General features: G+C 33.4%; 97 protein-coding genes, 1 pseudogene and 1 riboswitch. Of the genes and pseudogenes, 33 read left to right on the forward strand and 65 right to left on the reverse strand.

The features are described from left to right. The coding region (locus LQ679_RS05765; RefSeq protein ID WP_239762243.1) for an NEAT domain-containing protein at positions 1-2,098 on the reverse strand (2,098 nt) is incomplete at its 3' end. Between the two features lie 197 nt (positions 2,099-2,295). Next, on the reverse strand, positions 2,296-3,297 hold the full coding sequence (locus LQ679_RS05770) for an NADP-dependent oxidoreductase (protein WP_037590618.1): 1,002 nt from the start codon (positions 3,295-3,297) through the stop codon (positions 2,296-2,298). A 258-nt stretch (positions 3,298-3,555) separates the two neighbouring features. On the opposite strand from LQ679_RS05770, the gene LQ679_RS05775 reads away from it, so the two are divergent. Both LQ679_RS05775 and LQ679_RS05780 read left to right on the forward strand, forming a co-directional pair. Beyond that, entirely contained in the window at positions 3,556-4,935 is a 1,380-nt protein-coding gene (locus LQ679_RS05775) for an amino acid permease (protein ID WP_037590619.1), read from the forward strand. A 97-nt stretch (positions 4,936-5,032) separates the two neighbouring features. Beyond that, entirely contained in the window at positions 5,033-5,320 is a 288-nt protein-coding gene (locus LQ679_RS05780) for a putative quinol monooxygenase (protein WP_037590620.1), read from the forward strand. A gap of 413 nt (positions 5,321-5,733) precedes the next feature. Here LQ679_RS05780 and LQ679_RS05785 read toward each other — a convergent pair whose 3' ends face one another. Further along, positions 5,734-7,227 carry a CoA transferase gene (locus tag LQ679_RS05785; RefSeq protein WP_239762244.1) on the reverse strand — a complete coding sequence of 498 codons (1,494 nt, stop codon included), beginning with the start codon at positions 7,225-7,227 and terminating at the stop codon, positions 5,734-5,736. A 126-nt stretch (positions 7,228-7,353) separates the two neighbouring features. On the opposite strand from LQ679_RS05785, the gene LQ679_RS05790 reads away from it, so the two are divergent. Beyond that, positions 7,354-7,944 carry a TetR/AcrR family transcriptional regulator gene (locus tag LQ679_RS05790; protein ID WP_196308402.1) on the forward strand — a complete coding sequence of 197 codons (591 nt, stop codon included), beginning with the start codon at positions 7,354-7,356 and terminating at the stop codon, positions 7,942-7,944. A 27-nt stretch (positions 7,945-7,971) separates the two neighbouring features. Here LQ679_RS05790 and LQ679_RS05795 read toward each other — a convergent pair whose 3' ends face one another. The 3 genes from LQ679_RS05795 to LQ679_RS05805 form a co-directional block, all read right to left on the reverse strand. Continuing rightward, positions 7,972-9,291 (reverse strand): Nramp family divalent metal transporter, encoded by a 1,320-nt coding sequence (locus LQ679_RS05795; protein ID WP_239762245.1) that lies wholly within the window; start codon positions 9,289-9,291, stop codon positions 7,972-7,974. A 130-nt stretch (positions 9,292-9,421) separates the two neighbouring features. Then, on the reverse strand, positions 9,422-10,690 hold the full coding sequence (locus LQ679_RS05800) for a pyruvate MFS transporter (protein WP_126476535.1): 1,269 nt from the start codon (positions 10,688-10,690) through the stop codon (positions 9,422-9,424). A 200-nt stretch (positions 10,691-10,890) separates the two neighbouring features. Then, positions 10,891-11,706, reverse strand: coding sequence for a MetQ/NlpA family ABC transporter substrate-binding protein (locus LQ679_RS05805; protein WP_204173466.1), 816 nt, complete (start codon positions 11,704-11,706; stop codon positions 10,891-10,893). A gap of 81 nt (positions 11,707-11,787) precedes the next feature. Then, positions 11,788-11,893: riboswitch (SAM riboswitch) on the reverse strand. 664 nt (positions 11,894-12,557) lie between these two features. Between LQ679_RS05805 and isaB the strand changes: the two genes are divergently transcribed. Continuing rightward, a complete protein-coding gene (isaB, locus tag LQ679_RS05810) occupies positions 12,558-13,064 on the forward strand; it encodes an immunodominant staphylococcal antigen IsaB family protein (protein ID WP_107577122.1) in 507 nt (168 codons plus the stop codon). A 70-nt stretch (positions 13,065-13,134) separates the two neighbouring features. Here isaB and LQ679_RS05815 read toward each other — a convergent pair whose 3' ends face one another. Next, a complete protein-coding gene (locus LQ679_RS05815; RefSeq protein WP_239762246.1) occupies positions 13,135-13,842 on the reverse strand; it encodes a MerR family transcriptional regulator in 708 nt (235 codons plus the stop codon). Positions 13,843-14,129: 287 nt separating this feature from the next. Here LQ679_RS05815 and LQ679_RS05820 point away from each other — a divergent pair, with 287 nt between their 5' ends. The 8 genes from LQ679_RS05820 (at position 14,130) to LQ679_RS05855 (ending at position 22,574) form a co-directional block, all read left to right on the forward strand. Further along, positions 14,130-15,758: an APC family permease gene (locus LQ679_RS05820; protein WP_204188179.1), complete on the forward strand. Its 1,629-nt coding sequence runs from the start codon at positions 14,130-14,132 to the stop codon at positions 15,756-15,758. A gap of 305 nt (positions 15,759-16,063) precedes the next feature. Beyond that, on the forward strand, positions 16,064-18,091 hold the full coding sequence (locus tag LQ679_RS05825) for a BglG family transcription antiterminator (RefSeq protein WP_239762247.1): 2,028 nt from the start codon (positions 16,064-16,066) through the stop codon (positions 18,089-18,091). 19 nt (positions 18,092-18,110) lie between these two features. After that, positions 18,111-18,578: a PTS sugar transporter subunit IIA gene (locus LQ679_RS05830; protein WP_037590476.1), complete on the forward strand. Its 468-nt coding sequence runs from the start codon at positions 18,111-18,113 to the stop codon at positions 18,576-18,578. A gap of 57 nt (positions 18,579-18,635) precedes the next feature. Beyond that, on the forward strand, positions 18,636-18,914 hold the full coding sequence (locus tag LQ679_RS05835) for a PTS sugar transporter subunit IIB (protein ID WP_037590477.1): 279 nt from the start codon (positions 18,636-18,638) through the stop codon (positions 18,912-18,914). Between the two features lie 84 nt (positions 18,915-18,998). Next, entirely contained in the window at positions 18,999-20,258 is a 1,260-nt protein-coding gene (locus tag LQ679_RS05840) for a PTS galactitol transporter subunit IIC (protein ID WP_107565950.1), read from the forward strand. Between the two features lie 20 nt (positions 20,259-20,278). Continuing rightward, the gene (locus LQ679_RS05845) at positions 20,279-21,310 is read left to right on the forward strand and encodes a zinc-binding dehydrogenase (RefSeq protein ID WP_239762248.1); all 1,032 of its coding nucleotides are present in this window, start codon (positions 20,279-20,281) and stop codon (positions 21,308-21,310) included. 41 nt (positions 21,311-21,351) lie between these two features. Further along, on the forward strand, positions 21,352-21,510 hold the full coding sequence (locus LQ679_RS05850) for a hypothetical protein (RefSeq protein ID WP_088592136.1): 159 nt from the start codon (positions 21,352-21,354) through the stop codon (positions 21,508-21,510). Positions 21,511-21,536: 26 nt separating this feature from the next. Beyond that, positions 21,537-22,574 carry a galactitol-1-phosphate 5-dehydrogenase gene (locus tag LQ679_RS05855; protein WP_239762249.1) on the forward strand — a complete coding sequence of 346 codons (1,038 nt, stop codon included), beginning with the start codon at positions 21,537-21,539 and terminating at the stop codon, positions 22,572-22,574. A 491-nt stretch (positions 22,575-23,065) separates the two neighbouring features. Here LQ679_RS05855 and LQ679_RS05860 read toward each other — a convergent pair whose 3' ends face one another. After that, complete coding sequence (locus tag LQ679_RS05860) at positions 23,066-23,947, reverse strand: nuclease-related domain-containing protein (protein ID WP_239762250.1); 882 nt, start codon at positions 23,945-23,947, stop codon at positions 23,066-23,068. Positions 23,948-24,051: 104 nt separating this feature from the next. Continuing rightward, a complete protein-coding gene (locus LQ679_RS05865) occupies positions 24,052-24,558 on the reverse strand; it encodes a P-loop NTPase family protein (protein WP_037590484.1) in 507 nt (168 codons plus the stop codon). A gap of 116 nt (positions 24,559-24,674) precedes the next feature. Between LQ679_RS05865 and LQ679_RS05870 the strand changes: the two genes are divergently transcribed. After that, entirely contained in the window at positions 24,675-25,259 is a 585-nt protein-coding gene (locus LQ679_RS05870) for a LysE family translocator (protein ID WP_204259048.1), read from the forward strand. Between the two features lie 175 nt (positions 25,260-25,434). Here LQ679_RS05870 and LQ679_RS05875 read toward each other — a convergent pair whose 3' ends face one another. Beyond that, entirely contained in the window at positions 25,435-27,078 is a 1,644-nt protein-coding gene (locus LQ679_RS05875; protein WP_159315955.1) for an alpha-keto acid decarboxylase family protein, read from the reverse strand. Between the two features lie 214 nt (positions 27,079-27,292). Here LQ679_RS05875 and LQ679_RS05880 point away from each other — a divergent pair, with 214 nt between their 5' ends. After that, a complete protein-coding gene (locus LQ679_RS05880; protein ID WP_239762251.1) occupies positions 27,293-27,739 on the forward strand; it encodes a MarR family winged helix-turn-helix transcriptional regulator in 447 nt (148 codons plus the stop codon). A gap of 56 nt (positions 27,740-27,795) precedes the next feature. Here the strand turns inward: LQ679_RS05880 and LQ679_RS05885 are convergent, their stop codons facing one another. Then, positions 27,796-28,017: a hypothetical protein gene (locus LQ679_RS05885; RefSeq protein ID WP_037590487.1), complete on the reverse strand. Its 222-nt coding sequence runs from the start codon at positions 28,015-28,017 to the stop codon at positions 27,796-27,798. A gap of 7 nt (positions 28,018-28,024) precedes the next feature. After that, complete coding sequence (locus LQ679_RS05890) at positions 28,025-29,200, reverse strand: DUF418 domain-containing protein (protein ID WP_239762252.1); 1,176 nt, start codon at positions 29,198-29,200, stop codon at positions 28,025-28,027. 134 nt (positions 29,201-29,334) lie between these two features. Between LQ679_RS05890 and LQ679_RS05895 the strand changes: the two genes are divergently transcribed. From LQ679_RS05895 to LQ679_RS05905, 3 genes are read left to right on the forward strand one after another with little or no spacing between them, the layout of a single operon-like run. Next, on the forward strand, positions 29,335-29,994 hold the full coding sequence (locus tag LQ679_RS05895; protein ID WP_204253272.1) for a response regulator transcription factor: 660 nt from the start codon (positions 29,335-29,337) through the stop codon (positions 29,992-29,994). 4 nt (positions 29,995-29,998) lie between these two features. Next, a complete protein-coding gene (locus LQ679_RS05900; protein WP_037590492.1) occupies positions 29,999-31,462 on the forward strand; it encodes a sensor histidine kinase in 1,464 nt (487 codons plus the stop codon). Positions 31,463-31,475: 13 nt separating this feature from the next. After that, positions 31,476-31,829 carry a hypothetical protein gene (locus LQ679_RS05905; protein ID WP_239762253.1) on the forward strand — a complete coding sequence of 118 codons (354 nt, stop codon included), beginning with the start codon at positions 31,476-31,478 and terminating at the stop codon, positions 31,827-31,829. 643 nt (positions 31,830-32,472) lie between these two features. Here LQ679_RS05905 and LQ679_RS05910 read toward each other — a convergent pair. From LQ679_RS05910 to LQ679_RS05920, 3 genes are all read right to left on the reverse strand, one after another. Then, complete coding sequence (locus LQ679_RS05910; protein WP_239762254.1) at positions 32,473-34,779, reverse strand: SpaA isopeptide-forming pilin-related protein; 2,307 nt, start codon at positions 34,777-34,779, stop codon at positions 32,473-32,475. Between the two features lie 295 nt (positions 34,780-35,074). Further along, complete coding sequence (gene yidC / locus LQ679_RS05915) at positions 35,075-35,833, reverse strand: membrane protein insertase YidC (RefSeq protein WP_239762255.1); 759 nt, start codon at positions 35,831-35,833, stop codon at positions 35,075-35,077. Between the two features lie 29 nt (positions 35,834-35,862). Continuing rightward, the gene (locus LQ679_RS05920; RefSeq protein ID WP_037590157.1) at positions 35,863-36,132 is read right to left on the reverse strand and encodes a hypothetical protein; all 270 of its coding nucleotides are present in this window, start codon (positions 36,130-36,132) and stop codon (positions 35,863-35,865) included. A gap of 169 nt (positions 36,133-36,301) precedes the next feature. Here LQ679_RS05920 and LQ679_RS05925 point away from each other — a divergent pair, with 169 nt between their 5' ends. Next, a complete protein-coding gene (locus tag LQ679_RS05925) occupies positions 36,302-37,225 on the forward strand; it encodes an ABC transporter substrate-binding protein (protein ID WP_037590158.1) in 924 nt (307 codons plus the stop codon). 738 nt (positions 37,226-37,963) lie between these two features. Here LQ679_RS05925 and LQ679_RS05930 read toward each other — a convergent pair. From LQ679_RS05930 to LQ679_RS05955, 6 genes are all read right to left on the reverse strand, one after another. Continuing rightward, on the reverse strand, positions 37,964-39,328 hold the full coding sequence (locus tag LQ679_RS05930) for an MFS transporter (protein ID WP_239762256.1): 1,365 nt from the start codon (positions 39,326-39,328) through the stop codon (positions 37,964-37,966). A 16-nt stretch (positions 39,329-39,344) separates the two neighbouring features. After that, a complete protein-coding gene (locus LQ679_RS05935; protein WP_239762257.1) occupies positions 39,345-39,908 on the reverse strand; it encodes a cysteine hydrolase family protein in 564 nt (187 codons plus the stop codon). A 118-nt stretch (positions 39,909-40,026) separates the two neighbouring features. Then, positions 40,027-40,998, reverse strand: a complete 972-nt coding sequence (locus LQ679_RS05940) for a FecCD family ABC transporter permease (RefSeq protein ID WP_204253277.1) — start codon at positions 40,996-40,998, stop codon at positions 40,027-40,029. Then, entirely contained in the window at positions 40,995-41,981 is a 987-nt protein-coding gene (locus tag LQ679_RS05945) for a FecCD family ABC transporter permease (protein ID WP_103361815.1), read from the reverse strand. The genes LQ679_RS05940 and LQ679_RS05945 overlap by 4 nt, the downstream gene beginning before the upstream one ends. A gap of 70 nt (positions 41,982-42,051) precedes the next feature. Beyond that, entirely contained in the window at positions 42,052-42,990 is a 939-nt protein-coding gene (locus tag LQ679_RS05950) for an ABC transporter substrate-binding protein (RefSeq protein ID WP_239762258.1), read from the reverse strand. Between the two features lie 209 nt (positions 42,991-43,199). Beyond that, positions 43,200-44,549 carry an amino acid permease gene (locus LQ679_RS05955; RefSeq protein WP_239762259.1) on the reverse strand — a complete coding sequence of 450 codons (1,350 nt, stop codon included), beginning with the start codon at positions 44,547-44,549 and terminating at the stop codon, positions 43,200-43,202. A 242-nt stretch (positions 44,550-44,791) separates the two neighbouring features. On the opposite strand from LQ679_RS05955, the gene add reads away from it, so the two are divergent. Then, positions 44,792-45,769, forward strand: a complete 978-nt coding sequence (add, locus tag LQ679_RS05960; RefSeq protein ID WP_239762260.1) for an adenosine deaminase — start codon at positions 44,792-44,794, stop codon at positions 45,767-45,769. 56 nt (positions 45,770-45,825) lie between these two features. Here the strand turns inward: add and LQ679_RS05965 are convergent, their stop codons facing one another. Together LQ679_RS05965 and LQ679_RS05970 are read right to left on the reverse strand one after the other, a co-directional pair. Continuing rightward, a complete protein-coding gene (locus LQ679_RS05965; RefSeq protein ID WP_239762261.1) occupies positions 45,826-46,200 on the reverse strand; it encodes a hypothetical protein in 375 nt (124 codons plus the stop codon). 447 nt (positions 46,201-46,647) lie between these two features. Then, positions 46,648-47,277, reverse strand: coding sequence for an NDxxF motif lipoprotein (locus LQ679_RS05970; protein ID WP_037590173.1), 630 nt, complete (start codon positions 47,275-47,277; stop codon positions 46,648-46,650). Positions 47,278-47,450: 173 nt separating this feature from the next. Here LQ679_RS05970 and bioB point away from each other — a divergent pair, with 173 nt between their 5' ends. Next, positions 47,451-48,413 (forward strand): biotin synthase BioB, encoded by a 963-nt coding sequence (gene bioB / locus LQ679_RS05975; RefSeq protein ID WP_126477985.1) that lies wholly within the window; start codon positions 47,451-47,453, stop codon positions 48,411-48,413. Positions 48,414-48,561: 148 nt separating this feature from the next. Continuing rightward, positions 48,562-49,923, forward strand: a complete 1,362-nt coding sequence (locus tag LQ679_RS05980) for a CitMHS family transporter (RefSeq protein ID WP_239762262.1) — start codon at positions 48,562-48,564, stop codon at positions 49,921-49,923. A gap of 996 nt (positions 49,924-50,919) precedes the next feature. Here LQ679_RS05980 and LQ679_RS05985 read toward each other — a convergent pair. The 3 genes from LQ679_RS05985 to LQ679_RS05995 form a co-directional block, all read right to left on the reverse strand. Beyond that, entirely contained in the window at positions 50,920-51,858 is a 939-nt protein-coding gene (locus LQ679_RS05985) for a mechanosensitive ion channel (protein WP_025907316.1), read from the reverse strand. A gap of 196 nt (positions 51,859-52,054) precedes the next feature. Further along, a complete protein-coding gene (locus tag LQ679_RS05990; RefSeq protein WP_126477983.1) occupies positions 52,055-52,540 on the reverse strand; it encodes a GNAT family N-acetyltransferase in 486 nt (161 codons plus the stop codon). 112 nt (positions 52,541-52,652) lie between these two features. Further along, positions 52,653-52,982: a DUF4889 domain-containing protein gene (locus LQ679_RS05995; RefSeq protein ID WP_037590177.1), complete on the reverse strand. Its 330-nt coding sequence runs from the start codon at positions 52,980-52,982 to the stop codon at positions 52,653-52,655. Between the two features lie 190 nt (positions 52,983-53,172). Between LQ679_RS05995 and LQ679_RS06000 the strand changes: the two genes are divergently transcribed. Next, complete coding sequence (locus LQ679_RS06000; RefSeq protein WP_159315980.1) at positions 53,173-54,063, forward strand: fructose bisphosphate aldolase; 891 nt, start codon at positions 53,173-53,175, stop codon at positions 54,061-54,063. A gap of 74 nt (positions 54,064-54,137) precedes the next feature. Here LQ679_RS06000 and LQ679_RS06005 read toward each other — a convergent pair whose 3' ends face one another. Then, entirely contained in the window at positions 54,138-55,589 is a 1,452-nt protein-coding gene (locus tag LQ679_RS06005; RefSeq protein ID WP_239762263.1) for a SulP family inorganic anion transporter, read from the reverse strand. Positions 55,590-55,683: 94 nt separating this feature from the next. On the opposite strand from LQ679_RS06005, the gene LQ679_RS06010 reads away from it, so the two are divergent. From LQ679_RS06010 to LQ679_RS06020, 3 genes are all read left to right on the forward strand, one after another. Next, positions 55,684-56,226, forward strand: coding sequence for a recombinase family protein (locus LQ679_RS06010; protein ID WP_239762264.1), 543 nt, complete (start codon positions 55,684-55,686; stop codon positions 56,224-56,226). A gap of 267 nt (positions 56,227-56,493) precedes the next feature. After that, the gene (locus tag LQ679_RS06015; RefSeq protein WP_239762265.1) at positions 56,494-56,709 is read left to right on the forward strand and encodes a hypothetical protein; all 216 of its coding nucleotides are present in this window, start codon (positions 56,494-56,496) and stop codon (positions 56,707-56,709) included. Positions 56,710-56,800: 91 nt separating this feature from the next. Beyond that, on the forward strand, positions 56,801-57,259 hold the full coding sequence (locus LQ679_RS06020) for a GNAT family N-acetyltransferase (protein WP_159315995.1): 459 nt from the start codon (positions 56,801-56,803) through the stop codon (positions 57,257-57,259). 92 nt (positions 57,260-57,351) lie between these two features. Here the strand turns inward: LQ679_RS06020 and betA are convergent, their stop codons facing one another. Both betA and betB read right to left on the reverse strand, forming a co-directional pair. Next, positions 57,352-59,034, reverse strand: coding sequence for a choline dehydrogenase (betA, locus tag LQ679_RS06025; RefSeq protein ID WP_239762266.1), 1,683 nt, complete (start codon positions 59,032-59,034; stop codon positions 57,352-57,354). A 39-nt stretch (positions 59,035-59,073) separates the two neighbouring features. Beyond that, positions 59,074-60,564 carry a betaine-aldehyde dehydrogenase gene (gene betB, locus LQ679_RS06030; protein WP_239740576.1) on the reverse strand — a complete coding sequence of 497 codons (1,491 nt, stop codon included), beginning with the start codon at positions 60,562-60,564 and terminating at the stop codon, positions 59,074-59,076. Between the two features lie 208 nt (positions 60,565-60,772). On the opposite strand from betB, the gene cudC reads away from it, so the two are divergent. After that, on the forward strand, positions 60,773-61,327 hold the full coding sequence (cudC, locus tag LQ679_RS06035) for a choline uptake/conversion transcriptional regulator CudC (protein ID WP_037590187.1): 555 nt from the start codon (positions 60,773-60,775) through the stop codon (positions 61,325-61,327). Positions 61,328-61,793: 466 nt separating this feature from the next. Here cudC and cysC read toward each other — a convergent pair whose 3' ends face one another. The 16 genes from cysC to LQ679_RS06115 form a co-directional block, all read right to left on the reverse strand. Continuing rightward, positions 61,794-62,393, reverse strand: a complete 600-nt coding sequence (cysC, locus tag LQ679_RS06040) for an adenylyl-sulfate kinase (protein WP_037590188.1) — start codon at positions 62,391-62,393, stop codon at positions 61,794-61,796. Between the two features lie 19 nt (positions 62,394-62,412). Next, positions 62,413-63,591, reverse strand: a complete 1,179-nt coding sequence (sat, locus tag LQ679_RS06045) for a sulfate adenylyltransferase (RefSeq protein WP_239762267.1) — start codon at positions 63,589-63,591, stop codon at positions 62,413-62,415. Positions 63,592-63,606: 15 nt separating this feature from the next. Then, positions 63,607-64,515, reverse strand: coding sequence for a sulfite exporter TauE/SafE family protein (locus tag LQ679_RS06050; RefSeq protein ID WP_025907279.1), 909 nt, complete (start codon positions 64,513-64,515; stop codon positions 63,607-63,609). A gap of 21 nt (positions 64,516-64,536) precedes the next feature. After that, positions 64,537-65,151, reverse strand: a complete 615-nt coding sequence (locus LQ679_RS06055; protein WP_239762268.1) for an NAD(P)-binding protein — start codon at positions 65,149-65,151, stop codon at positions 64,537-64,539. A 25-nt stretch (positions 65,152-65,176) separates the two neighbouring features. Next, the gene (locus LQ679_RS06060; RefSeq protein WP_239762269.1) at positions 65,177-65,917 is read right to left on the reverse strand and encodes a sirohydrochlorin chelatase; all 741 of its coding nucleotides are present in this window, start codon (positions 65,915-65,917) and stop codon (positions 65,177-65,179) included. 18 nt (positions 65,918-65,935) lie between these two features. Then, positions 65,936-66,703, reverse strand: coding sequence for a uroporphyrinogen-III C-methyltransferase (cobA, locus tag LQ679_RS06065; RefSeq protein WP_126477975.1), 768 nt, complete (start codon positions 66,701-66,703; stop codon positions 65,936-65,938). Positions 66,704-66,723: 20 nt separating this feature from the next. Further along, positions 66,724-68,427 carry an assimilatory sulfite reductase (NADPH) hemoprotein subunit gene (cysI, locus tag LQ679_RS06070; RefSeq protein ID WP_374199839.1) on the reverse strand — a complete coding sequence of 568 codons (1,704 nt, stop codon included), beginning with the start codon at positions 68,425-68,427 and terminating at the stop codon, positions 66,724-66,726. A 14-nt stretch (positions 68,428-68,441) separates the two neighbouring features. After that, a complete protein-coding gene (locus LQ679_RS06075; protein ID WP_232181067.1) occupies positions 68,442-70,262 on the reverse strand; it encodes an assimilatory sulfite reductase (NADPH) flavoprotein subunit in 1,821 nt (606 codons plus the stop codon). A 102-nt stretch (positions 70,263-70,364) separates the two neighbouring features. Beyond that, complete coding sequence (locus tag LQ679_RS06080; protein WP_048540518.1) at positions 70,365-71,096, reverse strand: phosphoadenylyl-sulfate reductase; 732 nt, start codon at positions 71,094-71,096, stop codon at positions 70,365-70,367. Between the two features lie 817 nt (positions 71,097-71,913). Continuing rightward, on the reverse strand, positions 71,914-73,536 hold the full coding sequence (locus LQ679_RS06085; protein ID WP_239762270.1) for a BCCT family transporter: 1,623 nt from the start codon (positions 73,534-73,536) through the stop codon (positions 71,914-71,916). Between the two features lie 339 nt (positions 73,537-73,875). After that, positions 73,876-74,565: an LrgB family protein gene (locus LQ679_RS06090; RefSeq protein ID WP_037590201.1), complete on the reverse strand. Its 690-nt coding sequence runs from the start codon at positions 74,563-74,565 to the stop codon at positions 73,876-73,878. After that, complete coding sequence (locus tag LQ679_RS06095; RefSeq protein ID WP_048540515.1) at positions 74,562-74,945, reverse strand: CidA/LrgA family protein; 384 nt, start codon at positions 74,943-74,945, stop codon at positions 74,562-74,564. Before LQ679_RS06095 ends, LQ679_RS06090 begins: the two co-directional genes overlap by 4 nt. 148 nt (positions 74,946-75,093) lie before the next feature. Continuing rightward, on the reverse strand, positions 75,094-75,990 hold the full coding sequence (gene cidR / locus LQ679_RS06100; protein WP_239762271.1) for a cidABC operon transcriptional activator CidR: 897 nt from the start codon (positions 75,988-75,990) through the stop codon (positions 75,094-75,096). 35 nt (positions 75,991-76,025) lie between these two features. After that, the gene (locus LQ679_RS06105) at positions 76,026-77,360 is read right to left on the reverse strand and encodes a sodium-dependent transporter (RefSeq protein ID WP_159316009.1); all 1,335 of its coding nucleotides are present in this window, start codon (positions 77,358-77,360) and stop codon (positions 76,026-76,028) included. Positions 77,361-77,430: 70 nt separating this feature from the next. Beyond that, positions 77,431-78,579 carry an FAD-dependent oxidoreductase gene (locus LQ679_RS06110; protein WP_204253305.1) on the reverse strand — a complete coding sequence of 383 codons (1,149 nt, stop codon included), beginning with the start codon at positions 78,577-78,579 and terminating at the stop codon, positions 77,431-77,433. Between the two features lie 13 nt (positions 78,580-78,592). Next, complete coding sequence (locus LQ679_RS06115) at positions 78,593-79,156, reverse strand: PadR family transcriptional regulator (RefSeq protein WP_103361078.1); 564 nt, start codon at positions 79,154-79,156, stop codon at positions 78,593-78,595. Between the two features lie 214 nt (positions 79,157-79,370). Between LQ679_RS06115 and scdA the strand changes: the two genes are divergently transcribed. The 4 genes from scdA (at position 79,371) to LQ679_RS06135 (ending at position 82,309) form a co-directional block, all read left to right on the forward strand. Continuing rightward, complete coding sequence (scdA, locus tag LQ679_RS06120; protein ID WP_159316013.1) at positions 79,371-80,054, forward strand: iron-sulfur cluster repair di-iron protein ScdA; 684 nt, start codon at positions 79,371-79,373, stop codon at positions 80,052-80,054. A 25-nt stretch (positions 80,055-80,079) separates the two neighbouring features. Next, positions 80,080-80,835, forward strand: coding sequence for a class I SAM-dependent methyltransferase (locus tag LQ679_RS06125; protein ID WP_239762272.1), 756 nt, complete (start codon positions 80,080-80,082; stop codon positions 80,833-80,835). A 58-nt stretch (positions 80,836-80,893) separates the two neighbouring features. Beyond that, positions 80,894-81,331, forward strand: a complete 438-nt coding sequence (locus LQ679_RS06130) for a VOC family protein (RefSeq protein WP_051575467.1) — start codon at positions 80,894-80,896, stop codon at positions 81,329-81,331. 111 nt (positions 81,332-81,442) lie between these two features. After that, entirely contained in the window at positions 81,443-82,309 is an 867-nt protein-coding gene (locus LQ679_RS06135; RefSeq protein ID WP_239762273.1) for a nuclease-related domain-containing protein, read from the forward strand. A gap of 581 nt (positions 82,310-82,890) precedes the next feature. Here LQ679_RS06135 and LQ679_RS06140 read toward each other — a convergent pair. From LQ679_RS06140 to LQ679_RS06180, 9 genes are all read right to left on the reverse strand, one after another. Further along, on the reverse strand, positions 82,891-83,859 hold the full coding sequence (locus LQ679_RS06140; protein ID WP_239762274.1) for a sugar phosphate isomerase/epimerase family protein: 969 nt from the start codon (positions 83,857-83,859) through the stop codon (positions 82,891-82,893). A gap of 12 nt (positions 83,860-83,871) precedes the next feature. Then, positions 83,872-84,912 (reverse strand): Gfo/Idh/MocA family protein, encoded by a 1,041-nt coding sequence (locus LQ679_RS06145; protein WP_239762275.1) that lies wholly within the window; start codon positions 84,910-84,912, stop codon positions 83,872-83,874. Between the two features lie 17 nt (positions 84,913-84,929). After that, entirely contained in the window at positions 84,930-85,646 is a 717-nt protein-coding gene (locus tag LQ679_RS06150) for a ThuA domain-containing protein (RefSeq protein ID WP_239762276.1), read from the reverse strand. A 15-nt stretch (positions 85,647-85,661) separates the two neighbouring features. Then, positions 85,662-86,738 carry a Gfo/Idh/MocA family protein gene (locus LQ679_RS06155; protein ID WP_129407440.1) on the reverse strand — a complete coding sequence of 359 codons (1,077 nt, stop codon included), beginning with the start codon at positions 86,736-86,738 and terminating at the stop codon, positions 85,662-85,664. Between the two features lie 237 nt (positions 86,739-86,975). Beyond that, entirely contained in the window at positions 86,976-88,628 is a 1,653-nt protein-coding gene (locus LQ679_RS06160; RefSeq protein WP_037589238.1) for a Na/Pi cotransporter family protein, read from the reverse strand. A gap of 151 nt (positions 88,629-88,779) precedes the next feature. Continuing rightward, positions 88,780-89,145 (reverse strand): Na-translocating system protein MpsC family protein, encoded by a 366-nt coding sequence (locus LQ679_RS06165; RefSeq protein ID WP_037589237.1) that lies wholly within the window; start codon positions 89,143-89,145, stop codon positions 88,780-88,782. A 29-nt stretch (positions 89,146-89,174) separates the two neighbouring features. Further along, a complete protein-coding gene (locus LQ679_RS06170; protein WP_107590451.1) occupies positions 89,175-89,657 on the reverse strand; it encodes a carbonic anhydrase in 483 nt (160 codons plus the stop codon). A 51-nt stretch (positions 89,658-89,708) separates the two neighbouring features. Then, on the reverse strand, positions 89,709-92,258 hold the full coding sequence (locus tag LQ679_RS06175) for a DUF2309 domain-containing protein (RefSeq protein WP_196308197.1): 2,550 nt from the start codon (positions 92,256-92,258) through the stop codon (positions 89,709-89,711). Continuing rightward, positions 92,242-93,771 carry an NADH dehydrogenase subunit 5 gene (locus tag LQ679_RS06180; RefSeq protein WP_196308196.1) on the reverse strand — a complete coding sequence of 510 codons (1,530 nt, stop codon included), beginning with the start codon at positions 93,769-93,771 and terminating at the stop codon, positions 92,242-92,244. The genes LQ679_RS06175 and LQ679_RS06180 overlap by 17 nt, the downstream gene beginning before the upstream one ends. Positions 93,772-94,158: 387 nt before the next feature. Between LQ679_RS06180 and mbcS the strand changes: the two genes are divergently transcribed. Further along, entirely contained in the window at positions 94,159-95,745 is a 1,587-nt protein-coding gene (mbcS, locus tag LQ679_RS06185; RefSeq protein ID WP_196308195.1) for an acyl-CoA synthetase MbcS, read from the forward strand. Between the two features lie 743 nt (positions 95,746-96,488). Here the strand turns inward: mbcS and LQ679_RS06190 are convergent. From LQ679_RS06190 to opp4A, 11 genes and pseudogenes are all read right to left on the reverse strand, one after another. Next, positions 96,489-97,676: a thiolase family protein gene (locus LQ679_RS06190; RefSeq protein WP_107576754.1), complete on the reverse strand. Its 1,188-nt coding sequence runs from the start codon at positions 97,674-97,676 to the stop codon at positions 96,489-96,491. Positions 97,677-97,707: 31 nt separating this feature from the next. Next, positions 97,708-99,966, reverse strand: a complete 2,259-nt coding sequence (gene fadB, locus LQ679_RS06195; RefSeq protein WP_196308336.1) for a 3-hydroxyacyl-CoA dehydrogenase/crotonase FadB — start codon at positions 99,964-99,966, stop codon at positions 97,708-97,710. A gap of 54 nt (positions 99,967-100,020) precedes the next feature. Then, positions 100,021-101,226 (reverse strand): acyl-CoA dehydrogenase FadE, encoded by a 1,206-nt coding sequence (fadE, locus tag LQ679_RS06200; RefSeq protein WP_037589231.1) that lies wholly within the window; start codon positions 101,224-101,226, stop codon positions 100,021-100,023. A gap of 80 nt (positions 101,227-101,306) precedes the next feature. Beyond that, a complete protein-coding gene (gene fadD / locus LQ679_RS06205) occupies positions 101,307-102,806 on the reverse strand; it encodes a long-chain-fatty-acid--CoA ligase FadD (RefSeq protein WP_037589230.1) in 1,500 nt (499 codons plus the stop codon). Between the two features lie 14 nt (positions 102,807-102,820). Beyond that, complete coding sequence (gene fadX / locus LQ679_RS06210) at positions 102,821-104,398, reverse strand: fatty acid degradation protein FadX (protein WP_126477630.1); 1,578 nt, start codon at positions 104,396-104,398, stop codon at positions 102,821-102,823. Between the two features lie 889 nt (positions 104,399-105,287). Then, positions 105,288-106,772, reverse strand: a complete 1,485-nt coding sequence (gene mqo / locus LQ679_RS06215; protein WP_025907630.1) for a malate dehydrogenase (quinone) — start codon at positions 106,770-106,772, stop codon at positions 105,288-105,290. A 217-nt stretch (positions 106,773-106,989) separates the two neighbouring features. Further along, positions 106,990-107,883, reverse strand: coding sequence for an oligopeptide ABC transporter permease (gene opp4C / locus LQ679_RS06220; protein ID WP_239762277.1), 894 nt, complete (start codon positions 107,881-107,883; stop codon positions 106,990-106,992). A gap of 11 nt (positions 107,884-107,894) precedes the next feature. Then, positions 107,895-108,857 carry an oligopeptide ABC transporter permease gene (gene opp4B / locus LQ679_RS06225; protein WP_239762278.1) on the reverse strand — a complete coding sequence of 321 codons (963 nt, stop codon included), beginning with the start codon at positions 108,855-108,857 and terminating at the stop codon, positions 107,895-107,897. Further along, the gene (locus LQ679_RS06230) at positions 108,838-109,842 is read right to left on the reverse strand and encodes an ABC transporter ATP-binding protein (RefSeq protein ID WP_037589226.1); all 1,005 of its coding nucleotides are present in this window, start codon (positions 109,840-109,842) and stop codon (positions 108,838-108,840) included. Before LQ679_RS06230 ends, opp4B begins: the two co-directional genes overlap by 20 nt. Continuing rightward, positions 109,835-110,845, reverse strand: coding sequence for an ABC transporter ATP-binding protein (locus LQ679_RS06235; protein ID WP_239762279.1), 1,011 nt, complete (start codon positions 110,843-110,845; stop codon positions 109,835-109,837). Before LQ679_RS06235 ends, LQ679_RS06230 begins: the two co-directional genes overlap by 8 nt. Before the next feature lie 128 nt (positions 110,846-110,973). Further along, a pseudogene (gene opp4A / locus LQ679_RS06240) lies at positions 110,974-112,707 on the reverse strand (oligopeptide ABC transporter substrate-binding protein). A 257-nt stretch (positions 112,708-112,964) separates the two neighbouring features. Here opp4A and LQ679_RS06245 point away from each other — a divergent pair. Together LQ679_RS06245 and LQ679_RS06250 are read left to right on the forward strand one after the other, a co-directional pair. Continuing rightward, a complete protein-coding gene (locus tag LQ679_RS06245) occupies positions 112,965-113,267 on the forward strand; it encodes a hypothetical protein (RefSeq protein WP_037589223.1) in 303 nt (100 codons plus the stop codon). Positions 113,268-113,503: 236 nt separating this feature from the next. Then, positions 113,504-115,306, forward strand: coding sequence for an acyltransferase family protein (locus tag LQ679_RS06250; protein WP_126477632.1), 1,803 nt, complete (start codon positions 113,504-113,506; stop codon positions 115,304-115,306). Positions 115,307-115,343 lie beyond the last annotated feature (37 nt).

Here is a 115,343-nt window from a genome sequence, read left to right on the forward strand (position 1 = left end):
GCTCTGGTGTTGGCTCCGGAGTCGGTTCTGGTGTTGGTTCTGGCATTGGCTCTGGTGTTGGTTCCGGTGTTGGTTCCGGTGTAACAGCTGCATCGCCTAAGTCTTGAATTCTGACATGGTAAGCACCTTCGTAATCTACATTTTCTGTAACGAGATGAATTTTAATGATTGCATTATAGAGTTCTTGACCTTCTACAATAGGGAATAAGATTGTTCTTGTATCTTTTTCACTATCTTTTTCAATAATGATAGGACGTTTATATCCATCTTCACCTTCTACTTGGAAATCTTTCCACATTGAATCATGCTTTAAAGTAACAGCTAACATCTTCTTACCGTCATATTCAACTACTTTAGCAGGATGTTCAACTTCGAAATCCATATGCGATTGTTCATCTTTAGAACTATGCAATACTTTAAAGTTTCTATCTTTTGCTTTTGACATATCTACATTTGTAACAGGTGCTTTTTCAAATTCTGTTACAGCAGATTTTAATTCTTTATCTAATTTTTCTTTAAGTACTTTTAACTCTTCTTGAAGTTGTGGTTTTTCATCATCAGATACTTTATTGATTAATTTTTCAAGTTCACGAACTTTATCTTCTAAAGTTATCGCTTTGTCATATTTCTCTCTATCTTTTTGTTTCTTATACTCGTCTTCTGTAACATAATCAGAAGCGTCTTTAGTAATTGGTTTAGCAAATACGATATGACCAAGTTCATGTTCAGACTTTTCGCCAAATATTAATGAAGAACCTTTTATTTTTAATTCTTTCGTGTTCTCATTAACTTTAACTCTAATAGTTGCGACTTCATTTTCTGTATCAAATGATACAACGTCGTAGTCTAACTTTTTATCACCATCAAAGAGATCAAACTCAACCCATGTAGAAGGCGCATCTACGCGTAACTCTAATACTGGTTGATCACCATCAAAAATCACACTTGCTGGGTCTTTAATCATTGCCCCATAGTAGAACATTTCTGAATCATCTTTCGGGTTGATAACTTTAAAGTTAATTGGTCGTTTTTCACCATCAACTTTTTTATTATGAATGTCTTTGTTTTTAACATCTTCTCTTAATTTTGAAGTTTCTTCTTTTGGCTTTTCTGGTTCTACTTTTGGTGCTTCTGGAACTGCATTATCAAAAATAACACGTGTTGTATATTTGTTATCATAGTTAATAAAAGGTACAACGATATGTACTTTTGATGTAAGTTCTGAAACGCCTGATGGTACTTCAACTTTAACAACACGTTTATCATCATTTTCTTCTAATGTTGTCATATTAAGTTTTTCATCACCATTATATAATTCAAACATCTTCCACCAGCTAGGATGTAATAATGTGAAATTCAAATAGTTTTTCCCATTTTCTTGGCTTAATTTTGAAGGATGTTCTAAATAATCATCCATTACAGATTTTGCATCTTCCGTTTCTTTCTTAACGATAAATCCAAAGTCTTGTGCTTCATTTTCTTCAGATACAGCACTTTTCTCTTTATCATTTGTTGCTTCACTAGTTGCAGTTGAACGTGTTGGTTGAGCAGTAGTTGTTTCTTCAGTTGCTACTTTGTCTTCTGATTCATTCGATTCTTTAGATGAAGTTAATGCTTCCTCGTCTTTAGATACTGTCGTTTCTTTATTTGAAGCTGATGTTTCAGTTTCTTCTTTTACTTCAGTTTCTTTATCTGAACTTGTTTCATCTTTTGTAGCTGTTTCTTCAGAAGCTGGTGTTTCTTCAGAAGCTGGTACGGAGTTTGTATCTTCCGCTTCAGTTACTTCATTTTCTTCAGCTACATCAGTATTAGGAGTAGCTTCTTTATCTGTATTTTCTGATTCTGCTGATTCTGCTGTTTCAGTAGCTGTAGCATCGTTAGCTTCTGATGGCTCACTTTGACTATCATCTGTAGCAGTCGCCGCTTCATTTACTGTATCAACTTTATCTTCCATTGCATTAGCTGTTTGACCTGCTCCTAAAAACAAAGTCGCACCAATTGCAATTGAAGCTATCCCTCCCGACAATTTTCTAATTGAAAAATGATGTTGTTTCTTGATTGTAGAACGATTCTTGTTGTTTTCTTGCTGTTTTGTCATATTCATCTCTCCCGTATTTTAAAGTCGATAATGATAATCGTTATCATTTGTCAATTCAAAATTATACCATCTAATCAAAAATTTAGGAATATATAAATGGATATTTTTGTCATTTTTTTGACAGATTATACTCGTCTAAATGAGTGCACAAAAAAATCAGCTTAGGACATGTTCATCCTAAACTGATTTAACCTTATTTATTCAGCTACTTTAATAACTTGTTTACCAAAATTATCGCCTGTAAATAACTTACGGAATGCATTTGGAATTTGGTCAAATCCTTCATCTATAGTTACTTCGGATTTAATTTTCCCTTCTTGTACCCATTGTGCTAACTGTTCACTTGCTTCTTTAACATCTTCATTAAATTGTGCAACAATGAATCCTTGCATCAATGCTTGGCTTTTAATCAATGTTTGTTGAATACGTGGTCCAATATCTTCGCCTTTAAGATTATATGAAGAAATTGCGCCACAAACTGGTATACGCGCAAATTTATTTAAATGTTTAAACACTTCATCTGAAAGTGCCCCACCAACATTTTCAAAATAAACATCAATACCATTTGGAACGGCTTTTTCTAATGCTTCAGCAAAGTCATCTTTCTTATAATCTATACCTTCGTCAAAGCCTAATGTTTCAGTTAAGTAATTTACTTTCTCTGATCCGCCTGCAATGCCTACTACGTGCGCACCTTTCAACTTAGCAATTTGTCCTACGACAGAACCAACCGCACCAGATGCAGCTGAAACAACTACTGTTTCACCTTCTTGAGGTTTACCAATTTTCAAGAGTCCTTGATAAGCTGTCATACCAGGCATTCCTAGTACACTTAAATATAGATATAACGGTACTTCAGTTGATGGAATTTTAGTAACATATTTTTCATTGATTGTTATATATTTTTGCCAAGGTAAAATACCTGTTACAATATCGCCTTCTTTAAGACCAGAAGCATTTGATTGAACAACTTCTGCAACGATATGGCCGTTAAATGGTTTATCTAATTCATAAGACTGCGTATAACTTTTAGAATCATTCATACGTCCTCTCATGTATGGATCTACAGAAACATATATTGATTTTAATAGCACTTCTTCATTATTTGGTTCTTTCACTTCTATTTCTTCATAACGAAATACATCATCTTGAGGGATACCTTCAGTTCTTTTAGCTAATACAATTTGTTCATTTTTCATGGATTATCCTCCTCATTTATAAAAAACAATTACTTACTTTACGCTTGTCAATATTAAACGTGATTATGAAGTGAGTCAAACAGTCTGTTCAAAAATTGATTTATCTAAACTTTTATCATATTTTATTTAAAATTCACTAAATTTTCAAATTAAATACATAATAATTCCTTTTTAAAAATAAAATTACACTAATAGAATTATTTAAACATATAGAATTTTTAGACAAATCTCTGTATAATTGTCTGCCGGAGGTGCAACATGAATCAATTTTTCAAGAAGAAAGAACACCTTTCTTCTCAATCAAATAAAAAACTTAAAAAAACACTCGGCGCTTTTGATTTAACCATGCTTGGAGTCGGAGCTGTTGTTGGTAGTGGTATTTTCATCTTACCTGGTGAAATCTCCTCTACAATAACTGGTCCTGGAATAATGCTTTCATTTATTATCGCTGCAATCGGATGTGGTTTAGCAGCTTTATGTTATTCTGAATTTTCATCAAAAATTCCACAAGCTGGTAGCGCCTATACATATAGTTATTATGTTTTTGGTGAAGGTATTGCTTGGATATTAGGTTGGGCATTATTACTTGAATATGGCTTAGCAATAGCAGCAGTCGCAAGTGGCTGGTCTTCATATGTCGTTAACTTATTATCTGGTATGAATATCCATGTCGTAAAAGCTTTATCTGGTTCATATGACCCATCTAGTGGTCATTATTTTGATTTACCAGCATTTATTATCATTATGATCATTGGCGCATTATTAATTATTGGCGTAAAAGAATCTACGCGCATCAATAATATTATGGTGATTGTCAAAATAATGGTTGTCCTACTCTTTATAATAGTAGGTATTTTTTACGTTAAACCTGATAATTGGAGTCCATTCTTACCATTTGGTTTCAATGGTGTGTTAACAGGTGCTTCAATGGTGTTCTTTGCATATATTGGATTTGATGCAGTATCATCTGCTGCTGAAGAAGTTAAAAATCCTCAAAAGAACATGCCAATCGGAATTATTGGTGCATTAACGATTTGTACGATTTTATACATTATCGTTTCAGCTGTACTTACAGGTGTCGTACCCTATCAAAATTTAGAAGGTGTTGGCGCACCAGTTGCTTATGCATTACAATCCATTAATCAAAATTGGATAGCTGGATTCCTGTCACTAGGTGCAATCGTTGGTATGACAACAGTTATCTTCGTCATGTCTTATGGCGGAACGCGTTTAATATTCGCAATGAGTAGAGATGGTTTACTTCCAAAAGTATTCTCTAAAACGAATCAAAAACAAACTCCCGTACAAAATACTGTCATACTCACATTATCTATGGGAATCGTATCAGGTCTTGTACCTTTATCAGAACTCGCTTCATTAATTAATATTGGCACTTTATTTGCATTTTGTACCGTTTCAATAGGCGTTCTGTTCTTAAGAAGAAATCGTACATTACCATCAGAAGGCTTTAATGTACCTTTATATCCTGTATTACCAATCGTATCCTTTATCATCTGTTTATACTTGATGACAAACTTAACACGTACAACTTGGATAGCATTTATTATATGGTTTATTTTAGGAATTATCATGTACTTCACGTATGGAATAAGACACTCAAAATTAAGAACCAAATAAATTTTTCAATTCCAAGATTTCAAAATTTACAATTCTATTGCTTTCTGTCATGATTCAAATATAGAAATCAAATTGATAGAGAGAAAGAGGTTATCTTATGTTAATCATAAATGCGAAGTTTGAAGTTCAAGCACAAGCAGTTGAACAATATGAAGCATTGATTAAAGATTTAGTAGCATCATCAAGACAAGAAACAGGAAACATCGGTTACGAACACTTCAAATCAACTGAGTCAGACAATACTTATTTAATGTATGAAATTTGGGAAAACCAAGAAGCTATAGAAGCACATAATAATAGCGAACACTTCCAACAATTTATTAAAAGTGTGAAACCATTATTAGCCGGACCTTCAGATATTAAAGTAAGTGCAAGCAAAGAATAGAACTTACTCATAGCTGAAGAATCCTATAAATAAACGAATAAGCATATCACTTATCTGAGAAACTCAGAAAATAAAGTGATATGCTTATTTTTTGTGTGATTATGACGCGCTAACTTCCATTATTATGAATTGTGGTAATTAGAATGCTGTAACTTCCATTATTCCGAATTGTGGTAGTTAGAATGCTGTAACTTCCATTATTCTGAATTGTGGTAGTTAGAACGCTGTAACTTCCATTATTCCGAATTGTGGTAATTAGAACGCTGTAACTTCCATTATTTCGAATTCTGGTAGTTAGAACGCTGTAACTTCCATTATTTCGAATTCTGGTACTTAGATGGGCGCTCTCTTACGGACATTTCTCGGAATTCTGTCCCTAACGACGCCTATATCAAACTAAATTCAACCACTTTCTACTTCCAAGCTGGTTTATCTGATCCTCTGACCATCAAGACTGTATCGTAATGTCCTGGTGTTTCACTCATTTCTACTTGATCTGTCACGCCTACATATGTTCCAAGTGGTGTTTCTGCTTCAAATTGTTCTGGTGCTACGGCACGATGTTCTTCATTACTATTTGCTACTTCTTGTGCATATGCTTTATCAAATATACCTAAAGACATTAAATACGCAGACACTTTACTTAATGATACAGATACACTATAACTACCGCCTTCTACTGCTCGTCTTTCTAATGCTTTAATTGTACCGAGTTCTAACAACCATGAAATAACATAATCATTTACAACAACAATTGGTGGCAATGCGGGTTGGTCATTTGTTCCTTCTAAACTCATGACACCTGTGACACTTCCTGCCGTCTGATCAAATCCATTTCTATCTGACCATGGTCCAGCATGTCCATGTAAATTAACAGACGCATGTATGATACCTGGTTTCTTCTCTGCTAATGCTTGAGCTGTCACATTGTATTTTTCCATAAATCCATGTCTTTTATTGATGAAGAATATATCTGCATCACTTAGCAATTCATCAAATTTATCTCTATGTGACTGTTGATTTGTAATATCTAAATAAGTTGAACGCATTCCGACATTAGAAGTTAAATACATAGTTTCTACTTCTAACTCAGTTGGTCGCCATACATTGAGTACGTCTGCTCCGTGTAATGCTAAACCTCTACCGAGTCCTGCTCCTGCTATAACATGTCCCATTCCTAATGCTCTTATGCCACTTAATGGTTGTTCTGGGTTCTCAGTGAATGGTATCGGTTCAGATTCTCCTATTTTCTTAATTTCAATGAGTTCTGATTCTGCAATATATTTAAACTGTTCTTCTTCAACAAACTCTTCAACAGAGCGCACGAGCGGCATCACGATACCTTTTTTAGAACCCGCTTCTTCTAGTTCTTTACCATTCCACTGTTTTATCGCTTTAGTAACCGCTTCTTTCGTTCCGCGACAATCTAATAAATCCAATACATGTTCTTTAGCATTTGGATAAGGGTTTAATGGCATTACCCATCTATTATCTTTCGTTTCATAAAAATTAAATCTAAATGGTGTATGTGGATCTTCTTGACCTTTTGCTGGAAATCCCTTTAATGTTTCCCATTTTCTTTCGTAAAAAGGTGATAATCTTTTTAATGCTTTTCTAATATCGACATGTATGTCTTGTCCTTTACCACCTCGAACTTGCCATAAATGTGCTAAAGCGACTGATTTAGCTGCCAAACCTAACCCTGCTAATCCGGCAATTCGCAATGTACTTGGTAACACTGGATCTTTACCATAGAATGTAACATTACCACCACTATCTGCAGTCGTATAACCAACTGAATTAAGAATTTCTTCTAAAGCTGCATTTAAATCAAAGTGGTCGTCAGTTACTCTATTCTGTTTATTATTTAACAACGTTTCTTTCAACATTTCGGCATCTTGTTTCAATTTGTTCTCCTCCAATATTTTTCATATTATTATTATAAAAATGTTCGACTTTAAAAAACAATGTGTGTAAAATGAGAAAAGCAACACATTTTCAAGTTATGTTGCATTCATAAGAAGGTGAACAGTTTGGACAAGAAACAAAAACAATCCAGAAACAAAATTCAGAATGCATTATTAACATGTTTAAATACAACGAGCATTCAATCCATAACAGTTAAACAGTTATGTGAAGAAGCTGAAATCAATCGTTCAACGTTTTATAGACATTATCCATCAATTGAAGTATTAATGTCTCATACAATATCCAGTTACTTTCAACTACTATTCGGTGAGCCTTATAAATTTTATTTAAAACATCATAGCATTAGTGAATCACAATTCTATATCGCTAATAATATCTTTAGCCATATATCCCATAATGCATCTTTCTATCAAACGATGTTCAAACACTATCCTAATTTCTACATCTTGCTTAAAAATCATATCCATCAAAGATACATTATCTTTTTTGAAGATACTGGCGTTCAAAATGACATGATATTAGATAAAGATATTGTCGCTGAGTACGTTGCATCGGCATATGCAGGTATGATACAAGGTTGGGTCATTAGAGCATTAGACACACCACCTGATGAAATGGCACAAAGATTAATCACACTTAATTCTACAGGTCCTATCAAATTATTAATAGACGCAGAGAAAAGGCCAAGGCAATAAAATCATTTGCCTTGGCTTTATTATAAATTACATAAATTCTGATATTGTTTCTACAATTAAATATATATTAAGCACACTTAGAACTACTGCGAGTATCCAAGATATAATATTAACCCATCTTTTATTGACGAATTGTTTACCCATGATGTCTGGATTACTTGTTGCCATGATTAATGGAATAATACTAAATGGTAAAGCTAAACTTAAAAATACTTGTGTGAAAATTAATAAATCTTCTATTTTTGTATCGCTTGATCCGTATAACCATAAACATAGAAATACTGGTATAACTGCGATAACTCTTGTAATGATTCTACGTACCCATGGTTTAAGTTTAATTTTCAAGAAACCTTCCATAACAATTTGTCCTGATAATGTACCTGTTATTGTAGAATTTTGCCCTGAAGCTAATAATGCTATAGCAAATAGTGTACTCATAACAGCGCCACCTATTGCACCGCCTACATGAGAGTGACTTAAAGCATCATATAAATCAAAGAATCTTCCTAAAGCTTCATGACTACCAAAGAATAATGCTGCGCCTAATACTAATAATAAACAGTTAATAATAAACGCAATTGTTAATTGAATATTAGAATCGATTGTTGCATATTTAATCGCACTTTTTTTACCTTTAACTGTTCTTTCATAATTTCTAGACTGAACGATTGATGAATGTAAATATAAGTTATGTGGCATAATCGTTGCACCAATAATACCTAACGCAATATATAAAGCGCCTTTATTCGTAACAATTTCAGAACTTGGTAAAAATCCTGCCATTAAGGAACCAGCATCCGGTGAAGAAAGATACACTTCAAACATAAAGATAATCAGAACTGTAAATATAAGTACACCTACAATTGCTTCTATTTTTCTAAATCCGAGTTTAATAATTAAAAGTAAAAGTAAAACATCTAATACTGTGATCGTTACCCCTAAAGTCAATGGAATGTTAAATAGTAAATTTAAAGCAATCGCACTACCTATTACTTCAGCAATATCAGTTGCCATAATAGCTAATTCAGCTAAAATCCAAGCAAATACACCTAAAAATTTATTGGTCATATGCTCCGTAACTTGTGCTAAATCCATCCCACTTGCTATACCTAATCTTGCACACATGCTTTGTAACAGCATAGCAGATAAACTAGATATTAAAATCACAAATAATAATATATAACCATACTGAGCCCCACCAGACATTGATGTAATCCAGTTACCCGGATCCATATATCCAACTGCTACAAGCAAACCAGGACCTAAATACATTAGGAACTTTCTAAATGCATTTGCTTCAGCATCAAAAGAGACCGTACTATTAATTTCTTCTAAACTTTTGCCCATGTCTAACACCTCTATATCAAGAGGATATACCTATTTATTTAATTTGTAAACATTTTAATTAGGGTAACCTAAACTTTTTGTTATAAAAAAAGAATCCAAAGCACATAACGTGCCTTAGACCCTTAAAATATTATACATTTTCTTCTTTTACTAAAGGATTGTCAGGTTTAATAAAGAACCACATGATGATTGCGAATGCTACTGGAACCATCATTAACTGTAATGTCATTGTCCAACCAATTTTATCTGCTAGTAAACCAGCTAAGATTGGACTTAATAATGCACCAATATTGCCCCATAAGTTCATCCAACCTGAAACTGTACCAGAGAAGTTACGTCCTAAGTCTGTAGCAGTTGCCCAGCTCATACCCATTGATAAACCTACACCACCAAGACATAAAGATAACCAGAAAATATTCATATATAAGTTATCTGTAGCTAACGCAAAGTATAGTGATATACAGAATACAACAAATCCAGAAATTGCGATTACACCACGTGCAACAAATTTAGATTTACCTGTAGATAAAATTTTATCTGAAATTGTACCACCTAGCATAATCAATATAAACATTGCTAACCAAGGAGCACCCGCGATAAAGCCCATTTGTTTAAATTCTACATGATATTCTTCGTGAATATATGTTGGTAACCAAATTAAGAATAATGTAATGACAAATTGTACAACAAAATATTGTGCTGCAATTGCATAGAAACTGAAACGTTTGAAGAATACATTCCAAGGTGCAGTTGTTTTACCTGTATCTACAACGTCACGTGTTTCCATAATAAATCTTTTTTCTGCTTCATTAACCATTTTATGTTGTTCTGGTAAATCTTTAGCGATAATCACCCATAAGATTGCAATTAATATGCCAACTAAACCGAAAATATAAAATACTGCTTGCCAACCAAACGCGTTCATAATTGCGATTGTAACGATTGGAGCGATTACTGGACCGAAGTATGAACCTGCTAATAATGCAGAAGATGCACGACCTTTTTCATTCTTATTAAACCAGTAACTATTAAATACAGCATTTGATGGGTACATAGGCGCTTCACCTACACCAAATAAGAAACGTACTAAGTATAGTAAGCCATGGTTTTTCACAATACCTGTAAGAATTGTGAAAGCACTCCACCATAATAATGCGATTGTTAACATTTTCTTAGGACCAAATTTTTCAGCTAATATCCCTGAAGGTACTTGCATTAATGCATAACCAAGTGAGAAGAATGATGCTAATAGCCCGAATTGAGCTTTGTTCATATTTAAATCTTCCATCATAGGTCCGGCGATAATAGAGATGTTTGAACGATCCATATATGCGATAATCCCTATAATAAAGAATGCAATTGCAAAAAACCATCTTATATTAGTTCTTTTTTCTTTCATAAATATCCAACTTTCTTAATTAATTTCCCTTCAAATTCATGTGGTCATATGATGACTCTATTTATTAATAAGTTGAATATAGCACAAACAGGAAACGCTTACAACATAAATTTTAAAGATTTATAATATTATTTCATTGTGAATAAATACACAAATATATAAAATTAAAACCCAGACATATGCCTGGGTTCACTGCATGATTACTTTTCATATGGGATAACATTATCGCCATATTCATCTTTAATATATTTCTTCATTTCTTTAGACTGTAGAACTTTCAGAAGTTCTTGGAATTTCTTATCATTTTTATGTCCTTCTTTTACAGCTAATATATTCGCAAATGGTGATGACTTATCTTCAATTGCAATCGAATCTTTCACTGGATTCAGTCCGTTATCAATTGCATAGTTTGAATTCATAATGACTAAATCGCCTTCACCACTGTTATATGTTTTAGGTAAAAATTCTGCACCTTGTTTGTTATTAAATTTCAAATTCTTTTTATTTTCTATAATATCATCAAATTTGGCATCTTCAATTTTCACTTTTGGATCTATTTTGATCAATCCTTCATTAACAAAGAATGATAAAAATCTTCCTTCTTCAGCTGGGTTGTTAGACACATAAATTGTTGCGCCATCTGGTAAGTGTTTCAAATCTTTATGTTTTTTACTATAAACTCCCATTGGCGTTGTGAAAACTTTTCCTACCTCTTCAATTTTATATCCATGTGTTGCTTTTTCAGCTTTTAAGTAAGGCACATGTTGAAATAGATTTGCATCAACATCACCTTTATCTAATAATTTGTTAGGCACTTTATAATCATTCACTGTTTTAACTTCTAAGTCATAACCTTTTTCTTTCATTTTTTCTTTAGCATGTTCAACGACATCACCATGCGGAGCCGGAGAAGCAGCAACCGTAATCTTTGTATTTTCACTTCCACTAGACTTTCCACACGCAGCTAATAATAAAATAATACCGATAAAACTAACAAACTTTATGAATTTACTCATATGTATACACGCCTCTTTCCGATATAAAATTAAAAATAAAAAAACTTCCTCTAAAAAATTAGAGAAAGTTAGATAAACCTCCTCTCATCTTCAAAAGTTTAGACAAACTTTATGTGAATTAGCACCTTTCCAAATAGAAGGTTGCTGGGCTTCATAGGGCACATCCCTCAGCCACTCTTGATAAGAGTCTTTTATTATTTTTATTAATCCTATCATTGTACTCAAGATTAGTCAATTTGAAATTTTACACTGATCAATGGGGGTGTTGGATTGGATGGTGGTGATGAGAGCAATAAGATATGTGAGTTGTGTGAAAGTTGGGGGGATTATATAAGTGTGAAGCCATATCTTAGGCTATCTCTTGGCTTTATTTAGCACTTAAGCCACGACTTGCCTCATCTCTTGGCTTTATTCAGCACTTAAGCCACGACTTTGGCTATCTCTTGGCTTTATTCAGTACTTAAGCCATGACTTGAACGATCTCTTGGCTTTACTCGGTATTTAAGCCAAGACTTGGGCCATCTCTTGGCTTTATTCAGCACTTAAGCCACGACTTGGGCTATCTCTTGGCTTTATTCGACACTTAAGCCACGACTTGCCTCATCTCTTGGCTTTATTCAGCACTTAAGCCATGACTTGCCTCATCTCTTGGCTTTATTCGATACTTAAGCCACGACTTGCCTCATCTCTTGGCTTTATTCGGCACTTAAGCCACGACTTGCCTCATTCTAAATAACAAATCCTCCTACTTCACGATTTGATTATCTTCTTTTATATCGGATAGTGTAATATTACAAACATTTTGTCACTTAGCCAACGGATTGTTATATCTATTAAAGGGAGTGGAGACAATGAAGAAAGTTTATCAGTTAATTGGTACGACTGCGTTATCGACGAGTTTATTACTTGGTGTGTCAGCTGTCGAAAATTCTGATCAAGCTATTGCAGCAAATTCAGAGTCAGAAACAACACCTTGGTATAACTATGATGGCTACACATATAATAACCCGTCCTTTGTATTAGATTATGATTTTGTAGAAGCACTTTATGCAGATAATGTAACGATTAATGGTTACCAAACGGAATATGATGCTAAAACAGGCACTGGTGGTCATTCATCTAAAGTCTATGACACGACAATATTAAAAGACGACAATGGTAAAGTTGGTACAATCATGTTTGATGTTAAATCTGGCGTTGTTACAAAAGCTGAATTTAAAAAAGCACATGAAGCAACGATGTTAGTTGATGAAGGAGACCAATATTTAAAATATGGTACTTTAAATCAACATTACCTCGCCTCTTTTGATAAAGATGGTTATTTAGTTCATATGGAAATTGGTGTTATTCCTCAATAATTGATATGTTCATATTAAAATAAGCGAGATAGAATTCTGATTCCACAGCGTTCTATCTCGCTCTTTTTCATTATTCATGTGTCTCGATACAAAAACTTTCTACATTACAATGTGGACATAATAGCTTTCTTGTTTGATAAGTATGATTAGATTTGAACCATTCTGAGAAGATCGGTTTAAATTCATTTTGGCAATTTGGACATAAGTAATTTACAACAGCATAATATTTCTTAACGGCAAATGCTGCATACAATAGTACGAACGGATAAACGATGATAACTGGTTTCCATTTTTTCTGTGTTATAGCCATGGCAATGCTTGTATATTGACCAATGCCGACAATCATAGATACAAACATAAATTTGCTTCGGAATTTTTTCATTAGTTGATGCTTTTTAGATTTATTTTGTAAATTTAAGATATTAGATACTGGATATTCACTTTCTTCACTTATATTCTTTTTAATAAATTGAATTTGTTTCAATTGGTCAGTTTCGTTTTTAATATTTTCCTCTAGTTCAATGATTTTTTCACTTAACAGTACATTGAGTGTGTTGATAGACTCATTTGATTTCAACAATTCTTTAATTTCTTTCAAAGAAAAATTCATACCTTTCAAAATCAATACAATCTTTAATTGATTCAAATCCGCTTCTGTATATAATCTTCTATTATTCTCAGATGTCTCACTTGGACTGACAATGCCTTTCTTATCGTAATACTGTACTGTACGAACTGTTACATGACATCTCTTAGCTACTTCGCCTGTAGTCATCATATTAACCACTCCTTGTATTATTAGATTTTATATTTATATTCTATTTTATGACGTAGCGTCACAATCAACTTAAAAATACAAATTAATTTACTTTATAGCCGGTCAGACTGCCGGAACTCTAAAAACCTGTCATTCCTATAAAATTGGTGCGTACGGCGATTTGAAAACGCTTGATATTTACAACGGAATTTGACTATTAATTTTATAAGCGTATAATATTGTCCCGTGCTTTAATTTTAACAATAAAAACAAACAAAAATTGATTAAAAATTAGAATGGGAGATTGGATGAGTAATCATAACGAAAACAAAAAAATTAACTTGACCCAACTCGTACTATTAGGACTTGGTTCTTTAATCGGTTCTGGATGGTTATTTGGGGCATGGGAAGCATCATCAATTGCAGGTCCTGCCGCAATTATATCTTGGGTAATAGGCTTTATTGTTATAGGATCGATAGCTTATAACTATATTGAAATTGGAACAATGTTCCCACAATCTGGTGGTATGAGTAACTACGCGCAGTATACACATGGTTCACTGCTTGGTTTCATAGCATCATGGGCAAACTGGGTATCATTAGTAACGATTATCCCTATCGAGGCTGTATCAGCTGTTCAATACATCAGCTCTTGGCCATGGGATTGGGCTAAACCTACTAGCCAACTTATGCATGATGGTTCAATTAGTAATATTGGATTATTTGCAGTATTTATTATCATTATTATTTTCTCATTATTAAATTATTGGTCAGTTAAACTATTAACATCATTTACAAGTTTAATATCATTCTTCAAATTGGGTGTGCCACTTGTAACGATTATTATGTTAATTATTTCTGGATTTGATACTGGAAACTACGGTTCATCAATAGGAGAATTTATGCCGTATGGTAGTGCACCAATATTTGCTGCGACAACAGCTTCTGGTATTATATTCTCATTTAATGCATTCCAAACAATTATTAATATGGGATCTGAAATTCAAAATCCTGAAAAGAATATTTATAAAGGTATATTAATTTCACTTTCTTTAAGTGCTGCATTATATATTATTTTACAAAGTACATTTATTACATCTATGCCAGCAGACATGCTTTCTGAAAGTGGTGGTTGGAGCGGTATTAATTTCGACTCACCATTTGCTAACTTAGCCATCATATTAGGATTAAACTGGTTAGCTATTCTATTATATTTAGAAGCCGTTGTATCGCCATTTGGTACAGGGGTTTCATTCGTAGCAATTACTGGCCGTGTATTACGTGCAATGGAGAAAAACGGTCATATTCCTAAATTCTTAGGTTCTATGAACGAAAAATACAACATTCCACGTGTCGCAATTGTATTTAACGCTATCGTTAGTATGATTATGGTTTCTTTATTTAGAGATTGGGCAGTATTAGCAAGTGTTATCTCTACAGCAACACTTGTTGCATATTTAACTGGTCCAACAACTGTTATTTCATTAAGAAAAATGGCACCGAATATGCATAGACCATTCCGTGCGAAAATGCTTGGCTTTATGGCACCATTTTCATTTGTTGTTGCATCACTCGCAATATATTGGGCTATGTGGCCAACAACAGCACAAGTTATATTTATTATCATTTTAGGTTTACCAATTTACTTCTTCTATGAATATAAGACAAATTGGACAAATACAAAAAAACAAATTGGTGGTAGTATTTGGATCATCGCATACCTTATCATTCTTGCTTTCTTATCATTTATCGGAAGTAAAGAATTTAACGGACTTAATTGGATCCACTACCCATATGATTTCATCGTCATTGCAGTTGTTGCACTTGTATTCTATAAATTAGGTACAACAAGTTACTTTGAAGGTATTTATTTCAAACGCGCGAAGAAAATCAATAAAAAAATGAAAGAAAACTTACCAGATGAAACTCAAGAATAATGATTAATTAAAAGCAATCGCTAATCGAGCGATTGCTTTTTTTGTGTGCTTGCCCCCTTTTTACCCCTTTTCTTACTTAAGTTAAATCTACTATGTATTCAATTTTAATAATATTCATGCATTTAAAATTATTCGTTGTATCTTACAAACGTTGTCATATCAGTATAATCACAAAGGTGTACACAAAAGTTAATAACATTTGTGATTAAAGCTTGTACAACTCTTTGATGACCTGTGTTAAATTATGACTAACAACAAAGGAGGTATTCAAAATACAAAAAGAAAACTTTAATATCATTTCAGAAATGATAAAAAATCCAAAAGTAAAAGGCAAAGACTTAGAATCAATGTTTAACATTTCACGAAGACAACTTGGGTACAGGATTCAAAAGTTAAATGACTGGTTTAAAGAACATGATTATCCGGAAATCGAACGAACTAGCCAAGGTTATTTTATCGTTGATGACACCATTAAAGATTTTCTTAATGTTCCAATTGAATCCACCTATCAAGAGAATGAGCAGGTATATACCGCATACCAACGTGCACACCTCATTTTATTGATGTTGTTTAGTGAAGAAGAAGGTCTTTCATTAAATCACTTCTCAATTGATTTAGAAGTCAGCAAAAATACGATTCTAAATGATATTAAGAAATTGAAAGAACTTCTACAACCATACGAAGTTAATTTGAAATATAGTCGTACAAATGGTTATTACTTAGCTGGTAGTGAATTTGAAATTCGAAGGCTTCTTATGAGGCTCATCGATAAAGTCTTTACAATGCATATTGCTCAGTCTGATATCGTCAAAAGTTTAAGTATTATTGATGAAAAAATTGAATTAATCAATAAACAAATCACTAAAATCGAACAATATTTAGACAGGAAATTCATTGATCAAAGTACACAAACATTACCTTATAAACTTTATTTAATTTTACGAAGAATTAAGAATGACAAAATTGTTTCATCATTTTCTATAGGATATGACGATTTATCGGATACGAAAGAATATCAAGCAACAGAAATTTTGACATCGAACTATCCAAATATTCCGAGACAAGAAAAGTTATTCATTACTTTACAGTTGTTGTCAACGAGTGTTCAGTGGTCAGATGTCAGTGATGTTCAACATATCCCAGAACTCAAAAAAGCACTTATAGACATGATTGTTCAATTTGAAAAAATTACTTTTATTAAATTTAAAGATAGAGATTCTTTGATTAACCAATTAATGCTTCATATGGAACCTGCTTTTTACAGAATTCGATATCAATTATCTGATGTAGAAGGTTTAGAAAATTCCTTAAAAGAAGATTATAAAGAACTCTTTCATCTCGTTAAATTATCTTCAAAACCTTTAGAAAAGTTCTTCGGGCAATCATTACCTGAAAATGAAATTGCTTATTTAACCATACTGATTGGTGGCAGTTTAAGAAGGCAAGATGAAGAAATTGAACAAAAAGTAAAAGCAGTCGTTGTTTGTACACAAGGTACATCCATTTCTCAGCTCATGTTACAAGAGTTGCGAAGTGTATTTCCTGAATTTATATTCCTTGATGCATTGTCATTACGTGATTTCAATCAGTATGAATTAGACTTTGATATCGTCTTTTCACCGATGCATATCATGACACCTAAAAAATTGTATATCACGAAAACGATATTAACTGCTCAAGAAAAACATGAACTACGGCAACATGTATTCGGTCAATTAAATAATACGATGGAAACAGAAATACAAGTCGAAAAAATGATTTCGGCTATTAGAGAACATGCAACAATTCATAATGAATCAGAGCTTTTCAAAATTGTAAAAGCACAATTTGAAGATACGTATGCATATTCATCAGTTAAAGCATCAACATTATCTATCAATAGTACTTTGAACTTACAAGATTTATTACCAACCAATCATATCAATTTTGTAGAGCGCGTAGCTGATATTAAAGAAGCCATTCAATTAACGGCTAATCCGTTAGTAAGAATGAACTATGTCGACCCGCTTTATATAGATAAGATGCATGCAGCATTTGATGATACGTATATGGTTATTAACCAAAATATCGCAATCCCTCATGCTGATGGTGATCAAGTCGTTCATAGGACTGCAATGAGTATGTTGATTCTGAAAGAGCCACTCGAGTTGAGTACTGGATTAAAAGTTCATATCTTCGTAGCAATCGCTGCTACAGATAAGTTCAAACATTTAAGACCACTACTACAACTGAGAGATATGTCTCAAGACGATGAAGCTATACAACAAATTGTTCAAACAGATTCAAAAATTGATGTATATAAAATCATTCAACACTTTTCAAAAATAGATTAAGTCAAAGGGGTTGCATAATATGCAAGATTTAAAGATCGATGCTTCTAACGTCATTCTAGATTTAGAAGCTAAGACGAATGTTGAAGCGTTGAGTAAGTTGTCAGATGTTATGTATCAAAATAATTATGTTAAAGACACTTACAAAGACGCAGTGATAGAAAGAGAAAAGTCATTTGCAACTGGTTTACCAACTGTATATTGCTCAGTGGCAATCCCACATACCGACATACAACACGTTCAGACGAGATCAATAGGTATTGCAGTACTAAAAGAAACCGTTCCATTTGTCATTATGGGAGAAATTGAAGAAACAACAGATGTGAAATTAATATTCATGTTAGCAATGGATAAAGAAGATGCTCAACTATCATTATTACAAAAACTGATGGGAATCTTCCAAAACGATCAATTACTTGAATTGATTGCCAATGCACAAGATAAACAAACGATTGTAGATGCAATAGATAAAGAATTAAGCGAAGTATAAAAAAATTAACAGGAAGAGTTCGATGTACACATCGACTCAAATTAGGAGGAAATTATTATGAAACAAGTATTAGTAGCATGTGGAGCAGGAATCGCAACGTCAACAGTGGTTAACAACGCAATTGAGGAAATGGCTAAAGAACACAACATTAAAGTAGATTTAAAACAAATCAAAATCTCTGAAGTTGGTGCATACGCTGATACAGCTGATTTATTAGTAACAACAGCAATGACACAAAAAGAATACAAATTCCCAGTTATTAACGCACGTAACTTCTTAACTGGAATTGGTGTTGAAGATACTAAGAAAGAAATTTTAGACGCTTTACAAAGTTAAACAAATTCAAAATTAAAAACTAGCATGAGGTTGGAATAAATCATATTTCATCCTCATTCTTCTAAAAAGAGGATGGTGTAGGGAATGAATGGTTTTGTAAATTTTATTCAAGCATTTCTTGATTTAGGTGCAACGGTAATTTTACCGATTGTCATATTCTTATTAGGGTTATTTTTCAGACAGAAAGTTGGCGCAGCATTTAGATCTGGTTTAACGATTGGTGTTGCCTTCGTAGGTATTTTCTTAGTAATTGATTTACTTGTTAACAATTTAGGACCAGCAGCACAAGCAATGGTTAAAAATTTAGGCGTAAGTTTAAATGTAATCGATGTAGGTTGGCCTGCTACATCATCAATTGCATGGGCATCTGTTATCGCTGCATTTATTATTCCTTTAGGTATTGTGATTAATGTCATCATGTTATTAACTAAAACAACTAAAACAATGAACGTTGATATTTGGAACTTCTGGCACTATACATTCTGTGGTGCAATGGTTTATGCCGTTTCGGGAAGCATTTGGCAATCATTAGTTGCAGCTGCATTATTCCAAATTGTCTGCTTAAAAGTAGCTGACTGGACTGCACCAATGATGAGTAAATTCTATGATTTACCAGGTGTATCTATTGCAACTGGTAGTACGATTTCTTATGTACCTGGTATCTTCCTTGTTAAAGGGCTTCAAAAAGTGCCTGGTATTAACAAATTAAATGCTGACCCAGATACAATTCAAAAACGTTTTGGCGCTTTCGGTGAATCTATATTTGTTGGTTTAGTACTTGGTTTAGCAATTGGTTTATTAGCTGGCTACAACGCTGGTGACGTTATTAACTTAGGTATGTCAATGGCTGCTGTTATGGTCTTAATGCCTCGTATGGTTAAGATTCTTATGGAAGGTTTAATGCCTGTATCAGAATCAGCTCGTACATGGTTAAACAAACGCTTTGGAGATCGTGAAATTTATATCGGTTTAGATGCTGCGGTTGCATTAGGTCACCCAGCTGTTATCTCAACTGCTTTAATCTTAGTACCTGTAACTGTATTATTAGCTGTTATTTTACCAGGTAACCAAGTATTACCTTTTGGTGACTTAGCAACAATTCCATTTATCGTCGCATTTATCGTAGGTGCAGCACGCGGTAATATCATACATTCAGTTATTGTAGGTACAATTATGATTGCAATTTCACTATACATCGCAACAGATGTAGCACCTATCTTCACAAGCATGGCTGACGGTACTAGTGTGAAAATGCCATCAGGATCTTCACAAATCTCAAGTCTTGACCAAGGTGGTAACATCTTAAACTATATTATCTTCAAGTTCTTTGCATTGTTCAACTAACATTAAGGGGATGACTTTAAATGAAAGCATTAGTAAAAACAGCACCTGGTTTTGGTAATTTAGAAATTTTAGATAAAGAAATTCCAGAACCAAATGAAAATGAGATAAAAATAAAAGTTCATTATGCCGGTATTTGTGGTACAGATGTCCACACATATGAAGGTCATTACAATGTAAACTTCCCTGTAACACTTGGCCATGAATTTTCTGGAAAAATCGTTGAGCTTGGTGATAAAGTTGAAGGATTCGAAATTGGTGATCGTGTAACGTCTGAAACAACATATTATATTTGTGGTGAATGTGAATACTGTCAATCAGGAGACTACAATTTATGTAATCATCGTAAAGGTTTAGGTACGCAACAAAACGGTGGCTTCACACAATATCTTGTAGCAAGAGCAGCAAGTGTTCACAAGTTACCTGACAATGTTTCATATAAAGCCGCTTCTATGACTGAACCACTTGCTTGTGCACATCACGCAGTGTCTAAAATTGAAATTAATCAAGGTGATACTGTTGTTGTTATGGGACCAGGTCCAATTGGTCTTCTCGTCGCACAAGTCGTTAAAAGTAAAGGTGGCAAAGTCGTTATAACTGGTTTAGATAACGATAAAGCGCGTTTAGCAAAAGCAGAAGAATTAAATTTAGATCATGTTGTGAATATTCAACATACAGACTTAAAAGAATATGTTAATAACATTACAGACGGATACGGCGCAGACGTTGTATTAGAATGTTCAGGCGCTGTACCTGCTGCTAAGCAAGGTCTTGATCTATTACGCAAAAAAGGTCTATATGTTCAAGTTGGTATTTTTAAAGATCCCGAAATACCTTTTGATTTAGAAAAAATCGTTCAAAAAGAAATTAGAGTTGTTGGTAGTAGAAGTCAGAAACCTGCTGATTGGGAACCATCATTACAACTCATGAGTACTGGACAAGTAAATGCAGAAGCACTTGTTACTGCTGAGCTTGATATTACTGAATGGGATGAAGGTTACAATCACATTAAAGGCGGCGAAGGTATTAAAGTATTACTTCGCCCTATCGAATAAACAAATAATCTTTTAAAAGATAAAAAAGGAGAATGTTGATTATGGTTGAACACATGTTAGATTTTATGCTTGGGCCAATGAGAGGTATTACACAATTCTATATGGATAATTTACTCGTATGTAATAGTGCTGTCTTCTTAAGTTATTTCGGTTCTAAACTTTTCAAGAAGAAGAAAGTGACTTCAGAACAAACCTCATAATATAAATAGAGGGGAGGATAATACTTTTGAAAGCCTTAAATTTATATGGTATTGAAGATTTAAGATTTGAAGAAACAGCTGTACCAAAGATAGATGCACCGAATGATGTCATTATAAAAGTTAAAGCAACAGGTATCTGTGGATCAGATACCTCCCGTTACAAAAAGCTTGGACCTTACAAACAAGGTATGACGTTCGGACATGAATTTTCAGGAATTGTTGAGGAAGTTGGTAGCGACGTATCAGGATTAAATGTCGGAGATGCTGTAACAGGATGCCCTGCTGTCGTATGCCATCAATGCCATTACTGTGAAAAAGGCGAATACTCACGTTGTGAAAATTTATATGTGATTGGATCATATGAACCTGGTTGTTTTGCAGAATATGTGAAACTCCCAGCAAGCAATGTACTTAAAGCACCAGAAAATGTAGATTTAGATACTGCAGCAATGGTCGAACCTTCTGCAGTCGTTGCACATGGATTTTACAGAACACGAATGAAGCCGGGTGCAACTGTAGCAGTCATGGGATGTGGTAGCATCGGATTACTAGCCATTCAATGGTCGAAAATATTTGGAGCTGCTAAAATAATCGCAATAGATATTGATGACCATAAATTAGAAATCGCTAAGCAACTCGGCGCGGATTATACGATTAATTCTAAAGAAACAGACTTAGATGAGGCTATATATGCAATACCTGAAAAAATTGATGTTGCTGTTGAATCAGCAGGATCACCGTTTACGATAGGACAAGTACTTACCTTACCAACTAAAGGTGGCGAAGTCTTACTATTAGGTATTCCATATTCAGATATCGAGATTCACCGTCAACATTTCGAAAAGATATTAAGAAATGAGCTTAATGTTATAGGTTCATGGAACGGTTTATCCGCCCCATTCCCAGGAGAAGAATGGGCAGCTACATTACATTATATGTCTACAGGAGAAATTGATGTGAAACCCATTATCTCCGATGTACTTCCTTTATCAAAAGGACCAGAAATATTTGATAACTTAGTAAACAGAAAGAAACAGTACGATAAAGTAATCTTCCACCCATAAATAAACATAACCATATATCAATATTATCTTAAGAAGGAACAGGGGCGCACATAGTGCACCCCTTTTTTTGGTTGGGGATTGGGGGGTGATAATAAAAGTACGGCGCCTATTTATCTTGTTTGACCAGTCTTGATAAATACAAGGCCCCTATTTATCTTGTTTGCTCAGTCTTGATAAATACGAGCTGCCTATTTATCTTGTTTGACCAGTCTTGATAAATACGAGGCGCCTATTTATCTTGTTTGGTTAGTCTTGATAAATACAACGCGCCTATTTATCTTGTTTGCTCAGTCTTGATAAATACAAGGCGCCTATTTATCTTGTTTGGCCAGTCTTGATAAATACAACGCGCCTATTTATCTTGTTTGCTCAGTCTTGATAAATACGAGGTCCCTATTTATCTTGTTTGGCCAGTCTTGATAAATACGAGGTCCCTATTTATCTTGTTTGGCCAGTCTTGATAAATACACTTCAAAACTTAAAGATGATACTTATTTATTATCAAGATAATATTTCTTTGGCTTCTTATTTATAAACCTAAAATTTTTATCAAGCACCCTTCTAATAGTTAAACTATTCTCCACCTCACACCATTTTTGAGCTTCTGATAAAGTAAACGGCTCCCCTTTGCAGGTATAGAATTCCATTAAATTATACAAGTACAATTTATTTCTACTAATTTCAACGTGACAGAATTTACAACGTAAATATTTCTTTCGTTCTTCTACCTCAACTGTATTCAATCTCTTACATTTCGGGCATTTCAATCCTGGTCTTAAACTAGACATTGGGACTTTTTTAATGTTGTTATAAAGATGTGAAAAGTCACTATGCTCTTGTTGAAACATATGTAAGATATTAGCATTTTCTATAGTATGATTATTTTTGAACATATATTTAAGTTTGTGTAATTCTGTTGGTAATAGGATATTGAATTGATGAGGCATTGTACCTTTTAAAGTAAATTTGGGGTTTGAAAAAATAAGATAGGAATGTAAGGGTTTGTTGATATTCAAATGGGATATTAAATGATTCAATTCATGATTGGCTCGTCGCAGTTGTTGAAAAGGTGTATAAAACATGTTTCCAAATTCGTTCATAAGCTGACCATCTTTAATCGTATAATCTCCGGAATAATGTTTAACTTTAAAGTGACATATAGCATCATCCGTTACAATTAAAAAATCAATTTGAACGCGATTTTTGTAGTTTATATGAAAATCATATAAATAATGAAGATCTGGATATTCATCAAGAATATCTTTAATGAAAAGTTCACCCTCCAGACCTTTAATATAGTTCCTCGTATCTTCATCAAGTTTATCTTGAATGATACGATTTTTGAGAGCCAGTAAGTATGTTTGACTGTTCATCGATGCACCTCCATAATTCTTTACAATTATTATAGAGAATGCGCAGGAAAAGATAAACTAAAATATTACAGTTCGTTATATATATTTAATAAACCTATACAACATTAACTTTCCTGCAGTTTATCACAAAATAATTTAGTGTCATGTTTAGACTTTAATACTATCCATTCATTTTGATTACTATATTTATCTTTTAAATCAAGTAATCTTTTATCATGATGGTCTTTAAAATTCCAAACAAATTTAATAAAACTCCAACTCATTCTTTTAGGATTCCCTCCTTCAGATTTTCTATAAAAACTTTGAAGAAACCTTTTAAAAACTCTAAATATACAAATTGCTCTACTATAATTTAACCAGATCACAATGTCGGCTTCCCTCATTCTTAATTCCAAAGTACTGTTATAATTACCATCAATAATCCATTCATCTAATTGAGTAATATTTTTTAATATTTCTTCAAAAGTCTCACTATCTATTGTTTTGTTACTATTTTGCCATTTTATTTCATCTAAATGATATAAAGGAATTCCTAAGTTATTATGTAATTTATTTGATAATGTTGATTTACCTGAGCCCGGACATCCAATAACCATAATACGTTGTTTCATACTTCCACCTTCTTTTTATAAAATTCAAAACATTCTCCCCCCACCACCAACCATTTACAATCACTTCTTCTATCGATACAATACTCTCAATAGTTAAATTTGAAGGGGCGTTTTATATGACTTTATTATCTATGACGATTTATGCGATTGTTTCTAGCTTCACGCCTGGACCTAATAACATTATGTCTTTATATTATTCTAAACAAACTGGTCTACGAGGTACAGTAAGATTCTGTATCGGTGTTGCGCTTGGCTTCTTTTTATTACTACTCGTATCTAATTTCTTTAGTTCTGCTCTCTATCACCTATTCCCTAAAATACAATTATATATGAAGATTTTCGGGGCAATTTATTTACTTTATTTAGCATACAAAATTGGAACGAGTAAAGGTACGGATGCTCAATCATTTAGTAACAGATACAATAATATTAAATTTGGTATGTTGTTACAGTTCGTAAATCCTAAAGGTGTGATTTATGCGTTAAGTGTTGTAGCTGCATTTATAACGCCAAACTTTGAACACTTCTCTATCCAAATCATCTTAATTACATATTTAGCGCTCATCGGATTTCTTTCCTCGTTCAGTTGGAGTGTCTTTGGTTCAATCTTTAAAAAGTTTATTAATCAACATGAATTAGCATTTAATCTCATAATGGCACTACTTCTCGTTTATACTGCCTTCTCCATCCTCTTCACATAAAAAAATGGGAGCGTGGACAGAAATCTAATTTAGATAAAAAGATTTCGTAGTCCCGCCCCGGCAAGGATGACTAGAGTTGAAAAAAGCTTGCTACAAGCGCATTTTCAATTCAGTCATCTACAGCCAAGATACTAAAAGAGTCAGAGACGTTACATTATGTCCCTGACTTTTTGTATTAACTATTTTGTTTTGAGAATGCTTGTCCGATTGCGTCTAGTTTTTCTGGTGCGTCTGATACGCCCATTTTAACTTCTATGAAATGCATTTGATTTGGTTCGTTGTTAATTTTTAAGAATACATTTTCTAAATCGGCAGATGTTTCTACGTCGTGAACGGCTACTGTATCTTTACCGCCAAATACGGCTGGTAACATTTTGTAGTCCCACATTTGAATATCATTATATACTTGGTGTTCGCCGTGGATTTTTCTTTCAACTGTGTATCCATCATTATTAATAACAAAAATAACAGGTTTAAGGTCGTTTCTAATCATTGTTGAAATATCTTGTGCTGTTAATTGTAATGAACCATCACCGATTAATAATATATTTCTTCTATATAAATTAGACATTTGTGTACCGATTGTTGCTGGTAATGTGTAACCGATTGATCCCCATAATGGTTGTCCAATAAATGTATTGTCTTTATATAAGTTAAGGTCATACGCACCGAAGAATGAAGTACCTTGTTCTGCTAAGATGATATCATCTAATCCGATAAAATCTTGCATCATTTTAAAGTAAGTTTCTTGTGTAAGCGGCGCATTATCAACTGTGTAATCACCTTTTTCTGGACGATTATTTTCTGGGAAATGTGCTTCGTTTTTATATTCAATATCAAGTAATCCGTTCATTAAACTTGGTAATGTATATTCTGATGAAGTTGTATCATTTAATTTGAAATCTAAGTGATTGATCATTACAACATCATCAATATCAAATCCATAAGAATAACCTGCAGTTGCTGAATCTGTTAATTTAGCGCCAATATTTAAAATAGCATCACTGTTATCTACATAATTTCTAATCTCTTCTTCTGCAATACTACCATCATAAATGCCCATATAATAACGACTTTCTTCATTAAATGCACCTTTACCTAAAGAAAGTTGTGCAACTGGAATTTGTGTTTGTTCAACAAAGCGTTCTAATTCATCATGTAATTTAAAACTATTAATTTCATGTCCAGTAATGATAACTGGTTGCTGAGCTGTTTTTAATTTTTGTTGTACCATTTCAATGTAATGTGAAACATCTTGATTAATCATTTCTGCTGGTTTAAAGTCTTCTTCAACTTCAATTTCTGCTTGTGCTACATCGATTGGTAAATGTATATGAACAGGTCTTTTTTCAGCTAATGCTGCATTAATTAATCTTGGAATTTCAGTCTGAGCATTTTCTACTGTAATATAACCTTGAGCTGTTGTGATTTCTTTAAACATTTTTCTATAACTATCAAACTTACCTTCACCTAATGAATGGTGAACATATTTACCCGCTTCTTCAACAACTGTTGTTGGTGCACCTGTAATAGCTATTACTGGCACGCGTTCTGCATAAGATCCTGCAATACCATTAACTGCACTTAGTTCACCAACGCCAAATGTAGTGACCATTGCACTGATACCATTCATTCTTGCATATCCATCAGCAGCATAACTTGCATTTAATTCATTCGTATTGCCTACCCATTCCATATCTTCTCTGCTTACAATATCGTCTAAAAATGCTAAATTAAAATCTCCAGGAACACCAAATACTTTTTCTACTCCTACTGTACTTAATGAATCCATTAAATATTCCCCGACACGTTTTTTCATATCCGATTCTCCTTTTCTATTTTTATGAATCAATTTAAGTCAATATAGTTGACCTATTAATGTAAAAAATAAACCTTTGATTAAATATCAAATGTTTAATAATCCCTATAACAATTCTTAGTATATACCTACTTTAAAATTAAGTCAACCTCATTGACCTAAAAATGAATTTTTAACAACTATCCTTTATAATAGTTGAAAAGGAGTCGACACGATGGATAATAAAAACAATTATGATCATATGCTTTTTTATTTCGCATACAAAACATTTATCAATACAGCTGACGATATTATTAAAAACCATGGCATGAATAGACAACATCACAGATTTTTATTTTTTATAGATCAAATGCCAGGTATAACAATTAAAGATTTATTAGTTACACTTGAAATATCAAAACAAGCTTCTCACGCTTCATTAAAAAAATTAAAAGAGAAAAAATTAATTAGATATGTAGACTCTGACAATGATAGACGTGTGAAACATTTATACCCTACTGAAGAAGGTAGTGCTTTAGTTCATAAATTGAACCAAGCACAAAATGAATTATTACAGCAAACGTTTGAAGAAGCTGGTACAGAGTGGCACGATTTCATGGAACACCTTGCAAGTATGAAAAGTGGATTTAAAAATGTTAAGTCTATTAAACCGAAAGAATAGCAATCAAAAATGGGAGCTGGATAACACGTCCTGCTCCCTCTCTTTATATATTTAAACTAATCTCTTTGTTCATATGTGCGCAATGAACTATAAACGACAATGCAGATGAAATATAAAATAACAATGATGATGAAACTATATGGCACACGTTCTAAATAGAACCAACTTAATTGCAAATCAGTAAATTGATTAAGCTGCTGAATGACATATCTTGCGACTAATAGCCCTGAAAATACGACAAATAATATGCGTGCGACTTTCTTAACTATTTCAATCATTATTATTTCATCTCCTCTTTCCTACTTTAATTTTCCAATGTGTAAACATTCGAAGTATATATTCTAACGGACCATATCGCCAATGCTTTTGATACCATGTTGCAAAAAGCATTTGTAATACATAAATTAATATAAAACTAAACGATGTCACTATGAGTATATCTTTACCGAATAATCCTAATCCATAGCCATATAGAATGAGTGTTCCGATAATACTTTGTAAAATATACATCGATAACGACATTTTACCGAGACTTTCAAACCCTCTAAATATTAAGTTTTGTTGATACGTTTGATATAAATATTTAAATAAACAAATATAGCTGATGGCCAACAATATACCAAATATCATGGCAATGCTCTCTGCTGCATTTTCATTAGATAACCATAAATAAGAGGACTTTCCTAATATCCATACTGGTGTTATATATATAAACCATTTTGAAATGTGTTGATCTTTAATACGTTTTTCAAACCATTTATATTTAGATAAACATATACCTAAAGTAAAATACGGAACTTCTATAAACAGAATCATTACAAATAACCAACCTATATTATCGCCAAGCATTGCTTTTAATTGCATGAATTTCGGATCTTGTATCGTGTCATCTGCTTCACGAATATCCCAATAACTACCTTCACTAAATAATGTTTTAACTTCATGCACATACGAAGCTTTATCACTCGTTTCTATAATAGGAGCTGAAGTATCAAATAAAGAGCCAACCGACATTACTAATATGAACCCAAATCCAATAATCGTCACCCATTTAAAAAATTTACGATTCAATGAAATGAACGGAATCACGATTAACATCGATAGTGCATAACCAAATAATATATCTCCTTCCCATATAAAATAAGCATGTAAACTACCTAATATTAATAAGAAAATGGCTCTTCTTAACAGTTTAATTCTCGGACGTTTAACTTGTTTACTTTTCATAGATTGATAGAGCTTATCTAAAGAAAAACCAAATAAAATCGCAAATATGGGCATAAAGCTGCCTTCAAATATAATCTTGATAATATGATAAATTGTTTGATTCAAACCACTTAAATGATACTGTTCTATGTATAATTGGCCTGTTAAACCAAATTGAAAAATTAATAAATTGGCCATAAATATGCCAAATAAACTAAATCCTCTTAGTGCATCGGCAACTTCTATTCTGTTCATTCTATTCACCTCACATATTATATTAACAAGTTAAAATAAAATGTGACTTATATAAACCTTAAATCTGACTTAATTTTACATATACGTGTAGATACATATAAAATGAAAATATACAATAATATAGAGGTGTAAAAATGACTGCCAAAATATTAATAGTAGAAGATGATTTAGATATACAAACATTGATAAAAATATCCTTATCGAATAAACAATTAGGTGACATATATTTAGCAAGCGACAAACCAGAAGCTGAAGCAAAATTAAAAGCCCATCACTTTGATGTTGTGTTGCTTGATTTAAACTTAAAATCAGAAAATGGCTATGAACTCGTCAAATATATTAAACATGAAGATACTAAACTTATTATCGTTACAGCGAAAGATTCTGATTTAGATGTTTATAAAGGATTTGAAAATGGTGCTGTAGATTATGTTAAGAAACCATTTGATCCTATTGAACTTGCTTATCGCGTTTCCGTACATATTAAAAATATCAATACGCATCATAATAAGAACTTGCAAGTCAATCTTGATACAACTGACGTTATCACAAACAACAAAAAAGCTAACCTGACATCAAGAGAATATGACCTTCTCGCTTATTTCATTAAAAATAAAAACCAAGTTTTGACGAAGAGTCAATTATACGAACGTGTATGGGGTTATTCAGTCAGTGTGGATGACAATACATTAATGGTTCACATACGTACATTACGCAAAAAAATAGAAGATGACCCGAATAATCCTCAACTTATACAGACAGTTCGGGGTAAAGGTTACATATATAGAGGTTAATGAAATGAATAAAAGATTCACATGGAAATTCACGAAATACATTTTTATTTTTCTTACGATTACTTTTATTATAGGTGTTATCGGCATTTGGCTTTTCTTTACCAATGTTATAAAAATTTCTTATTCCGATTTAGATGATGTTGATGATTTTTATATGGATTTTTCAATATCAAATGAAGAAAACGGCTATAAATTAAATGATGATTTAAAACAAAAATTAAAAGACAATCATGTTCAGTTGTATATTATCGATAAAAATGCCAATGTCCTTTATCCTAAAAAACAAATGAATTTGAAAAATAAAATTGTTGAAAACTTATACAACACTCAAGCTATTCCATTTCGCAGTGATGACTATAGCGTCATATTAATTTATCCAAAATCACATAGACATGCTATTCAATCAACAGAAAATATTGATACAAAGAAATTGATAAGTAGCTTGTATATCAATAATTACAATAAATATTATCATGTCGAAAAGGATAATCAATTAACATTTATAGATAATCCTGCTTATCATAAAGTAGAATATACAGATGAGTTTAATGACATTGAAAATAAGACATTTAAATTTTTAGCACTATCTTATTTATTATTGATTATACTCAACATGATTTTAGTAATCATTTTCGCATTTATCATTTCTAAAAGACTTTCTAAGCCATTATTCTTCTATACCGATTGGATAGAAAATCTTTCTAAAGGTAAATTATTTAAACCAAGCTCTAAACACTACAACAAAAGAAGCAAAAAATTATTTAAAGAACTTAATGATTCTGTAGAAAGCTTAAACTTACAACTGACTGAAGATAAAATCTATCAAAATCAAATTAATTACTACCGCGAGAAATGGCTTAATCAACTATCTCATGATTTAAAATCACCTTTAACATCTATTTATGGTTACGCCAAACTATTATCATCAGAAGAAATTGATACTAAGAAATATGCGATTTTAATTTCAGACAAAGCTGCATATATGACTGAGCTGATTGATAGTTTAAATAATAACTTTAGATATGAAACAGACCAAATGACCATTCATAAAGAATCATTCGATATTACAGAAACATTAAAGCAGCTGAGAAGAACGATACAATATGACAAGCTTGAAATTATCAATGAATTAACAGAACAAAAATTTTATGGCAATAAACTATATTTTGAACGTATGATGATGAACCTTATAGATAATAGTATCGATCATAATAAGTGTAACCCAAACATCGAAATCAACATTAAGAATATAAATGAAGGTTTAGAAATTAACTACAAAGATGACGGTGTTGGCATAAGCAAGACGACAGAGAAACACATGCTTCATTCAAATTACACAACAAAAGACAACAAAGAAGGACACGGTATCGGTTCAACAATCATCATGGATTGCATCACATTTCATAACGGAACCTTTAAAATTATGCCCTCTACAAAAGGTGTAAACTTCAAAATCCATTTAAATTAAGGAGCTGAGAAGAATGAAGGAGAAATTGTTTTATAGTGTGACGTATGGATTGTATATGATTTCAATTCTTTTATTAACCCAACTTATTATCTTCAACAAAGTGGATTTAGCGTCATTAATTGGTTCAATAATCGGAATTTCACTAGTTATGCCACTAGTTTTAGCAAGTGATATATATAAAAAAGAAAAATACAATATCTTTACTAAAGAATATTTAATACTATTTAGCTCATTAATTATCGCATTCATCTTAATAAGATTATTCGTTGCTCCCGATTACAGAATATATCCTATGATGGTGATTGTTGTTATCTTGATTACATATGAATTCATTAAGAGAAGAAAGAAAAAGAAGCTCGAGAATTGAGCTTCAAGTGTTTAAGTCACTAGACAAATTGTATTTTTTCATGATATTCTATAATCAAATAAAGGTAACGTGCTGGAACACGTTACCTCAACAAGCCCGTTTAAGTGACGGTGACTGCATATAATTAATTTAATAACCTTCTATACATGTCAAAGCGAATAGAAGGTTATTTTTTTTGTCTTTTATTAATTACAATGACTACTTCAATAAACATTAGTACTAATATACTCATGCTTATTTTGAGTTGCATTGCAATTTCAATAGAAAACAAAGGCTATCCTCCTTTCTAAAGATTGTTTAAATACCTTCATAGGCATCAACCTCCTTAGATTGGATTAGCCACCATCTACCCAACTTGCTTGTGACATCATTATACCATTATATGTTTTTCCAATTCTATAAAAAACACATAAAATTTTATTGAAGTTATATCTATACAAATACTAATAATTTATTTATAATAGAGTTATAAGCCCGTTTAAGTGACGGTAGCTGCATATAATTTTAATAACCTTCTATATGCACGCTAAAGCGAATAGAAGGTTATTTTTTTATGTTTTTATTCATAAAAAGACGCTCAAAAATTGAGCGTCTTTTTTGTATAGTCGTTAGTCTTTATTTGCAATTAAGGCCAACATTTACCTTATTTTTGTTTTTTTCTAAAGAATAGTAATACAGATCCAATTGCTAATAATAATAGTATGCTTGCTGTTGTTATTATTGGATGATTTTGTATGACTTCACCAGTATTAGGTAATATTCCATCTTTATCATTTTTTTGTTTTTGTTGTGTTTTGTCAGATGTTGCAGTCATATTTCCATCTTTTTCAGTATTATTTTTAGCTTGATCTTTATTTACATTTTCTTCACTTGATTTACCTGATTTTGCTTCTTCTTTATTTTGAGCTTCTGGTGACGGTTTTTCATATGTTGGTTTATCTGGTTTTGGATTATCTGGCTCTGGTTTGTCTGGATTTGGATTATCTGGTTTTGGTTCATCTGGTTTCGGATTATCCGGTGTTGGTTTATCCGGTGTTGGTTTATCTGGTTTCGGATTATCTGGTTTTGGCTCATCCGGTCTTGGATTGTCCGGTGTTGGATTATCTGGTTTTGGATTGTCCGGTGTTGGTTTATCTGGTTTCGGGTTATCTGGTTTTGGCTCATCCGGTTTCGGATTATCTGGTTTTGGTTCATCCGGTTTCGGATTATCTGGTGTTGGGTTATCTGGTTTTGGATTATCCGGTTTTGGTTTATCTGGTTTCGGATTATCCGGTGTTGGATTATCTGGTTTCGGATTATCTGGCTCTGGTTTGTCTGGATTTGGATTATCCGGTGTTGGATTATCCGGTGTTGGATTATCCGGTGTTGGATTATCTGGTTTTGGTTCATCCGGTGTTGGATTGTCCGGTTTCGGATTATCTGGTTTTGGATTGTCCGGTGTTGGGTTATCTGGTTTTGGATTATCCGGTGTTGGATTATCTGGTTTCGGATTATCCGGTGTTGGGTTATCTGGATCTGGGTTGTCTGGTTCTGGTTTATCTGGATCTGGCTTGTCTGGATCCGGCTTGTCTGGTTCTGGTTTATCTGGATCCGGATTATCTGGATCCGGATTGTCCGGTGTTGGGTTATCTGGATCTGGGTTATCTGGTTCCGGATTGTCCGGTGTTGGGTTATCTGGTTCTGGATCTTTAATGTTCACAACAGTCAAATTAATTTCTTTATCTTTTTCAAAATCTAATACAACCTTACTAGGAAAATCAGCTTCATTAATTTTATATCCATCTGGAATTTTAGTCTCTTTAAGCGTGTGTGTTCCACCTTTAATATTTTCAAAAACTAATGTCCCATTTGAATCAGTCGTTCCTTTACCAACTACTTCTCCATCTAAATTAACTAATTCAAATTCTGCACCTTCAAGTGGTTTTGAATTTCCTTTTTCATCATTTCCAACTTTAGAAATCACTACTTTACCACTATATTTTGCTAAATCTCCTTCTGCCTTACCGCCAGAGTTAATATTCTGAACAACAGCATTAGAATGCTCTATTATTTGTTTTTCATTTTTATCTATATATGTAACTGATGATTGATTTTCAAATGATTTCAATGAATTATCAGTGATCTTTGTTGAATAATAGACAATTAATTCATTGTAACTAGGTGTGTTGAACCTAATATTTATCGTTTTATTGGTAACATCAACATTTCCTAATCCAGCATTTTCAAATTCTTCAACTGTATAAAATCTTGGTTGTGCTTCATTTACTTGTTTTACCGATAATTGCAAGCTATCTTTATTTAATTCCATACCGCTTCCAATATTATCAGATATTAAAGCTGGATCATTTCCTCTAAAATAATCTTGCTTGTTATTGAATCTTATTGCCCATTGTATATTATTTACGTCATCTGGGAGTATCTGTCCGGTTTTATGAAATATCTCTTCCGATTTTCCTCCTGCAGAAGACCCATTATTTACAGTTATCACTTTAGTGATATTTGTATTTCCAAAATCTAAGTCAACTTTATGTGATCCTTCTTCTGATTTATTTATTTCTGCTTCAAAGAAGAATTCTCCTCTAATATTATCTAATTTTTCTACATTGTCATTAAAAGTACAATTAACAGAATTATTAGATACCTGACATGTACCAAGTTCTGTACCCTCAGAATTTTTCAAAGAAATTGCTGAATTAAATCCTAATAATTCCTTCGGGAGCAAAACTGATAAAGTATCGTTTGGTGAAATTTTAGTACCATTTCCGGCAAAGGTTACGGATATTTTAGTTCTTTCTCTATGTGAAAATTCACCATTAGAACCATCTTGTTTAGTAACATTGATGTCTTTAATAACATGGTTCGTTAAGTCCTTTGCTTGAACTTGTTTGTTAAAACTAAAAATTTGTGTAAAAAGTAATAAAAAAATAATTATAATTGAAACTTTCCTCATATTAACCTCCTAATTTTTGTATATTTTTGGTTATTATACCATTATTTATCAAAAATAAAAATATTTTCTAAACAAAATTGTTTGAAAAATATTTCTATTATAGAAATTAGTTAGCTTTATCTAAAAGTTTATTTACTAATAATAAAATATAGTATTTCTATAAAAATGGTCACCTTTAATTCAATATACAAACATTTTATAAAAATTGATTATTCTTTTAACCCTGTCTAAAAAGTCATTAAAAAATGCCACTAAAGTCATAGACTTTAGCGGCATATCGAGCGTCTTTTATTATTTATGAACTTGTTTGAAGATCGTCTTCGTGATAATTAAAGTACTTATTAGATATATATTGTTGAACGATAAGTACAATCGCACTTGCACTCCAATATAATGGAAGTGCTGCTGGTGTGCTCATACTCACAATAAATATCATAATTGGACTAATATACATGATGTATTTCATTTGTCCATTTGATTCTTCTGGTAAATATTTTGTTGATAAATATGCTTGTAATAAATAGAGTGCTCCGGCAATCAGTGCCATAAATATATTTGGTGTACCTAGGTTAAACCAAGCGAAACTATGACTTGCAAGTGCATCATTATGAGATATTGCAAAGTACAACGCCATTAGTATCGGCATCTGTATAATCATTGGTAAACATCCCATACCTAAAGGATTTATACCATGTTCTTTATATAAAGCCATCATTTCTTGGCTATATTGTGCACGTTCTTGTTCATCTTTAGCTGATTTCATCTTCTCATTAATTTCATCCATTTGTGGTTTTATTTTCTTCATTTTAAATTGCATTTTCTTCTGTCCTTTAAAAGAACGCAACATAAACGGCATAACTATTAGTCTTACACATATAGTAACGATGATAATGCCAATTCCGTAACTATTATTAAAGAATGATGCAAAGAATTTAATCAAATAAATGAATGGTTCTACTAATGAAGTATAAAATACACCACCTTCTTGTGGTGCACATCCACTTAGTAATATCGATACTGCTAAAAATGCTAAAACTGTATATAATTTTTTCAAACTTTCTCCTCCAATATATTAATTATGCGTTAATATATTGGACTAGCGTCTTCTTCATCGACGGTTTTGGATAAGCAACGTGTTCTCCACCTTAAAATAGGGACTATCCATTCGAAAATGTATTGATCCTCTACTTCAGTTGAAAACCTTACAATCCAATCTTTGTGGAGCTTAATGTTTGCCTGCATTTGCAAGTAAACAAACAAGAGCGTTAATAACACAGGAATGAAATAATGTATGCTAAATGCAACATAATTAATTAATATCTCTTCACCTAATAACCCTATGAGCCATTCCATTACGCCTTCACTCCTTTCCAATTGAATTTACTACGTTCAATATACATGGTAAAAATATGATATTCAAATAATTGCACTCTTTAAATTTTGTAAAACCTATTGTAATATCACTATATTTTGATACAATTGAGAAAGATTATCAATATCAATGAATTGGGGAGGCTTTTTAATGAAAAAGGTTTTAATTTTAGTATTAACGTTAATTTTATTTGTTGCAGCATGCGGGAACAACAATGACAATAAAGATTCAAGTAGTAAGAAAGATTCAAACTCTGATACAAAATCATTTACGATGGATAATGGTAAGAAAGTTGACGTACCAAAAAATCCTAAACGAATTGCCGTATTACATCCAACATATGTCGGCGCATTAGTTAAATTTGATCATACTCCAGTAGCGGTACCAGAATTTATTAATCAAAATAAAGTACTTAAAGATGTTACGAAAGATGCTAAGAAAATAGACCAAACAAATGTTGAACAAGTTGCGAAATCTAAACCTGACTTAATTATTACGAGTGCACAAGACAAAAACCTTAATAAACTTAAAAAAATTGCACCTACAGTTACATTTGATGCAATGACTTCTACATATAAAGATAATACAACTAAATTAGCAGAATTAGTCGGCGAAGAAGATAAAGCCAAAGAGTGGATTAAAGAATGGGATAAAAAACTTAAAAATGATAAAGAAGAATTAGATCCACTTATTAAAGGAAAAACAGCGACAGTCTTACAACAAACACCAAAAGGACTAATGGCATTCAGTGATGAATTAGGTCGAGGTACTGAAATCTTATATAGCGGTTGGGGATTAAAACAACCAGAAGACCTTAAGAAAGCAACAGAAAAAACAAATGCTATCTCAATAACACCAGAAGAATTCGATAAATATTTAGGTGACTTTGTTGTAATCGCAGCAAACGGAGATCAAAAAGCACCATTCGAAGATACAAATGTTTGGGCAAATACAGAAGCTAAGAAAAATGACCACGTCGTTAAATTCGATGTATCAGAAACACAATATAACGACCCAATTTCATTAGAAAAACAAAGAGAAATATTCTTAAAAGCATTTAAAGAAATGAAATAAATATGAAAAGAGCTAGGATACGTGTCCTAGCTCTTTTTTTGATGGAGAATGTGGAATTGTTTGGAGTTGTGGCTTTACTCAGGTGTTAAGCCAAGACTTGGGCCATCTCTTGGCTTTATTCACTACTTAAGCCATAACTTGGACTATCTCTTGGCTTTACTCACACATTAAGCCACGACTTCAGCGATCTCTTGGCTTTATTCAGTACTTAAGCCACGACTTGGACTTTCTCTTGGCTTTATTCATTACTTAAGCCACGACTTCAGCGATCTCTTGGCTTTACTCACACATTAAGCCACGAATTTGGCGATCTCTTGGCTTTATTCATTACTTAAGCCACGACTTGGACTATCTCTTGGCTTTATTCAGGCATTAAGCCACGACTTTGGCTATCTCTTGGCTTTACTCACACATTAAGCCACGACTTTGGCTATCTCTTGGCTTTATTCACTACTTAAGCCATGACTTTGGCTATCTCTTGGCTTTATTCAGGCATTAAGCCACGACTTCAGCGATTTCTTGGCTTTATTCACTACTTAAGCCACGACTTTGGCTATCTCTTGGCTTTATTCACTACTTAAGCCATGACTTCAGCTATCTCTTGGCTTTATTCAACACTTAAGCCATGACTTTAGCTATCTCTTGGCTTTACTCACACATTAAGCCACGACTTCTAACTCTAAGCAACCACTCCAAAACTTACCCGACCCTCTCTCTAACTTCAGACAACCCGCAGTCTTACCTTGCGCTTAATGAACGTCTGCTTACAAAGGTTAGAATAATGATAACTACGCCTATCAGCATACAGAATAAGCCTAGTTCATGTATACCATTTGTGATGTGGTCACCTTTGAATAATGTACTGATAAGAGTGGATGATACGATTGCTCCGATATACATCGCAGTTCTTAATAATCCTGCAGACATGCCTATCATTGATTTTGGTGCTTGATGATAAAGTGCATTTTGGTTTGCTAAATTTAGTAATCCTTGTGGCACACCGAAAATTGCTGCTAATAATATTAATATCCATAATGGTGTATCAGCTTGTATGAATTGAAACCCTATCATCGTAATGAGTGCACAAATTGTTCCTAAATATAGTTTGAACTTGATTGATAGCCTTGTGCCTGTTAACTGTGCCATAAAAATCCCAACTAAGAATTGAGGTATCATCATGAGTCCTGCATGTGCTGCAGTCAATCCCCTACCCTCTTCTAACCATTGAACATATCCGTATAGCACGCTATAAGAAATAACTGCCGTAAGTAGTGATCTTACAAAAGTGTTGTTTAAGGCACCATTATGACCAAGGACTCTTAAATCAATGAAAGGTTTTTTAGATTTGAGTTCCATGATAACAAAAGCAACTAAACTGAACAGTCCAATTATAAATAGATAAAAAATGGATTGATCTGGCTCCATAAAGAAAATCATCCATGTTGTTAAAGTAATCGTAAACAACGTTATACCTATAAAGTCTATCTGTTCTTTTAATGCATTTAATTTTTTCGGACTTTCAACTTTTGGATAATATAAAAATCCAAATACGAATGACAGAATGGAAAGTGGAACATTAACTAAGAATATTGCTTGCCAACCGCCACTGTGAATTAACAAACCACCGATTGTTGGACCAATAACAGAAATCGTCTGATTGGATATCGATAACATTGTTAATATTTTACTTGGACTATCTTTACCTGTACGCTTACCCTCATAACTGATTAAATACATTGCTGAAGGATAACCTGCACAAGTACCAATACCTATAAGAAATCTTGCTAATACTAATCCATAAAAAGATGGTGTAAAAATTGCAATCAAACTTGCTACACCTACTAAACTTGTAGCAAATAAAAACAACCCTCTAGGGCCAAATATATCTATAAGCTTACCTATAACTGGTTGACCAATACTCGTTGCTAAATATAACGATGACACAAGCCATGTCGTTTGATAAAAAGGTATATCAAAAGCTTGTGCAATTGGTATAAGTGCAACAGCTAACATAGAAGAGTTGATAGGATTCAATATTGACCCTAAAATCATTGGAGGATATAGTTTCGTATTAAAGCTTTCCTCACTCGAAACTTGACGCATATAAATTATCTCCTATCTATACGATTGTATTTGACCATTCTATCGTCTCAGTTACTTCCGCATACCTAGGAAAAATTTTATCAATTAGAAATTGATGTGTTTCAAGATCTCTGTCTGTCATCGCATCTGATAAGACTGTTAATTCGAAGTCTTTATCTGCCGCTTCAACTAAAGTAGATAATACAACACCACTCGTTACCACACCTGTTAAAATAAGGTGATCAATTTGCATACCACGCAATAACACTTCTAAATTACTACCTGTAAAAGCACTAAAGCGATGTTTTGTAACAACAACTTCATCTTCATTTGGTGCAAGTTCGTCTATAATTTGAGTTGATACATCATTCACACTCATTTGTTGTCCACTTGCTTTAATTCGTGAAAATGATTTGTTGTGAGGTGACACTTCATGAAATTCTTTCGAAAAAGCGACTCTCACAAAAATGACGGGAATTTGATGTTTCCTAGCACTTTCGATAGCCTTTTTATTTTTATCGATAATTTCATTCGAATTAGATAAACTACCAACAATACCATTTTGCATATCCATAACTAATAAAGCAGATTGATTAGACATACTTACACTTCCTTAATATTCTTTTTAATGCAATGTTATCACAGCCATATTTCTCAAGAAATAATTATGCCTATCAAAAAAGCCGAAACAATCATGACTGTTTCGGCTAAATAACTCATTACACACTTTGAGATTTTTTTAATAAATATAAGAAATAAGGTGCACCTATAATGGCTGTTACTACACCTGCAGGAATTTCGAGTGGTGGAAACAACCCTTTACCTATTGCATCTGCTACTAATAAGAATATTGAACCTATTAAAGCTGACAATGGTAACAATTTAATAGCTTTCGGTCCTGCTAATAACCTTGCTATATGAGGTGCAATTAAGCCTATAAAGCCAATTGTTCCTGTTACTGACACAACAGATCCAACACAAATTGCTGCCATTACAAGATATACATTTCTAATAAGTGATACTTTTTCACCTAAACTGACAGCAGATTCATCACCTAAACTTAATATGTCAATTTTACGAGCAAATAAGAAAATAAGCGGCAACACCACTATGCCAGGTATAAAGAACCATAAGTCATCATAATTCCGTCCCCACACACTTCCTGACAACCACAATAATGTCGTATTAATATTGTCTGGATATCTAATCATGAAATATTGAAGACCCGCCTGACATATCGCACTTAAAGCAACACCTATTAATGCAATGGTGTATGTACTTGCTTGGAACAATTTGCCGATAAGCATAATAAGCATGATGAGTACAACTGCACCTATAAATGAAGCAATACCTAAGAAATAAAATGGTAGTGCTGGTAACAATAATGTTTGTGCGACTGCAAATAATCCTGCTCCTTTTGTAACACCTATGATATCTGGTGATGCTAAAGGATTTCTCAATAAACTTTGGACAATAGCACCTGATACACCTAATAAGGCTCCACCAATCAATGAAATAATCATTCTTGGTAATCGATAATTATATACAACAAAATCATAATCATCTGAAAAGCCAGAAAATGTAGATATAATCTTTGATGTACCTATAAACTGAGAACCTACTTGTAGATTAATGAATAATGCGACCAATAGTACGAGTGAAACGATGATATATTTCCATTTAAGTTTCATCCTTTTTGAACACTCCTTCCATTTTTACATAAGTAAAGGAAGAATGGTCCGCCTATTAAAGCTGTTACAATTCCGACAGGCGATTCATAAGGATAAGCAATAATATGTGATAACGCATCTGAATAAACGAGTAACACTGCACCAATAAGTGCTGTTAATATAATATGCCTTTCATAACCGCCTCTAATCAACCTCTTAGAAATATGAGGTGCAATTAAGCCTACAAAGCCAATTGGACCTGCAACAGATACTGATGAACCAGCTAGAATAATAACCATCAATCCAAATACGATATAAATCAGTTTCTTATAAACACCTAAACCTGTAGCTAAATCATCACCAAGTGAAATAACCGTTAAATGTCTCGCTAACATAATTGTGATAATCGTACCGATTACAAACCATGGTAATAAGACTTCCACACTATCCCAATCTTTACCGTTTAACGAACCTGTTAACCAATATAGAATATCTGTGGCGTTTTCGTTCATTAATATCAACACTTCAGTGACTGAAGATAGTAGTAAATGAATGGTCATACCCGCTAATGCTAAACGAACTTGATTATTCTCATGTCCATAAATAAAGGTATACACAATCACGCCACCTAAAATCGCACCAATAAATCCAATATACGCACTTTGATTACCATTATAATCAGGAAAGAAAACTAATGCCGCAACAAGCACTAACGAAGCACCGGCATTAATACCAAATGTTTGAGGTGAAGCGAGTGCATTTCTCGTAATACCTTGCATGATTGCACCTGCTAGCGCTAAACTCACACCAACCATAATCGCAACTAATAGTCTTGGTAGTCTTACCGTTCTAATAATTAATGTATCTTTCGAATGATCATTATGTAATAAAGCATGAAATATCGTTTTAAAACTCATAATTGATGAAGCAAAGCTTAAATTTATAAAAATGCCTATTATTAAAATTATGACTGTTGCTATAATGATTATCGTTTCTTTTTTCATAACATCACCAACTCAACTCAGAAATAAAACAATGAACGGACAATTGTATGTACGTTCATTGTTCAAGTATTTATTTCTCTTCGTTATATTTTTGTAAATCTTTTATGATATAGTCATTTGCATTAATACCTCTGAATCTTGTCCAGAAGTCTCTATCTACTTGGTATATTTGACCTTTTTTATATGCTTTAAGATCTTTCCAAATTGCTTTTTCTTTCCAATCATCTGTTATTGGATGCTTTTTGTCAGTTGTAAAAATGATTTTATCTGGATTAATTTTAGATAAATTTTCTAGATTAATATCTTCATATGCATTTTTAGATTCTACAGCGTTGTCTAATCCCAATTTCGTTAATAGTTGACCAGCATAAGAAGTAGAAGTATGAGCTTGGAATGCATCTTCCCTCGCAACAGCTATCATCACTTTTTGACCTTCGTTTTCTTTTGTATCTATTTTATCTTTAGCTTTTTTAATTTTTGCATCTTGCTCTTCAAGTAATTGATTCGCTTTATCTTCTTTACCTAAAGCTTTACCAATTGTTTTAAATGAGCCGTTCACATCATCGTAGCTTGCTTCTCTACTTTTCAATACAAGTGTTGGTGCAATTTTCTTCAAGTCTTCACTTATTCCTTTATGACGTTGAACATCCGCGATAATCAAATCTGGTTTAAGTGAACTGATAGATTCTAAGTTTGGTTGTTTACGCGTACCAACTGATGTATATTTCACATCTTCACCATATAACTTTTTAATAATTTCTTTCTTATTATCATCCGCAATACCAACTGGAGTATTGCCAAGATTTTTAACTGCATCTGCAAAAGAATACTCTAACACGACAATGTTTTTAGGATTCTTTTTAACTTTTTGAGTACCTAATTCGTCTTTTATTTCTATTGTTTCAGATTTCTTAGCACCTGCTTCGCTACCTTTATTATTGCCACATGCTGCTAAAAACATTGCTGAAACAACTAATACCGCCATAAAAATTCTTGAATATTTATTCATGATGTCCTCCTATTAATTGATAACTGTTATCAATTGTATTATATTCATTAAATAATGTCTATAGTCATTTTTGAATATTAAATTTATAAACCCCTTTATTTAACTGTTATATAACAACTATTAATTTACCTATATCTTTACTCTAATTAATTTTGACTATAAAAAAATACATATACATCCTGAAATGTACATGTATTTTTATTCATATATTATGGCTTTTTAATAAATGCGTACAAACTAATGATCGCAATAAATACAATCCCAATAATGACTGAGATTCTTGTTTCAGCGTTGAACAACATGCCAATGACAACTAATACAAGCATAATAATTGTGATTATATTACTAACCGGTGCGAATGGCATCTTAAATGGATGATCTTTAATTTGTTCTCTCTTTCTAAAATTCATATGACTAATTAAAATAGCAAACCAAGGTACCATACCTGGAAGCACACCTGCGCTGAACACATATACAAATATATTCGTATCTTTACCTAATATCAGAGGTAATACAATATCTAAGACGATACCGAAGAAGATACCAATTGATACTGCGATAACAGCGATATGTGGGACACCATTTTTATTCGTTCTATAGAATATTTGAGAAATTTGCTTTTGTTTAGATAACGTATAAAGCATACGACTCGTACTAAAAATACCAGAGTTACATCCTGACATTGCTGCTGTAATTACAACAAAGTTAATAATAGTTGCAGCTGCAGTGATACCCACTTTTGCAAATGTCGCAACAAACGGTGAACCAATTTGATTCACTTCATCCCATGGATAAACCGTTACAATAACGAAAATCGAACCGATATAGAAAATTAATATTCTCCATACAACACCGTTAATAGCTTTTACAATATTTTTCTGTGGATCTTTCGTTTCACCTGCAGTAATACCAATTAATTCAATACCAATATAAGAACCAAATACAATCGATAATGCAAAGAAGAAACCACTTAGACCACCTGTGAAGAAACCACCATGATCCCATAAATGACTGATTCCAATCGGATTAAAGTCATTACCTATTCCAAAAATTATTAACCCTAACCCTGCAATAATCATTAATATAATCGTTACGACTTTTACAGCGGCAAACCAAAATTCAAATTCACCAAACCACTTAACAGAAACTAAGTTTGCAGAAAGCAATATAAGAACGACTGCTAAACCTGGTATCCATGAAGGTAAATCTGGCCACCAAAATTTAAAATACGAACCTACTGCTATAACTTCACTCATACCGACAATAATCCAGTTAAATGTACTACTTCCAGCGGTTACGAATGAAAATGACGGGTGAATATAATCATTTGCGAACTTAGCAAATGAACCCGTGTCTGGATAAACGTAAACCATTTCACCTAACGCTCTCATAATTAAAAATACAAATACACCTGCAATCGCATATGCTAATAACACGGATGGTCCTGTCCACTTAATCGTACTTGATGCCCCCATAAATAAACCAACACCAATTGTGCCACCAATCGCAATCATTTGCATTTGTCTTGACGTTAACGCTCTTTTCAAATTATTATTCATGTCTGACCCTTCTTAATATGTATGTACTAAATTTTGAAACTGTAATTTTAAAAATATTCTATAAATATAGCATTTTTAATAATTCGAAACCAAGAATTTTCAGATAAAAAAATAATATTTTTATAAACTTTCTCACAAAATCTACACATTTGTGCTAAATACTACCAGATATTTCTGAATTTGTTTATAATATATAACTATATTTAAAAATCATACCAATAGATAAAGAAAGGATATTCCCAATGTCTACAATAAATGAAGTAGCAAAAACAGAGTTACACTGTCACCTAGACGGTTCTGTTAGTATCGAATTAATCCAGCAACTCGCACGAGAACAACATGTATCTATTAATTTAGAAGATATTCAAGTAGACCAAAATTGCGAAAGCTTAGATGACTACTTAAAATCTTTCGACACCATTTTAAAAGTTTTACAAACAAAAGATAGTTTAGAGAAGGCAGTTGTCGATGTCGCGCAACAAGCACATCATGACAACATTAAATATATAGAAATACGATTTGCGCCACTTTTCCATACAGATAAAGGATTAAATATTGAAAAAATTTTAGAAGCTGTTAACAACGGAGCAATCGAAGCTGAACATACATATGATATTAAAGTCAATTTGCTAATTTGTGGCATGCGACATCACGACAACCAAACAAACATTGAACTATTTAAATCAGTAGATCAGTTAAATACAACCAATCGTCACATTGTAGGTTTTGATTTTGCAGGTCCTGAAGAAGCATTTCCTACAAAAGTCATACAAGAAGCCATTCAACATTCTACAGATTCTGGGCACTACTTAACATTGCATGCCGGTGAATGCGGATGTATACATAATATAATAGAAGGAATCGAACTCGGTGCACGAAGAATAGGACATGGCGTTGCAGCAATTCAAGACAATCAAGCATTATCATACATTAAACAAAACAACGCATTATTAGAAATTTGTCCAACGAGCAACTTACAAACAAAAGCAATTCAATCAGTAGAAGAACTTAATATTAGAAAGCTTATAGAACAAGGCATTCCATTTAATATTAATACAGATAATAGAACAGTTTCGAATACAAACTTAAACCAAGAATACCAACTCTTATACAACCATCAATTATTATCAATAGCAGAAATGAAAGACATTAATATTAAAGCAATAGACCATGCATTTATATCTGATATTGAAAAAGAACAATTAAAGACGAAATATTAAAATACCAAAAGGCTGAGACAGATCATACTGTCCCAGCCTTTTGAGTTTCTTGATTATTATTTACCTGATTCTTTTTTTATGAAATATTTATTTTCAATAATGTAGCCGATAAAGATAACAATACACCAGCCAAGCATATACAAAATATTTGGGCCACTATCACTTTGGTATGAACTGAAAATATATAGAATCATTAATACAAAGATTATTATGTTAATGATGAGCCTAAATACCATAAAATGCTTCAAATTTTTTGCTTCCTCTTGTCCCTTTAGCCAATCTCTAAACATCATGAAAATGATTAATACAGGAGATATACATATCAAAATTTGTTCAAGATTTAGGAATAAACCCAGCAACAAACATATTCCTATCATGATAGATACAACTACCACCGTTAATAACTCTCTATTTTTAATTAATTGTTTCATCATACGACCACCATCTTTCAAAATAACCTTTTAGCTTTTATCCAAATTCGTGTTCATATTATTTTGTTTAAGGAAATATTTATTTTCAATAATGTCAGCGATAAATGATATTATAAGCCATGCAAACAAATATAAATACTTTACGTCTTCTCGATAAATACTTAAAAAATATAGAACCATTAGTACAACACCTATTAAGAGTACAATTAGCCTATAGGTCATAAAATGTTGTATATTCTTGGCTTTTTCTACACCTCTTAACCAATCACAAAATATCACCAATAATATACACAATGGAACCATGAAAACGAGCATTTTCGGAACTGACATAAATGAATATAGAAGCGCTCCAATTACAAAGATTAAAAACAAGCTTGCTCCTCTTATTAGTGTTTGATTCTCTAATAGTCGCTTCTGCATACAACCACCATCTTTCAAAATAACCTGCTACCTTTTAAACGCATTTGTCGTCACATTGATTTGTTTAAGGAATTTTTCTATTTTTGCTTGTTGTCTACCATTTACATTTTGACTATCTGGTACGATATCTTTTATATCTTTTGTTGAGATGGTACCTTTTTCTGCTTTATCTTCTATTTTTTGCACTTGTTGATCTAAATTTTTAACTGTTTGATTGTAACTTGTAAAGTACTGACTGATTCTATTTGTTTCTTTTTGATAGCCTTTTGGGAGTGTATTATTTTCTATATAATTTGAGAAGTTCTGGTCATTCTTTTCTAAAAGTTTTCTACCTTCTTCTAATTGATCTGCTTCTCTCTTCGTTAAAGGTTGTTCGTCCCATACTTTTTCTTCAATCTTTGTTGTCACTTTATAAATACTTTCACTTGTATCTAAATAACGTTGAATACTTTTATGTATTTCTGACTTTGATAATTTTTCATTTGTTAAATCAGATTCAAATACAACAGTAGGCAACTTAGCATTTTCATGTTTATTTGACTGCTGTTCTGAATTATTGTGCTCATTATCTTTACTTGCTGAACTTTCTTCGTTTCCACACCCTACAAGTAATAAAGCTAAACTACTATATATAATGACTGATTTAAACCCCTTCATTTTATCTCCCCTATGTATAATTTAAACCTTTCAATATATATGCTATCACTAGTTCATTGTAATTTCTACCATATTTTAGTAAATATCACTTAATTGTTAACCTCAAAAATATTAAGGTTTACAATTAAGAATATTATTAGTATTCTATTAATAATTATAGAGGGGGAATTTTAATGACTTTAGGAAATAACGTAATCAATGGTCATCACTTAACATTTGATGAAGCTTTAAAAATTTATCAAGATGAATCGATTGATACATTAACACTTGTTCAAGAAGCTTATAAAGTTCGACATCATTATTATGGTAAGAAAGTAAAACTGAATATGATTTTAAATGCCAAAAGTGGTATTTGCCCCGAAGACTGTGGTTATTGCGGACAATCAAGAGATGTTAAACAAAAATCTCAAAGATATGCACTGATTCCGGAGAATCAAATTGTTGAAGGTGCTAAAGTGGCATCTGAAAATAAAATTGGAACTTACTGTATTGTTATGAGTGGTCGTGGTCCTAGTGATAAAGAGATTTCTCATATTACTGATTCTGTTGAACAAATTAAAAGAAATCATCCTCAACTTAAAATTTGTGCATGTCTCGGATTAACGAATGAACAACAAGCTGAGTCTCTTAAAAACAGTGGTGTTGACCGATATAATCATAATATAAATACTAGTGCTAACTATCATGATGAAGTTGTGACAACACATAGTTTTGATGATCGTGTAAATACAATTAATATAATGAAGGAAAAGAATATTTCACCATGTTCTGGTGTGATTTGTGGTATGGGTGAATCTGACGAAGATATTATCGATATGGCTTTTACATTGAATCAATTAGATGCTGATAGTATTCCAGTCAATTTCTTACATCCTATAAAAGGTACGAAGTTTGGTAGTATGGATGACTTAACACCTATGAAATGTATTAGAATTCTATGTATGTTTAGGCTCATTAATCCTACAAAAGAAATACGTATTGCTGGTGGACGTGAAGTAAATTTAAGATCGCTTCAATCATTATCACTCATGGTTGCGAATTCTATTTTTGTTGGAGACTATTTAATTACTGGTGGTCAACCAAATCAAATGGATTATGACATGATTCAAGATTTAGGATTTGAAATTGATTATTAAAGTATTATTAGAATTTTCAAATTATTATATTAATTTTTAATGTAAAATGATATAATAAACATATGCTTTCTATTACACTTTAATGTGTTGTAGAAAGCTTTTTAATTTTTAATAATGTAAGCGCTATATTAAACTGAGGGGGATAAAAATGGAAGAACCAAATACGCTGCTGACAATAGTTGGACTCGTTATTATTATTTCAATTGTCGCAATGTTAATTATGAAAAAAATTAGTCCAGTTGTAGGAATGATTTTAATACCTGTAATTGGCGCATTAGTCATTGGTCATGGATTTGGAGATATTCGAAAATATGTCGAATCCGGTATTGATCAAGTATTTAATGTCGCAATCATGTTTATTTTTGCAATTATCTATTTCGGTATTATCTCAGATAGTGGTTTATTCAGACCTTTTGTTAGAGGAATGATTAAATTAACACGAGGTAATATTATTATCGTAGCAATTGTTACAACGATTATCGGTACTTTTGCACAATTAGACGGTGCTGGTGCCACTACTTTCTTACTAGCAATTCCTGCTTTATTACCATTATACAGGGCACTAAAAATGAGCCCATACTTATTAGTACTACTTCTTGCATTAAGTGCAGCAATTATCAACATGGTACCTTGGGGAGGACCAATGGCAAGAACCGCTTCAGTTCTTAAAGTCGATAATATCAACGACTTATGGTATCAAGTTATACCTATTCAACTAGTCGGAATCGTACTCGCAATTCTATTCTCTATCTATTTAGGAATCCGCGAAAAAAGACGTATCGCTAAAGCTTTTCCTAATGAAGATGTTGTGAAAATCAATATGGATGAAATTATTGCAAACTATGAAAAAGACCAAGAAGAGAATGCTACTATTAAAGGTGAAGCTACTAAGCATACTTACATACTTTTGCTCAATTTAATACTTACAGTCATCGTCGTAGCTATGATGTTATTAGATATTGTACCGCCTGAATTTGCATTTATGCTCGGTGTCGCAATTGCGTTACCATTAAACTTTAGAGATGTCGACGAACAAATGGAGCGTATTCGGGCACATGCACCAAATGCCTTAATGATGGCAGCTGTTATATTAGCAGCCGGCGTCTTCCTAGGAATACTTAATGAAACAGGCATGTTAGAATCGATTGCATTATCGTTAATTGCTGTATTACCAACAGTTGTAGGACCATATTTACACATTATAATCGGTGTATTAGGTGTTCCTTTAGATTTATTAACAAGTACAGATGCTTATTATTTCGCTATCTTACCTATAGTAGAATCAACAGCAAGTCAATTTGGCGTTCCATCACAATCAACAGCCTTTTCACTTATGATAGGTAACGTAATTGGAACATTCGTCAGTCCATTCGCACCAGCAGTATGGTTAGCCGTTGGACTTGCAGAAATCAATATGGGTAGATATATCAAATACGCATTCTTCTGGGTTTGGGGCTTCTCCATCCTAATGCTATTTATCGCTATCTTGATGGGCATTGTGACGATATAGAAAGTGATTTTTGAAAAAAGTGAGGTTGTTTAGGGTTATGCTATGACTTGGACTTTCTCTTGGCTTTACTCAGACATTAAGCCATGACTTTCACCGTTTCTTGGCTTTATTCAGTACTTAAGCCATGACTTTCGCTATCTCTTGGCTTTATTCAGGCGTTAAGCCACGACTTCGGCTATCTCTTGGCTTTATTCAGTACTTAAGCCATGACTTTGGCTTTCTCTTGGCTTTATTCAGCACTTAAGCCACGACTTGGACTATCTCTTGGCTTTACTCAACACTTAAGCCAAGACTTTGACGATCTCTTGGCTTTATTCAGGACTTAAGCTATGACTTCAACGATCTCTTGGCTTTATTCAGGACTTAAGCCAAGACTTGGACTATCTCTTGGCTTTATTCAGGACTTAAGCCAAGACTTGGACTATCTCTTGGCTTTATTCACTACTTAAGCCATGACTTTGACGATCTCTTGGCTTTATTCAGGCATTAAGCCATGACTTGAGCCATCTCTTGGCTTTATTCAGGACTTAAGCCATGACTTTGACGATCTCTTGGCTTTATTCAGGCATTAAGCCATGACTTCAACGATCTCTTGGCTTTATTCAGGCGTTAAGCCACGACTTCAGCTTTCTCTTGGCTTTATTCACTACTTAATCCATGACTTTGACGATCTCTTGGCTTTATTCAGGCGTTAAGCCATGACTTGGACCATCTCTTGGCTTTATTCAGGCGTTAAGCCACGACTTGAACGATCTCTTGGCTTTATTCAGGACTTAAGCCACGACTTGAACGATCTCTTGGCTTTATTCTGTACTTAAGCCATGACTTTGACGATCTCTTGGCTTTATTCAGGACTTAAGCCATGACTTCAGCGATCTCTTGGCTTTATTCACTACTTAAGCCATGACTTGACTCATCACTTACCTTCACTCACTCATTATATATATCCACAAAAAAAGCTGAGACACGGATGTCTCAGCTTTTTCTAATCATCTTTTATTTGTCATTTGATTCAGCTTTACGTTCAATTTTTGATAATGTTTTTTCTGCAAATGACTTACCACCGATACCGAATGAGATAGCAAATGCTACTGCTACAGCACCTAAGATTAGTAAGAATGCTACATTAACAATGCTTTGAGCAAAGTTTAATTGATCTAATGTCATAAATACTGAAACGATGATTACTAAATATTTAACGATTTCAGATACGAATACGTTACCTGTAGATTTTTTAATTAATTTAGATAGTAAGTTACCACCAATGAAACCAATTAATAAGATAATTGCTGCTGAAATTACTAATGGTAAGTATCCAATAATTGCTTCACCAATTGTATTTAACACTTCTAAATTAACTGTATTTAATGATTCAACAACAAAGAATAAACCAATGATTGTTGAAATTACCCAGCCTGCAGCTGAAGGAATATCAATACTTTCTTTATTCTCACCAAAGTTTACATAGTGATTATATTTACTAACATTTAAATTTGTTAATAAGTTTTTAACTAATGTACCTAATACTTTTGCGATGAATAAACCAACAACTAATATAACAATCGCAACAATAATTCTAGGTAAGAAGTCTAATACACTACCCATCATATTCTTAATCGGTGTTGATACAGAAGTCATATTTAATGCATCAAACACTGATGGTAAGAATAGTAAGAATATAATGAAGTAAGCTAATTTACCAAATGTCTGAATTAAGCCTTCAGACCCTGATTTGCCACTTCCTGATTCAGTTAACCCCTTTTTCTCTAGCCATTTTTCAAAACCAACTGCGTTTAAACCTTTCACAATAACTGTTTTAACAATTACTGCAATTAACCAAGCGACAATTAATAAGATAATTGCACTAATTAAGTTTGGTATGAATGCTATAATGCTATCTAAAGCATTTAAGAATGAATCTGTTATTTTACTCATATTTAATTCCTCCTTTCTTGATATGTTACCCTAGTATAATAATACTAATCATATTTTTTAGAATAATTTTTGATTTGTTTAAAAATCTATTCTGAAAACCTAAATAAATTGAATAAGCAATTAATATTTCTAAAAAAATAAACGAGCCGATAATCTAACATCTGCTCGTTTCACGTAAAACACAATTCCATATGTATCATATTCTTTTCATCATTCTTACTTCTTTTAATTCTTTACTAACATCGCTTATTTCAGATTTACCATCTTTTTTAAAGCCATGTTTTTCATAAAATTTAATCGTAGGATGATTATCTTCAAAAACCCAAAGACTTAACTCATCATATTTATCCTTCATTTGTTTTTCCGCTTCTTGCATCAAACGTGTGCCTATTCCTTGGTGTTGATATGCTTCAAGTAAGTAAATGACCATAATTTCACCACATGTATCACTTGTATCTTCATCTTTGTCTTTACCATACATTAGAAATCCAATCACTTCTCCATCAACCTCTGCAACAATACATGGCGCATTAAATTTATGGTGTCTTTCAATATATGACGCTAACGTTAATTGATCCAAATAACTATCTGGAACAATTCCTCTATATGTCGTTAACCAAGACTCATAATGAACCTTAGCAATCGCTTCAACATCTGATTCTTGTTTATTTCTGATTAACATCACTTTAACCACCCACATTCTATAGAAGTTAAATGTAATTTTACTATATGTAACTATTAAATAAAATAGTAAAAGTCCGAGACATTACCATTTGTCTCAGACTTTATATTTCTTACATTTCCATATCATGTATTTTCATCATTAAACCATGTGGTATGTCATCATGTTTTACGACTTCTTTTTTATAAAATGTTTTGCCGTTATCGTTTGAAATTAATTTTACAAAATCACCTTTTTTAGGTTTGAAATCACTTGTTGATTCGATTTTGATATTTTCCGTAACTTCATTATTTTTCTCACTGACTACTTTTTCTGCAGTTGTACTATTCTCCATATACCCGTAGTATGTACTTTTTTGAGTTGAAAATAATAATAAAGCTGCGACTGCTAAAGCTACAATAGCTAAGCTACCTATTAATAATATTGCTGATTTTTTATTCATTGAGAATCCTCCCTAATGTACATCATAATGCGTATAAGCATTTTATGAAATAATCATGCGTCAATCTTCTTAAATTCGACATATTTATTGAGCATTTTCTCACTTAAAAATTCATTAAAAGTTGAATAACTTGCGATAAATGGTAAAAATCATCATACTATAAGTGAAAATATCTAAAGGAGTGGAAAAAATGAACCAAGAACAATTTGAAAAAATAAAAAATGGTAAAGGTTTTATAGCTGCACTAGATCAAAGTGGTGGTAGTACTCCAAAAGCTCTTAAAGATTATGGTATTGATGAAAATCAATACAGCAATGAAGATGAAATGTTTACACTTGTTCATGAAATGAGAACACGTATCGTAACATCTCCAGCCTTTACTTCTGAAAAAATATTAGGTGCAATTTTATTTGAACAAACAATGGACCGTGAAGTTGAAGGTCAATATACTTCTGACTACTTAGCTTCAAAAGGTATCGTTCCTTTCTTAAAAGTAGACAAAGGTTTAGCAGATGAAGAAAATGGCGTTCAGTTAATGAAAGTCATTCCTGGTTTAGATGAGTTATTACAACGTGCAAAAGAACGTAATGTATTTGGTACAAAAATGCGTTCAAATATTCTTGAAGCAAATCAAGAAGCTATTGCTAAAGTTGTAGAACAACAATTTGAAATTGGTAAACAAATTATCGAAGCAGGATTAGTTCCAATTATCGAACCAGAAGTGAACATTAATGCTAAAGATAAAGAAGAAATTGAAGATATCTTAAAAGAAGAAATCGCGAAAGAATTAGATAAATTAAACGACGATCAATACGTTATGTTGAAATTAACAATTCCAACAAAAGCAAACCAATATAAATCATTAATCGAACACCCTAACGTTGTTCGTGTCGTTGCATTATCAGGCGGTTACTCAAGAGAAAAAGCAAATGAATTACTTAAAGAAAATGACGGACTTATCGCAAGTTTCTCACGTGCATTAGTAACTGACCTATTCGCTGGACAATCAGCAGAAGAATTTAATAGCGGACTACAAGACGCAGTAGATTCAATCTATGACGCATCAGTCAATAAAAATTAATAACATAACAAAAGGCTTGGACAATTTATTAGTGTCCGAGCCTTTTATATTAGGGTTAAATAAAGTATCCAATCTTATGTTAAATGTGATTCATTGAGCTGACTTAGTTCGGAAATAATTTTCCTACTATCTGTATTTAATTGTTTAACAAATACTGTATTGTTTTTATCTTCGAATTTTTTTACCATTGAATCGATTGCATTGACTGCTGAGTCATCCCATAAATGAGCGTGTGTAAAGTCTAATTCAATCTGACTATTTTCAATAGAAAAGTCTAGCTGATTCATCATTGAATCTATTGAAACAAAGAATATTTGTCCGGTGAATGCATATTTATAAAAATGATTTTCTATTGTTTGATGAACATGAACATTTGATATTTTAGTAGCAAAGAATAAAGAACTAAATATAACACCGACAATAACGCCTATAGCTAAGTTATGTGTAAATAACACGATGATCACTGTCAAAATCATAACGACAGCATCTGTTCTTGGTGCTTGCTTAATGTACTTAAATGATTTCCAATCAAATGTACTAATAGATACCATAACCATAATACCCGCTAAAATTGGCATAGGAATTTGTACAACTACATCTCCTAATAATAGGATGAGAATGATTAAGAAGACACCCGCTGTAAATGTTGATAATCTACTCGTTGCACCTGATTTTACATTGATGACAGATTGACCAATCATAGCACAGCCACCCATTCCTCCAAATAATCCTGTGATGATATTGGCAATACCTTGACCTCTAGATTCTTTATTTTTATTACTATGAGAATCTGTTGCTTCATCGACAATTTTAGCCGTTAATAAACTTTCTACTAATCCTACAATTGCCATTGATAAAGAATACGGCAAAATGATAGTTAATGTCTCTAAGTTAAAAGGAACTTGTGGTATTAAGAAATTCGGAAATGCTCTCGTTATCGTACCTAAATCGCCAACTGTTCTTACATTAGAACCTGTTACCATATATAGCGTTGTTAATAAAATAATTGCGATAAGCGGTGCAGGAATTGCTTTGAAATATTTTGGTACAATATAAACAATGAGTAATGTAATAGCTATATAAATATATGTACTTATTGAAATACCAAATATATGCTCAAGTTGAGACATAAAAATCATAATCGCTAAGGCATTTACAAATCCAATCATGACTGACCTTGGTATAAACTTCATGAGTCTACCAATTTTGAGAATTCCTAATAATAACTGTATAATACCCATGAGTATCGTTGCTGCAAATAAATAATCGACACCGTGTTCTCTAACTAAAGGTGTTACAATAAGCGCAACAGCTCCTGCAGCTCCAGATATCATAGCAGGTCTACCGCCTACTATTGAAGTTGTCGTAGCAATAATAAAAGCAGCGTACAATCCTACCATTGGATCTACTCCTGCAATTATAGAAAATGCAATGGCTTCAGGTATAAGTGCTAGCGCTACAACAATACCAGCTAGTAAATTTTTCCCTGGATTAGAAAGCCATTCTTCTATATAAGATTTAAACATTATACATACTCCTATTTTATATATTTTCAATAGTGCTATTATAAACAAAAGAGTTTCATATGTATACATTTATGAAACTATTGAGGTGAAATTTATGAATTATGGTTATATTAGACCAATCGAATTATATGATACAATCGCTGAACAACATTCAAAGTTAAGCAAATTTTCGTTAACAATTATTGAAGAATCTCATGCACAAACTGAAATCAGAAAAGAATTAAATACATTATTTTATAGTAAATTACAAAGTGGGGATAAATTATACATAACTGATTTATGTATTCTTGCAGATACCTCATACCAATTAGAAGAACTCATTACAATTGCCCAGGAAATCAATGTGGACATTCATATTATTAATGCTCAAATAACAATTAGTCAGCATGAACAAATGAATTTTAATAAATTTTTAAATCTACTTAATCAGTTTCAAAGCGATATGATTAAATTCAGAACTAAGTCAGGTATCGCAAAAGCCAAAACAGAAGGTAAGACTATCGGAAGACCAAAGCGAAATGATCTTAATTTAAAAAATGCCATCGAGATGTACCATTCTAAGAAGTATACTTTAGAAGAAATTAAAGAAGCGACCAACATTAGCAGAGCAACATTATATAGACACTTAAATAAATAATAATTAGGGACATAATTCTGGGAAATGTCCGTAAGAGGTGCTGTTAGAGACACAATTTGGAATAATGTCCCTTAGATATGCTGTTAGAGACACAATTCGGAATAATGTCCTTTAGACATGCTGTTAGGGACACAATTCTGGGAAATGTCCCTTAGACATGCTGTTAGAGACACAATTCGGAATAATGTCCCTTAGATATGCTGTTAGAGACACAATTCGGAATAATGTCCCTTAGACACCCCTCTTTTATTACCATTATTCAAAATTATGGTAGTTACAGCTTTCTTATTACCACTTTTCAGAATTATGGTAGTTAGCGACTTCTTATTACCATTATTCAGAATTATGGTAGTTAGCGACTTCTTATTACCATTATTCAGAATTGTGGTATTTAGCGCGTTCTTATTACCACTTTTCGGAATTATGGTAGTTACAGCTTTCTTATTACCACTTTTCGGAATTATAGTAGTTAAGATATTCTAAAGTAACACTAAATTAAAAGACGAGAAACATAACACGATTAATTTAAATTATATGAATACTGTAATTTTCATATATTTAGGAGGGTTTTTATATGTGGACTATTACTAAAATGAACCAAGATGAAGCAGAAGAAATAGCAAATTCATGGAAATATCCTGAGCCGTATTCTTTCTATAACTTAACTGAGGATATAGAAGATTACAATGAGATATTAGATCCTACAAAAAGAGGAGATAATTTTTTTACAGTACAAAAAGATAACACGCTAATAGGATACTTTTGTATTGAGTTGACTAACAACTCTGTAAGTTTAGGATTAGGAATGAAGCCAAATTTAACAGGTAACGGAAAAGGAAAAGAGTTTTTAGAATATATTATCAACTTTATTAGAAGTAAATATAATATTAATAAAATCACATTGGCAGTTGTAGATTTTAATAAAAGAGCCTTTAAAGTATATAGAAAAAGTGGTTTTGTAGTGACTGGAGAAAGTAAAAATCCTACAAATGGGGGGATTTATAATTTTATTAATATGGAAAAATATTTATAAATCTCAAAAAAAATACAGTAGAAATTCTTATTTAAAATAGAATTTCTACTGTATTTTTATTTTATAAAACGCTTCTGTCCTAGACTCTCCTATTATTTCACAACGCCTGCGTCTTTAGGGTGGACGCCATGTTTATAGTAATCTATTTCTTCTGGTTCTAATGGTTTTTTACCACGAATGATGTCTGCTGCTTTTTCTGCTAGCATCAATACTGGTGCGTGGATATTACCGTTTGTTGTACGTGGCATTGCTGATGCATCGACTACTCTCAAGTTCTCCATACCGTGAACTTTCATTGTTAATGGGTCAACTACAGCCATTGGATCTGATGCTGGTCCCATTTTTGCACTACATGATGGGTGAAGTGCTGTTTCTGCATCTTTTTTAACCCACTCTAAAATTTCTTCATCTGTTTGTACTGAAGGTCCTGGAGATATTTCTCCATCATTGTATGGTGCTAGAGCTGGTTGTTTCAAGATATTTCTTGCAACTCTAATTGCTTCTACCCATTCTTGTTCGTCTTCTTTTGTAGATAAATAATTAAAGACAAATTTAGGTTTTTCAAATGGATCTTTAGATTTAATCTTCAAGCTACCTCTAGAGTTAGAATACATTGGTCCGATATGTACTTGGAAACCATGTTTCGTATCTGCTTTTTGTCCATCATAACGTACTGCTAATGGTAAGAAGTGGAACATTAAGTTTGGATAATCAACTTTATCATTAGATCTTACAAATCCGCCACCTTCAAAGTGGTTACTTGCTGCTGGTCCTTTTCTACCGAAGATCCATTGTAATCCGATAAAAGGCATTCTAAATTTATTTAAACTTGGTTGCTCAGATACTGGTTTAGAAGATGCATGTTGTACATATACTTCTAAGTAGTCTTCGAAGTTTTCACCTACACCTGGCAAGTGTACACGTGTCTCTATACCTAATGAATTTAAATGTTCAGAGTCACCAATTCCAGAAAGTTGAAGTAATTGTGGCGTATTGAACGCACCACCTGATAGAATAACTTCTCCTGCAGCAACTGTATGTGTCTTACCATTTTTCTTGAATGTTACACCAGTTGCTCGTCTACCTTCATAATTGATTTCTGTAACAAAAGCTCTTGTTTGAACAGTTAAATTCTTACGTTTCATAGCTGGTCTTAAATAAGCAATTGATGCTGAAACACGTCGACCATTATGAATTTGGCTATCAAATGGACCAAATCCTTCTTGTCTAAAACCATTTACATCAGGTGTCTTATTGTATCCAGCTTGAACGCCCGCTTCAAAGAAAGCTTGGAATAATGGGTTTGTTGCTGGTCCTCTTCTCAATTTAATTGGTCCATTGTGACCACGATATTGATCTGATTTATCTGCTCCAAAAGTTTTTTCTAATCGCTTAAAGTATGGTAAACAATTCGCAAACTTCCATGTTTCCATGCCTTCAGGTTCTCCCCAACCTTCATAGTCCATTGGGTTTCCTCGTTGATAAATCATACCATTGATTGAACTTGAACCACCAAGTACTTTACCTCTTGTATGTGCTACTTTTCTACCGCCCATATGAGGTTCGCCATCTGTTTCATATTTCCAGTCATAGAAACGATTACCCGATGGATACATAAGTGCTGCTGGCATTTGAATTAATAAATCCCATGGATAGTCACTTCTACCCGCTTCTAATACTAATACGGTCTTATCTTTATCTTCACTTAAACGATTACCTAATACAGATCCGGCACTTCCGCCTCCAATAATTATATAATCATAAGATTGCTTCATCTCAAAATCCTCCTATATACTCGTTCTTCTTTGTTGTATTTATTTACTAAACCAATTCACTGGCTCAGGTTGAATATTTGTATAAATATGTTTAGAAATTAAATATTCTTCTAAACCTTCTTTACCTAACTCTCTACCAATACCAGATTGTTTATATCCACCCCATGGTGCTTGTGCAAAATATGGATGGAAGTCATTAATCCAAACCGTACCCATTTTCAATTTATTAGCCACACGATTTGCTTTAGCGATATCTTGTGTAAATACGCCGCCTGCGAGTCCATAAATAGAATCATTCGCTAATTCAATCGCTTCTTGTTCATTTGAGAACCCTTCAATTGTTACGACAGGTCCAAATACTTCTTCTTGTACAATTCTCATAGATGTATCACAGTTTGTAATGACTGTTGGTTCAAAGAAGAAACCATCTTGTAAGTCTGCTCTGTCTGGTCGTTTACCACCAGCAGCAATTGTCGTACCTTCTTCTTTCGCAACTTCTATATATTTTTCAACTTTATCGCGGTGTTCTCCTGAAATTAACGGTCCCATCTCAGTTTTTTCATCAAAACCATTACCGATTTTAATTTTATTAACACGTTCAACTAAAGCTTTTTCAAATTTATCTTTAATATCGTTATGGACGATAATTCGTGATCCAGCTGAACAAACTTGACCAGCATGGAAATAGCCACCATTTAATGCTTGATCAATCGCTAAATCAAAATCTGCATCATCGAAAATAATATTCGGATTCTTGCCACCTAGTTCTAATGCAATATTCGTTACATTGTCTGCTGCACGTTTCATAATATGCTTACCTGTTTGAATACCACCTGTAAATGAAACGAGATCGACTTCTTTATGAGATGCTAATACTTCACCAACTTCAGAACCTTTACCTAGTACAAGATTGATGACACCGTTAGGAAATCCAACTTGTTCCATTAATTCAAATACACGAATTGTTGTTAATGGCGTAATTTCACTTGGTTTCATAACTAACGAACAACCTGTTACAAGAGCAGGTGCTATTTTCCATGAAGCCTGAAGTAACGGATAATTCCACGGCGTAATTTGCGTTACAACGCCTACAGGTTCTTTTACTAATTTACTTTCTGAATGAGGTATTGGGGAATCAATAATTTCACCACCATCATGTCCTGCTAAACCTGCAAAATACATAAATACATTATGAATATCATCCATATCTGCATATGATTCTTCTAATGTCTTACCAGTATCTAATGTTTCAAGTTCTGCTAGTTCTTCTTTATGTTCTTTAATTAAATCTGCAATTTCTCTAACTTTACGACTTCTATTTTCAGTCGTCTCACCTGACCATTCACCAGCTTCAAATGACTGTCTAGCTGCTAAAATTGCTTTTTCAGCATCTTCTTCTGTACCTTCTGCTACTGAAATCACAACTTCTTGATTATATGGATTCACAATGTCGCGAGTCGCTTTATTAGAAGCTTCTACCCACTCACCATTTATAAATTGACGTCTAGATAAATGCTCTATATATCCCATTCAAAATACCTCCGTTAACTTTGTTAAATTTTTATTTAACGAACTTTACAAATTTTATGTTAGCATAGAATTATGAAAGGCGTCAAATTTCCAAAGTTCATTTATGATTTGTTTTTAATAGGTATTTCAAATAGACAAGTAATGGAAAAGCAACTACAATGTAAAAGGATTCATGGTACAATTAAGGTAACTATTGGAGGTGTATGTAGTGGTACGTTCAGATAACTACAAAAAACAACTAGACCAAGCTAAAGACATCGTGATTAACGGTATTGGAGAAACGATGGATTTATATGGTATTAATCGAAGTGTTGGAAATTTATACGGGACGATGGTATTTGAAGGTAGTATGACACTAGATGAAATGCGTGAACAACTTCAAATGAGCAAACCAAGCATGAGTGCTGGTGTTAAGAAACTACAAGAATTTGATATCGTCAAACAACAATTTACAAGAGGAAGTAGAAAACAACATTTCATCGCTGAAAAAGACTTCTTTATCTTCTTTAATAACTTTTTCTCAAGAAAATGGGATCGAGAAATTTCTATTAATATGGATTCTGTTAAAGACGCAGAAATCTTGCTACAAAAAATCATAGACGCAGATGATGTCGATGAAGAAACTAAAGAAGAAGCAATCGCCATTCATACACAATTAGAAGAATCAAAAGTATATTATGAATGGTTAGCAAATATCAGTAATGCTATTAAAACTGGAGAGATATATAAGTATTTCCCAATACCAAGTCAAGAAGACAAATAAGTATAAGCGCGAGGTAGCAATGCATACCCCGCGCTTTTGTTATTTTTGTTGGCTCCAGTATTTGCACTTAGGGCTAGAACTGCTAATAACAGTATCAGTATTTGCACTTTTGACCAGAACTGCTAATAACAGTATCAGTATTTGCACTTTTGACCAGAACTGCTATTAACGGCACCAGTATTTGCACCTTTGACCAGAACTGCTAATAACGGTATCAGTATTTGCATCTTTAGCCAGAACTGCTAATAATGGGGCCCATATTTACAAAACTCGTAAAAATTGTAAATACTGACGCTCTTATGAACACTTTCCACTAAACTTGTTCATAACGACACCCTTATGAACACTTCTCACCAAACTTGTTCATAACAACCGCCTTATGAACACTTCTTGCCAAACTTGTTCATAAGCGCCATACCACAAATCAAAAAGCTCACAACACTAGCTAGCGTTGTGAGCTTCTTCTTTATAAATATTGATTTTCTTTTAAGTATGCAACGATTTTCTCTACAGATTCTTCTACACTTTCGTTTTCTGTATCGATGACAATTTCAGGGTTTGATGGTTCTTCATATGGAGCATTTATGCCAGTGAATTCTTTGATTTCACCGCTTCTTGCTTTCTTATACAGTCCTTTTGGATCTCTTGATTCACACTCGTCTAAACTACATTTAGTGAAGACTTCGATGAATTCACCGTCTTCAAGTATTTCTCTAACTGTATTACGGTCTTCTTCATATGGTGAGATGAATGCTGTCATTGTAACAACACCAGCATCTACCATTAATTTACCGACTTCACCGATACGACGGATATTTTCTTTTCGATCTTCTGGACTGAATCCAAGGTTTTGGTTCAATCCGTGACGAATGTTATCTCCATCTAAACGATATGACGTGATATTTTGTTCAAATAATGCTTTTTCTAATGCTACAGATATTGTTGATTTACCTGATCCTGATAATCCAGTAAACCAAATTACAACACTTTTATGACCGTTACGTTCTTGTCTTTGTGCTTTTGTTACTTCAGAATCATGCCATGTAATATTTGTTGACGCGCTCATTATTCCACTCCTAAAGAAATTAATTTTGTCTTAAACCTTTAATTAATACTTCTGCTACTTCTGGTCTTGAGAATTCTTTTGGTAATTGTTCACCGTTACGAAGTTTCTCTCTCACTTTTGTTCCACTTAAATGTACATGATTTGATTTATCATGAGGACATGTCTTAGCTGTTGTCATGTTGTCACAAACTGTACAGAAGAATGCATGTTCAAATTTAAAGATTTGAATACCTATTTCATCTTCATATTGTGAAATTAATTCTTGTGCGTCATATGTACCATAGTAGTCACCTACACCTGCATGGTCACGACCGACGATAAAGTGTGTACAGCCATAATTCTTACGTACTAATGCATGTAAAATAGCTTCACGTGGGCCAGCATATCTCATTGCTGCTGGATAAATCACAAGTCGTGTTCTTTCTTCTGGGTAATAATGTTTCAAGATAACTTGATAACTTTCCATTCTTATTTCAGCTGAAATATCATCAGACTTCGTTTCACCAACTAAAGGATTTAATAATAATCCATCCACTGATTCAAGTGCTATTTTTTGAATATATTCATGCGCACGATGAACTGGGTTTCTCGTTTGGAAACCTACAACTGTTTTCCATCCTAATACTTTAAATAATTCACGTGTTTCACTTGGGTCTAAATGGAAATCACTAAATTCATCATGTTTTGGTCGATCAACTAATTGAATTGGACCAGCTAAATAAACATTACCTTTTTCATATACACGTTTCACACCTGGGTGATCCACATCAGTTGTTCCGTACACATTTTGAGCTTCTTTAGCTTTATCATACGTATATTTCTCTTCAAGTTTTAACACACCATATAAATGATTGTCTTCACCATATAAAGCGATGTCTGAACCTATTTCATAGTTGTTTGCTTCTTCTTCAGTAACCGGTAATGTAATTGGAATACTCCATACAAGTCCGTTTTCTAGACGTAGGTTTTCAACGACACTGATATAATCTTTCTCACCTAAAAATCCTGTCAGTGGACTGAAACCACCAATTGCGATTAATTCTAAATCTGATAGACTCCAAGGATTTAATGTTAATTTAGGATATGATTGTGCCGCTTCAATAAGTTCTGCTCTTTCTTGACCTGTTACTTGGCGATTAATTAATTCTCCACCATGAGCTTCGATTGTTTCTTTAGTCTTTTGAGTTGCTGATACCATCAATATTCACTCCTATTAATTAATTTGATCTACTTCTTTTGATTTTTGATTTTGAATATTAAAAGGAAATTTATTATGTTGGTAAAGTGTGAATAGTACTAGACCTAACCAAGCAAGGATAATAACACCTTTTATAATATTGACTGTTGCTTCACTGCTAATTAAAGTACCTAATAACACGCTACTATTTGTAAATATGATTAGACCACCGACAAGTACCGCTAAAACGTACACCGGTAAAGTCTTCACTAACCATGCTGAGAACGGTGCTGCTACGACGCCACCAAATGCTAACGCAACGACGAGTAAAATATTGATTTGACTCCAACCTAAGAAGATAATAAATCCTAATGAAGTTGAAATTGTTACAAAGAACTCACTCGCTGAAACTGTTCCGATAACATATCTTGGTTCAATTTTATTTCTTGATAGTAATAATGGTGTGTTGACTGGACCCCAGCCACCACCACCAATTGCATCTAAGAATCCTGCAATTGCACCTTGTGGAACAAGTAATAAAGCTGAAAATCTGCCGTCTTTCACTTGCTGGTTTTGCTGTTTTTTAAATACAAATTGATAAATAATATAAATCCCCATTGATAATAAGAATAAGGCGATGAATGGTTTAATAAAATCACTGTGCAAGTTACTCAATACACCTGCACCGATAAATCCAGTTATCGCGCCTGGTAAAGCAAGCTTTAGAATGATGGACTTATCAACATTTTTAAACTTTAAATGTGAAAGTCCGGATGCTGCTGTTGTTGCCACTTCTGAAAAATGAATGGTTGCAGATGCGATTGCTGGTGCCACTCCAAAAGTTAATAGTAATGATGAAGAGGTTGCACCAAATCCCATCCCAAGAGAACCGTCTATAAGTTGTGCTAAAAAACCTACTAATGCAAATATCGTTAACTTTCGCATACGCTACTCCTCTCTGGCTTTCTATTTAAGTTGTCGTTTCAACCAATTGATGAATTTATTCTGCTCAATCGTATCGAAATATTGATGAGACAAAATATTCTCTAACAATTGATTTTTTTCTGTTTGCTCTATTTCTAGTGATTTAATGATTGTGCGACATTCATATAAAAAATCTACATATTCTGTATAATCTACTGAATATTGTTGATCTAAATCTTTCAAAATATTACGCACTAACTTTGGGCTTGCACCATTTGATGTGACGCTTATCTGCAACTTACCTCTATTTAATGTCCCAGGAAATATCACATTGCCATCTTGTGCATCACCGACCATGTTGATTAGACAATGTTTAGGGGCATTATCTTTAATGACATCGGTTATTTCTGGTGAGTTCGTGGCATTTATAATAAAATCAACATGTTCTATATCAGATATTTCAAAGTTCTTTTTGTGCCATTTCAATTTCCCTTCAATTTCATACTGCTTTAAATTGTCTGTAAGTTCTGGTGAAATAACATGAATTAACGCTTCACTATTTATGAGTGCGTTCACTCTGCGTTCAGCAATTTTACCGCCACCAATAACTTTGACGATTTTATCTTGTAAATCTAAATTGATTGGAATGTATGCCACAATAAATCATCCTTTAATCTGATATTTAAACTGTTTGAGTCGTTAGTGTTTCTAACACGCGATCTTTCAATGCTTCTTGTATGGATGGATGATGACCTAAATGTTCGCATACGATGATGTCGCTTTTCGTATTATGCTCCGCTGCTGTTTGCTCTATATGACGCTCCAAGACACCTGTAAACCAAAGATATGGCGCAATGAATACTTGTGAATATTCTTCATGTAATGCATCTTGTAAAGCTTCTTCAAAAGATGGCTCACAGGCAGCTAAGTAACACACTTCAACATTTTTAAATCCTGTCGTTTCGTATAAGGATTGACCTATAGCTGTAATATCTATCTTCGTTTGCGGATTATAACTGCCTCTTCCAACAACAAGTAATTTAGCATCTTCTTGAATCGCAACTTTCGTTTCTTCAATACGTTCTTTAAGAATGGCTGTTAATCTTGGTTGAACACCTAAAGGCTCTCCATAAGTAAAAGTTACTTCTGGATATTGTGTCTTAATTTCATCTATCTCTTTCGGTATATCTTTAAAATAATGACCTGCACTTAGTAACAATACGGGTATAACGGATATCTCGGTTGCACCTTTCGCTATAAGCTTTTCAACGCCTTGCTGAATATCTGGTTGTGCTAATTCTAAGAAACAAATTTCTTGTAACGGTATATCAATAGAGTGTTTCACAGATTCTATAAAAGAAATTGCCTCATCTGTCGCTTCTTTAATTCTGCTACCGTGACTGACATATAACACGCCTATCATTGTATCCCTCCAGTATTATTAAATAAGTTGTGGAACGTTCTGTTCTGATGCCACTTCTTCAAACCAGCTCATGCGATCTCTCAGTTTGACGACTTCTCCAATAACAATCATTGCAGGGTTTGTAATTTGATGTGATTTCTCTACAATGTCTTCTAAAGTCCCTGTCACTGTGACTTGTTTTTGTGAAGTTCCACAATGAATTAATGCTACTGGTGTTTGAATATCTTTACCGTGTTTCACTAATAATTTTTGGATGTCAGGCAACTTCTTTACACCCATATAAATACAAAGTGTTTCAGGTCCTAGTGCTAAGTGTTTCCAATACTCATCTTCATCAACACTGTCTTTCATAACACCTGTTATAAAGGCAACAGATGAACTATAATCTCTATGTGTCACTGGAATACCAGCATAAGCTGGTGCCGCAACACCAGCAGTAATACCTGGAACCACTTCGAACGGAATATCATAGTTCTTTAATGTTTCTGCTTCCTCGCCACCACGACCAAAGATAAATGGATCGCCACCTTTAAGTCTTGTTACGGTGTAACCTTCTAGAGAAAGTTTTACGAGCAATTCATTAATTTCATCTTGAGTTAAAGAATGCTTATTCGGACTTTTACCGCAATAAATCATTCTCGTGTCTTCAGTTGCATAATCTAATAATGCTTTATTGACGAGTCGGTCATATAATATGACATTAGACTGTTTAATGGCTTTAATACCTTTAACCGTTATTAAATCTGGATCGCCCGGTCCAGCACCAACCAAGAATACTTTCCCCATTCTTACACCCCATTTTCTGATTAACTATGGAAGTCTTGTCCTGATTGCACTTCTTTAATTATGCCTTTACGGATAACAAAGTCTCCAAAGTGTTCTCCATCATTTTTTTCTTTACCGTATTGAATCAGAATTGGTTTTAAGCTTTCTAAAATCTCATCTTCACCAATATTTTCTTTAAATAATTTATTTAAACGATTTCCAGTGAATCCGCCGCCAAGATACATATTATATTTACCTGGCGCTTTACCGATAAATGCAATTTCAGCTAATGCTGGTCTTGCACATCCATTTGGACAACCTGTCATTCGAATCGTAATTTCTTCTTCATTTAAACCTGCTTCATCTAAAAGTCCTTCAATTTTATTGATGAGTGTTGGAAGGTAACGTTCTGATTCAGCCATTGCTAAACCACACGTTGGAAATGCAACACATGCCATTGAATTTCTTCTAAGTCCTGTATAATGTTCACCGTCTGTTATGCCATATTGATCAATAATTTTTTGAATTTGTTGTTTTTTACTTTTGGCAACATTGGCAATAATTAAGTTCTGGTTAGGCGTTAAACGGAAGTCACCTGTATGAATTTCAGCTATTTCTCTCAAGGCTGTCTTCAATTTGTAATCAGAAGTATCTTTGACACGTCCATTTTGAATAAATAATGTAAAGTGCCATTTTCCGCTTCCTTCAGTCCAACCGTATCGGTCACCATTATGTTTAAATTCAAATGGTTTCGCCTCTTCAATTTCCCAACCTAAACGTTTATTCAATTCTTCACGAATAAAATCAACACCAAGACGATCAACAGTATATTTAAATCGTGCGTTCTTTCTGTTTTCTCTATTACCATAATCACGTTGGATAGTTAAAATCTTCTCACAAACATCTACCGCTTCTTCTTTAGGGAAGTAGCCTAATAGACGTCCTACTTGAGGGTATGTCTTCGTATCACCGTGTGTCATACCCATACCGCCACCGACTGTCACATTAAATCCGACTAATTGATCATCTTCAATAACTGCAATCAATCCGATATCTTGTGAATAAACATCAATATCATTTGATGGTGGTACAGCGATACCTATTTTGAATTTTCTTGGCAAATATGTCTTTCCGTACATTGGTTCAACTTCTTCTTTTGTATCGACTATTTTTTCATCGTCTAACCAAATCTCATGATACGCACCAGTTTGAGGTGATAAGTGATCACTTATTTTTGTAGCAAGTGTATCTACTTCTTTGTGCACGCCTGATTGATATGGATTTGGATTACACATGACATTTCTGTTAACGTCACCACATGCTGCTAATGAATCCATGACAGCATGGTGGATACTTTGCATTGAACTTTTTAAGTTTCTTTTTAAGATGCCGTGGAATTGAAATGCTTGTCTTGTTGTCAATTTGATTGTGTTGTTAGCGTATTCTGTTGAAATATCATCCATCGCAATCCATTGATCAGCAGTAGCCGTACCACCTGGAACTCTTACTCTAATCATGAAACTATATGCTGGTTCTAACTTTTGTTTACGACGTTCATCACGAATATCCCTATCATCTTGCATATAGCTACCGTGGAATTTAAGTAATTTAGTATCGTCTTCAGCTATTGCACCAGTTATTTCATCTGCTAAACCTTCTTTAATTGTTCCTCTTAAATAATTACTTCTATTCTTAATGTGTTCCATTTCATCTAATTTGTCGGATAAATTAGTTTGAGTGCTCACAATATTGCCCCCTCTTAATAAATATCTCTTTGATATCTTCTCTCTTTTTTCAATTCAGTTAAAAATGCTTCTGCTTCTTCTTCGTTATAATGTCCTTCTTTTTGAATGACATTTAAAATGGATTGATGCACATCTTTAGCCATATGTTTTTCATCTCCACATACATAGATAGCTGCACCTTCTTGAATCCATTGATAAAATTCTTTACTGTTTTCTTCAATTCTATGTTGTACATATACTTTTTCTTCTGAATCTCTCGAGAACGCGACACTTAATTTATCAAGCACGCCATCTTTCAACCAACCTTGCCATTCTGTTTGGTATAAAAAGTCTGTCGTAAAGTGTTGTTCGCCGAAGAATAACCAAGCTTTATTAGTAAGCTCTAATTCTTCTTTTTCTTGAATATATGACCTAAATGGTGCAACACCTGTACCTGGACCAATCATAATGACAGGCGTTTCACTTGTTTTAGGGAACTTAAAGTTTGGATTCTTCTTCAAGTAAATTGGTACTGTATCACCAGGTTGTAATCGTTCTGCAAATTGTACTGAGCAAACACCTTTTCTATCTCTATCATGAGAGTGGTAACGAACTGCTCCAATCGTTAAATGTACTTCATCAGGTGCTGCTTGATGGCTACTTGCGATTGAATATTCACGAGCTGGCAATTTTCTCAATATTTGATGTAAAGCATCTGGTTGCAAATCTTCAGGTGGAAAATCGTTTAATAAGTCTATAAAATCACGACCTTCAACGTAACCATAAATCCATCTATCTTTTTTAACTTTTTCAGATAACACGCCATTACCAAAGATATTCGCAGCTTTTGTAACGATTGGTTTAGTTAATTTAGTAATTTCGAAATGATTAGTTAATGCATCGCGTAAAGTTAATGTATCGCCTGAATCATTAATTGGTACGATTTCTTCTGGGTCCCAAACAAGTGTTTCAATTAACTCTGATACAATTTCAGGATCATTTTTCGGGAATATGCCGATACAGTCACCTGGTTCAAATGAATCATTGAAACCTTCTAAAGAAAGTTCGATATGTCTAACTTCTTTATTTGAACCTCTACCGTTCAAGTTAATATTTTCTAAAATTTCAGCTTCGTATGGATTAGAGCGTGAATACGTTTGAGTAGCTGATAAATCTTCAGCATCTAATTTAACGGGTTCTTCTGCTGTTTGACCTGATACCTGGCCAATTGAATTTAAAATGTCTTCCATCCATTTTTCAGCAGGTTCATCAAAGTCTAAATCACAATCTACTCTTGGATGTATTCTCTCTGCACCTAACTCTTCTAATCTCTTATCAAAATCTTTACCAGTCTGACAGAAGAATTCATACGATTCATCTCCAAGTGCTAGCACTGAGAATCTTACATCATTCAACTTAGGTGCCTTACGACTATGTAAAAACTCATGGAACGTAATTGCGTTATCTGGTGGATCTCCTTCTCCATGAGTCGCTGTGATAATAAATAAGTCTTCTACTTTCTTTAAATCTTTTGTCTTAAAATCTTCCATACATGCAAGATTGACATTGAATGATTTTTCTTTTAATTTACTTTCTAACGTTTCAGCTAAACCTTGAGCATTACCAGTTTCAGAACCAAACAATACTGTAATATCTCTTTTCTTAAACTTAGGTTCACTGCTCACTGCTGTAGATTGCTCTACTACAGGTGCACTTACTTGACCACCTTGTACGACTGACGCCGATAAGTAACCACTCAACCAAATCTTTTGTTCATTTGTAAGTGTTGCAAATACTTGATTTAACTTTTCTGACTGCTCTTGATTAAAAGGGCTATTTGTTACTGATAATTCCAAAGATGTCACCTCATCCTGTCCAATTATTTAAGTTTTAAATACTATTCTTATGGGAATAGTCTGATTTATGCTAAAAAAAGATTAATAAATCTCTTAATTAGATTACTTAGGTTTATTATTTACTGTATGCAAACCACATTCAGTTTTGTTGAAATTCGTCCATCTTCCTTCACGTGAATCACCTGACGAAGATACTTGAGCTGTACAAGGAATACATCCAATACTTGGATAATTAAAGTCATGAAGTTCATTGTAGGTTAAATCGTGGCGTTCGATATATGCCCATACATCGTCCCAAGTCCAATAAATTAAAGGACAAACTTTTATAGATTTAAATCTTTCATCTTTATTAATAAAATCGGTATTTTGTCTACTTGGAGATTGTTCTCTTCTTAATCCTGAGACCCAAGCAGTAGCGCCCGATAATACTTCTTCTAACGGTTTAATCTTTCTGATATAACAACATTGATTCGGGTCACTTGTCCATAGTGCCGGTTCATATTGATCTGCTTGTTGCTCTAGCGTTAAATCTGGCTTTTTAAGTTCAATATTTAATGTTGGATATCTTTCTTTCACACGGTCAATCAAATCGTATGTTTCTTGAAAATGTAAGTCAGTATCTAAGAATACAATTTTGGCATCTGGCTTAACTTTTGATATTAAATCTATCAAAATCATACCCTCTGCCCCAAAACTACATGAATATACGATAGAATCTCCATAATGTTCATACGCCCATTTAATTATTTGATATGCACCTTTAGTTTCATCGTCAATATCAATATCTTTAAAAGGATCAGTGTCAAAACGTTCATATGTTAACACTTCGGCCATGATATATAACGTCCTCCTTATGCTTATTTCTACAAGCTTTTTAAGTTTAAAATCAATGTTTTTAACAGAATTTATTTTAAACAGATAAGTTTACTAAGAAATAATAAATTATGATGATTAGCATACCCGATACAGCATATGATGTCAACTGTTCTTTTTAAATTTTCAGTCAATTTAATGAAGAAATTATTCACTCAAAATGATAGTTGTTGCGAACACTTCAGTGTTAGTTTGTTTTAACTGAGGAGCTTAGTTACAAAACTTCTCAGAATTGTTACTAACGGCACCCTTATTTACAAAACTCCTTGGATTTGTTACTAACGGCCTCCTTAGTTACAAAACTTCTTAGAATTGTTACTAACGGCGCCCTTATTTACAAAACTTCCTGGAATTGTTACTAACGGCACCCTTATTTACAAAACTCCTTGAAATTGTTACTAACGGCACCCTTATTTACAAAACTCCTTGGATTTGTTACTAACGGCACCCTTATTTACAAAACTCCCTGGATTTGTTACTAACACCCTCCTTAGTTACAAAACTTCTTGGAATTGTTACTAACGGCACCCTTAGTTACAAAACTCCTTGAAATTGTTACTAACGGCACCCTTATTTACAAAACTCCTTGGATTTGTTACTAACGGCCTCCTTATTTACAAAACTCCTTGAATTTGTTACTAACGGCGCCCTTATTTACAAAACTACTCCAATTTGTAACTACTCGTGTCGTTATTCACATTTCTCACTAAAACTGCTATTAACAAAATTAAGATATAAAAATTTCCAACAAAACCATGTGATTTTGTTGGAATTTTCTTTATAAGTTATCGTCTTCTTTTTCTGCTCGTACTTGAACGATTCTTAATGATCGTCGTTCAACTGCTTTTAATTTTTCAGCTCGTTCTTCTAATTTAATTCGATCTCCGCCTAGTGTCCGGATAAATGAAACCATCATCATCACAAATATAACAGTTAGTGGCACACTTGCTAATATGGATGCTGTCTTCAAGACGTCTAACGCGCGTTCTCCACCTACTAACATTAATGAAAATGGCAATAAGCATAATGCAAACGCCCAGAATAAACGATTTGCTTTTAATGGTTCGTCTATAACTTCTTTTTGAGTTGCTGCTGCTAATATATATGAGCCTGAATCAAATGTTGTTGCTAAATATAAGAATGCTGAGATTAAGAATAGGACAATCATTACTTTTGGAAATGGTAATTGATGCATCACTTCTATTATAGTGGCTTCAGCGCTATGTTGATTCAAGAATTGAATGACATCAAATTGTCCTGAAATTTGTAAGAACACTGCATAGTTACCAAAGATACCAAAGAATAATACACACCCTAAAGTCCCATAAATAATTGTACCTAATACGACTTCTTTTAACGTACGACCTTTGGAAATTCTGGCAATAAATAAGCCAATAAATGGTGCATATACTAACCACCAAGACCAATAGAATATCGTCCAATCTTGAGGGAAGTTTGTTTCTTTTCTATCACCAATACCGCCAAATGGTTCTAACCATGTTGCCATTCTAAAGAAATTCTTCAACATATTTCCTAATCCTGATACAGTTGTTTCCATAATAAATATCGTTGGTCCGACAATCAGTACGATTCCTAAAATTAAGAATGTTAGCCAAACGTTAATATCGCTTAATTTTTGTATACCTTTTTTCAGTCCCGTATAAGAACTAAATGCAAAGATGACCGTAATGATGAGCAAGATAATACTTCTCATAACCATATTCTCACCATCTAGTCCTGTGAGTCGCTCTATCCCTGCAGAAATCATTGGCACACCTAGTGCTAATGATGTCGCTGCACCACCTAACAATCCAAAAATAAATAAAACATCTACAATTTTACCGAGTAATTTATCCGTTTGACCTTTTAAAATTGGTCTACATGCTTGGCTGATTTTATAGATTGGCTTCTTCTTAACAAATACTAAATAACCAATTGGCAATGCAGGTAACACATAAATCGCCCAAGCTATTGGGCCCCAATGAAACATGCCATACATTGTTGCATATTCGAGTGCTTCATCCGTCATACTACCTGCACCATACGGCGGCACTTGATAATAGTATGCCCATTCGATGACACCCCAGTATAAAATGTCTGAACCGATACCCGCACAAAACAGCATCGAAATCCAACTAAAATTATTAAATTCAGGTTTATCACTTGCTTTACCTAAAGTGACATTCCCGTATTTCCCAAACGCTATGTATAATACAAATGCAAAAACAATCAATCCAAGTAATAGATACCATGCACCTAATGAATCTGAAATAATATCATTGATACTTGTGATGACTTCTTGACTAGCTTTAGGGAATACCATCATCGGTATAACAGCGATAAGTAATACTGCAACCGTCCCATAAAATGTCCACCAGTCCATTACTTTATGTTTCTTCACTTCTGAACACTCCTCGTTGTCGATTAATGTACATCGTTAAATAATCATTTTTAATGAACACGATGATTTAAATCACAATGAAGACGATATAGAAGTTTTAATAAAAATGCAAATTACATACAATGAAAAGCATCATTACTTATGAATAAATATATATAATACACATTTTATAATCATTATAAATATTGCTACAACGGTTGTGTTAAGTTAAAATTTAACGAACATAACAAATCTAACGCACTTTTATTATGTATTTTTATACATATTTCATGAATATAAATTTATATAAAAAAGAAGGAAATATGACATGAATTTTGCCATATCTCCTTCTATATCTCATTAAATATAAGTGGTCATTAAATAAAGTACTGGTAACATAATCGCACTGAGTACAGCTGTTAAAATCATACCAATTGTACTAAACGCACCTGCTTCAATATTAGATTCCAAAGCTTTTGCTGTACCAAACGCATGTGAAGCATTACCATACGTTAAACCTTTTGCTAAATCACTTGTAAACTTCGCTTTGCTAATATAAAAATTACCTAAAATACTACCAATTAAACCTGTCGCTATAATAAACATTACCGTTATTGTATCTGTGCCACCCATTTGGTGAGACACTTCAATACCTACTGCTGCTGTCATCGATCTAGGTAAAATTGTGACAATCGTTGAACTCGGATATCCCATTATATATAGAACGCCATAAATGAGGACAAAGTTAACCATGATGCCTGCTAATACACTTGAAATAATAATTTTGAAGTTCGCGACAATCAACTTTCTATATTTATATAACGGATAAGCTAAACTCACAACTGAACAATCTAAAAATTGATGAATCCATGAACCACCTACCATGTAGTCTTTGTAATTCATACCTAACACTAATAAAATTGTGACAATCATAATTGAAGCAATCAGTGCTGGATTAAGAATAGGATGTTTATATTTAATTTGTAGTTTCTTAGCGATGATAAAACAAGCTAATGTTAAAAGTACCATCAATAAAGATTGTATAATCATGATGCATTCTCCTTATCCGTTTTATTAATATTTAAAAACTTTTCACATACATAACCAGATGAGAGTGCTACTAAACTTGTACTCACAATGAGTAACACGACCATAATGATATAACCTGGTCCAATCTGATCTGCAATATCCATTATGCCTACGATGGAAGGCACGAAAAATAAAATCATAACATTAATTAATTTATTAGCACCGACTTCTATCCATCGTTCAGGTAAAATACCTGTTAGAAGTAATAAAAATAATAATGCTAGTCCAACAATACTACCTGCAATTGGTATATGTAATATTTCTTGAAGCCATTTACCAATTTGAGTAATCATATATATGAGAGATACTTGAAATAGTATCTTTATAAACAATTTGATCATATGCGCTCATCCTTTTAATAAGACTTATAGACAATATTATAGGACGGTTCAAAGTATTAATAAAATACATATTATCGATTTAACATATTCCGTATTGGAATAGTTCAAACATATCATTACTGCTCAAAGCAAGAAACAGGCTAGAACATTATGTTCCGGCCTGCTTCTTGATTAATGATTCTTTTAGAAATAATATCCATTCTTTCGTAACGCGATTCACATAAGCACCTTTTTTCCAAATTAATCCGAGATGCCAATATATCTTTTCACCTTCAAGTTCAATCATTGTCACATCATCACTCATTTGTTCAGCAATACTTTTTGGCACAATAGATAGACCAAGTCCTCTTTCTATCATATTGCTGATAAAGGTAAGCTGTGATATTTTAGCAACTGTCTTTGGATAGAATCCCTCTTTTCGACAGTTCTCAATAATCATATCTCTTAAATAATAGTCATCGTGAAACAAGACAAATTCTTCATCTTTCAATTCTCTGATTGAAACTTGATGTCTCTTGGCAAGTTTATGTGACTTATTCACTACTAAAAATAATTCCTCTTTATAAAGTGGCACGCTGTTATATTTAGATGAGTCTACAGGTAACGTCGTCACACCAATATCTACTTCATCTTTATTAATATAATGTTCTACCGCTTTACCGCCACCTTCAGTAACTTCGTATGTGACGTTAGAATATTTACCATGAAAATTCTCAAGACTATCTGTTATAAGATCCACTTTAATCATAGGTGATAACCCTAATCTAATGTGTCCACGTTGCACTTCAAAGATATCATTCAATTCGAGCGTCAAATGATCAAACAGTGTTAAGAATTCTACCGCTTTATCATAAAATACTTCGCCAGTATCAGTTAGTTTAATGTGTTTTTGTGAACGATCAAATAGCGTGACATCAAATTCATTTTCAAGATTTTTCACAGCTTTACTAATTGTAGATTGCGCTACAAATAAATGTTCTGCTGCTTGGGTCATACCACCATTTCTAACTATTTCCACAAAATATTTTAACTGTTTAAACTCCATTTGCTATACCTCATTTCATGGATTTCATGACAGACTTAAAGCGAACATATAAATACGATAAGTATAATAATCGGAATGATATATCTCATTAAGAACTTCCATAATTTAAACCATTTTAAAGAAAGTTGATTCCCCATTTGGAATTCTCTTTTTACAATAGCTTGATCCATTCTAAACGAAATAAATATAGCGATTAATAAACAGCCAATTGGCAATAATATGTTGCTCACTAAATAATCTGTAGCATCAAATATAGACTTTCCAAAAATCGAAACATCTGCAAGAACACCATACGACAGTGAAGATGGAATACAAGCGATAAATGTCAGTAATCCTAATATCCACACTATTTTTGAACGTGATCTTTTGCCTTCTTTTTCGAAAGCTGAAATGATAATTTCAAATTGACTAAATGAAGAAGTCAATGTTGCAAATAAGAATAACAGTAAAAATAACGTTAAGAATACTGAACCAAATGCCATTTGACCAAATACATTAGGTAATACGATAAATAATAATCCAGGACCTTCAGTAGGTTCTAATGAGAATGCAAATACAACTGGGAATATCGCCATTCCTGCTAATATAGACACGATAATATTCATAATCGATACTGACATAGCTGACGTTGGTAAGCTTTCTTTTTTACTTAAATACGAACTATAAGTAACCATACATGAGAATCCAACAGCTAACGCGAAGAATGACTGACCTAACGCATACAATACGCCTTCAGCTGAGAAGTCTTCAAAGTTAAAACTAAAGAAGAACGATAATCCTTCAGACGCGCCTTCTAAAGTTACTGCTCTAACAACAAGAATAATAAAGAATATAAATAATAAAGGCATTAATACATTATTTGCACGTTCAATACCTTTTTTAATACCGAAGTTTAACACAACAACATTCATTAAAATAAAGACAAACACACCGATTAATACAGTAAATGGCTCTCCTATAATTTGTTCAAAGACTTTACCGTAGTTTGTACCATCAGATATAAGATTGCCTGTTAATCCCAATGCTGTATAGATTGTAATCCAACCACCTACAACACTGTAAAAGGATAATAATAAGAAACATCCAATAACACCAAGTCTGCCCGTTATTCTCCATGGTGATTTTGGTGCTAGCGTATCATAGGCTGCAACAGCTTCTTTGTTTGTTGCACGTCCAATGATAAATTCCGAAATCAACATTGGTAAGCCAATAAATAATGTAAATATAATAAATAACAATAAGAAGGCGCCACCACCGAATTGACCTGCAACATAAGGAAACTTCCATATTGCGCCAATACCGATTGCAGCACCTGCTGATGCCATAATAAATCCTATCTTAGATGACCATTGATCTCTTTGTTTGACCATGTTATCACTCCATTCAGTTCTTCCTTAATTGAAGTATAACGCAAATTAATCATCTACACAGTAAGAATTTTTATGACATTAGTTCTACATTTGTAAATATACTGCCCATTTTTTCAGCAGCATTATCCGAAAACATTAAATCTAAATTATCTTGAGATTCTTGTGCATGTTCTTCAGAAGCTTTGTACATTTCATCTTCGTATGCTGTTATCACATCTTCTAAATTGTCATGATTTTTAAATGCGCGTGCTAATAAATACGCGTCATATAAAGCTGTATTAACACCTTCACCTGCGAATGGACTCATAACGTGAGCGGCATCACCTAATAATGTGATATTCGATTGACGTTTCCATTTGAAACCAATTGGCAATTTATAAATTCTTCTAAATAAAGCTTGATCATCAGCGTATGAAATGTATTTTAAAAGGTCTTTATCCCAATCTTTAAAATCTTGTAATAAACGTAATTTTAGTTGTTCAGAAGACAAAGCTTTATACGTATCTAAATCTTTATAAGGCATGCGATAAGTGACATAAACTTTAATTGATCCATCACCGTTCAATTGTCCAAGTATAGCTTGATCACCGCCAAGCGCCATGATTTTACCATTCTTATTAAAAGCAGCTAAATCTGGAAATTGTTGTTTCACATCAGAAATATTTAGTTCGACCATTGAAATGCCTGTGTAGCTGATTTCTTGCTCTGTTATAAATGGTCTCACTTTAGAAAATGATCCATCTGCACCGACTACAACATCAAAGATTTCACTCATATTATGATTAAAAGTGACTTTAACTTTATGATTATCTAACGTTTCTATTGCTTTAAATTCATAATGATAGCGGATGTTTTCTGGATTGATTTCGTTAAGAATCATATCGCAAAGTTCACCACGGTCAATCTCTGGTCTTCCACCTTCACCTTCTGCATCATCTTCAAAATACAATGTGCCATCTGGTCCTAGAATTTTTGTATCTTCTCCTTCAAATCTTGCCATACTTTTAAATGTTTCAATAAGACCAGCTTCTTTAATCGGCAATTGTCCGGATTCTTCGTGAATGTCTAACGAACCACCTCTATTGCCATTAATATTGCGCTCACCTTTTTCAAATATCGTAAATGGAATTCCTTGTTTCTGTAATAACAAACCGAGCATTAAGCCACCAGGACCTCCACCTATAATTGCGACTTTATTATTTTTATTGCTTTTCAACATGTTTACCTTCTTTTTAGTTTTTATATAAGTTTTTTGCTTTTTCTTTTGTTTCATTTATAAATGATTCGAATTTCGCTTTTTTCTCATCATCTTCTACTGCTTCTCTTCCCGCTAACATAATTTCTTTAAATAAATCTCTAAGTTGATTTCGTGCATCTTCCATTGCTTTAATATCAACATTTTGGAATCCTTCTAATCGTTTCGTAAATTCATCTTGATCGATGTTTTCATTTAAAAATGTTTCGCCTTCATCTGTAATTGTATAAACTTTTTTATTACCATCTTTAGAAATTGATACAAAGTCTCTATCTTCTAACATTTGCAAAATTGGATAAACAGAACCTGGACTTGGTGCATAGAATCCTTTGAATCTTTCTTCTAAATCTTTAATGACTTGATAACCATGTTTTGGTTCTTCTTTTAACATTTTTAAAATAATAAATTGTAAGTTCCCTTTCTTAAAGAAACGATCTCTTCCCGGATGACCGCCAAAACCTCTGCCAAAATCAAAGCCATCACGATTCATCATATGACCTCTGTGATTGTTAAATCTTCCCTCAAAATTTCTTCTAAACATATAATCACCTTTCTTCTTTTCGATATATCGTTATATTATCCGATATATCGAAAAGAGTCAAGCGATATATCGGAATAAATTTTATCGACATCTTTTCATACCATATTTTTTACAATTTTATGTAATTTTCATGGAATTCCCTAATACTGAGAATGTTTCTCATATAATATAATTGAGATATATAGAAGGTAAATATTTTAAAGGAGGTCATTACATGATTACTAAAGAGCGTCATGTTGCTGATGTCGTAACAGATATTCCAAAGTCTGCTGATATTTTTCGTAAATACGGTATCGACTTTTGTTGTGGAGGTGATGTATCCATTGATGAAGCCGTGTCTAATAATAAAAAGGTCGATTTAGAAACATTGTTAAATCAACTCAATAGCATACCTGCCGATCAACAAAATGGCGGAATTGATATTAAATATTTAGATGCTGCTTCACTTATTCAGTACATTCAATCTCGATATCATGAAGGATTGAGAACTGAGTTCCAAAACTTAACACCTTATGTTACAAAGTTAGCTAAAGTTCACGGTCCAAGTCATCCATATTTATTAGAACTAAAGGACTTATATACTAAATTGAAGTCTGCATTATTAGAACATATTGACGAAGAAGATCATCAGTCGTTCCCTAAACTTTTAGATGTATCAGCAGGTAAACAAGTTGATCAATTAAACGAAACGATTACATCTTTAGTTGATGAACATGATGAAGCAGGACAATTATTACGAGAGATACGTGCCATCACAAACGATTACCAACCACCTCTAGAAGCATGTGGTACATGGAGACTTGTCTATCAACGTTTAGAACAATTAGAACGCGACACACATGAACATGTTCATTTAGAAAACCACGTATTATTTAAAAAATACAAACATCTACTTTAAAAACTTTTTAAAGGAATGATTCATTATGAAAAAAGAAGCTGGACATACATTTTTAGCGAAGTTAGGTAAGAAAAGATTAAGACCTGGTGGAAAAATTGCGACAGATTGGCTCATTAAAAAAGGGCATTTCAAGAGAGATAAATATGTATTAGAAGTTGGATGCAATATGTGTACAACAGCTATGCAAATTGCGAAAACTTACGGATGTAGAATTGAAGGTGTCGACTTAAATGCTAAAGCTCTAGAAAAAGGTATTAAAAATGTATCATCTGCAAACTTATCTCATTTAATTAATGTTCAAAAAGCTAATGCCATGAACTTACCATTTGAAGATGAACAATTTGATATCGTATTAAATGAAGCGATGCTTACAATGTTGCCGATTAAAGCGAAAGAACAAGCATTAAAAGAATATTACCGCGTCTTGAAACCAGGTGGCATCGTATTAACACATGATATCGCCATTATTAATGTTAAATCTAAAGATGAAATTATCCATCATTTAAGTGATGCCATTAACGTTAAAGTAACCCCATTACCAACAGCAGAATGGTACAAACTTTATCAAGATGCTGGCTTCAAACAAATAGAATCGCACATTGGCGCGTTAACACTGATGACGCCAGCTGGCATGATACGAGATGAAGGTGTATTGGGTACGCTTAAAATTATAAAAAATGCCTTAAAAAAAGAAAATCGCTCTATGTTCTTTAATATGTTTAAAACAATGAAACGATATAAAAAAGATATGAATTATATTGTTCATGCTGTTAGGAAATAACCGTCTCAACAGATATAATAGTTATAATATAACTATTAACTGAATTGGAGATGTAAACATGAAATTAAATAAAATGGACCATGTAGGTATAATCGTTGAAGATTTAGAATCTGTTAAAGCATTTTTTAGTACGTTAGGATTGGAACTGATCGGAGAACAAAATATTAACGGTGAATGGATTGGCAATATTTATGGTGTAGATGCTTTAGAAGCAAGCATTGCTATGATGAAAGTTCCTCACGATGAAACAGCTATAGAACTCATACAATTTCGTGACCAATCATCAACGACCAACAAATCTATACATTTCCCAAGAAATGTAGGTGCTAGTCATTTTGCATTTTCAGTTCAAAATATTGAACAAGTTGTAGAACAATTGGCCACAACATCTTCTCAAGTGATTGGAGAAATTACGCAATTCGAAGACATCTACAAATTGTGTTATATCAAAGGTCCAGAAGGTATTTATATCGAATTAGCAGAAAAACTCAAATAAGTTATAATAAAAACATTTTGGAAATCAAGATAATCGGTTTCTAAAATGTTTTTATTTGTATTTTAGTGGAATATTATATATAATAAATGTAAAAAAATAGGAGGTTGATAGATGGAACTCACACGATATAACAGGGCAATCTTTGGTCGAATAGATGCCAATCAAGAGACCCAGGAAATTTATCGACAAATCCAAGGAGAAGAAGGTGAACAAATTGTACAACAAATGTTAGATAAAGAACTTAAGTTAAATTATGTACATAACATTGAATTAAATATAAAGAACCAAATTCAACTCGATTTCCTCATTGTAGATGATGATAAGATGATTAATTTAGAAGTCAAACATTATAAAGGCGACTATTATATCATCGATAATCAAATGAAAAATAGTTACGGGAACATATTCCAAACCCCCTTTTCACAAATGAAAAGAGCCGAATATGAACTTGAATTGATTAAATCACATCTCAATATTAAACGAGATATTTTATCTTATCTCGTATTTACAAACCCCACATTTACACTTCACTCTGACATACCTAATCGTAAACAGGTACTGTTACCAACAGAGTTACACAAAATTCCTAAGTTATTTAATAATTTTAAAGTAGACGAAAATAGAGCCATCCTCAATAAAATCAAAACACTTAAACAAGATTTTTCGAAGACCTATCCTAGACATATGATTCCATTCGAGCAAATCAAACCAGGCTTAAGATGTCCACATTGCCGTAAAATCAACCAAATACAATTAGATAAACGAATGAGATTCGGTCATTGTATGTATTGCTCAAGACATATACAGAGACAGTTACTCTACTTAGAAAATTTAAAAGAATTATACGTATTAAAGAATGGGCCATTTACTTTAAAAGAAGCAGAATTGTGGTGTGGTGGGGATAGATGGGCAATTAGGCAAATATGTAATAAATATTTTAAGAAAGAAGGTGATTATATGTACCGATACTTCTTATGAGGCATCTAAAATGTATGTTTGTTTGTAACTCGTGAGTTTATTTCAGCTTTAACTCACATCTTTGTGAATCTCGTGAGTTTACTTCAGCTTTAACTCACATCTTTGTGAATCTCGTGAGTTTATTTCAACTTTAACTCACATCTTTACGAATCTCGTGAGTTTATTTCAGCTTTAACTCACACCTTTGCGAATCTCGTGAGTTTACTTCAGCTTTAACTCACATCTTTGTGAATCTCGTGAGTTTATTTCTGCTTTAACTCACATCTTTATGAATCTCGTGAGTTTATTTCAACTTTAACTCACATCTTTACGAATCTCGTGAGTTTATTACAACATTAACTCACATCTTTACGAATCTCGTGAGTTTACTTCAACTTTAACTCACATCTTTGTGAATCTCGTGAGTTTATTACAACTTTAACTCACATCTTCGGGGCTCTCGTGAGTATATTTCGACGTTAACTAAGATTTTTACCTCAAAATCGTCGCCCTCCACTCACAGACCCCATCCCCCTAGATTCACCCCCCTCTCAAAAATAAAAACCATGGTATCAGCCCTCAAGCTGAAACCATGGTTTTCTTCATGCCCACCATATATTTCCTAATGATTCGTTTATATTTACTGTTTGCAAGTTATGTGCTGCTTTTTGGAATCCTTCTTCTACTGACATGATTGGGTCTTCATGTTCTATACTCACGACATAATCATATCCATTGATTCTCAACGCGCTTATAATATCTCCCCATACTTGTGGGCTATGTCCATAACCGACTGTTCTGAATGTCCAAGCTCTTGATTGAACTGAACTATACGGCTGCATATCTGTTAATCCGTACATATTGACATTTTCTTGGTCGATATAAGTATCTTTTGCATGAAAATGATGAATCGCACCAGCTTTACCTAAAATTTTAATGGCTGCTATCGGATCAATGCCTTGCCACCATAAATGACTCGGATCTAAGTTCGCACCAATCGCATCGTTTGTCGCTTCTCTAAGTTTTAAAAGTGTATGTGGTGTATGTACTGAGAATCCAGCGTGTAGTTCAATACCTATTTTAACGTTGTAGTCTTTAGCAAACTGCGCCGCTTCTTTCCAATAGGGTATCAACTTCTTCTCCCATTGCCACTCTAATATTTCTGAGTATGCTGTTGGCCACGGTGTTACTGGCCAGTTTGGATGCTTAGCGTCTTCATCTGAACCTGGTATACCTGAAAATGTATTAACTACTGGGACACCTAGGATCGAAGCTAATTTAACCGATTTAATAAATGTTTCATGTGCTTGTTTAGCATGTTCTTTATCTGGTGAAACAGGATTGTCATGACAACTAAATGCACTGATTTCTAATCCACGTTTCTTGATAGCATCCATAAATGATTGTCTTTTACTTTCATCTTCTAACAATTCATCTACATTACAAAAATGGTTACCCGGATTCCCACCTGTACCGATTTCGACCATTTTCAATCCTGAATCTGCAACATGATCTAACATTTCTTCAAACGTTTTATCTTGAAAAAGTACTGTAAATACACCAATTTTCATATGTAACACCCCTTATTTTATTTTAACACTCATTCCTTGTTCACTACTTTCATAAATTGCATCTATTAATGCACTCACGCGTCTAGCTTCTTCAGGTTTCACGACTAACGACTCTAGTCCTAAACAACTATTCACAAAGTTTAAAGTCTGACGTTCTGCAGCAATATTTTCATTATGTTCAGCATATGCTTGTTCGTTGAAAAATGTACCAAATCGAGGTTGATAAATTTCAAATGGATAAAGGTTAATACCCCCATCTACACCAGACATACTTAAGTGAATTTTATCTTCTTTAATATTCGCAGACCATGAGCATTCGAACTGCATCGTTGAACCGTCTTCAAATGTTATAAATGAAGATACATGGTCATCTACTTCAAACGTTTCATGATCAAACGTTCCCCAATCATTGATTTGATTAGGTGTCTTACTCAAACGATTGTACGTCTTACCTAATACTTCGACTGGTTTCGCATCCGTTTGTAACCATAAAGCAAGGTCTAATAAATGGCATCCATAATCAATTAGACTGCCGCCACCTTGAAGTTGTTTATTTGTAAACACACCCCAACCTGGCACTTTTCTTCGACGCAATGCTTGTACTCTCGTTACAAGCGCATCACCTACAACACCTTCATCAATTGCACGACGAGCTGTTATTGCGGCATCTGTAAAGCGGTAATGATAGCCTATTGCGAGCACTTTACCGGATTGATTTGCCGCTTCAATCATTGCATCACATTCTTTGCGATTCATAGCCATTGGTTTCTCACAAAATACATGTACACCTGCATTTAACGCTGCAACAGTTATTTCTGCATGAAATTTATTTGGTGTACATATGACGACCGCATCTACACTTTTAAACATCTCCTCATATTCTGAAAAGACATTTGGAATTTGAAATTGTGATGACACTTTTTTAGCGAGTTCTTCATTAATATCTTGTACGCCAACAATTTCAACTAAGTGATTTAATTTTTGTAAAGCTGGTATATGTCTGTTTTGTGCGATACCGCCGACACCTATAACACCTAGTTTAAGTTTATCCATAAATATAATCTCCTATTTTATTTCTTGCTAATTTCTTCTAAAGGTTGTGCGTTACCATATTGATGTTTAGGTGTGCGATCATTTTTCGCCCACTTAACAGCATTTTTAATAACTTGTTGAATTTCTTCATTATAATAAGTAGGGTAACTTTCGTGTCCCGGTCTAAAATAAAAAATCTTTCCGTTTCCGCGCTTAAATGTTGCACCACTTCTAAACACTTCTCCACCTTCAAACCAACTAACAAATATAGTTTCATCTGGTGCCGGTATATCAAAGTGTTCGCCGTACATTTCTTCTTTTTCTAATTCAATATATTGCCCTAATCCATCTGTAATTGGATGTGTTGGATCAACTACCCAAAGTCGCTCTCTATCATCTGCTTCGCGCCATTTCAAATCACATGTCGTACCCATCAAACTTTTGAATATTTTAGAGAAATGTCCAGAATGTAACACGATAAGACCCATACCATCTAGTACACGTGCTTTTACTTTTTCGACGATTTCATCTTTCACTTCATCATGTGCTTTATGACCCCACCATAACAAAACATCAGTCTCAGCTAATACTTCATCTGTTAATCCGTGTTCTGCTTCATCTAATGTTGCTGTTTTAACGTCGTGTTCTTCACTTAAAAATTCAGCAATAACATTGTGAATACCATTAGGATAAACTGCTTTAATTTCTTCACTTTCTACTTCGTGTCTATATTCATTCCATACTGTTATGTTCATTAATAAAACCCCTTCTTAGTCAAAATATACTGCTTTACCAGTCTTAGCTGATTCATAAAGTGCTTCTAATATTTGTGTAATCACAATTGCTTGTTCTGGTTTCACAACAGGCTCTGTATCATTAAGAATGCTGTCAATCCAACTACGTGCCTCTACTTCAGCTTCATCTACTTTTTCACCTTCATAAAAATCAACGCCTTTATTTTCAAGTTCTACTTGCGTTGTATATAAAGAACCAAAGTCTTCTCCGTGGATTCTTAAGCCATCTTTCATATCGGCACCACCTTCAGTACCAGATAATGAACATTTTGCTTCATCTACTTCTAAAGAGTTTAACGCCCAACTTGATTCAAGCATGATTGTCGCACCATTTTTCATCTTAATAAAACCGAAAGCTGAGTCCTCTACTTTGAACTTTTCAGGATCCCATGGTCCCCATGCATTAGCTGCATTTTCTTTCTTACCTAACTTATGAAAAGTTGAACCCATTACTGATTCTGGTTCGTAATTATCCATCATCCATAACGTTAAATCGAGTGCATGTGTCCCAATATCAATTAAAGGACCGCCACCTTGTTGTTCTTCATCTAAGAAGACACCCCAAGTCGGCACTGCTCTACGACGAATAGCGTGTGCTTTTCCGAAATAAATATCCCCTAAGTCACCACGCTCTGTCGCTTTATGTAAATATTGACTGTCAGGTCTAAATCTATTTTGATAACCAATCGTAAGTTTCTTGCCATTACGTTTAGCCGCTTCAATCATTTCTTGCGCTTCTTCTGTCGTCTTAGCCATAGGTTTTTCACACATAACATGTTTACCTGCATCTAATGACGCAACCGTTAATTCCTTATGAGAACTGTTCGGTGTACATACATGAATGACATCAATAGCATCATCCTTTAAAAGTGATTGGTAATCTTCGTAAACTTTCGCATTCTCCGTACCGTATTCCTTAGCTGCTGCTTGTGCTTTATCAATATCAATATCACAAAAAGCAACAATGTTCACTTCGCTTATTTTTTGTAAACTCGGTAAATGCTTACCATTCGCAATACCACCACAACCAATAATTCCTACATTCAAACTCATATGTACAACCCCTTTTATGTATTTATGCGACAGTTAATAATATTAAGCAATCGCTTACATTTTTGTTTATATAACTATGTTAAAATAAAAAACAATAAACACCAACGAATAACACTTGTAAAGACACTTATATTTTACATCTGAATATATTTTCATAAGTTAAAAATATTTTCAGTATGATAAATAGAAAAATGGGACAATTAACACATGTATACATGCATAAATTGTCCCATTTATTTATATTTTCACTTCAGTTGTTTGTGTGTATGAATGCTCTCCGAGGTTAATCATAGATTCTGATATATTTCGTGAGTGGTAACCAATTCTTTCGAGGATTGATATCATGTCGATATATACAAGGCTACCTTCTGGTGAACATTCTCCAGAGCTTAATCTCTTGATATGTTTTTTACGTAAGTCATGCTCTAGTACATATGAATCTTGGCTTCGTTTCACAACTTCGTCTTTTTTTAGATTGTCATAAACGTCAAATACTTCAAACGTTTTTTCATATGAAATTTTTACGTGTTCATATAACCGTTCGATGCTTTCTTCTGCTTTTGATGAAATTTGAATATCAGCTGATTGTTTCTTCTGCAATTCTTCTAAGTATGATTCTGTTAATGTAGATACTTTCAATATTGTTCTATTAACATCATATAAAACAGATAGCCTTTCAGCATCTTTAGCTGATAGTTTCTTCTCAGATAATTTATTTAAATATTGACGTACATTATCATACATATTATCTACTGCAAGGTGTTTATCTTTATGCTTTTTAATTGCTTTTTCATCAATATTTTCAACATTATTCAACATTGAAACAGTCATTTTACCGATATTTTGAATTTCATCTTGAGCCTCTTGAAGCGCGATACTAGGTGCTCGATTAATTAAATTATTATCAAGATATTTCGGTTTATATTTTTCATTTACATCTTCACCTGGAATGATTTTCGTTACAATCCAAGCTAATGCGAAGATGAATGGTAGTTGTATAAGTGTATTTGTTACATTGAATGTTCCGTGTGCAAATGCTATAACCATTTTTGGATTTAAATTCATAGCGTGTTGAATCCATTCCATCGTCATTTCGTAGAATGGTAATATTAATAGAAATACTGCTGCACCGATAACATTAAACATAACATGCGCCATCGCAACACGCTTAGCAGCGATAGAGCCTGCTAAACTTGCTAATACAGCTGTAATCGTCGTTCCAATATTGTCACCTAATAAGATAGGTAATGCACCATGTAATGAAACTAAATCATTGGCATAGAAACCTTGTAAAATACCAATCGTTGCACTTGAACTTTGAACGATTAACGTCACAAATGTACCTGCAAGTACACCTAATATCGGAGTAGAAGACATATCTAACATAATTTGTTTAAAGCCTTCTAAATTAGCAAGTGGTTTCACCGCACCACTCATTAATTCTAGACCGTAGAATAGTGATCCAAATCCGAAGAAAATCATACCGATATTTTTAACTTTTCTTTTTTGAATGAAGAAAATTAAAAATGCACCTAATGCTAGTATTGGTAAAGCATATTCACCAATGTTAATCCCAATAATAAACGCTGTGACCGTCGTACCGATATTGGCACCCATAACAACGCCTATTGCTTGTCGCATCGTCATAAATCCAGCACTTACGAGTCCGATTGTGATAACCGTTGTTCCTGAACTACTTTGTATTAAAATTGTCACGATCATACCTGCAAGTACACCCATAATAGGATTACTTGTAAATCTATTTAATATACCTCTTAATCTGTCGCCTGCTGCTGCTTGTAAGCCATCGCCCATTTGTTTAATCCCGTATAGGAAGATACCTAAACCACCGATGAATGTAAAAATCATTTGTAATGCCGAGAGTTCCATAACACACCTCTTTAAAGTTATTGTAACCATTGTGAATAATAAACTATAATTGTTAAGCTAATGTAAATTTTTAATTAACTTTTATTAAAATTATGATTATCTTTCTATTTTTTAATTTTAAAGGATTTTCATTATCGATTTATGGCAATTATTAATTAAAAAGTTCTTCAATATTATGATGCATTTTAAAGATCATCATACGTTCACCAGTTCTTGAACTTAAATCTGTATGGAAACTTTTGACGTCTTGTTGGGTAATATCAAATATCATTTGGTATAAATGATCCATGTCTGATTCTACTAATTTTGAACGTGTACGTTTTATACTCAATAAACCTTCTTGTGTTTCACATACGCTATATTCTGCAGGTGTAAGGACACCTTGTAAATCAACAATAATCATATCTCTTAAAATATCTGTCTTAACAGATAGAGAGCCTCTACCTAGATATTCTTTTTCCCATTGCGTAATGGCTTTACTAATTTTTGATTCACATGCTCCTTTAGTCATTTCCATATTTGTCTCTCCTTAATGCTAATTTTGCTTTATGTTAAATGTTCAGCAATTGTTTCAATATTGTTTTGATTGATGGTCATACCGTTTATTGTAATACCAGATGGTATAAGTGGATGATTAGACACTTGATGAATGCTTTGTTTAATACTTTGATGAATATCACTTTCACCATTTAACCATTCATGAATATTGTCACTACTAAACTCAGGCTTACAATTTTCAAATAAGTAATCAAGTGTTTTAATTTTTTCTGTATGACTTTTGACACTTTCAGGTAATGCGATTACTTGTTTATCATCTGACTTTCTAATGATATATACATGCTCTATATCATATTCGTAAATCGCGATAATAATAGATCGCATCACATCACCATATGCATGCGCAATTTCTGCCTGAAAGCTTTGTATCGACATGACATGATTTGGGTTGAAATTTAAAGATTCAACAAGTTGGCTTTCTAGATGTGTATTTAAATCAGATAGTATGAGTATATTTTTTTCATCATTCATATTATACATCCTCTCGAGTCTTGGACATAAATTGTTGTCCTGCTCATTTATTTACCATTTATGCCATTCACCATTTTCATCTATACTTGATAGCAATAACCAATCATTTTTAACTTTCGTGTTAAGCGCAGTATTTTCTTTAAGTAATTTACGAATGTAATCATTCGGCGCTTGTATCACAACTAATAATCGAATCGGTGCATGATAATATTCCCCATCAGCTTTCATAACTGATTGCCAAGGTAAACCTGTCAGTAAATCACTACCGTTTCCTTGCATAACACCTATGCCGCTCGTCACCGTTTGTGTGATTTTATTGCCGCTTCCGTAATAGTAAGGTGCTACTGTTGAAGCATAATATTGTAAGTTAATCCATTGAGCAACTGTCGCCGGCCCACTTAAAATCGTATTTAAAATTTCACCGTCATGATCTTTCGTCCAGTCATAATTATGCAAGAACGCGCGACCATTTAATTGAGATTGCTCTGTTAATGTTCTCTTACCAATAACAAATGTTGCATTTCTAGCTAATCCCCATTCTGGTCGGATTTCACTCCAGTCACTTGCCAACTGTTCTGCTTTAGTTGTGGATTGTTCGTTTGAATGTTCCATACCTGGAATATCTTTAAGTCTTAAACGATTCGCTTCATGCCCAGCTTTAGGCAAAGCTGATTTTAATTTTTCTAAAGCACGCTCAGCTTGATTTGAAAGTTGTGGCACATATAGCCATTCTAATTGATCAGTTGTCGTGCTATGTTGAGCTGCAACAAATACGGTTTCTTCAGGAATTATAATGTGATTGCTTTTGAGACCTTCTCTAACTTCAGGCAAATTACATAAAGTCGCTAATACTTTCGCATTGAAACCACTCGCTGAACCACCACACGCGCCACAATCTAATGAAGCTGCATAAGGGTTGTTTGCACTATGACTACCGTGTCCGCATATGACCACTAACGGCGCAAAATCTTCCGTTAAATCCATTAATTTCAATGCTTCTCGTGCGTAAGTAAGCTGTTCTTGTTTCGTAAACCCAATAGGTAAATCACCAAACCGATTGGGCGCATAATCTATAGAAAGTTTCGTATCCGGTTTATTCATAAGATTTTTATTGAATCGATTGACCAAATCTCCCGTACGTTTAGGCATAAAGCTTCTCGCAATCGTTTGTACACTTAGCCATGAGCCTGTTAATTCTGGAAGTAATAGACTTGGTAATACATTTTGTTTCATTTTTTTAAATGTATAAAATATTGACGAAACACTTTTTTTCTTTTCAACGTAATGATTGGATTGATGTGCATCTTCGTATTCATAAATCTTATGTTGCGGTTTATTCATTACTGGTAAAGCATTATGTGTATGTTGATGTCCGAGTTCACACTTTTCAATTGGTAGTCCAAAGAATCCTGCAATACCAATTGTTTCGAAAGGACCTTCCATTTCTAATTGTCTTCTAAAAGGTTCCGAACGCGTATCTATACAAAAAGCGAGCTGTGCCTCGACAAATGATTTATCATCTTCATGATGGATATGAGATTGAATTTCACTTTGTAATTGTGCCTCATACGTATCTTCCCAAGCTTCTAGCAATAATTTATGTTGTGTAATGCGATCAAATTGATGTGCAAATGCTATATAATCTTCTCGTTCACCTTGAGATAATGCGAACCAATTTTCCAACGTTAAAATGCCAGTTTCAAACCAAGTTCGTACTTGAGAAATGTCTTGTTCAGTATGTTGTTGTTCTAGAGCATGTTCACTCATCAATGTCCATTCCAAAGCCAATCTTATAGCTAAATAATCCGTCAGCAAGTTTAAACGTTCGTCTTTCCAAAGCATCATACCTGCCCATCCTGGTAAAGCCAACAAGTGTATTTCAAGATATGATTGTACCTGTGCTTCTGATATACCAAGTTTGTCTAAACAGCTTTCTATTGTTTCAATAGATGTTGATGGTAGCATTTTTATTTTACGTCTCTCTGCCTTCGATAAAGCTGGATCCAAATGAGCTAACCTCTTCCAGTTTTTATAGAAACCTTTACCATCTTTATGGATTGCCCATCCTGATTGATTATCATCAAGATATAATTTACTCCACTTAATCATTTGTGCATTCAACTTATCTAAATAAGCCTGTCCAGAATATTGTTCAATACGTGTACTTAATATAACGTCATCATCTTGTTGATTATTCAGTGCAACATTTTCTAATGATCTTCTTAATTGTTGTAGATCTTGTTCAGTAAGATTTACTTTGTGAGTTCTATTAAACAATATACTTTCAGCATATTCTCTTAACATCTCTTTATTTAATGGCCTATTATCGTTCGATAGCCATACTGATAATCGTTCTTCTATATATTCCTGTTTAATTTCTCCATTTTCAATTGCAGCAAATAATAAACTTTTGTTCGGATACAAATCGACATTCTGTACCTTTTGAAACCATCTCGCGACATCTTCAAAAGTACGATCTTCTAAACCCGCCCAAGGATGTCTCGCTGCAAATATATTAATAGGAGAAAGTGGTGTTATGACACTACTTGCCTCTTTAATTGAATATGTGATGTCATTTTGTAGTTCAATTGTTTGCGTCATGTTGATAACCTCCTTTAAACGTATGATTTTTCAAATAGCGTGGATGTGTTTCAATATTTTGCACTTTCGATTCACCTAAATGTACAATCCATAAATATATAATCGTGACGATTTTAGATGAATGATTTCTTGCAACCCACAAGTTCAGTGCACTTCCTATTAACAGCAATACAATCATGATAATGACTGCAAATATAGGCGTATGATTCACATTTGTTGCGTACTGATGTAACAAATCATGGAATAAATGATGTACACCAAAGTAAGATAAACCAACAATTAATAATGCTAATAATCCAATGATTCTACCTAACTTACCCTCACCATATGCGACCAGTTGCGTCCATGAAACAGACAATGACCAAGCTAAAATAAGCGCACTAATAATTTGGTAACTACTTGTCGGATCCATTAGCCAAAAGATAATACCAATCATAATGGATAATAATCGACCAACTAGAACCCATATATATGACACACTTTCATTCATTCTTGAAGGCATATCAAAAGTTCTTACAGCAGAACCAGAACGTAAAAATAATGTCGCTTTAAATAATCCATGTAACATCAGATGAACGATAGCTGCTGAATAAACACCTAAAGCACATTGGATAAGCATAAAGCCCATCTGTCCAATCGTTGAACCTACTAACTGCCTTTTGTAATCCACATGTACTAAACTAATGCCAGCTCCCATCAATACTGAAATCGTTGCGATAATGATGAGCAATCCAATTATCCATTCATTTGTAAAAATCGGTGCAAATCTCGTTAAAATCACACCACCAACATTGACTATACCGGCATGCATAATCGCTGAAACAGGTGTTGGAGCCGCTACAGATTCTATTAACCATCTGTGAAATGGCCACTGAGCTGCTGGAATGATGACCGATATGACTAACATCAACTGAATAACCACACCTTGCCATGAATCAAATTGGTCACGATGACCATTACTAAAAATAGTAGACTGTTGCCATTCACCCGTTACATTGTATGTCAGCAAAATCGCGATTACTAAAGCAATCCAACTAATAATAAAGATCGTGCTAGTACTTTTCGCTAAACGTTTCGTAATGTGCCATTGTTTGTTTAAACCGATTAAACGCGTTAAACAAAATAACGTTAACCCCCATAATATCGCCATTAATCTTAAATCATTACTTAACCAAGCAACTGAAGCAAACACCGTTAGAAATGTAAATAATGAAAAATATTTACGATACTGTGCATCTCCATCTAAATAGCGTACAGAAAATCTTTGAATAATAAGACCTATACTCAAAATAAAGAGTGCGAGCAACCATGACAATTTATCTAAATGCCAAAATCCTATATATACATTTCCACTTGTTATACATAAGCCAATTAATGCGATAAGCACTGGTATAAATGCGATTATTAAGTGAACATTAATATATGTCTTTGCCACTTTTGGTGCTAAATATATGATGCTACTTATAAGCGCTAATCCAATTGAAATAAAAAATAATACTAATAAAGCTGTCATGTCGGTTGCTCCTTTTCTGTTAAAAGCAATAAAAAAAGCCGACAATTTAAAACAAACCTCTCGTGTAGATTTGCTTTAATTGTCGGCTTCAATCAAACTAACGCTTACCGTTATTTTAATTGCTTCCTTATTATTTATATGTAATCTTTTTGAAATTTTTAATCGTAAGTCATTGCACCGTTTTTACTTTTTCAATTAACCAATATCGATTAGCCACTTGCTAAAGTTTAGATGCTATGAAATTTTATATACTTTAATAACATATATTTATTTTCAACAAATGTCAATAGTTTGACTATTTAAAATATTCTATAGTTTCATTTATTCGTATTAATGATTATTCACTGTTAGAATAAAACAATATATTAAACAAACGAGGAGATTAACATGAATAGATCAGACTTAATAGCACCAGAAACATACAATATTGTTAATGAAATCGAAAGACATGCAGCAGATGAAACGAAAGAAGCCATTATATTCGAAGATGTCGATGGCAACGTAGAAACGATTACGTACGCTAAACTTATACAAAATTCAAATAAAGTGGGCAACATCTTTAAAGCACAAGGTCTTCAAAAAGGCGACAAAGTACTTATTATGCTGCCACGCTCCATTAAAACATATGAAGTTTACATTGCTGCACTTAAACTTGGCCTTATTATCATTCCAAGTTCAGAAATGTTAAGAACTAAAGACATACAACATCGCATTACGCATGGAGAAGTCAATGCAGTCGTAGTCATTGATCAATGTACAGGCGAATTTGAAAATATACAAGAATATGATCAACTCACTAAATTTATTGTAGGCTCTAAACAACAAGATTGGATTTCTATCGATGAAGCTATACAAACTGCAAGCTCAGAACTTACAGTCGATGAAACAAAACGTGATGATATCGCAATTTTATCATATACATCTGGAACTACTGGATTACCAAAAGCTGTTATACATACACATGGATGGGGATTTGCGCACATCCAAACAGCGCCAAAACATTGGTTAAGTATTACAGACAAAGATACTGTATGGGCAACTGCAGCACCAGGATGGCAAAAATGGATTTGGAGTCCATTCCTTTCAATATTAGGATCTGGCGCCATCGCATTTGTTTATAATGGTAAATTTAATGCAGCTAAATATTTGGACTTACTCGAAAAACATCAAATTAACGCATTATGTTGTACACCTACTGAATACCGATTAATGGCTAAACTGCCTAATCTTTCAGACTATACATTGAAACATCTACACAGTGCTGTATCAGCTGGCGAACCATTAAATAAAGAAGTCATCGAACAATTCAATCATAACTTCAACATTAAAGTAAGAGATGGATATGGCCAAACTGAGAATACATTACTTATCGCATTTTTAAAAGATACAGAAAGCAGACCAGGTGCTATGGGTAAAGCAATACCAGGTAGTTATGTAACCGTGATAGACCAAGATGGTGACCCAATAACTAACGGTGCCACAGGAGACATTGCCGTTTCATTAGATTCACCATCATTATTCCAAGGCTATTTTAAAGACGAAGAACGTACCGAAAAATCAAAACGTGGAAACTATTATGTAACTGGAGACCGCGCAAGATTAGACGAAGATGGCTACTTCTGGTTTAAAGGTAGAGAAGATGACATAATCATTAGCTCAGGTTATACAATCGGACCGTTCGAAGTAGAAGATTCACTCACTAAACATCCGAAAGTACAAGAATGCGCAGTCGTTGCTAGCCCAGATGAAATCAGAGGTAATATCGTCAAAGCATTTGTCATCTTACAAAATGATATCGTAGGCGACGAAGCACTCGTCAAAGAATTACAAACTTACGTAAAAAGTGACGTCGCACCATATAAATATCCAAGAGCAATCGAATTTGTATCCGAATTACCAAAAACAAATTCAGGCAAAATACGCCGCGTTGAATTAAGAGAAGCTGAAAAAGAAAAATATAATAAACAATCATAGGAAAAGAAGTAATGATTGGAGGGGAGCGGGACAGAAATCTAATTTGTATAAAAAGATTTCGTAGTCCCGCCCCGACAAGGATGACTAGAGTTGAATAAGCTTGAAACAAGCTTATTTCAATTCAGTCATCTACTTCCAAGATACTAAAACTGGCTGAGACATACTTTATGTCTCAGCCTCTTTTTTATTTGAGATGAGATTTGGAGAGATGTCTTGGCTTTATTCAGGATTTAAGCCACGACTTGGGCCATCTCTTGGCTTTACTCTGTACTTAAGCCACGACTTGGACCATCTCTTGGCTTTACTCTGTACTTAAGCCATGACTTGGGCCATCTCTTGGCTTTACTCTGTACTTAAGCCAAGACTTTCACTATCTCTTGGCTTTATTCTGTACTTAAGCCAAGACTTGGGCTATCTCTTGGCTTTATTCTGTACTTAAGCCACGACTTCATCCATCTCTTGGCTTTATTCTGTACTTAAGCCACGACTTTCACTATCTCTTGGCTTTATTCTGTACTTAAGCCACGACTTGGGCCATCTCTTGGCTTTACTCTGTATTTAAGCCACGACTTGGGCCATCTCTTGGCTTTACTCTGTACTTAAGCCACGACTTCACCCATCTCTTGGCTTTACTCAACCATTAAGCCAAGAATACCCCACCTCTCCCCCAAATCTCTAACACACTCACCCCCTCACACCAACAAAAAAAGCATTCGACCGTATGATCGAATGCTTTACATATATTATCTTACATATTCAAATATGCCTGCTGCTCCCATTCCGACGCCGATACACATTGTTACCATACCGTATTTGGAGTCTGGGCGTTTACTCATTTCTGACAATAGTTTACCTGTTAACATAGCACCTGTTGCACCGAGTGGGTGACCGAGCGCTATTGCACCACCGTTAACGTTTGTCTTATTAATATCTAACCCTGCTTCGTTAATAGATGCTACTGTTTGTGATGCGAATGCTTCATTGAGTTCTACTAAGTCGATATCATCTACTGATAAATTCGTTAATTCTAATACTTCTGGTATTGCATAAGCTGGTCCTATGCCCATTAATTTAGGATCTACACCTACCGCTTTAAATCCTACAAATTTAGCAATTGGTTTAACGCCTAATTCTTTTACTTTATCGCCTGACATCAATACAACAAATCCTGCTCCGTCTGTAAGTGGAGCCGATGTGCCTGCTGTAACTGTGCCGTCAGCTTTAAATACTGTTCTTAATTTAGATAATGTTTCTAAATCTGTTTCTGGACGAATGAGTTCATCTTGTTTAAATATTTCTTTCGTCACATTTGGACCGTTCTCATCGTATTTAACTTTATGCACTTCAATTGGTATAATTTCATCTTCAAACTTACCTGATTTTTGTGCTTCTGATGCTCTTTTATGACTTTCAACTGCATAAGCATCTTGTTCTTCTCTTGAAACTTTGTATTCTTCAGCAACCATTTCTGCCGTTAGTCCCATTGGATAAGAAACACCTGTATCCGCTTCTTGTAACTCCGGATTATTCGTTGGCTCATTACCACCCATTGGTACGGCACTCATTAATTCAACGCCACCTGCTACAAGCACATCTGCCTGCTCAGACATAATTTCATTTGCTGCTATCGCAATAGTTTGCAAGCCTGAAGAACAATAACGATTAACCGTTTGTCCAGGAACTTCATTTGGTAATCCAGCAAGTAATGCTATTGAACGTGCGATATTTTGACCTTGTAATCCTTCTGGAAAAGAGTTCCCCACGATAACATCTTGAACCATACTACCATCAAATGTACCACCTACACGATTGAGTACACCTTTTAATACTTGAGCTGCAACTTCATCAGGTCTTTCATGAAATAATGCACCACCTGGTTTAGCTTTACCTGCTGCAGAACGTCCGTATGCTACTATATATGCCTCTTGCATTGATATCCATCCTCTCTTATTCAACACTTCATTAGTTACGTAATGGTTTACCTTTTTCTAACATATGCGTAATACGATCATATGTTTTTTCATTTTTGAGTAGAGATAAAAAGCCTTCTCGTTCAAGCTTTTGAATATATCGTTGATTAATATACGTATTACGAGGTAAATCTCCACCTGCAAGTATATGTGCAACTTTTAAAGTAATTTCGTAATCATAATCACTAATGAAGTGACCAATTCTTTGCGCATCTAGTTCAGCTTGTGCTAAAGCTTTAAAATCTCTGCCTAGCGCTGGATATTGAGTTTTAGGTTTAGGAATATAGTTTGCTTCAGATTCATATCTCGCTTTATTTAAAGCAACTTCAACACGTCTTTCTTTGTTGAAAATGATTGTATCGATATCTCTTAAATAACCATATCTCTTAGCTTCGTATGCATTTGTAGATACTTTAGCTAAGCCTACATTCATTAATACTTTCGTAATCGATGCTTGTTTGTCATCATTTTTATGATTTGTTCTAAGCACTCTATCTGCAAACTCTGCTAATCCACCACCTGAAGGTAATAGACCTACACCAGTTTCAACTAGTCCAATATACGTTTCACTCGCAGCAACGATAAATGGTGAATGTAAGACAACTTCACAACCGCCACCTAAAGCTCTACCGTGAACTGCAGTTACAATAGGTTTAAGTGAATATTTCATTCTTCCGAAACTTTCATGTAATTTATCAATTGCTGGACCTACTAATTCATCTACTTTCTGACTTTCATGTGCTTGTTTCATTAAGAACAAGTTTGCACCGACACTGAAATTATTGCCATCTGCATATATAACCATGCTTGTATAATCTTCTTGTTCTAATAAATCAATAGATTCAATTAAGTCGTTCGCAAAGCCGTCAGATATAATATTATTTTTACTTTGAATTTTAAGTAATAATTGATCTTTGTTTGCTACTGATAAATTAGAATCTTCTCTATTCCAAACTTCACGGTCAATAAAAGCTGATGTCGGTGTGACACGCTCTATTGATTCGCCTTCTTTATAGAAGCCACCGCTTTGTTGTTCGATCCATTCAGGTAATTCACCCAGTTCTTGTTTCATTCTATCTTTAACACGGTCAAAGCCCATTAAGTCCCAAAGTTGGAACGGTCCTTTTTTCCAGTTAAATCCCCATACAAGCGCACGGTCTACATCTTTAAAGTCAGATGCAGCTTTAGGAACATTAATCGCTGAATAATAGAAATTATTTCTTAATGTTTCCCATAAGAATTTACCTGCATCATCTTCAGCATTAAAAATGACATCTAAATTGGATTTTAAGTCTTTACTAAATTTAGTAAGAATTTCGAATTTAGGCGGTTCAGGTTGTACGTACGAATCGCTTTCTATATCGTAAACAAGTCTTGTCTTTTTATCTTTTTTATAGAAACCTTGTTTCGTTTTTCTACCTAACGAGCCATTTTTCACAAGTGTATCGGCAACTTTAGTATCTTTGAAATACGGTTGCTCTTCAGGCACTTGTTGGAGTCCTCTCGTAACGGTAACGGCTATATCTAAACCAACTAAGTCAGATAAACCATATGTTCCAGTACTCGGTCTACCAATTGCTCTACCCGTTAAAGCATCTACTTCAATAATTGAAAATCCTTGTTCTTCGCCGCGATACATAATGTCATTCATCGTTTGTGTACCGACTCTGTTCGCTACAAATCCAGGCACGTCATTCGCAACGACAACACCTTTACCAAGTACTTCTTCAGCAAATACTTGTGTTCTTTCAACGATCGCATCTGACGTATTACGATTCGGAATGACCTCTACAAGTTTCATAATGCGAGGTGGATTAAAGAAATGTAATCCTAAAAATCTTTCTTTATCTTGATCACTAAATGCTTTAGATATTGCTTCAATTGGAATACCTGAAGTATTCGTTGCAAATATCGCATTATCTTTCGCAACTTGAGTAACTTGTTTCCAAACTTGATGTTTAATATCTAATTCTTCTTTAACCGCTTCAATATAAATATCAGCATCATCTTCACCTGTTAAATCATCTTGAAAATTACCGTAAGATAAATTAGATGCAAACTCTAAATCGAATAATAAAGGTCTTTTAGCATCTGTAATCACATCATATGCTTTTTTAGAAATTTTATTCGGGTCTTTTTCATCGATTACTATATCTAATAATTTTACTTTTAAACCTGCATTCACTAATAGTGCAGCAATTTGACTACCCATTGTACCTGCACCTAGAACGGTCGCTTTACTTATCGTCATAAAAAGTCCTCCAAATTCATATATTCTGAGTGTGTTTCGTCTTGCTCAGTTAGCTTAAATAAATGCTGAATCTCCAGTTAATGCACGTCCAATTAACAGTGCATTGATTTCGTGTGTACCTTCATATGTGTATACTGCTTCTGCATCTGAGAAGAATCTCGCAATATCATATTCAGCTAAAATACCGTTACCACCTGTGATACCTCGACCCATTGCTACAGATTCTCTTAATCTAAGTGAATTCATCATCTTAGCAGTTGAAGTGGCAACTTCGTCATACTCACCATTTTCTTGCATTCTAGCAAGTTGGGCACATATAGACATTGAATGTGCTAAATTTCCTTGCATCATAGCTAATTTTTCTTGGATTAATTGATATTTACTAATTTCTTTACCGAACTGTTTACGTTCTGTTACATAATCAAGCGTTGCGCGTAAAGCACCTGCTAAAGCACCCGTTGCCATATATGCAACTCCTGCACGTGTAGAATAAAGTACTTTCGCAATATCTTTAAAACCATTTATATTTTGAAGTCTTTGATCTTCCTCAACTTCTACATTGTCTAATTTAATAATTGTATTTGGGATGATTCTTAAAGCAATTTTATTTTCAATCACTTCAATATCTACACCTGCTTGTTCTGGTCTAATAATAAAGCCTTTAGGTTTACCTGTTTCAACATCAACAGCATATACCGGAATAACATCTGCTAAATTCGCGCCGCCTATCCATTTCTTTTCACCATTTAAAATCCATTTATCGCCTTCACGTTTAGCAGTTGTTTCTAGCCCACCTGCAACATCTGATCCGTGTTCTGGTTCAGTTAACGCAAAGCATGTTCTTAATTCATGTGATTGTAATTTAGGGATGTAGTAAGCAATTTGTTCTTTACTACCACCAAATAAGAATGAATTATGTCCCAATCCTTGATGGACACCTAATAATGTCACTAAAGATACATCGAATCGTGCTACAACATAAGACATGAAAAATTGGAATAATTGACTAGGTGTCTTAGCACCTTCACGTCCTTCAAATAATAATGGATTTTGGAAATAGTTGAGCTTACCCATATCATCGAAGAAGTCTTCTGGCACTGTTGCATTCACCCAATGTTCGTTGATTGTTGGACGATATTTTTCTTCTAATAAATCATCAAGTTGTTTTAAGAACTTCACTTCCCCATCTGTTAATTGTTTCGAAATATTCAATACATCCTCTGGAAATAATGCTTTTAATGTTTCTAATTTTGTTGACATATATATGACCTCCAAATGTTATTAAAGCGCTTACATTTACATCTAAAAAAATTTAGTATTCATGTTAGCGTCATCTTTGTTTATTGTTGAAACTTTCTCTTCATCATAGCTTTCACTTCTAACTTATCTGGTTTAGCAGTTGAAGTTAATGGCATTTTCGTTACGGATAGATAATTCTTAGGTACTTTATAACTCGCTAAGTTCTCACGCATATAAGCATCTAATTTCTCTACGAAATCTGGGTCTTGTTCATTGAGTAACACAGCAGCCGCTACAGTTTCTCCAAATTTTTCATTTTCATAACCTACGACAACACATTGTGCTACGAGTGGATGACCAGCTAGAACAATTTCAACTTCAGATGGTAAGACGTTCTCTCCACCTGTAATAATCAGTTCTTTCTTTCTATCTACGATAAATATATCGCCATCTTCATCTATACGAGCTAAATCACCTGTTAAGAAATAGCCATCATGGAAAGATTTATCCGTTTCTTCTTGTTTTTGCCAATAACCAGGTGTAACTTGTTTACCTTTAATCGCTAATTCACCAATTTCACCTACAGGTACGTCATTAAAATCTTCATCAAATAATCTTGATTCTACGTACATGACTGGCTTCCCTATACTCATTGGCTTTTTAAGTGAATTAGTAGGTGTATTTATCATCGCTAATGGTGCTTCTGTTAAGCCATAACCATTAATAATATTTAACCCCATGCTTGCAAATTTTTTCTGAACACCAGGTAACGGTGCTGAACCACCTTGAATAAGAAAATCAATATTGTCAAAATTCTTCACATCAAAGTTAGGTGCTACTAACATGGCGTAATACATTGTTGGAATAAGCGATAAGTAATTCGGTTTATATTTAGCCATTAAATCATTGAGTTGTTCACCTTCGAAGTAACGATGTAATACGAGTGAGCCACCTGCCATCAACAATGGAATGACTAAATCATTAAATCCAAATACATGGAACATTGGTAACGAAATAATAGATGAAAATCCTGAATTCACTTTATAAGTGAGTATCGTATTAATCGCATTCGATGTGAATGAATCATAAGTGAACATGACACCCTTTGGTAATCCTGTTGTACCACTTGTGTACATTAATGCCGCTAAATCATCACGACCTACATCTACTGTCTTGAATGGTTTATGATTTTTAGGATTTACAAGTTCATCATATTCAGGTGAATCGATATCCATGTGTAAATAGTCATCTGCAATCCCTTGTAAACTACTTAAATGACGATTTGCATAGAATATAAACTTCACACCTGAATCTTCAATAACACTTTCAATTTCGTTCGGTTTGAGTCTCCAGTTCATTGGAAAGTATACTGCGCCAATCTTAAATGAAGCGAATAGTAAGTCAATCACCGCTACATCATTTGGTGCAAATATCCCAACGACATCTCCCTTTTTAATACCTTGTTCTTCAAGATGGTTGGCTAAGTTCTCAGCACGAATATTTAAATCTTGATAAGTCCATTCTGTTCCTTTTAGTGGATCGGTAACTGCCGCCTTTTCTTCGTCATATTGCGCTCTCGTTTTAATCCAATCGTAATTCATATTAAACTACCCCCTTAATAGTTTGAACCATTGTCTTTAATACATTGTTGCAATCCTCCCCAATTTTCTTGATAAATTTGCTGATCCGTTATTTTAAGTTCTTCAGCAATTATCGGTTGAAATGCTATATTGGATAGAATATCTTTCTCTAAATCTAATCCAGCTGCAATTTCAATTAATTTGACACCTTCATCGGTTAATTGGAATACAGCGCGTTCCGTTACATAATAGACCTCTTGATTTAACGACTTAGCATATGATGCATTGAAGTCCATATTATGCACTTGTTCAACAAATTTCTGAGCATGACCTTCTTTTTCAACAACTAAACCTTTATCATTCCAAGTAGTCTTACTTCCTACTACCATTGTTCCTGAGAAAATAATTTTTTGGACCGTTTGACTAATATCTATGAATCCCCCACAACCATTCATTCTATCGCCATATTTTGAAACATTGACATTACCAAACTGATCCACTTCAGCAAAGCTTAAATAAGCTACATCTATGCCTCCGCTATAAATAAAGTCCCATGTCAATTCATGTCGCATCTTCGCATCTAAATTGTAATTTAATCCGAAGTTTTGACCACTTCCTATCATTCCACCAAATACACCTGTATCTATATTCAGTTGAACTAAATCTTCAGCTTTCTCCTCAACTAATAAATTCGATAATTCATTGTTAATACCAAACCCTATACTCACAACATTACCTACATTTAAAAATTGGGCAGCTCGTCGTAAAATCACTTTACGTGTACTCAATTCATTAACTGGTTCAGGCATACTAAGCACTTTATATTCACCCGAAATAGCTGGGTCATAATAATTTTGAATGGTCTGTCTATGATGTTTTGGGTCATCATTTACACATACATAATCCACAAGCTCTCCAGGAATAAAGACTTCTGTCGGTTTAAAGCTACCATGTTGTACAATTTCTTTAACTTGTACAATAACTTTTCCACCATTTTGATGCGCCGCTAAAGCAGCACCATAGCCTTCTCCTAAGTGTGCTTCATGATGCATATAAATGTTCCCCTCGCTATCAGCGTATGTACCACGAAGCAATGCAATATCAACTTTAGGAAATTTATATTGCAAATATTCCTCATTATTAATTTCTAATAAAGAAACGATATCTTCCTTAGTCACATCATTGACTTTTCCGCCATCAAATCTAGGATCCACGGAAGTGTGTAAACCTATTTTAGAAATCATATCTGGAAATTTGGCTAACGAATTACGATAATGTGTAGCTAACAATCCTTGCGGTACAAAATATGCTTCTACATCATTATTCTTTATCGCATCTATCGTTTTAGGTGAACCAATGATAATACTCATAATGAGCCTTTTAACCATACCTCTACTCACAAATGAATCTAAATCATAACCATCACCACGATAATCACTAATATCATTCGCAACCATAAAAGTTAAATCATTAAGATTTCCATAATCATCATGAGCTTTAACCAAATGCTTTAAGACACTCACAGGTAAATTACTCACTGATAAAGCTGCCAGTGAAATAACATCTCCACTTTTGACAATGTCTTTCAAATCTTCGAACGAAATAATTTGCATACGATTATCCCCTATCTTTCATAATTACAATCATTCCATAAAAGACCTCCCCAATAAAATGTAAGCCCTTACATTAGTAAATATAACATAGTGTAAATATGAAAGAAAAGTAAAAAGGTATACGACAATATCTTTTTAATTACAAATTCGCAATAATTGCAACTAACACTTAGTACCTCCTCACATACCGTAGCTATAATATTTTTCAAAATAATTATCTGTCGTTTAGAACCTTATTATCTACTGTTACTTATTACATCTATAAAAATATAAGTTATATAAATAAAATATTAAGACTATTAAATTACTCATGCATCGTATATATACAATCATTGAAATACCAATCACCAAGCGAAAAAATCACATCTCACACTAAAATAATTTGAAATTTTATTGTTTGATAAATGAAATAATAATACACAAGCAAATAATTAGAAGGAATAGTTGGAGTGGACAATTCTAAAAGTAGGATTTCTTAAAAATTGAACGATTCATTTATACGCGCACGATATCTCTTCGTCTTCGTGCGTTATGCCCTGATTTCGTACCTCAGCGCACGATATCTCTTAGTCTTCGTGCGTTATGCCCTGATTTTATACCTCAGCGCACGATATCTCTCAGTCTTCGTGCGTTATGCCCTGATTTTATACTTCAGCGCACGATATCTCTCAGTCTTCGTGCGTTATGCCCTGATTTTATACCTCAGCGCACGATATTTCTCAGTCTTCGTGCGTTATGCCCTGATTTCGTACCTCAGCGCACGATATTTCTTAGTCTTCGTGCGTTACACCCTGATTTTATACCTCAGCGCACGATATTTCTCAGTCTTCGTGCGTTTAAACATAAAAAAGCCATTCCGACTTAACGGAATGGCTTCTGTTGTTCAACATTATTTATTTAATTCTAATGCTTCTGCTGTTTGTTTACGAGTTTTCTTCAATAAAGCAGTATCTTCGATTAAAGATTCACCATATGAAGGGATGATTTCTTTAATTTTAGATTCCCACTTATCCATATATTGAGGGAAGTTCTTCTCGATTACTTCTAAAGCTACAGATACTGATGTTGATGCTCCTGGTGATTCACCTAATAAAGCAATTACAGTATGGTCTTCTGAATTTACAACTTCTGTACCGAATTGAATAAATCCACGGCCATGTTCTTCTGTATCTTTAATAACTTGTACACGTTTACCAGCGATATGAATATCCCAATCTTCGTCTTTTGCATCTGGTACAAATCGACGCAATTCTTTCATACGATCTTCTTTACGTTGTAATACTTGTTGAATTGAATATTTTACAAGTGATAAGTTTTTAACACCTGAAGATAACATTGTCACAACATTACTTGTATTAATAGATTTAAATAAATCTAAGTTAGATCCGTTTTTCAAGAATTTTGGACCGATTGCTGCGAATGGACCAAATAGTAAACTTTCTTTTCCTTGAATATAACGTCTGTCTAAGTGAGGTACAGTCATTGGTGGTGTGCCAGGTGGCTCTTTACCATAAACTTTGGCATTATGTTCACTTACAACTTTAGGGTTGTTACATACTAAGAATGCACCACTAATTGGGAATCCTCCAAGATGTCTACTTTCAGGGATTTTTGTTTTTTGTAGTAATGGAATGGCATGTCCGCCTGCACCGATAAAGATATAATCAGCAACATGCGTTTCTACTTTACCAGTTTCTAAGTTACGAACTTTAACTTCCCATTTACTATTAGAAAGTTGTTTAAAGTCTACTACTTCATGACGGAAATGAACTTGTGCATTTTCGTGTTTTTCGATATTTTTAACTAATTTACGCGTTAATTCACCGAAGTTAACATCTGTACCTTCGTCAATTTTACTTGCTGCAAGTGGTTCGTTTGAATTACGACCTTTCATCATTAAAGGCATCCACTCAGCTAATACTTTATGATCTTCTGTATAAGTTAAGCCTTCAAACATTGGTAGAGATTTTAATGCATCATAACGACGTTTTAAGAAATCTACATTTCGAATACCCATTACGAAACTGATGTGTGGTAATGGTCTAATGAATTCTTGTGGATTCTCGATAGCTTTACTCTTAACTAAGTATGACCAAAATTGCTTAGAAATTTCGAATTGCTCGTTAATTTCTTTCGCTCTTTCAACATCAATTGAACCGTCCTCTTGCTCAACTGTGTAGTTTAATTCGCATAGCGCAGCATGACCTGTACCAGCATTATTTTTTTCATTTGAACTTTCAATAGCTGGTTGTTCTAATCTTTCGAATAACTTAATATTCCAATCTGGTTCAATATTTTTCAAAAAAGAACCAAATGTTGTACTTAAAATACCAGCACCAATGAGAATAACGTCTTTTGGTTGGTTATTATCCATTTTGATCACCTTTCTAAAATTTAAGATGTATTATATTCATGAATTGGGTATACATAAATATAAAAGTCTGAAAGAATTGCAACTTTCTTTAAGAGATATCTTAATTCTTTATATACCAATTCTAAATCAATATTGTGTAAAAGTAAATCATAAGGTGTGCAGGTCACATGATGTGTTGTAAAAATACATTAAAAATTTTTATCTGAGCTTTCTGTACTTAACGAACTGATTTTGGATTCAGTGCATCTTTTAAACCTTCACCTATAAAGTTAATACATAAAATCGTAACCGTAATGATGATCGCTGGCGGCATCCAAATCCATGGTTTACTTCTCAAAATATCTCCTTCTTGCGCATCAGTTAGCATATTACCCCATGTCGGAACAGTCTTATCAATACCAAATCCTAAAAAGCTTAATCCCGCTTCTGCTACAATTTGGACTGCAAATACTAATGTTGCATGTACAATAATAACGCTCAGTATATTAGGTAATAAATGCTTTAACAAAATTTTATAAACAGGTGTTCCAATTGATTGAGCTGCTAAAAAATATTCATTTTCTTTTTCTTGCAATACTTTACCGCGAACAATACGTGCAATACCAACCCATGACAATGCAATCAGTACGATTGCAAGTATTAAAGCAGATCCATATTTGTTTTCAATTTTACCGCTAAAAGTCGCATTCAATACAACAGCGAATGGTATAAAAGGAAAGAGCATCACAAACTCTGTGAAACGCATAAGTATTGTATCAACCCATCCTCCATAATATCCTGAAAGCATGCCGACTAATATTCCGATTAACATTAATCCCACAGTCGTAACGAGACCGAAAATAAGTGAAACTCTACCAGAATACAATAATCTACTCAATATGTCTCGACCACCTGAATCTGTCCCTAACCAATGCTCAGTTGTCATTTCACCTTTAATCATGACTAAATTTTGCAAGTTCGGATCATATGGAGCAATGAGTGGTGATATTATAGATACAAAGAATATTAAAGATAATATTAAGGTCGCAAACATAGCTGGTTTGTTACGTATAAATTTGTTTCTTGCAATTGTCAAAGGCGATTTGTTTTTGATTTTATCTTGCTTACTCATATTATCCCCCCTTAGTTACTCTTGATTCGTGGATCTACTAAACTATATGAAATATCCGAAATTAAATTGGCTAATAACCCTAAAAATGAAAAGAATAATAATAACGACATCATGAGTGGATAATCTTTACCACCAATAGATTCAATCAGCAACTTCCCAATTCCAGGATAAGAAAAGATTGATTCAGTTATAACTGCTCCACCAAATACAGATAATACGTCAGATCCAAAAAATGTAACAATCGGAATGATTGAATTTCTTAAAATATGTTTATTATAAATTTTAGATTCCGATAACCCTTTCGAACGTGCTGTACGTATATAATCTTTTCTCGATACTTCGATAATGTCATTTCGTAAGAATTGTATATAACTTGCAGTTGATAATAACCCCAATATCATTCCTGGTAAAATAGCGTGATATAACTTACTTATATAATATGCCAAACTACCTTGTTCAAGTCCTATTTCAACAGATCCTGAAAATGGAAACCAGCCTAATTGAAATGCAAATACATATATTGCAAACACACCAGCTACAAATGAAGGTATGGCTAACATAAGATAATTCAACACTTGTATACTATAATCGTATAAACTATATGGTTTCCTACCCGAAATTATGCCAAGTGGAAATGCAATCATATATGTAATGACTAAACTGATAACACCTAATAAAATCGTATTAGGCATACGTTCTTTTACTAAATCCATAACTGGTCTTTTATATCTAATTGAATCACCTAATTCTCCATGAAGTATTTTATTCCCCCATGTAAGATACTGTTTATAGAGCGGATCATTGAGTCCTAATTTTTCTCTTTGTTCTTCATAATATTTCGAACTAACATTAGGTAGCTTTTGACCAGTAAACGTATCTCCTGGTTGCATTTTAGCTAAACCAAAAATAACAATAGAAATTAAAAATAGTAATGGAATCATGAGTAATAATCTTCTAATAATTAGAGTTGTCATTTACTTTCACCTCATCTTCTAGCAGAATACATGCAGCATAATGTTCGTCTCCAACTTTACGATAGCTCGGTTTTTCAACTGAACATTCTTTTCTCACATAAGGACATCTTGTATGGAATGGACAACCTTTTGGCGGATTACTCGGTGATGGTAAATCACCTTCTAATAAAATTCTCTTCTTCCGCTTCGAAGGATCTATTTCCGGAATAGCTGAAATTAACGATTGCGTATAAGGATGTCTAGGATTTTCATATATTAAATCAGCGGGTCCTTTTTCTACAATATGTCCTAAATACATCACACATATATAATCACTTACATGTTTAACAACGCTTAAATCATGCGCAATAAATAAGTAACTCAGTCCAAATTCTTTTTGTAAGTCTGCCATGATATTTAATACTTGAGATTGTACAGATACGTCTAATGCACTTACTGGTTCATCCGCAATAATCAATTTAGGTTTTAACGCGAGCGCTCTAGCGATACCTACACGTTGCCTTTGTCCTCCAGAAAATTCATGCGCATATTTATAGTAAGCTTCTTCGTTAAGTCCAACTTTTTCTAGAAGTTCCATCACTTCTGATTTCACTTCTTCTTGAGATTTCTTGTAATAATTTCTAATTGGCTCTCCAATAATATCTCCAATCATCTGCATTGGATTCAACGAAGCATAAGGATCTTGGAATACCATTTGGAATCCTTTTCTCACTTGTCTTAAAGACTTTCCTTTTAATTTCGTAATGTCTTGATCACAAAATATAATTTCTCCAGATGTTGCCTTTTGTAATTGTAAAATGGTTCTACCAGCTGAAGATTTACCACATCCTGATTCACCAACAAGTCCGACAGTTTGTCCAGCTTTAATATTAAAAGAAATACCATCGACTGCTTTTACTTCTCCAACTTTACGCTGAAAAACACCACCTTTAATTGGGTAGTACTGTTTAAGATTTTTAACTTCTAATACATACTCATTAGACATGTAATGGACCCCCTTTTTCTGATATCGATTCATCGTATAAATGACACGAAACTTTATGTTGTTCATTTATAGAGATATCTTTTAAATTTGTCGTTGCACAGGCGTCCATAGCAAATGGGCATCTATCATAAAAGTTACATCCAACACTCGGTATTTTATCTATTGAAGGTACAGAACCTTTAATCGTTTCTAATTTATCTTGTTTGATATCTAATCTTGGTATCGTTTTTAATAGTAATTTCGTATATGGATGTTTAGGATTATTAAATATTTCTTCCACTGAAGCACGTTCAACAATTTTACCTGCATACATAACTGCGACAGTATCACATATTTCTGCAATAACCCCTAAGTCATGTGAAATAAAGATAACGCCCATATCCGTTTCATCTTGAACATTCTTCAATAAATCTAATATTTGCGCTTGAACAGTTACATCTAGTGCTGTTGTAGGCTCATCTGCAATAAGTAATTTAGGGTAGCAAGAAATCGACATAGCAATCATGACTCTCTGCCTCATACCTCCAGATAATTGGTGAGGGTACTCGTTAATAACTTGCTGTGCTCTTGGTATACCTACCTTTTTCAATAGATCTATCGCTCTTTCTTTAGCTTCTTGCTTAGAAATATTTAAGTGTAATAACATCATTTCAATTAATTGATTACCTATTGTAAATACTGGATTAAGTGATGTCATCGGTTCTTGGAAAATCATAGCAAGTTCTTTTCCTCTAATATTATTTAATTGTTCATTTGTATATTGATCAATACGTTCACCCATGTATTTGATCTCACCTGAATTAATTTTCGCAATTTTTTCAGGTAATAATTTTAAAATCGACATACTTAACACCGATTTCCCAGAACCAGATTCTCCTACAATCCCCAAGATTTCACCTTTCTCTAAAGTTAAATTAACATTAGAAATCGCATTGTAGTTCTTACCGTTTATATCAAATCCCGTACTTAAATTATGTATTTCTAATAAATGATTACCATGCATATTATCCCCCCGTTAGTTAGTAAGTCCTTCACCTTTTATAAAGGTTCAAATGTTACACTAATAGATATGATAAGAGTCTGGAACATTAGTACTCGTCCCAGACTCAAAAAATTAACGCACTAAAATATTTATTTATCTTCTTCTACAGCCCATTCGTAGATTGGATTTGCACCTTTTAATGAAACTTCATAATTTTTAACTCTTTTATTTACAGCTGTTGTATCAATTAATTCAGTAAGTGGAATTGCTGGAATTTCTTCTGCCCAGATTTTTTGCCACTCTAGATATTTCTTCTTACGCTTATCTTGGTCTTCACCTACAATTTTTACGTCTAAAGCTTCATCTAATAATTTGTCTGCTTTTTCATTTTTATACCTTGTTTCATTCCAAAGTGCTGTTGATTTATACATTTCTGATGGATCTGGGTCTGCTCCTTGAATCCAAGTACGGAAGTATACTTCCATATCTTTAGAGCCTTTCTCTAAATCATCATTATATTTACCAAATTCAACCATTTCTACTTTTGTTTTTAGACCAATTTTTTCCCAATATCCTTTAAGTGCTGCTGTACGAGGTTCAAATGTTGGGTTTGTTCCTGCATAGTGCTTAAGATTGATTTCAAACTTTTTACCATCTGGATCTTCTCTAAAGCCATCACCATCTTTATCTTTGTATCCTGCTTTATCTAATAATTTTTCTGCCTTTTTAACATCATATTTGTATTCTGTTACTTCACCTTTTTTAGCACCACTCCAGTGTGATGATGGAATTAAACCATTTAACGGTTTACCATAACCATGATAGAATGCTTTAATCCATTCATCACGATTGATCGCATATGCCATAGCTTGTCTTAATTCCTTAGATTGATATTTAGGACGTGCTTTACCGATTTCATTCTTCTCTTTATCGTAATCATTCAACACAAAACCAATAATTGCATAAGATGTTGACGGTGATTCTAATAATTTAACGTTTTCAGATTTACTATCTTTAATTTCTTTAGCAATCGGTGGTGAAACAGAAGATATATCAATTTCCCCTTTTTCTAAAGCTTGTGCAATTGAAGTTTGTTCTACAACTCTTAAATTAATTTTGTCTAACTTAGGTTCACCTTGCCAGTAATCTTTATTCTTAACAAATTCTACTGATTCTCCATCAACAATATTTTTAACTTTGAAAGGACCTATACCTATAGGATTTTTACGAACTGCATCAGATTTAGCCATCTCTTTTACAGGAATATCTTTAAATACTTTTTCACTAATAAGTGATCCAGTCCATAAAGCATATAAATTGTTTGCTTTTTCTTTCTTAAATGTAATTTCTACAGTGTAGTCATCTATTTTCTTAATACCTTCTACTTTGTCTGCTTTACCAGCATGTTTCTCTTCGGCACCTTTAATAAGCTCAACACCACTATAACGTGGACCATCATAGTCTTTATTAGCTAATGTTTCTAAAGTAAAAATCCAATCGTTAATAGTAAGTGGATTGCCATCATGTCACTTAATGCCTTTTTTCATTTTGAAAGTATAAGTTAAATTGTCTCCATCTTTCTTATCCCATGACAAAATATGTGGCTTTATTTGTAAATGATCATCGAAATCAACTAATCCATCGTTGAAATAACCGATAACTTCAGAATCACCTGCTGTACCAGCAAAAATACTTTGGAAGTTACCTTCAGGTGCATCGCCGATACCAACTTTCAAAGTGCCACCTTTAGCATCACTTTTTCCAGTTTTATTTTCCATAGCTGATTCCTTTTTAGAATCCTTATCTTCCCCTTTGCCACATGCTGCTAATACAAGCATTAAACTTAAACATACTAATAAAAAAGTTTTCCAATATGGTTTCATATTTATACCCCCTTGTGTTGTTAAAGTATGTATATATAGTAAATATTTTAATTATTCTGTAAACTTTGTCAATAACTGGTAAAAATATTATAATTTAATAATTCTACAATTATTACGTATGTAAAATATTTTGTTTTTTTATCTGAGCTTTCTATTTGTAATTTCTCTCGTGTAATAATACACTATTGTTAAATAGATATTTGTCTCTTGCTTTGAATTTTGGATATTCATTATGAGTAATCAAGGAGGTTTTTCAAATGACTGTTGAAGGTAAAAATCTTATAAAAGTGAACCGGCAGAATGAACAAAGATCTTCAGAGATTTCAGTTATGATTGAAGAAGGTGGTTTAGGCGCTGATAATTACTATCAAATTATTAAGCCAAACGCGAGCCATAGGGAAACAGAAGAAAACATTTTCCAATTCGAAGATGAAGTTAGTCAAAAAAGTGATTCTGATTTAATCGACTTACTTATTGTAAATGCACAGGAACATACTGCAGAGAATTACAAAGAAGCACAAAATATTATTAAAGCTGAGTTATTGAAACGAATGTGTTAAGAGGATATACAATATGAGGCTGGACCATGGTTGATATGGTCCAGTTTTTTATTTATTTCACCGGCTAACGATCTTGTTTCGGTTTCTTGAACGTTACAATTTCTAACGATCTTGTTTTCGAGTCTTGATCGTTAGCCCCTTTCTCTCCATTATCCTTTTTTTGTATATCCTTGGTAAATTATGGTACAATATTTCTTATTGGAAATTTTTACAATTTATTGAGGAGACAATGAGAAATGAATGGTCAAATGAAAGAGATAAAGTCACATCCAATTCGTTATTTATATGGTCTAGATGGCTTGCGTGCAATTGCTGTTATAGCTATCATCATTTATCACCTTAATCCTAAGTGGTTATCGGGTGGTTTTTTAGGTGTGGATACTTTTTTTATCATTTCTGGCTATTTAATTACGAGCTTATTAATCCATGAATATCAACATACTGGCACGATTAACCTCTTACATTTTTGGAAGAAACGTATTAAAAGGTTACTGCCGGCAGTCTTATTTTTATTAAGTATTGTACTCATATATACCTTATTATTTGAACCGAGTATTATTAAAAGTGTAAAACAAGATACGTTTGCTGCTTTATTTTATGTATCCAACTGGTGGTATATTTTTCATCATGTTAGTTATTTTGATAGCTTCAAAGTGATGCCACTTAAACATTTATGGAGTCTAGCGATTGAAGAACAATTTTACGTATTTTGGCCAATTTTATTAATGATATTACTTCGCATTAAAAAGTTAAAAAGGCATTTTGTTTTAGTTGTATTTATAGCTTCTCTTATTTCATTATTGTTAATGATTTTAATTGCTGAACCGAATGTTGATAATTCAAGAGTATATTTCGGAACAGACACTAGATTACAAACTTTACTATTAGGTGTAATACTAGCATACATATGGCCGCCTTTTAGATTGAAACAGCATATTATAACGCCGTTAAAGATTGGAATTGAAACGATAGGTTGTATTTCAATTGCGCTATTAATTTACTTTATGTTGACTGTTTCATCCAGTGACAATTGGTTATACTTTGGTGGTATTTATCTTATATCTTTAAGTTCTTTACCTGTTATCGCGAGTGCTGTTCATCCTAGCACGTTATTATCTAAAGTATTAGGTAATCGATTATTGTTATGGATTGGACAGAGATCTTATAGTTTATATTTATGGCATTACCCTGTCATAACATTTATCAATAAACATTTCGTTCAAGGGCAAATCCCTTTTTACATGATATTGATAGAAATCATATTAACGTTACTGTTAGCTGAATGTTCATATCGTTATGTTGAAGTACCTATTAGAATACACGGGCTAGCGTATTTCAAACCTGGAAAAGCTCAATTAAAATCACTTATTGCTAAGAGTAGCATTACTTTAGTATTAATTGGTCTTACGTTAACAATACTTTCAGGACATTTTGATTATTTACAACAAACGCAAAAACATCATGCCAAGACGACTTTTAAAGTTTCAAATCACGACCATAAAAATAGTTTGATCTTACCTATTCCTAAAATTAATGTTAATAGCGAACAAACCCATAATCATAAAGGGAAGCATCAAGATAAAATGTTATTTATCGGTGATTCCGTCATGGTTGATATCGGGGAAGAAATACATAAAGCATATCCAGATGCAATAATAGATGGTAAAGTCGGTCGTAATTTAAATGACGCTATTCCACTCGTTCAAGAAAAATACAGTACATTTAATAAAGCCAATCAACAAGTCGTACTTGAACTTGGTACGAATGGAGATTTTTCTTATGATGATTTGACAAAGCTCATTAAAATGTTTGGTAATGCGCATGTATATGTCGTTAATACACACGTACCAAGAGATTGGGAACAAAGTGTCAACAAGAAACTTTCAAAAGCAGCAGATTCACATAAGAATGTTCAATTAGTCAATTGGTATCAAAAAGCAAAAGACCATTCAGAATACTTCGCCTATGACGGCGTGCATTTAGAATATAAAGGCGTACAAGCACTCGTATCCGAAATAAATAAACACATCAAGTCATAATATTTGAAATTAACAAAAAACAGTCTAGAACCCTATT

Origin of the sequence: Mammaliicoccus sp. I-M35 (genome assembly GCF_022386455.1) — a bacterium.
GTDB classification, from domain to species: Bacteria; Bacillota; Bacilli; order Staphylococcales; family Staphylococcaceae; genus Mammaliicoccus; species Mammaliicoccus sciuri_A.

Excerpts from the sequence above, each read along its gene's own strand:
- LQ679_RS05770 (WP_037590618.1), bottom strand. The coding sequence starts at position 3,297 with ATGAAAAATGAACAAATTGTATTAGCTAAAAGAACTGAAGGTATCCCT.
- LQ679_RS05775 (WP_037590619.1), top strand. The coding sequence starts at position 3,556 with ATGAATCAATTTTTCAAGAAGAAAGAACACCTTTCTTCTCAATCAAAT.
- LQ679_RS05780 (WP_037590620.1), top strand. The coding sequence starts at position 5,033 with ATGTTAATCATAAATGCGAAGTTTGAAGTTCAAGCACAAGCAGTTGAA.
- LQ679_RS05795 (WP_239762245.1), bottom strand. The coding sequence starts at position 9,291 with ATGGGCAAAAGTTTAGAAGAAATTAATAGTACGGTCTCTTTTGATGCT.
- LQ679_RS05800 (WP_126476535.1), bottom strand. The coding sequence starts at position 10,690 with ATGAAAGAAAAAAGAACTAATATAAGATGGTTTTTTGCAATTGCATTC.
- LQ679_RS05805 (WP_204173466.1), bottom strand. The coding sequence starts at position 11,706 with ATGAGTAAATTCATAAAGTTTGTTAGTTTTATCGGTATTATTTTATTA.
- isaB (WP_107577122.1), top strand. The coding sequence starts at position 12,558 with ATGAAGAAAGTTTATCAGTTAATTGGTACGACTGCGTTATCGACGAGT.
- LQ679_RS05815 (WP_239762246.1), bottom strand. The coding sequence starts at position 13,842 with ATGATGACTACAGGCGAAGTAGCTAAGAGATGTCATGTAACAGTTCGT.
- LQ679_RS05820 (WP_204188179.1), top strand. The coding sequence starts at position 14,130 with ATGAGTAATCATAACGAAAACAAAAAAATTAACTTGACCCAACTCGTA.
- LQ679_RS05825 (WP_239762247.1), top strand. The coding sequence starts at position 16,064 with ATGATAAAAAATCCAAAAGTAAAAGGCAAAGACTTAGAATCAATGTTT.
- LQ679_RS05830 (WP_037590476.1), top strand. The coding sequence starts at position 18,111 with ATGCAAGATTTAAAGATCGATGCTTCTAACGTCATTCTAGATTTAGAA.
- LQ679_RS05835 (WP_037590477.1), top strand. The coding sequence starts at position 18,636 with ATGAAACAAGTATTAGTAGCATGTGGAGCAGGAATCGCAACGTCAACA.
- LQ679_RS05840 (WP_107565950.1), top strand. The coding sequence starts at position 18,999 with ATGAATGGTTTTGTAAATTTTATTCAAGCATTTCTTGATTTAGGTGCA.
- LQ679_RS05845 (WP_239762248.1), top strand. The coding sequence starts at position 20,279 with ATGAAAGCATTAGTAAAAACAGCACCTGGTTTTGGTAATTTAGAAATT.
- LQ679_RS05850 (WP_088592136.1), top strand. The coding sequence starts at position 21,352 with ATGGTTGAACACATGTTAGATTTTATGCTTGGGCCAATGAGAGGTATT.
- LQ679_RS05860 (WP_239762250.1), bottom strand. The coding sequence starts at position 23,947 with ATGAACAGTCAAACATACTTACTGGCTCTCAAAAATCGTATCATTCAA.
- LQ679_RS05865 (WP_037590484.1), bottom strand. The coding sequence starts at position 24,558 with ATGAAACAACGTATTATGGTTATTGGATGTCCGGGCTCAGGTAAATCA.
- LQ679_RS05870 (WP_204259048.1), top strand. The coding sequence starts at position 24,675 with ATGACTTTATTATCTATGACGATTTATGCGATTGTTTCTAGCTTCACG.
- LQ679_RS05875 (WP_159315955.1), bottom strand. The coding sequence starts at position 27,078 with ATGAAAAAACGTGTCGGGGAATATTTAATGGATTCATTAAGTACAGTA.
- LQ679_RS05880 (WP_239762251.1), top strand. The coding sequence starts at position 27,293 with ATGGATAATAAAAACAATTATGATCATATGCTTTTTTATTTCGCATAC.
- LQ679_RS05885 (WP_037590487.1), bottom strand. The coding sequence starts at position 28,017 with ATGATTGAAATAGTTAAGAAAGTCGCACGCATATTATTTGTCGTATTT.
- LQ679_RS05890 (WP_239762252.1), bottom strand. The coding sequence starts at position 29,200 with ATGAACAGAATAGAAGTTGCCGATGCACTAAGAGGATTTAGTTTATTT.
- LQ679_RS05895 (WP_204253272.1), top strand. The coding sequence starts at position 29,335 with ATGACTGCCAAAATATTAATAGTAGAAGATGATTTAGATATACAAACA.
- LQ679_RS05900 (WP_037590492.1), top strand. The coding sequence starts at position 29,999 with ATGAATAAAAGATTCACATGGAAATTCACGAAATACATTTTTATTTTT.
- LQ679_RS05905 (WP_239762253.1), top strand. The coding sequence starts at position 31,476 with ATGAAGGAGAAATTGTTTTATAGTGTGACGTATGGATTGTATATGATT.
- LQ679_RS05910 (WP_239762254.1), bottom strand. The coding sequence starts at position 34,779 with ATGAGGAAAGTTTCAATTATAATTATTTTTTTATTACTTTTTACACAA.
- LQ679_RS05920 (WP_037590157.1), bottom strand. The coding sequence starts at position 36,132 with ATGGAATGGCTCATAGGGTTATTAGGTGAAGAGATATTAATTAATTAT.
- LQ679_RS05925 (WP_037590158.1), top strand. The coding sequence starts at position 36,302 with ATGAAAAAGGTTTTAATTTTAGTATTAACGTTAATTTTATTTGTTGCA.
- LQ679_RS05930 (WP_239762256.1), bottom strand. The coding sequence starts at position 39,328 with ATGCGTCAAGTTTCGAGTGAGGAAAGCTTTAATACGAAACTATATCCT.
- LQ679_RS05935 (WP_239762257.1), bottom strand. The coding sequence starts at position 39,908 with ATGTCTAATCAATCTGCTTTATTAGTTATGGATATGCAAAATGGTATT.
- LQ679_RS05940 (WP_204253277.1), bottom strand. The coding sequence starts at position 40,998 with ATGAAACTTAAATGGAAATATATCATCGTTTCACTCGTACTATTGGTC.
- LQ679_RS05945 (WP_103361815.1), bottom strand. The coding sequence starts at position 41,981 with ATGAAAAAAGAAACGATAATCATTATAGCAACAGTCATAATTTTAATA.
- LQ679_RS05950 (WP_239762258.1), bottom strand. The coding sequence starts at position 42,990 with ATGAATAAATATTCAAGAATTTTTATGGCGGTATTAGTTGTTTCAGCA.
- LQ679_RS05955 (WP_239762259.1), bottom strand. The coding sequence starts at position 44,549 with ATGAATAATAATTTGAAAAGAGCGTTAACGTCAAGACAAATGCAAATG.
- add (WP_239762260.1), top strand. The coding sequence starts at position 44,792 with ATGTCTACAATAAATGAAGTAGCAAAAACAGAGTTACACTGTCACCTA.
- LQ679_RS05965 (WP_239762261.1), bottom strand. The coding sequence starts at position 46,200 with ATGAAACAATTAATTAAAAATAGAGAGTTATTAACGGTGGTAGTTGTA.
- LQ679_RS05970 (WP_037590173.1), bottom strand. The coding sequence starts at position 47,277 with ATGAAGGGGTTTAAATCAGTCATTATATATAGTAGTTTAGCTTTATTA.
- bioB (WP_126477985.1), top strand. The coding sequence starts at position 47,451 with ATGACTTTAGGAAATAACGTAATCAATGGTCATCACTTAACATTTGAT.
- LQ679_RS05980 (WP_239762262.1), top strand. The coding sequence starts at position 48,562 with ATGGAAGAACCAAATACGCTGCTGACAATAGTTGGACTCGTTATTATT.
- LQ679_RS05985 (WP_025907316.1), bottom strand. The coding sequence starts at position 51,858 with ATGAGTAAAATAACAGATTCATTCTTAAATGCTTTAGATAGCATTATA.
- LQ679_RS05990 (WP_126477983.1), bottom strand. The coding sequence starts at position 52,540 with ATGTTAATCAGAAATAAACAAGAATCAGATGTTGAAGCGATTGCTAAG.
- LQ679_RS05995 (WP_037590177.1), bottom strand. The coding sequence starts at position 52,982 with ATGAATAAAAAATCAGCAATATTATTAATAGGTAGCTTAGCTATTGTA.
- LQ679_RS06000 (WP_159315980.1), top strand. The coding sequence starts at position 53,173 with ATGAACCAAGAACAATTTGAAAAAATAAAAAATGGTAAAGGTTTTATA.
- LQ679_RS06005 (WP_239762263.1), bottom strand. The coding sequence starts at position 55,589 with ATGTTTAAATCTTATATAGAAGAATGGCTTTCTAATCCAGGGAAAAAT.
- LQ679_RS06010 (WP_239762264.1), top strand. The coding sequence starts at position 55,684 with ATGAATTATGGTTATATTAGACCAATCGAATTATATGATACAATCGCT.
- LQ679_RS06015 (WP_239762265.1), top strand. The coding sequence starts at position 56,494 with ATGGTAGTTACAGCTTTCTTATTACCACTTTTCAGAATTATGGTAGTT.
- LQ679_RS06020 (WP_159315995.1), top strand. The coding sequence starts at position 56,801 with ATGTGGACTATTACTAAAATGAACCAAGATGAAGCAGAAGAAATAGCA.
- betA (WP_239762266.1), bottom strand. The coding sequence starts at position 59,034 with ATGAAGCAATCTTATGATTATATAATTATTGGAGGCGGAAGTGCCGGA.
- betB (WP_239740576.1), bottom strand. The coding sequence starts at position 60,564 with ATGGGATATATAGAGCATTTATCTAGACGTCAATTTATAAATGGTGAG.
- cysC (WP_037590188.1), bottom strand. The coding sequence starts at position 62,393 with ATGAGCGCGTCAACAAATATTACATGGCATGATTCTGAAGTAACAAAA.
- sat (WP_239762267.1), bottom strand. The coding sequence starts at position 63,591 with ATGGTATCAGCAACTCAAAAGACTAAAGAAACAATCGAAGCTCATGGT.
- LQ679_RS06050 (WP_025907279.1), bottom strand. The coding sequence starts at position 64,515 with ATGCGAAAGTTAACGATATTTGCATTAGTAGGTTTTTTAGCACAACTT.
- LQ679_RS06060 (WP_239762269.1), bottom strand. The coding sequence starts at position 65,917 with ATGATAGGCGTGTTATATGTCAGTCACGGTAGCAGAATTAAAGAAGCG.
- cobA (WP_126477975.1), bottom strand. The coding sequence starts at position 66,703 with ATGGGGAAAGTATTCTTGGTTGGTGCTGGACCGGGCGATCCAGATTTA.
- LQ679_RS06080 (WP_048540518.1), bottom strand. The coding sequence starts at position 71,096 with ATGGCCGAAGTGTTAACATATGAACGTTTTGACACTGATCCTTTTAAA.
- LQ679_RS06090 (WP_037590201.1), bottom strand. The coding sequence starts at position 74,565 with ATGATTATACAATCTTTATTGATGGTACTTTTAACATTAGCTTGTTTT.
- LQ679_RS06095 (WP_048540515.1), bottom strand. The coding sequence starts at position 74,945 with ATGATCAAATTGTTTATAAAGATACTATTTCAAGTATCTCTCATATAT.
- cidR (WP_239762271.1), bottom strand. The coding sequence starts at position 75,990 with ATGGAGTTTAAACAGTTAAAATATTTTGTGGAAATAGTTAGAAATGGT.
- LQ679_RS06105 (WP_159316009.1), bottom strand. The coding sequence starts at position 77,360 with ATGGTCAAACAAAGAGATCAATGGTCATCTAAGATAGGATTTATTATG.
- LQ679_RS06110 (WP_204253305.1), bottom strand. The coding sequence starts at position 78,579 with ATGTTGAAAAGCAATAAAAATAATAAAGTCGCAATTATAGGTGGAGGT.
- LQ679_RS06115 (WP_103361078.1), bottom strand. The coding sequence starts at position 79,156 with ATGTTTAGAAGAAATTTTGAGGGAAGATTTAACAATCACAGAGGTCAT.
- scdA (WP_159316013.1), top strand. The coding sequence starts at position 79,371 with ATGATTACTAAAGAGCGTCATGTTGCTGATGTCGTAACAGATATTCCA.
- LQ679_RS06125 (WP_239762272.1), top strand. The coding sequence starts at position 80,080 with ATGAAAAAAGAAGCTGGACATACATTTTTAGCGAAGTTAGGTAAGAAA.
- LQ679_RS06130 (WP_051575467.1), top strand. The coding sequence starts at position 80,894 with ATGAAATTAAATAAAATGGACCATGTAGGTATAATCGTTGAAGATTTA.
- LQ679_RS06135 (WP_239762273.1), top strand. The coding sequence starts at position 81,443 with ATGGAACTCACACGATATAACAGGGCAATCTTTGGTCGAATAGATGCC.
- LQ679_RS06140 (WP_239762274.1), bottom strand. The coding sequence starts at position 83,859 with ATGAAAATTGGTGTATTTACAGTACTTTTTCAAGATAAAACGTTTGAA.
- LQ679_RS06145 (WP_239762275.1), bottom strand. The coding sequence starts at position 84,912 with ATGGATAAACTTAAACTAGGTGTTATAGGTGTCGGCGGTATCGCACAA.
- LQ679_RS06150 (WP_239762276.1), bottom strand. The coding sequence starts at position 85,646 with ATGAACATAACAGTATGGAATGAATATAGACACGAAGTAGAAAGTGAA.
- LQ679_RS06155 (WP_129407440.1), bottom strand. The coding sequence starts at position 86,738 with ATGAGTTTGAATGTAGGAATTATTGGTTGTGGTGGTATTGCGAATGGT.
- LQ679_RS06160 (WP_037589238.1), bottom strand. The coding sequence starts at position 88,628 with ATGGAACTCTCGGCATTACAAATGATTTTTACATTCATCGGTGGTTTA.
- LQ679_RS06165 (WP_037589237.1), bottom strand. The coding sequence starts at position 89,145 with ATGGAAATGACTAAAGGAGCATGTGAATCAAAAATTAGTAAAGCCATT.
- LQ679_RS06170 (WP_107590451.1), bottom strand. The coding sequence starts at position 89,657 with ATGAATGATGAAAAAAATATACTCATACTATCTGATTTAAATACACAT.
- LQ679_RS06175 (WP_196308197.1), bottom strand. The coding sequence starts at position 92,258 with ATGACGCAAACAATTGAACTACAAAATGACATCACATATTCAATTAAA.
- LQ679_RS06180 (WP_196308196.1), bottom strand. The coding sequence starts at position 93,771 with ATGACAGCTTTATTAGTATTATTTTTTATTTCAATTGGATTAGCGCTT.
- mbcS (WP_196308195.1), top strand. The coding sequence starts at position 94,159 with ATGAATAGATCAGACTTAATAGCACCAGAAACATACAATATTGTTAAT.
- LQ679_RS06190 (WP_107576754.1), bottom strand. The coding sequence starts at position 97,676 with ATGCAAGAGGCATATATAGTAGCATACGGACGTTCTGCAGCAGGTAAA.
- fadB (WP_196308336.1), bottom strand. The coding sequence starts at position 99,966 with ATGACGATAAGTAAAGCGACCGTTCTAGGTGCAGGTACAATGGGTAGT.
- fadE (WP_037589231.1), bottom strand. The coding sequence starts at position 101,226 with ATGTCAACAAAATTAGAAACATTAAAAGCATTATTTCCAGAGGATGTA.
- fadD (WP_037589230.1), bottom strand. The coding sequence starts at position 102,806 with ATGAATTACGATTGGATTAAAACGAGAGCGCAATATGACGAAGAAAAG.
- fadX (WP_126477630.1), bottom strand. The coding sequence starts at position 104,398 with ATGCAAATTATTTCGTTCGAAGATTTGAAAGACATTGTCAAAAGTGGA.
- mqo (WP_025907630.1), bottom strand. The coding sequence starts at position 106,772 with ATGGATAATAACCAACCAAAAGACGTTATTCTCATTGGTGCTGGTATT.
- opp4C (WP_239762277.1), bottom strand. The coding sequence starts at position 107,883 with ATGAGTAAGCAAGATAAAATCAAAAACAAATCGCCTTTGACAATTGCA.
- opp4B (WP_239762278.1), bottom strand. The coding sequence starts at position 108,857 with ATGACAACTCTAATTATTAGAAGATTATTACTCATGATTCCATTACTA.
- LQ679_RS06230 (WP_037589226.1), bottom strand. The coding sequence starts at position 109,842 with ATGTCTAATGAGTATGTATTAGAAGTTAAAAATCTTAAACAGTACTAC.
- LQ679_RS06235 (WP_239762279.1), bottom strand. The coding sequence starts at position 110,845 with ATGCATGGTAATCATTTATTAGAAATACATAATTTAAGTACGGGATTT.
- LQ679_RS06245 (WP_037589223.1), top strand. The coding sequence starts at position 112,965 with ATGACTGTTGAAGGTAAAAATCTTATAAAAGTGAACCGGCAGAATGAA.
- LQ679_RS06250 (WP_126477632.1), top strand. The coding sequence starts at position 113,504 with ATGAATGGTCAAATGAAAGAGATAAAGTCACATCCAATTCGTTATTTA.